The organism is Flavobacterium sp. F52, from assembly GCF_000278705.1.
GTDB lineage: Bacteria > Bacteroidota > Bacteroidia > Flavobacteriales > Flavobacteriaceae > Flavobacterium > Flavobacterium anhuiense.
This window is the reverse complement of the sequence record NZ_AKZQ01000042.1, coordinates 1-115343: the sequence shown is the minus strand read 5'-3', so window position 1 is coordinate 115343 and position 115343 is coordinate 1. Positions and strand designations below refer to the sequence as shown.

General features: G+C 34.5%; 94 protein-coding genes (1 of these 94 running past the window's edge). 36 read left to right on the top strand and 58 right to left on the bottom strand.

Annotated elements, in window-relative coordinates:
- Positions 1 to 696, top strand: the 3' portion of a protein-coding gene (locus FF52_RS22210) for an alpha-galactosidase (protein ID WP_008469134.1). The gene continues 1506 nt to the left of window position 1, outside the view; only the last 696 of its 2202 coding nucleotides appear in the window; the start codon falls outside the window, past its left edge; its stop codon occupies positions 694 to 696.
- 322 nt (positions 697 to 1018) lie between these two features.
- Here FF52_RS22210 and FF52_RS22205 read toward each other — a convergent pair whose 3' ends face one another.
- Entirely contained in the window at positions 1019 to 1864 is an 846-nt protein-coding gene (locus FF52_RS22205) for an AraC family transcriptional regulator (RefSeq protein ID WP_008469133.1), read from the bottom strand.
- Between the two features lie 180 nt (positions 1865 to 2044).
- Between FF52_RS22205 and FF52_RS22200 the strand changes: the two genes are divergently transcribed.
- From FF52_RS22200 to FF52_RS23265, 9 genes are all read left to right on the top strand, one after another.
- A complete protein-coding gene (locus FF52_RS22200) occupies positions 2045 to 2959 on the top strand; it encodes a dihydrodipicolinate synthase family protein (protein ID WP_008469132.1) in 915 nt (304 codons plus the stop codon).
- 160 nt (positions 2960 to 3119) lie between these two features.
- On the top strand, positions 3120 to 4703 hold the full coding sequence (locus FF52_RS22195) for an aldehyde dehydrogenase (NADP(+)) (protein ID WP_008469130.1): 1584 nt from the start codon (positions 3120 to 3122) through the stop codon (positions 4701 to 4703).
- Position 4704: 1 nt separating this feature from the next.
- Positions 4705 to 5715 (top strand): 4-hydroxyproline epimerase, encoded by a 1011-nt coding sequence (locus FF52_RS22190; protein ID WP_008469128.1) that lies wholly within the window; start codon positions 4705 to 4707, stop codon positions 5713 to 5715.
- Positions 5716 to 5959: 244 nt separating this feature from the next.
- Entirely contained in the window at positions 5960 to 7195 is a 1236-nt protein-coding gene (locus FF52_RS22185; RefSeq protein WP_008469127.1) for an NAD(P)/FAD-dependent oxidoreductase, read from the top strand.
- A gap of 3 nt (positions 7196 to 7198) precedes the next feature.
- Positions 7199 to 8497: an aminopeptidase P family protein gene (locus FF52_RS22180; RefSeq protein ID WP_008469126.1), complete on the top strand. Its 1299-nt coding sequence runs from the start codon at positions 7199 to 7201 to the stop codon at positions 8495 to 8497.
- 1 nt (position 8498) lies between these two features.
- Positions 8499 to 10655: a S9 family peptidase gene (locus tag FF52_RS22175; protein WP_008469125.1), complete on the top strand. Its 2157-nt coding sequence runs from the start codon at positions 8499 to 8501 to the stop codon at positions 10653 to 10655.
- Between the two features lie 248 nt (positions 10656 to 10903).
- The gene (locus FF52_RS22170; protein WP_008469124.1) at positions 10904 to 14110 is read left to right on the top strand and encodes a SusC/RagA family TonB-linked outer membrane protein; all 3207 of its coding nucleotides are present in this window, start codon (positions 10904 to 10906) and stop codon (positions 14108 to 14110) included.
- Positions 14111 to 14122: 12 nt separating this feature from the next.
- Positions 14123 to 15580, top strand: a complete 1458-nt coding sequence (locus FF52_RS22165; protein ID WP_008469123.1) for a SusD/RagB family nutrient-binding outer membrane lipoprotein — start codon at positions 14123 to 14125, stop codon at positions 15578 to 15580.
- Positions 15581 to 15850: 270 nt separating this feature from the next.
- Positions 15851 to 19702, top strand: a complete 3852-nt coding sequence (locus FF52_RS23265) for a M43 family zinc metalloprotease (RefSeq protein WP_008469121.1) — start codon at positions 15851 to 15853, stop codon at positions 19700 to 19702.
- A 489-nt stretch (positions 19703 to 20191) separates the two neighbouring features.
- Here the strand turns inward: FF52_RS23265 and FF52_RS22155 are convergent, their stop codons facing one another.
- Entirely contained in the window at positions 20192 to 21409 is a 1218-nt protein-coding gene (locus tag FF52_RS22155; RefSeq protein ID WP_008469120.1) for a M24 family metallopeptidase, read from the bottom strand.
- A 209-nt stretch (positions 21410 to 21618) separates the two neighbouring features.
- Between FF52_RS22155 and FF52_RS22150 the strand changes: the two genes are divergently transcribed.
- From FF52_RS22150 to FF52_RS22130, 5 genes are all read left to right on the top strand, one after another.
- On the top strand, positions 21619 to 22899 hold the full coding sequence (locus FF52_RS22150; protein WP_008469119.1) for a S28 family serine protease: 1281 nt from the start codon (positions 21619 to 21621) through the stop codon (positions 22897 to 22899).
- 315 nt (positions 22900 to 23214) lie between these two features.
- Positions 23215 to 23817: a murein L,D-transpeptidase catalytic domain-containing protein gene (locus FF52_RS22145; RefSeq protein WP_035692211.1), complete on the top strand. Its 603-nt coding sequence runs from the start codon at positions 23215 to 23217 to the stop codon at positions 23815 to 23817.
- A gap of 215 nt (positions 23818 to 24032) precedes the next feature.
- On the top strand, positions 24033 to 25058 hold the full coding sequence (locus FF52_RS22140; RefSeq protein ID WP_008469117.1) for an NAD(P)-dependent alcohol dehydrogenase: 1026 nt from the start codon (positions 24033 to 24035) through the stop codon (positions 25056 to 25058).
- Positions 25059 to 25475: 417 nt separating this feature from the next.
- Positions 25476 to 25976, top strand: a complete 501-nt coding sequence (locus FF52_RS22135) for a hypothetical protein (protein WP_008469116.1) — start codon at positions 25476 to 25478, stop codon at positions 25974 to 25976.
- Positions 25977 to 26090: 114 nt separating this feature from the next.
- Positions 26091 to 27872, top strand: coding sequence for a mechanosensitive ion channel family protein (locus tag FF52_RS22130; RefSeq protein ID WP_035692208.1), 1782 nt, complete (start codon positions 26091 to 26093; stop codon positions 27870 to 27872).
- Positions 27873 to 27925: 53 nt separating this feature from the next.
- Here FF52_RS22130 and FF52_RS22125 read toward each other — a convergent pair whose 3' ends face one another.
- The 10 genes from FF52_RS22125 to FF52_RS22080 form a co-directional block, all read right to left on the bottom strand.
- Positions 27926 to 29281 carry a hypothetical protein gene (locus FF52_RS22125; RefSeq protein WP_008469112.1) on the bottom strand — a complete coding sequence of 452 codons (1356 nt, stop codon included), beginning with the start codon at positions 29279 to 29281 and terminating at the stop codon, positions 27926 to 27928.
- Between the two features lie 80 nt (positions 29282 to 29361).
- Positions 29362 to 30435, bottom strand: a complete 1074-nt coding sequence (locus FF52_RS23995; RefSeq protein WP_008469111.1) for a response regulator transcription factor — start codon at positions 30433 to 30435, stop codon at positions 29362 to 29364.
- A 100-nt stretch (positions 30436 to 30535) separates the two neighbouring features.
- Positions 30536 to 31321, bottom strand: a complete 786-nt coding sequence (locus tag FF52_RS22115; protein ID WP_008469110.1) for a polysaccharide deacetylase family protein — start codon at positions 31319 to 31321, stop codon at positions 30536 to 30538.
- A 99-nt stretch (positions 31322 to 31420) separates the two neighbouring features.
- Entirely contained in the window at positions 31421 to 31918 is a 498-nt protein-coding gene (locus FF52_RS22110) for a 4'-phosphopantetheinyl transferase superfamily protein (protein WP_008469109.1), read from the bottom strand.
- Positions 31915 to 32169 carry an acyl carrier protein gene (locus FF52_RS22105; protein ID WP_008469108.1) on the bottom strand — a complete coding sequence of 85 codons (255 nt, stop codon included), beginning with the start codon at positions 32167 to 32169 and terminating at the stop codon, positions 31915 to 31917. The genes FF52_RS22110 and FF52_RS22105 overlap by 4 nt, the downstream gene beginning before the upstream one ends.
- 1 nt (position 32170) lies before the next feature.
- On the bottom strand, positions 32171 to 33439 hold the full coding sequence (locus FF52_RS22100) for a beta-ketoacyl-[acyl-carrier-protein] synthase family protein (RefSeq protein ID WP_008469107.1): 1269 nt from the start codon (positions 33437 to 33439) through the stop codon (positions 32171 to 32173).
- Positions 33436 to 33873 (bottom strand): 3-hydroxyacyl-ACP dehydratase FabZ family protein, encoded by a 438-nt coding sequence (locus tag FF52_RS22095; protein ID WP_008469106.1) that lies wholly within the window; start codon positions 33871 to 33873, stop codon positions 33436 to 33438. The genes FF52_RS22100 and FF52_RS22095 overlap by 4 nt, the downstream gene beginning before the upstream one ends.
- An 11-nt stretch (positions 33874 to 33884) precedes the next feature.
- On the bottom strand, positions 33885 to 34937 hold the full coding sequence (locus FF52_RS22090; protein WP_008469105.1) for a type III polyketide synthase: 1053 nt from the start codon (positions 34935 to 34937) through the stop codon (positions 33885 to 33887).
- A complete protein-coding gene (locus FF52_RS22085; protein ID WP_008469104.1) occupies positions 34934 to 35647 on the bottom strand; it encodes a methyltransferase domain-containing protein in 714 nt (237 codons plus the stop codon). Before FF52_RS22085 ends, FF52_RS22090 begins: the two co-directional genes overlap by 4 nt.
- Positions 35648 to 36775, bottom strand: a complete 1128-nt coding sequence (locus FF52_RS22080) for an NAD(P)/FAD-dependent oxidoreductase (protein WP_008469103.1) — start codon at positions 36773 to 36775, stop codon at positions 35648 to 35650.
- Between the two features lie 170 nt (positions 36776 to 36945).
- Here FF52_RS22080 and FF52_RS22075 point away from each other — a divergent pair, with 170 nt between their 5' ends.
- Complete coding sequence (locus FF52_RS22075) at positions 36946 to 37302, top strand: hypothetical protein (protein ID WP_008469101.1); 357 nt, start codon at positions 36946 to 36948, stop codon at positions 37300 to 37302.
- Positions 37303 to 37482: 180 nt separating this feature from the next.
- Here the strand turns inward: FF52_RS22075 and FF52_RS22070 are convergent, their stop codons facing one another.
- From FF52_RS22070 to FF52_RS22060, 3 genes are all read right to left on the bottom strand, one after another.
- Positions 37483 to 38994, bottom strand: a complete 1512-nt coding sequence (locus FF52_RS22070; RefSeq protein ID WP_008469099.1) for a glycosyl hydrolase family 32 — start codon at positions 38992 to 38994, stop codon at positions 37483 to 37485.
- A 192-nt stretch (positions 38995 to 39186) separates the two neighbouring features.
- Positions 39187 to 41367 carry an HAD-IIB family hydrolase gene (locus tag FF52_RS22065; RefSeq protein ID WP_008469098.1) on the bottom strand — a complete coding sequence of 727 codons (2181 nt, stop codon included), beginning with the start codon at positions 41365 to 41367 and terminating at the stop codon, positions 39187 to 39189.
- Positions 41368 to 41535: 168 nt separating this feature from the next.
- The gene (locus FF52_RS22060; RefSeq protein ID WP_008469097.1) at positions 41536 to 42435 is read right to left on the bottom strand and encodes a carbohydrate kinase family protein; all 900 of its coding nucleotides are present in this window, start codon (positions 42433 to 42435) and stop codon (positions 41536 to 41538) included.
- A 327-nt stretch (positions 42436 to 42762) separates the two neighbouring features.
- On the opposite strand from FF52_RS22060, the gene FF52_RS22055 reads away from it, so the two are divergent.
- Positions 42763 to 45144 (top strand): TonB-dependent receptor, encoded by a 2382-nt coding sequence (locus FF52_RS22055; RefSeq protein ID WP_008469096.1) that lies wholly within the window; start codon positions 42763 to 42765, stop codon positions 45142 to 45144.
- 55 nt (positions 45145 to 45199) lie between these two features.
- Positions 45200 to 46291: a PepSY-associated TM helix domain-containing protein gene (locus FF52_RS22050; RefSeq protein WP_157498668.1), complete on the top strand. Its 1092-nt coding sequence runs from the start codon at positions 45200 to 45202 to the stop codon at positions 46289 to 46291.
- A gap of 302 nt (positions 46292 to 46593) precedes the next feature.
- Here FF52_RS22050 and FF52_RS22045 read toward each other — a convergent pair whose 3' ends face one another.
- Complete coding sequence (locus FF52_RS22045; protein ID WP_008469094.1) at positions 46594 to 47403, bottom strand: SDR family NAD(P)-dependent oxidoreductase; 810 nt, start codon at positions 47401 to 47403, stop codon at positions 46594 to 46596.
- 69 nt (positions 47404 to 47472) lie between these two features.
- Entirely contained in the window at positions 47473 to 48060 is a 588-nt protein-coding gene (locus tag FF52_RS22040; protein WP_008469093.1) for a TetR/AcrR family transcriptional regulator, read from the bottom strand.
- Positions 48061 to 48230: 170 nt separating this feature from the next.
- On the opposite strand from FF52_RS22040, the gene FF52_RS22035 reads away from it, so the two are divergent.
- Both FF52_RS22035 and aspT read left to right on the top strand, forming a co-directional pair.
- Entirely contained in the window at positions 48231 to 48590 is a 360-nt protein-coding gene (locus tag FF52_RS22035; RefSeq protein ID WP_008469091.1) for a hypothetical protein, read from the top strand.
- 160 nt (positions 48591 to 48750) lie between these two features.
- Entirely contained in the window at positions 48751 to 50433 is a 1683-nt protein-coding gene (aspT, locus tag FF52_RS22030; RefSeq protein ID WP_008469089.1) for an aspartate-alanine antiporter, read from the top strand.
- A 33-nt stretch (positions 50434 to 50466) separates the two neighbouring features.
- Here the strand turns inward: aspT and FF52_RS22025 are convergent, their stop codons facing one another.
- From FF52_RS22025 to FF52_RS21980, 10 genes are all read right to left on the bottom strand, one after another.
- Positions 50467 to 50913, bottom strand: coding sequence for a CopD family protein (locus FF52_RS22025; protein WP_035692251.1), 447 nt, complete (start codon positions 50911 to 50913; stop codon positions 50467 to 50469).
- A gap of 20 nt (positions 50914 to 50933) precedes the next feature.
- A complete protein-coding gene (locus FF52_RS22020) occupies positions 50934 to 51650 on the bottom strand; it encodes an anaerobic ribonucleoside-triphosphate reductase activating protein (protein WP_083847521.1) in 717 nt (238 codons plus the stop codon).
- Complete coding sequence (nrdD, locus tag FF52_RS23990; RefSeq protein WP_008469083.1) at positions 51607 to 51771, bottom strand: anaerobic ribonucleoside-triphosphate reductase; 165 nt, start codon at positions 51769 to 51771, stop codon at positions 51607 to 51609. Before nrdD ends, FF52_RS22020 begins: the two co-directional genes overlap by 44 nt.
- Positions 51752 to 53875: a ribonucleoside triphosphate reductase gene (locus tag FF52_RS22010; protein ID WP_008469082.1), complete on the bottom strand. Its 2124-nt coding sequence runs from the start codon at positions 53873 to 53875 to the stop codon at positions 51752 to 51754. Before FF52_RS22010 ends, nrdD begins: the two co-directional genes overlap by 20 nt.
- Positions 53876 to 53889: 14 nt before the next feature.
- On the bottom strand, positions 53890 to 54621 hold the full coding sequence (gene ric, locus FF52_RS22005) for an iron-sulfur cluster repair di-iron protein (protein WP_008469081.1): 732 nt from the start codon (positions 54619 to 54621) through the stop codon (positions 53890 to 53892).
- Positions 54622 to 54652: 31 nt separating this feature from the next.
- Positions 54653 to 56167, bottom strand: coding sequence for an L-aspartate oxidase (gene nadB / locus FF52_RS22000; protein ID WP_008469080.1), 1515 nt, complete (start codon positions 56165 to 56167; stop codon positions 54653 to 54655).
- A gap of 30 nt (positions 56168 to 56197) precedes the next feature.
- Positions 56198 to 57130, bottom strand: coding sequence for a quinolinate synthase NadA (gene nadA / locus FF52_RS21995; RefSeq protein ID WP_008469079.1), 933 nt, complete (start codon positions 57128 to 57130; stop codon positions 56198 to 56200).
- Between the two features lie 191 nt (positions 57131 to 57321).
- Positions 57322 to 59319, bottom strand: a complete 1998-nt coding sequence (locus FF52_RS21990; protein ID WP_052017613.1) for a TonB-dependent receptor — start codon at positions 59317 to 59319, stop codon at positions 57322 to 57324.
- A 60-nt stretch (positions 59320 to 59379) separates the two neighbouring features.
- Entirely contained in the window at positions 59380 to 60225 is an 846-nt protein-coding gene (locus FF52_RS21985; RefSeq protein WP_008469077.1) for a hypothetical protein, read from the bottom strand.
- 73 nt (positions 60226 to 60298) lie between these two features.
- Positions 60299 to 60667 (bottom strand): hypothetical protein, encoded by a 369-nt coding sequence (locus FF52_RS21980; protein WP_008469076.1) that lies wholly within the window; start codon positions 60665 to 60667, stop codon positions 60299 to 60301.
- 127 nt (positions 60668 to 60794) lie between these two features.
- Between FF52_RS21980 and FF52_RS21975 the strand changes: the two genes are divergently transcribed.
- The 7 genes from FF52_RS21975 to FF52_RS21945 are packed head-to-tail and all read left to right on the top strand — an operon-like array spanning position 60795 to position 67470.
- Entirely contained in the window at positions 60795 to 61271 is a 477-nt protein-coding gene (locus tag FF52_RS21975) for a c-type cytochrome (protein ID WP_008469075.1), read from the top strand.
- Positions 61272 to 61303: 32 nt separating this feature from the next.
- Entirely contained in the window at positions 61304 to 63277 is a 1974-nt protein-coding gene (gene nosZ / locus FF52_RS21970; RefSeq protein WP_008469074.1) for a Sec-dependent nitrous-oxide reductase, read from the top strand.
- 54 nt (positions 63278 to 63331) lie between these two features.
- Positions 63332 to 64333 (top strand): nitrous oxide reductase accessory protein NosL, encoded by a 1002-nt coding sequence (locus FF52_RS23945; RefSeq protein WP_035692202.1) that lies wholly within the window; start codon positions 63332 to 63334, stop codon positions 64331 to 64333.
- A 28-nt stretch (positions 64334 to 64361) separates the two neighbouring features.
- Positions 64362 to 65594, top strand: a complete 1233-nt coding sequence (locus FF52_RS21960; RefSeq protein WP_008469070.1) for a nitrous oxide reductase family maturation protein NosD — start codon at positions 64362 to 64364, stop codon at positions 65592 to 65594.
- Complete coding sequence (locus tag FF52_RS21955) at positions 65591 to 66313, top strand: ABC transporter ATP-binding protein (protein ID WP_008469068.1); 723 nt, start codon at positions 65591 to 65593, stop codon at positions 66311 to 66313. The genes FF52_RS21960 and FF52_RS21955 overlap by 4 nt, the downstream gene beginning before the upstream one ends.
- Positions 66297 to 67064: an ABC transporter permease subunit gene (locus FF52_RS21950; protein WP_008469066.1), complete on the top strand. Its 768-nt coding sequence runs from the start codon at positions 66297 to 66299 to the stop codon at positions 67062 to 67064. The genes FF52_RS21955 and FF52_RS21950 overlap by 17 nt, the downstream gene beginning before the upstream one ends.
- Positions 67065 to 67095: 31 nt before the next feature.
- The gene (locus tag FF52_RS21945) at positions 67096 to 67470 is read left to right on the top strand and encodes a group III truncated hemoglobin (protein ID WP_008469064.1); all 375 of its coding nucleotides are present in this window, start codon (positions 67096 to 67098) and stop codon (positions 67468 to 67470) included.
- A 133-nt stretch (positions 67471 to 67603) separates the two neighbouring features.
- Here the strand turns inward: FF52_RS21945 and FF52_RS21940 are convergent, their stop codons facing one another.
- The 3 genes from FF52_RS21940 to FF52_RS21930 all read right to left on the bottom strand — a co-directional run bounded on the left by FF52_RS21940 (position 67604) and on the right by FF52_RS21930 (position 76113).
- Complete coding sequence (locus tag FF52_RS21940) at positions 67604 to 68200, bottom strand: Crp/Fnr family transcriptional regulator (RefSeq protein WP_008469062.1); 597 nt, start codon at positions 68198 to 68200, stop codon at positions 67604 to 67606.
- A 189-nt stretch (positions 68201 to 68389) separates the two neighbouring features.
- Entirely contained in the window at positions 68390 to 69718 is a 1329-nt protein-coding gene (locus tag FF52_RS21935) for an OmpA family protein (RefSeq protein ID WP_008469061.1), read from the bottom strand.
- A gap of 29 nt (positions 69719 to 69747) precedes the next feature.
- Positions 69748 to 76113, bottom strand: coding sequence for a T9SS type A sorting domain-containing protein (locus FF52_RS21930; RefSeq protein ID WP_008469059.1), 6366 nt, complete (start codon positions 76111 to 76113; stop codon positions 69748 to 69750).
- A gap of 77 nt (positions 76114 to 76190) precedes the next feature.
- On the opposite strand from FF52_RS21930, the gene FF52_RS21925 reads away from it, so the two are divergent.
- Positions 76191 to 77198 (top strand): hypothetical protein, encoded by a 1008-nt coding sequence (locus tag FF52_RS21925; protein ID WP_008469058.1) that lies wholly within the window; start codon positions 76191 to 76193, stop codon positions 77196 to 77198.
- Positions 77199 to 77210: 12 nt separating this feature from the next.
- On the opposite strand, the gene FF52_RS21920 is transcribed toward FF52_RS21925, so the two are convergent.
- From FF52_RS21920 to FF52_RS21910, 3 genes are all read right to left on the bottom strand, one after another.
- A complete protein-coding gene (locus FF52_RS21920) occupies positions 77211 to 77768 on the bottom strand; it encodes a phage tail protein (protein WP_008469057.1) in 558 nt (185 codons plus the stop codon).
- A 231-nt stretch (positions 77769 to 77999) separates the two neighbouring features.
- Entirely contained in the window at positions 78000 to 80354 is a 2355-nt protein-coding gene (locus FF52_RS21915; RefSeq protein ID WP_008469056.1) for a mechanosensitive ion channel family protein, read from the bottom strand.
- A 104-nt stretch (positions 80355 to 80458) separates the two neighbouring features.
- Positions 80459 to 80707 carry a hypothetical protein gene (locus FF52_RS21910; protein WP_008469055.1) on the bottom strand — a complete coding sequence of 83 codons (249 nt, stop codon included), beginning with the start codon at positions 80705 to 80707 and terminating at the stop codon, positions 80459 to 80461.
- Positions 80708 to 80798: 91 nt separating this feature from the next.
- Between FF52_RS21910 and FF52_RS21905 the strand changes: the two genes are divergently transcribed.
- Positions 80799 to 81092, top strand: coding sequence for a winged helix-turn-helix transcriptional regulator (locus tag FF52_RS21905; RefSeq protein WP_008469053.1), 294 nt, complete (start codon positions 80799 to 80801; stop codon positions 81090 to 81092).
- A gap of 2 nt (positions 81093 to 81094) precedes the next feature.
- On the opposite strand, the gene FF52_RS21900 is transcribed toward FF52_RS21905, so the two are convergent.
- The 11 genes from FF52_RS21900 to FF52_RS21850 form a co-directional block, all read right to left on the bottom strand.
- Positions 81095 to 82759, bottom strand: coding sequence for a sensor histidine kinase (locus tag FF52_RS21900; protein ID WP_008469051.1), 1665 nt, complete (start codon positions 82757 to 82759; stop codon positions 81095 to 81097).
- Between the two features lie 4 nt (positions 82760 to 82763).
- Complete coding sequence (locus FF52_RS21895) at positions 82764 to 83777, bottom strand: SpoIIE family protein phosphatase (protein WP_008469050.1); 1014 nt, start codon at positions 83775 to 83777, stop codon at positions 82764 to 82766.
- Positions 83770 to 84186: an anti-sigma regulatory factor gene (locus tag FF52_RS21890; protein WP_008469048.1), complete on the bottom strand. Its 417-nt coding sequence runs from the start codon at positions 84184 to 84186 to the stop codon at positions 83770 to 83772. The genes FF52_RS21895 and FF52_RS21890 overlap by 8 nt, the downstream gene beginning before the upstream one ends.
- Positions 84167 to 84565, bottom strand: coding sequence for an STAS domain-containing protein (locus FF52_RS21885; RefSeq protein ID WP_008469047.1), 399 nt, complete (start codon positions 84563 to 84565; stop codon positions 84167 to 84169). Before FF52_RS21885 ends, FF52_RS21890 begins: the two co-directional genes overlap by 20 nt.
- 18 nt (positions 84566 to 84583) lie before the next feature.
- The gene (locus FF52_RS21880; RefSeq protein WP_008469046.1) at positions 84584 to 85426 is read right to left on the bottom strand and encodes an STAS domain-containing protein; all 843 of its coding nucleotides are present in this window, start codon (positions 85424 to 85426) and stop codon (positions 84584 to 84586) included.
- Positions 85427 to 85915: 489 nt separating this feature from the next.
- Positions 85916 to 86554, bottom strand: a complete 639-nt coding sequence (gene pdeM, locus FF52_RS21875) for a ligase-associated DNA damage response endonuclease PdeM (protein ID WP_008469045.1) — start codon at positions 86552 to 86554, stop codon at positions 85916 to 85918.
- Between the two features lie 6 nt (positions 86555 to 86560).
- A complete protein-coding gene (locus FF52_RS21870; protein ID WP_008469044.1) occupies positions 86561 to 89020 on the bottom strand; it encodes a ligase-associated DNA damage response DEXH box helicase in 2460 nt (819 codons plus the stop codon).
- Positions 89020 to 90621, bottom strand: a complete 1602-nt coding sequence (locus tag FF52_RS21865; RefSeq protein ID WP_008469042.1) for an ATP-dependent DNA ligase — start codon at positions 90619 to 90621, stop codon at positions 89020 to 89022. The genes FF52_RS21870 and FF52_RS21865 overlap by 1 nt, the downstream gene beginning before the upstream one ends.
- A 68-nt stretch (positions 90622 to 90689) precedes the next feature.
- Positions 90690 to 91694 (bottom strand): ligase-associated DNA damage response exonuclease, encoded by a 1005-nt coding sequence (locus tag FF52_RS21860; protein WP_008469040.1) that lies wholly within the window; start codon positions 91692 to 91694, stop codon positions 90690 to 90692.
- A 44-nt stretch (positions 91695 to 91738) separates the two neighbouring features.
- On the bottom strand, positions 91739 to 92125 hold the full coding sequence (locus FF52_RS21855) for a YidH family protein (RefSeq protein ID WP_008469038.1): 387 nt from the start codon (positions 92123 to 92125) through the stop codon (positions 91739 to 91741).
- A gap of 17 nt (positions 92126 to 92142) precedes the next feature.
- Entirely contained in the window at positions 92143 to 92460 is a 318-nt protein-coding gene (locus FF52_RS21850; protein WP_008469035.1) for a hypothetical protein, read from the bottom strand.
- A gap of 226 nt (positions 92461 to 92686) precedes the next feature.
- On the opposite strand from FF52_RS21850, the gene FF52_RS23985 reads away from it, so the two are divergent.
- Positions 92687 to 92815, top strand: coding sequence for a hypothetical protein (locus FF52_RS23985; RefSeq protein WP_257784745.1), 129 nt, complete (start codon positions 92687 to 92689; stop codon positions 92813 to 92815).
- Positions 92816 to 92901: 86 nt separating this feature from the next.
- Here FF52_RS23985 and FF52_RS21845 read toward each other — a convergent pair whose 3' ends face one another.
- The 6 genes from FF52_RS21845 to FF52_RS21820 form a co-directional block, all read right to left on the bottom strand.
- Positions 92902 to 93531, bottom strand: coding sequence for a DsbA family oxidoreductase (locus FF52_RS21845; protein ID WP_035692189.1), 630 nt, complete (start codon positions 93529 to 93531; stop codon positions 92902 to 92904).
- A 496-nt stretch (positions 93532 to 94027) separates the two neighbouring features.
- Positions 94028 to 95146, bottom strand: coding sequence for a DNA polymerase III subunit beta (gene dnaN / locus FF52_RS21840; protein ID WP_008469033.1), 1119 nt, complete (start codon positions 95144 to 95146; stop codon positions 94028 to 94030).
- Between the two features lie 107 nt (positions 95147 to 95253).
- The gene (gldG, locus tag FF52_RS21835) at positions 95254 to 96939 is read right to left on the bottom strand and encodes a gliding motility-associated ABC transporter substrate-binding protein GldG (protein ID WP_008469032.1); all 1686 of its coding nucleotides are present in this window, start codon (positions 96937 to 96939) and stop codon (positions 95254 to 95256) included.
- Positions 96939 to 97664 carry a gliding motility-associated ABC transporter permease subunit GldF gene (gldF, locus tag FF52_RS21830; RefSeq protein WP_008469031.1) on the bottom strand — a complete coding sequence of 242 codons (726 nt, stop codon included), beginning with the start codon at positions 97662 to 97664 and terminating at the stop codon, positions 96939 to 96941. Before gldF ends, gldG begins: the two co-directional genes overlap by 1 nt.
- Positions 97665 to 97906: 242 nt before the next feature.
- Entirely contained in the window at positions 97907 to 98197 is a 291-nt protein-coding gene (locus tag FF52_RS21825) for a putative quinol monooxygenase (protein ID WP_008469030.1), read from the bottom strand.
- 181 nt (positions 98198 to 98378) lie between these two features.
- Positions 98379 to 99206: an SAM hydrolase/SAM-dependent halogenase family protein gene (locus tag FF52_RS21820; protein ID WP_008469029.1), complete on the bottom strand. Its 828-nt coding sequence runs from the start codon at positions 99204 to 99206 to the stop codon at positions 98379 to 98381.
- Positions 99207 to 99474: 268 nt separating this feature from the next.
- Here FF52_RS21820 and FF52_RS21815 point away from each other — a divergent pair, with 268 nt between their 5' ends.
- Positions 99475 to 100425: a PhoH family protein gene (locus FF52_RS21815; RefSeq protein WP_008469028.1), complete on the top strand. Its 951-nt coding sequence runs from the start codon at positions 99475 to 99477 to the stop codon at positions 100423 to 100425.
- Positions 100426 to 100556: 131 nt separating this feature from the next.
- Here the strand turns inward: FF52_RS21815 and FF52_RS21810 are convergent, their stop codons facing one another.
- On the bottom strand, positions 100557 to 101009 hold the full coding sequence (locus FF52_RS21810; protein ID WP_008469027.1) for a heme-binding domain-containing protein: 453 nt from the start codon (positions 101007 to 101009) through the stop codon (positions 100557 to 100559).
- Between the two features lie 367 nt (positions 101010 to 101376).
- Here FF52_RS21810 and FF52_RS21805 point away from each other — a divergent pair, with 367 nt between their 5' ends.
- From FF52_RS21805 to FF52_RS21795, 3 genes are all read left to right on the top strand, one after another.
- Positions 101377 to 102207: a Cof-type HAD-IIB family hydrolase gene (locus tag FF52_RS21805; protein ID WP_008469026.1), complete on the top strand. Its 831-nt coding sequence runs from the start codon at positions 101377 to 101379 to the stop codon at positions 102205 to 102207.
- A gap of 141 nt (positions 102208 to 102348) precedes the next feature.
- A complete protein-coding gene (locus tag FF52_RS21800; protein WP_008469025.1) occupies positions 102349 to 103302 on the top strand; it encodes a phosphoribosylaminoimidazolesuccinocarboxamide synthase in 954 nt (317 codons plus the stop codon).
- Between the two features lie 253 nt (positions 103303 to 103555).
- A complete protein-coding gene (locus tag FF52_RS21795) occupies positions 103556 to 103936 on the top strand; it encodes an ankyrin repeat domain-containing protein (RefSeq protein WP_008469024.1) in 381 nt (126 codons plus the stop codon).
- A 69-nt stretch (positions 103937 to 104005) separates the two neighbouring features.
- Here the strand turns inward: FF52_RS21795 and FF52_RS21790 are convergent, their stop codons facing one another.
- Positions 104006 to 104548: an SRPBCC family protein gene (locus FF52_RS21790; protein WP_008469023.1), complete on the bottom strand. Its 543-nt coding sequence runs from the start codon at positions 104546 to 104548 to the stop codon at positions 104006 to 104008.
- Positions 104549 to 104931: 383 nt separating this feature from the next.
- Here FF52_RS21790 and FF52_RS21785 point away from each other — a divergent pair, with 383 nt between their 5' ends.
- Positions 104932 to 105312, top strand: a complete 381-nt coding sequence (locus tag FF52_RS21785; protein WP_008469022.1) for an ankyrin repeat domain-containing protein — start codon at positions 104932 to 104934, stop codon at positions 105310 to 105312.
- A gap of 163 nt (positions 105313 to 105475) precedes the next feature.
- Here the strand turns inward: FF52_RS21785 and FF52_RS21780 are convergent, their stop codons facing one another.
- The 6 genes from FF52_RS21780 to FF52_RS21755 all read right to left on the bottom strand — a co-directional run bounded on the left by FF52_RS21780 (position 105476) and on the right by FF52_RS21755 (position 114196).
- A complete protein-coding gene (locus tag FF52_RS21780; RefSeq protein ID WP_008469021.1) occupies positions 105476 to 108574 on the bottom strand; it encodes an efflux RND transporter permease subunit in 3099 nt (1032 codons plus the stop codon).
- 3 nt (positions 108575 to 108577) lie between these two features.
- Positions 108578 to 109663 (bottom strand): efflux RND transporter periplasmic adaptor subunit, encoded by a 1086-nt coding sequence (locus FF52_RS21775; RefSeq protein ID WP_008469019.1) that lies wholly within the window; start codon positions 109661 to 109663, stop codon positions 108578 to 108580.
- Between the two features lie 12 nt (positions 109664 to 109675).
- Entirely contained in the window at positions 109676 to 110923 is a 1248-nt protein-coding gene (locus tag FF52_RS21770; RefSeq protein WP_008469018.1) for a TolC family protein, read from the bottom strand.
- A gap of 84 nt (positions 110924 to 111007) precedes the next feature.
- On the bottom strand, positions 111008 to 112369 hold the full coding sequence (locus FF52_RS21765) for a sensor histidine kinase (protein ID WP_008469017.1): 1362 nt from the start codon (positions 112367 to 112369) through the stop codon (positions 111008 to 111010).
- The gene (locus FF52_RS21760) at positions 112366 to 113046 is read right to left on the bottom strand and encodes a response regulator transcription factor (protein WP_008469016.1); all 681 of its coding nucleotides are present in this window, start codon (positions 113044 to 113046) and stop codon (positions 112366 to 112368) included. Before FF52_RS21760 ends, FF52_RS21765 begins: the two co-directional genes overlap by 4 nt.
- A 61-nt stretch (positions 113047 to 113107) precedes the next feature.
- Positions 113108 to 114196, bottom strand: a complete 1089-nt coding sequence (locus FF52_RS21755) for a M42 family metallopeptidase (RefSeq protein WP_008469015.1) — start codon at positions 114194 to 114196, stop codon at positions 113108 to 113110.
- Between the two features lie 81 nt (positions 114197 to 114277).
- Between FF52_RS21755 and FF52_RS21750 the strand changes: the two genes are divergently transcribed.
- Positions 114278 to 114958 carry a DUF4294 domain-containing protein gene (locus FF52_RS21750; protein ID WP_035692186.1) on the top strand — a complete coding sequence of 227 codons (681 nt, stop codon included), beginning with the start codon at positions 114278 to 114280 and terminating at the stop codon, positions 114956 to 114958.
- Positions 114959 to 115343: the final 385 nt, after the last annotated feature.

Sequence of the window (115343 nt, the reverse complement as noted above, 5' to 3'; positions counted from 1 at the left end):
GGCTTGTACAAAGTCTTGGAACGAATAAAAACTAAATATCCGCATTTGCCAATGATGCTTTGCGCGGGAGGTGGAGGAAGAACTGATTATGCTTTCCTAAAATATTTCACAGAGTTTTGGGCAAGTGATAATACAGATCCTTATAATAGAGTATTTATTCAGTGGGGTTATTCGCAGTTCTTTCCGGCTTTTTCGATTTGTAATCACGTAACTTCATGGGGAAATCAGTCTATTAAATTCAAAACAGATGTTGCCATGATGGGAAAATTAGGTTTTGACATTAATGTAAACGAACTGAAAGAAAAAGAATTAAAATATACTCAGGATGCAGTTGCAAATTACAAAAGACTAAGTTCTGTAATATGGCATGGTGATATGTACAGAATAGTTTCTCCTTATGAAGACAGCCGCGCGGTATTAATGTACGTTGACGAATCAAAAGACAAAGCTGTTTTATTTTCGTATACGCTTCATCCGCTTTATGATCCGCAATATAATTTGGTGCGTTTTCAAGGTTTAGATGCCAATAAAACCTATAAAGTTGAAGAAATCAATTTAATGCCAGAAGTAAAGAAAACGCTGCAAGAATCTGGAGAATCTTTTACAGGAAATTACTTAATGAATGTAGGTTTGAGAGTTTCCTCTTCGAAAGTTGAATCAAGTGTTGTGCTTGAAATAACAGCAGTTTCGAAATAAATAGATTTTTATGAAATAAATCAGCTGTATGATCCCGTTTAACAATGAGAGTAAACAGCTGATTTATTTTGGTTTCATTTTATGAAAATCTAATTTAATCTGCTCAATCTGCTAGATCTGCGTGAAATATTTTTGCGTCTAGATTTTTCTTAACAGATTTATAATCCTTTTAATCTTAATAACCTGTGGCTAAAAAAAACTTTGCGGTTTAGCGACTTTGCGAGCATTTTTCTCTCGCAGATTTAGCAGATTTTGAGATTTTTTTGCGTCTGTTTTAATCATTTAAACCCCGATAGCTATCGGGAGCGTTAAAGTGCAAAATCTACAAATTCAGTTTCCTATATTGTAAAGGCGAAAGCTGTTTTAATTCCTTAAATTTTCTATTAAAATTGGAAATATTATTAAAACCGCACAATTCGGCAATTTCCAAAACAGAGAGTTCTTCATTATTAGATAATAATTTTGCAGCTCTCTCAATACGCACTTCAATTAGAAATTGAAAAAAAGACTTGTTGGTCCGGACTTTGAAATACCGGCAGAAAGCATTTTTGGTCATACTGGCGATCGAAGCAATTTCATCAAGCGTGATATTTTTATGAAAATTGGTCATGACATATTCAAACACAATCTGCATTCTTTTGCCCTCATTATCTGTTATTTTCTTTTGATATAAATAATTAGAAAGCGGAGTATATTCAGATGTTGACAGCCATTTCAGAATATCTAGAAATAATATAAACCGAGTATAACTGTCAGCTTTCTTCAGCTTTTTAAAATACTTGACAACTTTCTTCGGTGCGTTATGAATAATGAATCCGTTTTTGCTGCTTTCTAAGATTGGTTGAATATTTCTAAAAGTAGAGAGTTCAAAAAAATCTCTTCCGAACGAATTGAAGGTAAAAAACAAAGTGCGCATTACAGAAATTACATTTTCCTGAACGTCGCTTCTAAAAACATGAGGTAAGTTGCTTCCAATTACTAGAATGTCGCCTTCCCGATATTGCGAAATAGTATCGCCGGCAAAAACGGCACCTTCTCCTTTTTCTATAAAACTAATTTGAATTTCTTCGTGTTGGTGTAGTTTATCATAAAACGATACTTCGATATCTTCTTGATATATAAGGGGATCTTCTCCAGATTTTGGAATTTTAAATGGAAAAACTTTCATATAGTGGTTAGTTAGTTACAATCAAATATATTGCATTTAATCAAAAAAATGATGCTATAATGTTCTGTTTTTTAAGTTTTGTTTCTATATAGGGTAATATAGTATCATTTTGTGGTAATTTTTAAAGGGTGCGCTCTGCGGTTTCTAGATAATTTTGGCTTTAAATAAAAAATTAAAATTATGAGTATTCAATGGAATGGCGTGATGCCGGCGGTAACCACAAAATTTACTGCAGATGATAAATTAGACTTCAACATGTTCGAAGTCAATATGAAAGCACAATTAGATGCTGGAGTATCGGGAATTATTTTGGGAGGAACTTTAGGAGAAGCCAGCACACTTTTAGAAGAAGAGAAAAGAGAATTAGTAAAACATACCGTTTCGCTAACAGAAAATAAAGTGCCTGTAATTATGAACATTGCAGAGCAATCTACAAAAAATGCCATTTTAGCTGCCAATAAAGCTGAACAAGATGGAGCAAAAGGATTAATGATGCTTCCTCCAATGCGCTACAAAGCGTCTGATTTTGAAACGGTTACTTTTTATAGTGAAGTGGCAAAAAATACGTCGCTTCCTATTATGGTTTACAACAATCCAGTTGACTATAAAATTGAAGTTACTTTAGATATGTTTGAGGAATTATTGAAATATGATAACATTCAAGCAGTAAAAGAATCAACTAGAGATATTTCTAACGTTACAAGAATGATCAACCGTTTTGGAGATCGTTTAAAAATATTATCGGGAGTTGACACATTAGCATTAGAAAGTCTATTTATGGGTTCTGATGGTTGGGTTTCTGGATTAGTTTGTGCTTTTCCTGAAGAAACAGTGGCAATTTACAAATTAGCAAAAGCAGGAAGATTTGATGAGGCTTTGAAAATCTACAGATGGTTCTTGCCTCTATTAGAATTGGATATTAATGCATTTCTGGTTCAGAATATTAAATTAGCAGAAGTTGCAACAGGAATTGGTTCAGAACATGTTCGTGCGCCAAGATTGCCATTGCAAGGAGCAGAAAGAGAAAAAGTTCTAGCTATTATCGCTGAAGGATTACGCACTAGACCAACTTTGCCAGACTATAAAAATTTATAACAGCATATTCGCATGATTGGCTGTGGCTTTTAGTTTTCAGTCGCAGTCTCAGTTTCCAGTTTCCATTTACGGTCAGGGTTTTCGGTTACTGTGTTTACTGCGACTGCGACTGAAAACTGCGACTGAAAACTGCACTTCACTCATTCATAAGACAAAAATCATGATTACAGGAAAAAATTATATCGGAAGCCAGCTAAAAGCAGGCGGTACAAAATCACTAAAAACATTTAATCCAATATTGAATACAGAAAATCCATGGGTTTTTACAGAGGCGACTCAAGATGAAATTGAAGAGGCAGTTACTTTGGCCAATCAAGCGTTTGCGAGTTATAAAAACTATTCTGGTATCCAAAAAGCTAAATTTTTAAATGCCATTGCCGATGAAATTTTAGCATTGGGAGATGATCTTTTAGTTCAATACTGCACCGAATCGGGTTACCCGAGAGGAAGAGCAGAAGGAGAACGCGGAAGAACAATCGGCCAGTTGAAAGCTTTTGCCGATATGCTTACAGAAGGAAGCTGGGTACAAGCGACAATAGATACTGCAATAATTGACAGACAGCCTGCCGCAAAAGAAGACTTACGCAAAATGTTAACACCTTTAGGGCCAATTGTGGTTTTTGGATCAAGTAATTTTCCTTTTGCATTCTCTACAAGCGGAGGAGATACAGCTTCAGCTTTGGCTGCGGGTTGTCCAGTTATTGTAAAAAGCCATTCTATGCATATCGGAACAGGCGAAATGGTTGCTTCGGCAATTATAAAAGCGGCTGAGAAAACTAACATGCCAGAAGGTGTTTTTTCTAACCTTATAGGAGACGGAAGAACGCTAGGCACAAGTTTGGTTAAACATCCATTGGTAAAAGGAGTAGGTTTTACAGGAAGTATTAAAGGCGGACGAGCTTTGTGCGATTTAGCGGCACAGCGTCCAGAACCAATTCCGGTATTTGCCGAAATGGGAAGTATTAATCCTGTTGTTCTGCTGCCTAATGCTTTGAAAAAAAACAGCCAAAAATGGGCGTCAGCTTATGCAGGTTCGATCACTTTAGGCGCAGGGCAATTTTGTACGAATCCTGGATTATTATTAGCTATAAAGGGAGAAGAACTGAATGACTTTGCTGAAAATCTTAATGAGGCAATCGAAAAAATTCAGCCAGGCTGTATGCTTCATCCTTCCATTTACGCTGATTTTAATAATGGAATTTCAAAAATAGAAGAGCAGAACGGAGTTTCAAAAATAGCTCAATTTAAGGGAGAAACTACTCCAAATCATGGAGCTTCAACTGTGCTAAAGGTTGATGGGAAAGAGTTTTTAAAAAATAAAGTATTGCACAATGAGGTTTTTGGTTCTTTTTCAATTTTAATTGAATGCGAAAATGAAGCCGAATTAATAGAAGTGATTTCTAAGCTGGAAGGACAGCTTACAGGAACAATTATCAGTGAGGAAAATGAAATTGAAACTCATAAAGGAGTAATTGCTGCTTTACAGAATCGTGTGGGACGCTTGATCTATAACGGCGTGCCAACAGGAGTAGAAGTTTGCGCTTCAATGCTTCATGGCGGACCTTATCCCGCATCGTCAGATTCACGATATACAGCGGTAGGCATACATGCGGTTTACAGATGGGTACGCCCGATTAGTTTTCAGAATTGGCCAGATCATTTACTGCCAGCAGAATTGCAAAATGAAAACCCGCTGCAAATTGTTCGTACCGTAAATAATAAACTAACACTATCTCAAATATAAAATGATAAAGAAAACTTTTTTTTGCGTAGATGCTCATACATGCGGAAATCCAGTTAGGGTTGTTGCAGGTGGAGGACCTAATTTGCAAGGCGATTCGATGAGCGAAAAACGACAGCATTTCTTAAAAGAATATGACTGGATTCGTAAAGGATTAATGTTTGAACCAAGAGGACACGATATGATGAGCGGCAGCATTTTGTATCCGCCAACTAATCCTGATAATGATTTTGGAATTCTTTTTATAGAAACTTCAGGCTGTCTGCCAATGTGTGGACACGGAACAATTGGAACTATTACAATTGCTGTCGAAGAAGGTTTGGTAACTCCAAAAGTTCCTGGAATTATCAAAATGGAAGCGCCTGCAGGTTTAGTGCATATCGAATATCAGCAGACTGGCAAAAAAGTAGATTGGGTACGTCTGACCAACGTTAAATCTTATCTGGCTGCAGAAGGACTTACCATTGATTGTCCTGAGTTGGGTGAAATTGTTTTTGATGTAGCTTACGGAGGAAATTACTACGCCATTGTCGATCCGCAAAAGAATTTTTCTGGTGTTCAAGATTTTACAGCAAGCAAAATTGTTCAGTATAGTCAGGAAGTACGTAAAAAGATTAATGAAAAATATCCAGATTATTTCATCCATCCAGAAAATGATACCATTAGAGATGTATCACATATGTTATGGACGGGATCGCCTATAGATGAGACTTCATCAGGAAGAAATGCTGTTTTTTATGGTGATAAAGCAATTGACCGTTCGCCATGCGGAACTGGAACATCAGCAAGAATGGCACAATTGCACGCTAAAGGAAAATTGAAAAAAGGAGAAGAGTTTATTCACGAAAGTTATATTGGAAGTAAGTTTATTGGAAAAGTGGTAGAAGAAACTGCTATTGGAGATATTCCAGCTATTGTTCCAAGCATTCAAGGCTGGGCAAAAGTGTACGGATATAATACTATTATAATTGATGAAAGTGACGATCCTTATGCATTTGGATTTCAGGTTATTTAAAAAATCAATTTACAATATAATTAAGCTGTTGGTCAAATTAAATTATTGTTTTTTTGAATAACCCCTAGTTTTAACTAGGGGATTTTAGAAATTGTAAATAGGATGGCTTTAGCCAAATTAACGTGGTTGTTGTTGAAGCTAAAACCATCTTTTACAATTTTAATTCTTAATGGAACATATAATTTCATTCCACAGATTTAAAATATAATTAGTAGTTCAAAGAACTCTTAACGAATTAAAATTTATGAAAAAAGTTGCTGTTATTGGCGGTGGAATTATTGGCTTATGTTCAGCTTATTATCTCGCAAAAGAAGGTTACGAAGTAAGCATATATGATGAGTCAGATATGGACAATGGCTGTTCGTACGGAAACGCAGGTATGATTGTGCCTTCACATATTATTCCGTTAGCACAGCCTGGCATGATTGCACAAGGAATAAAATGGATGTTTGATAGCCGTAGTCCGTTTTATGTAAAACCGCGTTTAAGCAAGGATTTATTAAGATGGGGCATGCAGTTTTATAAACATGCCAATTTGCGTCACGTAGAAAAAGCAATGCCTGCTTTACGCGATCTCTCTTTATTGAGCAAAGAATTATATCAGGATTTTGCCAAAGAAAATAATTCTTTCTTTTATGAAGAAAAAGGACTTTTGATGCTTTATAAAAGCGATAAAGTAGAAGAAGAAATGCACCACGAAGGTAAAGAAGCAGAACGTCTTGGTTTAGAAGTAGATTACCTATCCAAATCTCAAGTAGCACTTTTAGAAAAAGGAACGACTACCAATGTAATTGGAGGTGTTCATTATAAAAGCGACGCCCATTTGTATCCTCAAAAATTTATGGCTTTTATCAAAGAAGAATTATCTCGTTTAAAAGTGGAAATTCATTCTAAAACTAGTGTCAAAGATTTTGTTTTAGAAGGAAATAAAATAGAAAAAATTGTAACCGATAAAGGGCTTTTTAGAGCTGATGAAGTGGTTTTGGCGTCAGGATCTTGGAGTCCGTTTTTGGCTAAAAAACTAAATATTTCCATTTCTATTTTACCTGGAAAAGGATATAGTTTTACTTTAAAAGATAAGACTCAAAAGCCTAGTATTCCGTCTATTTTATGTGAAGGAAAAGTAGCGGTGACTCCAATGGCAAATGATATAAGATTTGGTGGAACAATGGAAATTACACACACCAAAGACAATAGAATAAACGCAAACCGACTTCAAGGAATTATAAACAGCATTAATGATTTTTATCCTGATATGAAAGTGGAAATGCCAAAAGCAGAAGACACTTGGTTTGGATTCCGCCCATGTACACCATCTGGAATGCCAATTATTGCTAGAGACAAAAAAGTCGTAAATTTAACCTTAGCAACAGGTCATGCCATGATGGGATTAAGCCTAGCGCCAGCAACAGGAAAAATTATCACAGAAATTATTTCTGGTAAATCGACTTCTGTAGCAATTGACAGATTCCAAATATAAAATATGAGATACAACCAGATTCCGGTTTCTTTGTTTATTGAAAACCGAAAAAGATTTACCGAAAAAATGAAGCCAAACAGTTTGGCTATTTTGACTTCAAATGATGTAATGCCAAATAATGCTGATGATGTTATGGGCTTTTCGCAAAACAATGATTTGTTTTATCTGTCAGGAATAGATCAGGACGAAACCATTTTGGTGCTTTATCCAGATGCATTTAAAGAAGAAAACAAAGCTATACTTTTTGTCAAAGAAGCAAACGAACATACGCTCATTTGGGATGGTAATTTTTTAACCAAAGAACAGGCTACCGCTATTTCTGGAATCCAGAATATCAAATGGCTTCACGAATTTGAAAAGACTTTACAGCTTTTTGCCTTTGAATCTGATATATTTTATTTAGGACACAATGAGCATATCAAAAGGGTAACCGCTGAAATTGAAACCAGACAAGACCGAATGATAAAATGGTGTAAAGAAAAATATCCATTGCATCAATATGAGCGTGTGGCAAAAATAACCCGCGAATTGCGTCCAATTAAATCAGATTTGGAAGTTGATTTAATCAAAAAAGCAACTGCGATTAGCGTTGAAGGTTTTCAAAGAGTTTTAGGCGCAATTCGTCCTAATATTAAAGAATATGAGTTAGAAGCCGAACTTTTATATGCAACCGTAAAAAACGGAGGAACGAGACAAGCATTTAGATCTATTGTAGCGTCTGGGTTAAATGCCTGTTCATTGCATTATAACACTAACGATGATATTTGCCGAGAAAATGAAATGGTGCTGTTGGATTTTGGTAGCTGTTATGCCAACTATAATTCGGATACCACAAGATGTATTCCGGTTAATGGAACTTTCAGTGCTAGACAAAAAGAGGTTTACGAATCGGTTTTACATTGTTTGAAAGAAGGTTCAAAATTATTGAAGCCGGGAGTTTTATCGAAAGATTACGAACTTCAAATGGCTAAATTAATTGAAGCTGAATTGGTGAAGTTAGGGTTAATTACAGAAGAAGAAATTAAATCTCAAGATCCAGAAAAACCTGCTTATAAGAAATATTTCATGCATGGAACTGCGCATCATTTAGGATTGGATGTTCACGATGTTGGCTTGTATTCACGACCTTTTGAAAAGGGAATGGTGCTTACTTGTGAACCTGGAATTTACATTAGAGAAGAAGGAATAGGTTGCCGTTTGGAAAATGATTATTTGATAACAGAAGACGGAAACATCAACTTGAGTGAAGCACTGCCAATAGAAATTGCCGAAATTGAAAATTTAATTAAAAACAAAAAATAAGATGAAAAAGTATTTGTTGTTTCTTTTGTTTATATACACTTCTGTTTTTGCACAGAAGATTGATATCAACAATCTAAATTGGTTGCCAAACTCTCATTCGTTTTGGGTAAGCAAAGATAACAATGTGTCGGTTTACGATGTTGATAAACTTGATAAGCAAAACACGATTTTGTCTAAAGAACAATTAGCAGAAGCTGGATTTAAAGGAGAAATCGAAGATTTAGTATGGAACGACTTAAAAACAAAGGTTTTGGTTTATGCTAATTCTAAAAAAGTATGGAGAGACAATACCAGAGGCGATTATTGGTGTTTTGATTTGGCTTCAGGAAAAGGAAAGCAATTAGGTAAAAACTTGGATGCGTCGTCATTGATGTTTGCTAAATTTTCAAGCGATAATGAAAATGTTGCCTATGTCTCAAAACACAATATTTATGTTGAAAATCTGAATTCTGGAAAAATTACACCAGTAACAACAGACGGAACAGATAAAATTATCAATGGAACTTTTGATTGGGTTTATGAAGAAGAACTGGCTGCAAGAGATGGTTTTAGATGGAGTCCAGATGGAAAAAGCATTGCTTTTTGGAGAGTAGATGCAACGTCTACCAAATTTCATTATATGATTAATAATACCGATTCGTTGTATCCGACAATTATTCCTGTAGAATATCCAAAAGCAGGAGAAAAACCGTCTTCTGTAAAAATCGGAATTGTGAATATTGATTCTTTGCAAACCAATTGGCTAAACATTCCGGGAGAGCCAGATAATAATTATTTGGTTCGGATGAAATGGATTAATAATGAGTCTGTTATGGTGATTCAATTAAACCGAAACCAGAATCAAGTTACGATGTATGATTGCAATGCAAAATCAGGATTGGCTAGAGTTATTTACAAAGAAGAATCAAATTCTTGGATAGATGTTTTTGATATTTCTTCGGGACTATATGATACTTTTCCTTGTCAATTTGTGGATAATGAAAAATCCTTTTTATGGAGTTCTGATGCCGACGGATGGATGCATATTTATAAAATAAGTTTGGATGGAAAATCAAAAGAATTGGTTACCAAAACTAATTTTGATGCTTATTATAAAGCCTATAACGAAAAAACAAAAACAATATATTTTATTGCCAGCCCAGATGATGCCACACAGCGTTATTTGTATGAAACCAATTTGAACTCTAAAAAGACAAAAAGAGTAACACCAGCTATTTTTGAAGGTTCAAACCGATATATCTTTTCTACTGACGCAGCTTACGCTCAGCATACCAATGCAAGCATTTCGAGAGATTATAATCAGAGATTGATCGCTTTGTCTGGACATCAAAAAATTTATCCAAAAGAAGCAGATGTTTTTGCTGCTCCTCATAGAGATTATTCGTTAGAAAAATTTAAAGTGAAAACAGTTGATGGCATTGATATTGACGGAATCATGGCAAAGCCATTAGATTTTGATGCTTCAAAAAAATATCCAGTTTTCTTTTATGTTTATGGAGAACCAATGGCTACGGTTGCCAATGACAGCCCTTATTTTAATGAATTTATCGCTGCGTTAATTCCGAAAGGGTACATCGGAATTGCTATGGATAACAGAGGAACTCCTGCAATGAAAGGAACACAGTGGAGAAAATCAATTTATAAAAATATCGGAATTATCAATACGCACGATCAGGCAATGGCGGCTAAAGAAGTTCTAAAATGGGATTTTATTGATGCCGATCGTGTAGCAATTCACGGTTGGAGTGGCGGTGGAGCTGTAACTTTAAATTTAATGTTTCAATACCCAGATATTTATAAAACGGGAATTGCGATTGCAGCAGTAACAGACCAGCATTTTTATGATAACATTTATACAGAACGTTATATGGGATTGCCTGAGGAAAATGAAGCAACTTATATTCAGACTTCTCCAGTAACTCATGCTAAGAACTTAAAAGGAAATCTGCTTTATATTCATGGTACAGGCGATGATAATGTACATTATAAAAATGCGGAAGTCCTAATAAACGAATTGGTGAAGTACGATAAAATGTTTGATTTAATGATTTATCCAAACCGTTCGCATAGCATTGATGAAGGCGAAGGAACCTCACAACATTTAATGGATACTTTTGTGAGATATACAGAAAAAAATTGCCCGCCAGGAGCAAAATAAAAAAAGTAATGTATTATAAAAAGAGGAGAATTTCAACTTGATGAAATTCTCCTCTTTTTTTTGGGCTTTCTAATTTTGATATGAGTTAATTGTTTGATTTTGAAATCTTTTCTAAAAGGTAATATAGTAATTGTGCGATTGCGAAATTGTTATTTATAGGGTAATATAATCAGGTTTTTCGGTAATATATTATCATAATAATTATCTAAAAAGCAAAATATTTGCCACATTAATTATAAAACCATTTTATGAAATTGAAGATTAATTTTAGAAAAATTGCAGTGCTCTTTTTTGTACTGTTGACTAAACTGACCTTTGCCCAAGATCGGGTTGTGTCAGGAATTGTTTCAGATGAGAATGGAGTGCCTTTGCCAGGCGTAAGCATACTGGTTAAGGGAACTCAGAATGGCTCTCAGACTGATTTTGATGGAAAATATTCAATAAAAGCTGAAGCAAATGCTGTGCTTGTGTTTAGTTTTATTGGAATGCAGACTAAAGAAGTTCAAGCACGCGATAAAAACGTAAACGTAAAAATGTCTGCAGGTTCTACACAATTACAAGAAATTGTAGTTACAGCTTTGGGACTTAAAAGAGAGAAAAAATCTTTGGGTTATGCTACACAAGAAATAAATGGAGATCAGCTAACAAAAATAAATACAGGTAACGTTTCGAATAATATTTCTGGAAAAATTGCCGGTGTTGAAATTAGAAGAAATAATAATATTGGCGGTTCTACCAATGTTGTCATTCGTGGTACAACTTCCTTAACAGGTAACAATCAGGCTTTATGGGTTGTTGACGGAATTGTATTAAATAATGATAATACCAATTCTGCAGATCAAAAATCGGGAGGGAACGTAGGAGGTTACGATTACGGAAATGCCGCTTCAGATATTAACCCTGATGATATAGAAACGATGAATGTTTTAAAAGGGGCCGCAGCAACCGCATTATATGGTTCTCGAGCATCAAACGGTGTTATCATTGTAACCCTTAAAAAAGGAAGCAAAACAAAAGGAGGATTAGAATTTGATTTTAGTTCTGGAGTAAATGTTGGAGTCGTAGACAAGAAAACTTTACCAGAATATCAAAAACAATACGGAGGAGGTTATGGCGATTTTTATGGTACAGTTGATTTAGGCAGCGGAGTTCATCCTTACACAGCTACTGATGACGCGGCTTGGGGACCAAAATTTGATCCGTCATTGTTGGTTTACAACTGGAATTCGTTTTATCCAGAATTGCCAACTTATGGAAAAGCGACGCCTTACACCGCTGTAAAAAACAATCCAAATAGTTTTTATCAAAACAGTTTAACATATATCAATAGTATCGCTTTTTCGGCAGCAAATGATCAGGGAGACTTTAGATTTGGTTATACAAATTACAATCAGCAGCAAGGAATTCTTCCTAATAGTAACAACAGAAAAGACAATTTTAATTTTTCTGGAAGTTATAAAGTTACACCTAAAACCAGAATTTCAACTTCAGCCAATTATTTGACATCTAATGCTATTGGAATGAATGAAACAGGATACGGAGATGGAGGAAATAACTATTTGAGCAGTGTCAGACAATGGTATACGACTAATGCTGATTTTGGAGATCTAAAAGAGGCTTACGAAATAACAGGTAAAAACACAACATGGAACGTTGGTTCGCCAGACAATTTAGCAGTTCAGTTTCACGACAATCCTTATTTTCAACGTTATAATAACTATAATTCATTAAAAAGAGATCGCTTCTTCGGTAATGTTGTGGTAAAAACAGAAGTTACCAATTGGTTTGATATTATGGGACGCGGTGCAGTAGATTTTTACCATCAATTGCAGGAAGAGCGTATTGCTGTAGGTTCTAAAAGAACACCAAATGCTCTTGGCCAATATTCTAGATATGATAAAAATTTCCGCGAAATCAATTTAGATTTAGTATTGAATTTTAAAACAGCCATCACAGACGGAATCAATTTTAATGGTATGATAGGAGGAAACACGAGGCGTTCTGTTAATAATTCTATCTACGCAGTGACAAATGGCGGATTGGTTGTGCCGGGGATTTATGCCTTGACCAACTCAATTGACCCAATTAACAGTCCTGACGAAATGCAGCAGACATTGGGAACCAATAGTGTTTACGGTATGGCAAGTTTTAATTTCTTAGATACGTATTTTCTTGAAGGAACTTATAGAATAGATCAATCGTCTACTTTGCCAAAAGATAATGATACCTATTCTTACCCATCGATTACAGCGACTTATATTTTTAGCAATCATATTAAAGCAGATTGGCTTTCATTTGGTAAACTGCGTTTGAATTATGCTGAAACAGGAAACGATGCTCCGTTTGCGGTAACTTCTACGCTTTATCCTAAAAATACCAATTTTGGGCCAGGGGGAATCCGTTTTTCTACAGATAACAGCAGAAGCAATTCTGACTTAAAAAGTGAGTTGACCAAAGGAGTTGAAGCAGGTCTTGAACTTAAGTTCTTCAAAAACAGGTTAGGCGTTGATTTTTCATATTATAAGACCAACACAACAAACCAGATTCTTTCTATCGAAACTCCAACACAAACAGGATATACAAGAGCTTGGATTAATGGTGGAGATGTTCAAAATAAAGGATTTGAGGTTACAGTAAATGCTACTCCTATAAAAACTAAAGATTTCTCATGGCAAGCTACAGTAAACTGGTCAACCAATAAAAATGAAGTAATCTCTTTAGGTGGAGCAAGTCAGATTTCGTTAGGATCATTCCAAGGAGTAAACTATGTGGCTGAAGTAGGGAAACCAGTAGGGCAGTTAGTTGGTTCTGGATATACTTATTTAAACGGAGAAAAAGTAATTCGTTCTAATGGAAGATATCTACAAAGTGCAGGAGTTGTGATCGGAAATGTAGCTCCAGATTGGATTGGCGGTTTCAATAACGTTTTGACGTACAAAAACATTGCTTTCAACTTTTTAATTGATGTGAAAAAAGGTGGAGATGTGTATTCTCTAGATCAGCAATACGGACATACAACTGGAATTTACGAAAGTACAGTAAGCAATAACCATAATGGAGTTCCTCAGCGTGAACCAGTTGCTCAAGGCGGTGGTATATTGTTGGACGGTGTAAAACAAGACGGAACACCAAATAATGTAACTGCTAGTGTAACTGGAACTGATGGATATTATTTTTATAATTCTATGCCACAGCAGCAATATGTATATGATGCATCTTATGTTAAGCTTCGCGAAATAGGTTTGAGTTATAAATTACCAAAAAGATTTTTAGAAAACACATTCATCAGCAATATGGTTTTTGCTTTAAACGGAAGCAATCTTTGGATCATCCATAAAAACCTGCCACACGCAGATCCTGAGGCAGGAGCATCTTCGGGTAATTTACAAGGTTTCCAGACTGGAGTACTGCCAACTACAAAGGAGTACAGTTTTACCATGAAAGTTCAATTCTAAAAATAATAAAACATGAGAATTATAAAAACAATATTTTTTGCAGGAGCAGTTTTGTGTGCAGCAGCTTCGTGTGATAACTTAGATGACATGAACAAAAATGAAAAGGCTTATGAAACCGCTTTGCCAAGTGCGTTGATGACTAATGCACAGGTTAATTATGCTTACTTTCTAACCAATGCTTCGGTAAATTCAAACAATTTTAGAGCCTATGCACAGCATTGGTCTACATCTACCTATACGGATGAAGCCAATTATAATCAGGCGAAAAGAAATTTAGGAAGTTCGCATGCTGTACTGTTATACCGTGATGTGCTTCAAGATCTAGTAAATGCACAAAAACAAATTCAAAATACAAAAGTATTAGGGCCAATTGAAGAAGGCATAAAGAAAAATCAGCTTGCTATTTTAGAAGTGCAAATTGTAATGGCTTATCAAACTCTAGTAGATTTATTTGGTAATGTCGCATATTCTGAAGCGTTAGATATTAAAAAATTTCCGCTTCCAAAATATGACGATGCAAAAACAATCTATTTTGATTTGGCTTCTCGTTTGGACGCTGCTATTGCGGCTTTGAATGATGAAAATGGAAGTTTTGGAAATGCCGATTTAATTTTTCACGGAAATGTGGCAAAATGGAAAACATTAGCCAATAGCGTAAAACTAAAAATGGGATTGCATCTTGCGGATGTTGATGCTGTAAAGGCAAAAGCAATGGTTGAAAGTGCTTTTAATTCAGGAGTTATGACGACAGAGGCTGATACGGCGTTGTTTCAGTACTTTTCTTCAATAACAGATATGAATCCGTTGTATGACAGTTTGGTAAACGAAAGCCAGATTAATATTGCTGAATTTTTTGTAAATGAATTAAGTGGAAAAGAAGATCCGAGACGCGATTTTTTCTTCAATCCAAATTCGAAAATAAACGGTGAATATAAAGGCGCTCCATATGCAAAACAGGTTAATTATGCAGATTATTCAAATACTGGAGCAAGACTAAGACAGAAAACAAATCCAGGAGTTATATTCGATTATACCGAAACTTGTTTTTTACTGGCAGATGCGGCAAGCCGAGGCTTTAACGTTGGAGCTGATGCTGCAACATATTATACTAAAGGGATAGAAGCAAGCATGAAATTTTGGGGAGTTTCTGATGCTAATGTTCAAATTTATCTTGCACGTCCTGATGTTGCTTTTGCTACTGCTTCAGGAACAGACAAACAAAAAATTGCTTACCAGCTTTGGATCGCTTACTACAATCGCGGTTTTGAAGCATGGACAGAATACAGAAGGTTAGATTATCCAATATTGGTAGCGCCTTCAACAGCTGTGCAAGAAGCTGAAGGAAAAGTTCCTGTTAGAAATATTTATTCAACATCTGACAAAACGCTGAACACGGCAAATTATGAAGCGGCTTCAGCAGCAATAGGAGGAGATTTAATGACAACGAAGATTTTTTGGGACAAATTTTAATTTTGAGTTAGTTTAATTTGTTTTTTTTGAGACCAGCACTTTCTAAGCGCTGGTTTTTTTGTTTTTAACAGTATTTGCAAGGGTAGCCTGATGTTTTTTAATATGTTTTGTAAGGTTTGTTTTTAGTGTTTATTATGAATATTTTTTTATTATGTGTTTTTTTAAGGTTAAAAATATGATAATTATGTATTAATTCTGATTAAAATACTATCAGAAAGATAAAAGCTTGTGCGGTAATTTTGATTATTACTAATTAAAAAACCTAAACAAATGAAATTAAAATTACTAATCTGCTTACTGATTTTCAGCTCATTGAAAGTTAGTGCACAAGGTTTGCCTTGTAGAACAAGCGAAGAAAATGAAAAAGTGTATCGGAATAATCCACATGCACTTCAAGAGAAAAAGAACTTTGATGTTTTCAGTAAAAATTTTGCGGCCCAGCGCAAATCTTCAACAGCAAAAACAGCTGCAACTACTTACACAATTCCAGTAGTATTTCATATTTATGGTGATGTACAAAGCGGAAAAACAGTTACGTACGAAAAAATCGTAAATCACCTAGCTCAGCTTAATGATGATTTTAATGGACGTAATGCCGATTTTCAGACCGTTGAATCGTTTTTTCAGGCACGACGCGGAACATTGAATATCGAATTTAAACTCGCTAAAAAAGATCCGAATGGTGGCTGTACGACAGGAGTAGTTTTTCATCCAACAAAAAATGGTTACGGAAATGGAGGCGGATATGATGACCAAATCGCTGCCGATGCTTGGGATAATACCAAATACATGAATGTCTATATACAAAATGATTTGTACAATGATGGAGCGACAAATAACTCTGGTGTTGCTTGGTATCCAAGTTCAGACATGACAGCAAACAATACAGCTCGTGTTGTTTTTAACGGAGCTTATTTATACGATAACTCATATAGTAAAGAATTCTCTGCAACACTAACTCACGAATTTGGTCATTTCCTTAATCTGATTCATACTTTTGAAGGAGGATGTTCTGGAACAGATGAAGTTGCCGATACTCCAGCAGAAGACGGAAAACATACTTTAGGCTGTACTCCAGGAACAAATTGCAGTGGCGATAAAGTAAATTTCGAAAACTACATGGGGTACAATGGAGCGCAAGGCTGCTACAAAATGTATACTCAAGGTCAGATTGATAGAATGTTGGCTGCTTTAGAACACCCTGCGAGAAAATCACTTTGGCAAGCACAAAACTTAATTGATACTGGCGTAAATTCTACAGGAAGCACGCTCACCGCATCAGCCGTAGCTTTTAAAGAAGCGGTTATAAATGACGGTTCTTTTGACACTTCATCCATAATTAAACTAAACGGAACCAAAACTTTTGCTGTTTCTACGGGAACTTTGACAGCAGGAACTCATTTTACTCATACTTTTCCAGCAGGAATTACACCTGTGCTTACGGTAAACTCCAATAATCAAATTACGGTTACGTTAACAGGAAAAGCAACTAACCATGCTTTGAGCAATAATGCTTCAGGAGGCATTAGTTTTTTACCAGCCGCATTTACAGGAGGAACAGCTGATTTATCTTGTACTTCTTTATTCTTTAATTTTAAATTTTCAGATCCATACGGAATCTTTTTTGTAGACATGCCAGATGTGACGGTTTCGTCGGCATTGACATGGAAATATTTTGAAATTGCAAAAGGAGATGATCGTGCGTTTGGCGGCTGGCGTTATGCTGCGAATGCTTTAAAAATTGAAACTTATGCAAAGAGATTAGTTTGCGAAACAGGCACTAGAAATATTTCTCTATTGAACTCAAACACAGCCGTTGGCCCAACAAGCAATATGACCGCTCCAGGCGCATATCCAAATCAGTTAGATTTAAGAACAGCGAGTTATACCGCTTGGGACGGAAAAACAGGTTACGTAGGATTTGATTACTTAATGGATGGTCTTACTTGTTACGGATGGTTTAAGGTAAAAGTAAATGCGGATGGAGATGGTTATACAATTTTTGAATATGCTTATAATACAAAGCCAAATACTCCAATTTATACGGGAATGACTGATAAAACAGCTACAACTTTATCTCCGGATACATTGTATGAAGCTGAAGTAAATGATGGAAGCATAACATCAACTGCGACAATCGCTTTGAGTACTAATAATGGTACATTTACAAAAAGCAGCGGTACTTTTACAGCAGGAACTGATTATACGATTACAGGTGTGCCAGCGGGTTTAACTGCAATTTTAACTCTTGAAAGCAATAGTAAAACAGTACTTTCTTTTACAGGGAAAGCGACTGCGCACAATACAACAAATGATGCTGTTGTTACTCTTACGTTTAAAGACGCAGCAATTACAGGCGGTATAGCTACTTTGGATACTGCGACTAAAACAATCAATTTGAAATTTGACGCGCCTTATGGAGTGTTTTATGTGAACAATCCAGATTACACGGCCAATGCAGCATCTACTTGGCAATATTTTGATTTGGGTATTGGAGATAATACTGAGTATGGAGCTTGGCAATATGCCGCAGCGGCTTTAAAAATGGAGACCTACGGAAAAAGATTAGTTTCTGAAGCAGGAACAAGAAATATATCATTCTTGTCACAAGGTGCTTCTATTGGAGCTTCGAGTAATTTTGCAGCGCCAGGAGCATATCCAAATCAATTGGATTTGAGAACAGCTACCTATACAACTTGGGATAATAAAACAGGATATGTTGGTTTTGAATACACAAGTAGAGGACGTACTTGCTACGGATGGATGCACGTAAAAGTGGAAGCTGGTGGAGTAGGATATACCGTTTTGGATTTTGCTTATAACACCAAACCAAACGAACCTATTTTAGCAGGAGTACAAACTACCAATACAGTATTGGCGCCAACAAATTTAACGGCAACAGCCAATGCAGCAAATTTAGAAACCATTCTTAATTGGACTAACAATGCTACGAATGCTTCAAATGTAATTATTGAGAGAGCGGGAGCAGATGATGTTTATGCAGAAATTGCTACGTTAGCTAACACTGCATCAACTTATACCAATACAGGTTTAACAGCAGGAAACACTTATAAATATAGAGCGAGAGCAAAATCTGGAACTGATTATTCTGTTTATTCTAATGTGGTTTCTGTAACAATTCCGGTTGCTCCACCGTGCACTGCGCAAGGAACAAACGGTTATGAATACATAAGTTCTGTAGCAGTAGGAAGCTTTGTAAATGCATCTGGAAAAGAAACAAACGGTTATGCCGATTATACTTCGAAAGTGATTACGCTGAATCCGAATGCAAATACAAGCGTTACTTTAACTCCAGGTTTTACAGGTTCTGCTTACACTGAATATTGGGGAGTTTGGATTGATTACAATAAAAACAATCAGTTTGAAGCATCAGAAAAAGTAATTAATAATATTTCGTCAAATGGTGCGGTAACGGCAAGTTTTACGCCTCAATCATTTACAGGAACTACCAGAATGAGGGTGGTGATGAAATATAATGCTAATCCGTCTTCAACATGCGGAAATCTTGGGGATGGTGAAATCGAGGATTATACTGTTCAGGCAGGAACATCTGTTCCACCAAATCCAGCAACTTTGACAATTCCTGCTAATCTTGGAAACGCAGGCGTATATTCGTCAGGATTTTATGCTTCTTGGGCAACATCAACAGATGCTGCGTCTTATGAAGTGCAATTAAATACTTCATCAGGATGGACAGCGGCAGGAACTTCTACAACATATTATTTATGGATTCCAAAACAAGGAACTCAAACTGTATATGAATTTAGAGTAAGAGCAATAAATGGAACGGCTTTTAGCGAATGGAGCGCTTCTCATACAATCGATTTACAATCTGGAAGCACTGGTTTGCCAGGCATAAATACAAATACGGCGAAAGCATTTACAATGTATCCAAATCCAGCGTCAGACGTTGTGAACTTTACTTTTGATAACATTGATGTCAATAAAGTGAAAGTGTCAATTTACAATAGTACAGGTCATTTGGTAGATACAATTCATAATACAACTGTTTATTCTCTTAAATATTTAAATAAAGGAGTTTATATTGTTGTGGCTACTGATGGAAAGTTTGTAGAAAAGAAAAAATTATTGGTTGAGTAATAAGTTAATTTAGTTAAAATGAGAAGGGCTGTTTACGAAAATGGACAGCCCTACTTTTTTTACCCTTTATTAATGATTTAATATTTCGCCCCGCTGGGGCTTTTTTATATTTGGAAATTGTATTTTTTCTATAAATATTCTGCTTCTCCAAAGTATTTAAACTATTAGAAAAAACTTTTGAGGAGTAGATATTTTATAAAAATCAAGTTTAAATTTAAACAAAGTCAATGGGTTTCAGCCATTGGAACGCAAAGAGAATCATCAATCATTTGTTTTCTAAGAACGAAAAATAGAGTTATGTTTAAAAATAATTGCACAAGAAAAGAAAATTCAATTTACCAAAAATTAGAAAGCTTCGGAGAAGCAAAATATTTATAGAAATTGCAATTCTCAGAGATGAAAAAGCTCCGGAGGAGCGACATATAATTTATAAAGAAAAAAAGCTGTCTAAACAAACAGCTCTTTCTAAAATATTAAATCAAAATTATTTTAAACCTCTAATCCAAAAGGATTATCAATGCTCTGCATCGGTTCAGTAAACCATTTTGGACCTTCAGCTGTCATGTAAAAATGATCTTCATGACGAATACCAAATTGACCCGGCATACAGATCATAGGTTCATTACTAACCACCATTCCTTCTTTTAAAATGGTTTGATTGCCTCTTACTAAATAAGGATATTCATGAATATCTAAACCTGTACCATGACCTACACGATGTGGCAAACCTGGAATTTCATAATCACCGCTTAAACCCGCTTCTGCTAGGACTTTACGTGCAGCATCATCTACAGATCCGCATGTTGCTCCAATTTGCGCAGCATCAAAAGCTGCTTTTTGAGTTGCTTTTTCAAGATTCCAGATTTTTCTGTGCTCGTTATTTGGAGTTCCATATACATAAGTTCTGGTGATATCAGACAAATAACCTTCCAAGCGGCATCCAGTATCAATTAAGACGACATCATTATCGACTAGATTTTGGGGAGAAGTAACTCCATGAGGATATTGCGAATCTTCTCCAAAAAGAACAATGCAGAAATATGAACCTGACGGAATACCAGCTTTAATGTGTGCCTTATGTATAAAATCAACAACAGTGCTTACGGCAATTCCGGGATGCAAAATACGAGCCGCTGCTTTTTGCACGGTCATAGTTATATCTTTTGCTCTCTGAATGATAGCAATTTCATTTGCCGATTTATGCATTCTGCAACCCGCAGTTATAGGCTGAGCGTTTACAAAACTGAAATTTGTATTTGCTTTTGAGATGACATCAATTAGAAAAAAAGCAGCCCATTCATCTAAAGCGATATTGCCTTCAGTAATATTTTTGTTTTTTAGGATATTTCCAAACAATTCAGAAGGGCTTTCATGTTCTTCCCAGAAATTTAAATTTCCTTCGATTTTCATGAAAGTTTTAAAAGTTCCTTCTTCAAATTTCGGAACAATATATTCAACTGTTTCATCTTCAAAAATTAGAGCGCCAACCATACGCTCAGACGGATTCCATTTTGTTCCTGTAAAATAATACAGATTGGTTCCAGCATTTACATAAAGCGCTTTACAATTTTGTTCTTTCATTAAAGCAACCGCTTTTTTAATGCGCTGTTTGTACTCGGGAAGTGCGATTGGCACAACACCAAGCGTCATGTTTTGTATTTTTTCTAATTCAATATCTACAGTTGATCCGCCAACTCCAATTGCCATTTTTTATTTTTTTTAAAGTTATTATTTAATGCACCGTAATTCGTTAAACTGATATAAAAATTCAATTTTTCAATAAAAGTAAAGCATTATTTGGATTTTGTTCTATGTTAATGTAAACTAGATAAAATACTACATTTTAAGGGTAATATACTATCAGTTTTTGCTTTGTATTGCACTTACTTTTAAAATTTAAAAATAACAAGATTAAAATGAATCGAAAATCCTTTATTATTACGCTGTTCCTTCTTTGCTTGAACTATTTTGAGGTTTCTGCTCAGGAATCTTCAGTAAATCTACAGCAAAAACTAACCGAATTATTTCCAAAAGCCATTATAACGCGAATCGATAACTTAGAAAATTATACCGAATCGTACCAGCTTATTTTAGACGAACCTCTTGATCATAAACACCCAGAAAAAGGCACTTTCCAGCATTATATTTATCTGTCGCATTTAGGTTACGACAGACCGACTGTAATTGAGACTCATGGTTATAATACAGAAAATATTAAAAGCGAAGTGAGCAGTTTATTGCAGGCCAATCAGGTTGCTGTTGAATATCGTTTTTACGGAAAATCAAGACCAAATCCGATTCAATGGGAATATCTGACGAATGATCAAGCTATTGAAGATTATCATAACATTGTTACGAAACTGAAAAAAATATACACAGGAAAATGGATTTCAACGGGAATTAGCAAAGGAGGAGAAACGGCTTTAATTTATAAATCAATCTATCCAAACGATGTTGATGTGGCAATGCCTTATGTAGCGCCGCTAATTAATACCTGTGAAGATCCGAGGACTATAGAGCATACAAGAACGGTTGGAACGCCAGAGTGCAGAGCAAAAATAACAGCTTTTCAGAGAGCTGTCTTGCAAAATAGAGAAGCTGTCTTAGACGTTTTTAAAGGCTTTTCAGCTGAGAAAAAGATGCAATTTATGGAAGTTCCTTTCGCGGAAGCGTTGGAATATGCTGTTCTAGAATTTCCTTTTTCGTTTTGGCAATGGGGAGGAAAATGCGACGAAATTCCGCCAGTAAATGCCTCTGCAAAAGAGCTTTTTGATTATTTGAATAAAATTGTTGGAGTGGGAACTTATAATGATAAAATGTCATTTGTCTATCTGCCTTCTTATTATCAGCATTTGAGCGAATTAGGCTATTATGGTTTTGATCTTGAACCCGTTGCCGATTTGTTAACTATTGTCAAAAGCAGTTCTAATGCACGATTTGCACCAAAAGACGTTACAATAAAATATAATCCAAAGTATATTAAGAAAGTGCGCAAATATGTTGAAAACAAAGGCGATAAAATACTTTACATTTATGGAGGCTACGATACTTGGTTTTCGTGTTCTCCAACTCCGAAGCCTAATGTTGACGCTTTAAAAATGGTGCTTCCAGAAGGAAGTCATTCAACCAGAGTCAAAAATTTTCCTGAAAATGATCAAAAACTGATTATGGATACATTAAAAAAATGGCTCGATTAGAAGGCTCAAAAAAATTACTAATTGCGTTTTTGTTTCTAATAATTTCTGTCAAGTGGCTTTCCATAACAGATTTTTTTTAAGGCTTATTCGCAATAAATTTGAAGAAAGAAAGTTACATTGAGATAATATTAACACGTTTTAGCATGAAATGTGGTCTGTTAATCGAATTTTAACATATAATATTTTAGTTTTCAGATATTTATAATATCTTTAACTTATGATATGGGAATTGTATAAGATTTGTGTATAATTTTGCAACAGAAAAAATTATCAATGACCCCAAGTCATAACTATTAACTTAACATTTTGCCTGGTATGAGAGTATTTTTATTGGCACTGCTTTTTTCCTTAAGTTCGTTTACCTCATTAAGTATGTGGGACGAAGATGAAATTTTAGATGAAGTTGAATTTGCGAGACTCAATGAGCACGTAAATGAAATAAAGGCTTTTACAGCATCAAATCACAAGTATAACAATAAAATTGCTTTTCTTGTGGACATGAAAATTAAATCTGGGAGAAATCGCTTTTTTGTTTACGATCTTCAAAATAATCAAATTCTCGATCAAGGTTTAGTGGCACACGGAAAAGGTTCTGAAACTGGAATAAAAGGAGACATCTTACAATTTAGTAATGCTCCAGAATCTAACTGCACTTCACTTGGAAGATACTCTGTAGAAAAACCATATAAAGGTGTGTTCGGAAAAGCTTTTAGATTGGCGGGATTAGACGAAACGAATAATAATGCCATGAAACGTGCCATTGTATTGCATTCTTATAAAGAGGTCCCATCTGATGAAAAAGAGTATTATATCATTAACAGTCACGGTTGTCCAATGGTTAATCAAGAATTTTTAAATAGACTTTCAAAATATATAGAAAGTTCAAATTCTAAAATCTTATTGTCTGTTTATTATTAAATAGAATCAGCAAAATATAAATAAAAAGAGAGCCTAGGCTCTCTTTTTTATATCAACACATTAGATTTTACATTTTTTGCTTACCCCAAATTATTACCGCTTTCTATATAAAAGCTTGTTATTGGCTATAAATTAGGATAAACTTAACTTGTCTGATAAAACTTATAAAAGATACAAGTTGTAAATTAGTAGAATAGTAATTAAAAGTTTATTTTATGAAAGCAGTACGTTTTTTTGGACACAAAGATGTCCGCGTTGTTAATGATATTGAAAGACCTGTTCCTAAAGGTGATGAAGTTTTGTTAAAGATCGGCGGAGCTGGAGTCTGCCACTCCGATCTGCATATTATAGATGAAGGAACCGTTGTGGGAACCGTTTTTACGTTGGGACATGAAAATGCTGGATGGATCGAAGAAGTTGGGGAGAATGTTGAAGGTTATAAAAAAGGAGATGCAGTTTTAGTTTACGGTCCGTGGGGATGCGGACATTGCAAACCTTGCCAGCAGTCCAAAGAAAATTATTGTGATCATCAATCTGAACAAGCATATGGTGGCGGACTAGGACTGGACGGCGGTATGGCCGACTATATGCTCGTGCCATCTTCTAGACTTTTGGTGCCCATATTTGACTTAGATCCTGTTATTGCAGCGCCGTTAACAGACGCTGCCCTTACACCTTATTCTGCGATAAAACGTTCTCTTCCTAAATTAATGGCTGACGAATATGTGGTAGTAATTGGTGTTGGGGGATTAGGCCATGTTGCTTTACAGATATTACGAGAAATAAGCGGAGCCGAAATTATTGCTTGCGATGTAACAGAAGATAAATTGGCTTTTGCTAAACAATTGGGCGCAGCTTATGTAATTAATTCTAAAGATGCTGATGCGACAGAACAAATCCAGAAAATCACGGGAATCAAAAAAGCTAAAGTTGTTCTAGACTTCGTAGGAGCAACTTCTACCATAGATTTGGGAACAAAAGTGGTGAGTCTTGACGGAGATCTTACCATTGTTGGTCTTGGCGGAGGACATTATCAATACAGCATGAATGGTTTGCCTTTTGGCGTAAGCATGACTAATCCTTATTGGGGATCAAGGACAGAATTGATGGAAGTGGTGGGTCTGGCAAGACAAAAGAAAATTCATATCGAAATTGAAAAACATAAACTTGATGATGCCAACGAAGTTTACGAACGAATGAGACAAGGTAAAATAAAAGGCAGAGCTGTTTTAATACCTTAAATTTATACAGCAAAAAAATCCGTTCTGAGAAACGGATTTTTGTTTGTTAGAATAATAGTTTGCAGATTAAAAAATATCAATATATTTGCGCATCAGATCAAACAAATGAGAAACATCATTAACATCGCGGTTATTATTATCATTATTATCATTATTATCATTCGATAGTGGTGAAGGGATGTTATATAAATAAGTAAAAATACAATTTAGAAAAACCTCCCCTTAGCGGGAGGTTTTTTTGTTTACAGCAAGCATGAAAAATTCAATTCAGAATAGCATTATTATTTCAATTATCATTATTCGTATCACATGACGAGTCAGGATTCTATTGTCTATCAAAAAAAGCCTTTCTCAGTCAAAATGTGAAAGGCTTTTTTATTTCTCAGCAACTCATTCAAACACAAATAAAAATCAACAATGAAAAACGAATTTACTCTAACCATTTATTCAGAAGATCAAATCAGATTAATAAGCAAATTATCGAGTATGCTTTTAAGAAAACAAATTCAGATTTTGAGCCTTAATATGTCTATTTGCGAAATAGAAAATATGTATAGACATACCATCGTAATAAATGAAACGTTGGATCAAGTCATCAATTTAACTGCGCAAATAGAGAAAGTCATTGAAGTTTATAAATGTTATTATTCGTTGAATGAAGAGATTGTTTTTAAACAAACCGCATTATTTAAAATTCCTACGGCATTAGTTATGCAAGACCCAGAAACGGAAGTATTATTTAAAGAAAATGACCTTAAAATTTCAGAAATTCAAAAAGAGTATACTGTATTGCAAGCCACAGGAACAGATGACGAAATAGTATATTTGACTGAAAAATTAAAGCCGTTAGGATTAATTGAATTTGTGAAAAGCTCAAGAATTGCTCTTTCAAAATCGGATAAAGGTTTTTGCGTATAAATTAAAGAATAATGGAAGACCTATTGTTGTCGGTTTCTGTTTTTTCTAATGCAAAAGCTTTGTTTTTCTTCAATATTTCTTACTTTTAATAGTCATTACTAAAGCAGATAGAGTATGATTTCAAGTACAAAACGGTTATTGTTTTTTTTCTTATTGATTTTGGTTTTGATAAAGCCCTTCACAGCAGAAGCACAGCTTTTAGGAGGCGCAAAGACTACAACAGAAGAACCAGTTAAGATTCCGGATGATTCACTAGGAAGAAGGACACCCCAAGGAACTGTCAACGGATTCATTAAAGCGCTTGGCGATCAGAATTATCTGCGTGCCAGTCAATATCTTGTTCTAAGCAAGCGTTCTTATCGCAAAACAGCCGAAAGAATACAGATTGCAAAAACTTTCCAGCAGCTGCTGGATCAAGGAGGTAATTTCTCGCCGTCATCTATTCTAAGCAATAAAGAGTTAGGACGTTTAGACGATAATCTCACAACGGGTATAGATTTGGTTGGAAATATATCCACAGATAAAATAGACATACAGCTTTATTTAGAAAATCAGACAGATGATAGCGAGCCGGCATTATGGCTTTTTTCTGCAGAAACTGTAGAGGCAATTCGTGGGGCAGATGTGAGCGGTGAAAAAACTTTTTTAGATAGGGTTTTACCCAAATTTCTAAAAGACAGAAAATTAGGAAATGTTCCTATTGGACATTGGGGAGTTGTGGTAGTAATGGCTGTTGTAACATATCTGCTTTCTAGACTGCTCATTTTTGTGCTTATTTTTCTGATTCAAAAAATATGGAAAAAGGCAGATACTGAAAAAGGAATCGCAATTATAGATGCTTTTACATTGCCTGTTCAGATGTATTTGACAGTAATTTTATTCGTTGCATTTACCCAGCGAATGGGAATTTCAATAATTGTCCGCCAGCGATTTAGCATTATAATAATTACGATCGGAATTTTAGCTTTTTTAATCTTGCTTTGGAGAATGACCGATTTTGTAAGCATGTATACACGAAGCAGGATGAGCAATCGAGGGCGTGCTTCTGCAGTATCTGCGGTTTTATTTTTAAGCCGTACTATGAAAGCGGCGATTGTAGTAATCGGAATCATTGCCTTATTAGGAATTATCGGAGTTGATGTTACTGCCGGTCTTGCCGCACTGGGAATTGGGGGGATTGCATTGGCTTTAGGAGCGCAAAAAACAATAGAAAACTTTGTGGGAAGTGTAAGCCTTATTGCAGACCAGCCATTGCGAGTTGGCGATTACTGCCGAATTGATGATATAAAAGGAACCGTAGAAGCTATAGGCATGCGCTCTACAACATTGCGTACTGCAGCCCGTACTATTGTCACAATTCCTAATGGACAATTATCGGCTAGTAAAATAGAGAATTATGCACATCGCGATCGTTTTATTTTCAATCCGATTTTAGGTTTTAGAATGGAAACAAGTCCAGATCAGATGCGTTATCTGCTGGTGGAAATAAAATCTTTGCTTTATGCACATCCCGCTGTTTTAAATTCTCCTCCAATTGTTCGTTTTACTGGTATCACAGCAGATGCCTTAAAAGTAGAGATTACCGCTTATATTGAAGCTGTAAATTTTGAAACATCGCAAGAAGTCCAAGAAGATCTTTTACTGCGAATGATGGATATTATAGAAAAAAGCGGTACAGCTTTGGCTTATCCATCACAGACGCTTTATATGACCAGAGATACTCCTGTTTCTGATGAAAAAAGAAATGAGGTTACAGAAACAGTTAAAAAATGGAAAGAAAGTAATGAGTTACAGCTTCCGAAATTTGACCCAAAACGTGTGGAAGAATTAAAGGGAAGTATAAAATATCCTGACAAGGGCAGTTTTAATCCTGATGATGATAATACCTTATTATAAAAGAAACGAGCTTCAAATTTTTGAAGCTCGTTCTATTTTAAGAAAAATATAAATTAGCTTTTAGATTCTTTTACAATTTCCATATTTCCATCATCTTGTTTTACAATTTTCCAGTCTGGATTTAGTTCTATTTCATAAAATTCGCTTATAACTTTTTTTCCTTCAATTTTAGACGGGAGCGGAAAAACAAAATAAGTTTTTCCATCTTTATCATAACTTAAAATGCCAGCTTTTCCCAATTGATTATTACCGTCAACTGTTGCAAAACTTCCAAAGTTATTTCCTGATTTATCACGGCCTTTAATACTCGAATACACAATTCCTTTATCGTTTAAAGTCATCGTTCCATTCATGTTAAAAGTGCGTCCATAATGGTCAATATCAGCAAGTGCAACTTTAAGAGTCGGTTTGGTAATTAGTAAATCAGTATAATACGAAATTAGCTTTTTTTGTTCTTCTTCTCGGGCAATTTCCTGTTTATTTATTTCCGTAAAATTGTTTCTTAATTTGGCTAATTCTAATTGCTTTTTATTGATAGTTAATTTTGATTTTAAAATCATAACTTCATAAATATCAGTGAAATTATAAATATTATCTAAACCTTTTCTCCAGGATATGTTTAAGCAATCAAAAAGCAATCCATAAGCTAGACCCGTGGCATAAGGAAAAGGTCTCGTGTATGTTTTGGCATCTTCTCGTTGGTTAATTTCTTCAATGGCTTTTTCATATTTATTTTCATAAGAAGACAAAACAAAACCGGTGTAATTTGCTAAACCTTCCAAAGTTTCTATTTCCAATTCATCATTTAAATATTTTGAATATTGCTGTTGTCTTTCTTTTCTAAAAATTACAGCATCCTTCAAATAACTTTTAATCTCATCTGTTTTTCTTTTTTCGATAATTGTTTTTAAAGCATTTTTTAATGCCTGATATTCCAATCGCAATAAAATGCGGGCGTTAGTTTCGTCAAGATACTCAATCGGATTTCCGTTAAACTTTCTGGATTTCATTTGTAGTAAATGAAATAATTCATGGATAATTGTAGCACTTTTATCATCCAAATAATTATTGAGAACAGTTGCATATTCTTTCCCTTCATATTTCTGAGTGGTATTAACAAAAACAAGCGAATTATGTTCCATAGTTTTAGAAAATAAAATACCATTGTCGGTTTTGCTATTAGGTAGCTTTACCAAACTATAAATTGAATTGTCAAAGTCGATTACAATGATGCTGTCGTTCCAGATTCGTTTTCCCCAAAGCTTCCCATTCTCATTTTCTAAAAGTTCTTTTGCTTCCAAAAGGCAGGATTGAATATTTTGCCTGTTTTTAAGAGCTTTTTCTGATTCTTGGGCGGCAGAAAATTGAAAGATTGCAATGAAGATTAGTAATAAAAGATTTTTTTTCATTTCCGATTGATTTAAGATTTCGGAAACAAAATTAGATTGGACAATTTTGAAAATCAGTTATGCAGAGGTTGAATTTGGGACTAATCCCAAGGATGATTTTTCAGTTTAGCAGCCAATTCATGACGGTTTGCAACATCCAATTTAGCATAAAGATTTCGAATATGTGTTTTTACCGTACTCAGCGAAATAAAAAGTTCATCAGCGATTTCTTTGTTTGCTTTATCTTCTAAAATAAGCTTGGCAATTTTCTCTTCTTGATTGGTCAGAGTTAAATTTGAAACCCCAAATTGATTTTGTTTTGGCTTAAGCAATTTTAATCGTTTAAACTGTAAAGCTGAAATAACAGCCAAAACCAATACTAGAAAACCTAAAAAGTAATTCAGCGTTCGTTGAAAGGCATATTTTTGTTGTAAAATGACATTGGAAATTTTTGAAATTTCGTCTTGATATTGAAGATAGTATGATGCCTCACCATAATAGTTTTTCAGTGAGTTTGAAACAGTATCGTAAAACGCTTCATCTTTTTCAAAGTCGTTTTTAATGTTATAATCATTTCGTTTAATGTCCGAAAAAGCCAAAAGTTTGAGCAGAGGATGTTTTATGCTTTTCTCGGTATATGATTTTACTTTTTCTGCAAAATCATTTACGGCCTGTTGTTGCGCTTCCTTGTTTTTGATTTGAGCATTATTTTTCTCTAGCTGTGCTTCAAAAGATTTTAATTTTCCCCATTCTTTATCGGCTAAATTACTGTTTTGGGATCCGCTAAACCAATTGTTGCCAGATTTTGGAAAATGAATCGTATCTCTGTTTGAAAAAATAAAGTTATGATAATTACTTTTCTCATTATCGCTAACCAATTGCAGTCCTTTGATCGTATTGATATTGGAATGAATGCGGTACAATTTGTCTTTTTCGGATAAAAGCTGTCCTTTAAATTCAAAATAACCATCTTCATCTGTTTCTGTTGAAAAAAGAATCTGATTTTCGGTAATCATAGTTTCTTCATCATATTTCAGCAGACTCAAATAAACTGTTTTGTTTTTCTGTTCAGCATCAATATATCCCGAAATCTTATATTGTCCATAACAAGTCGGAACCGCAGAAAGCATAAGGATTATCAAAAATAAAACTCTGAATGTTTTTTCTTTTTGCATTTTAGATCAAGTAATTGAAAAGCTTATGAATGATTAAAAGTACAAAAAAAGATTAAAGGTTAAAGGACTGTTTTTTATTTGATAAGCACAAATATAAGCATTAAAGCTTCGGCGAAACCAAATTGTCTAAGTCTGAAAGTTTATAGAATTTAAGATCATTCAATTTCATGTATTTGCAGATAAATTCTAAAGTCTCGATTTTGACCTGATAATTTTCGGTTACTTCTTTAACGGGTTTATGACCGCATAGAAGAAGAATTTTATTGTTCTTTTTGGCGTAATCCAATAATTCAAGTACGTAAGGAATGCTAAAATGTATATGGCTATTGTCAATATCAAAAGCAAATACAATTTTTGAATTATTGAAGTAACTGTCCTGTTTCTCTGGAATTTCACCGCCAAACGCTCTTCCTCTAATAATTTTGAACAGAGGAGATAAAGCCTGATCTAACGAATCTGACCTTTCTCCGTATGGATAAGCAAAAGAAGTGACATTGAAACCTTTATTTTTCATGGAAATAATCATAGGATCGATTTCTTGTTTCATGTATTCCTTAATGCCAAACTGTTTTGTAAACTTAACAGCATTGTAATGATGATAACCATGACCGGCTATTTCATGGCCATATTTTTGCATTTCTAAAAGCGTTTTAATTTCAGGCGCTCCAATAGAATCTATTCGACAGACGTTAAAAGTAGCCTTCCAGGAATACTTTCGTAAAGCTTGGTCTGCTTCAGACCATTCGTCAACGTAAGCATCATCAAAAGATAAAATTACACCGGCTTTATATGCTGGTTTTGGCGCTAGATTCTGTTTTTTATTTTCACAAGAAAATAAGGATAAGAACAATAAAAATAATACAGTTTTAATAAAAAGTATTCTCATAGATTTTAGATGCTAGCGAATAAGATTTAGAATATAAGTTTACTCAAAATTAAAGTTTTTTCTTATAATTATTGCTTTTGTTCAAAATAAAAAAGGTTTTTATATTCTGATAGTTACCCATTTTTCAAACCTTCCGTGGTGACTTATTGAAATGTCCTGTACCGATTGAACAGTCTTTAAGTATGGAATGCCATTTTCATCTTTTATAATTTCTTTACTATCCACTTCAGCCACATTATTTATATTCTTGAAATTGTTTACAGCAATTGTGTGAATGCTTTCTAAAGAAAATATACTTTTGGTATAATACACATTTTCAAGACAGTAGACTTTTCCTAAAGCTTGACTAGAATTTAAAAAATCTAAAGAACAGCATAGCTTTTTTGGACTGAATTCTCGTATTTTAGTCTGCCGATTATAAATTTTATAGGCAGCCTCTTTCATGCTCCATAAAAGCCAAACCATAGTTTCAGGCTTATCATAATCTTTTATATACTGCTGTTCTTCGGCTATAAAAAGCTTTTCTATAAAACCTTTTCTTTGCCAATTGCTTTCTATACGCGACTGTGCAAGATCTATAACATCATTGCCAATCATTTTTCGGCAAGTTTGGTTTCAATGATCTCAACTGCAGTTTTTACGTCGAGCATGCGTTCCATATCGGCATTATCGATCACGACATCAAAATTTTCTTCAATGTCCAGTACAATATCAACTAGATTGGCCGAATTTATATTCAGATCTTTAATAAAATCCGTTTCTTCAGTCAAATTTTCAAAAGCTTCTTTGTTAGTTGCAAAAGGCTTGATAATTACTTTTAATTCCTTGATAAGTTCTGTTCTGTCCATGTTAGTTTTCAAATTTTTTAAATAATATACATGCATTTACGTCGCCAAAACCAAAACTGGCTTTTGCAATTATTTTTGGGTTGATTTTAATAGTTTCTAAAAGCACTTTTGATGGATCAATCAATGCTGCAATTTCTGGATGAAGGTCGGAACAATTTTTATTTCCAAATAAAAATCCTTCATGAAGTTGTAATACAGTGGCAATGCTTTCAATACTTCCAGAAGCACTTAAGCAATGGCCTGTTAAGCTTTTTAGAGAATTAATGTACGGAAAATCAGCGCCATTTCTCCCTAATGCTTTTGTCCAGTTTTCAATTTCAAGACTGTCTTTTGTTGTGGCTGTCAAATGCCCGTTGATAGCATCAATTTCATTCGGATTTATTCCTGCGTTTTCAATAGCGGTTTTAATGCATCTTTGCACCGCCGTGCTGTTGGGAGCAGTCATGGTTCCGCCGTCTCTTTGTCCACCAGAATTTATATTTCCGCCCAATATCTCGGCAAAAATTGTTGCTCCACGTTCTAAAGCAGTTTCCAAATCTTCAATAACAAAAGCGCCAGCACCGCTTCCAGGAACAAATCCTGTTGCCGTAGCGCTCATTGGTCGTGAGCCTTCCTCGGGTTTGTCATTAAATTTGGATGAGCAAACACGAAGTGCATCAAAACCGCCCCAGATATAAGGACCACTATCAGATGTGCTGCCAGCCAAAATTCGTTTTGCCTGTCCAGATTGTATTCGGTCGTAAGCCATTAAAATTGCCTCAGCTCCAGTTGTGCAAGCCGAAGAATTGGTTGTAACCTGATTTCCTAATCCGATTTTACCGCCAAGATAGGCGCTCACACCGCTGTTCATAGTTTGTGCAACAACAGTGCTTCCTAATCTCCGTACTTGCAGTTCATCAATTTTATAAATGCTTTCGCGGAATTTATCTATTCCTGACGTTCCTGAGCCAAAAATAGCTCCGCTGTCCCAATCAGGATTTTCATTGAAAGGTAATCCTGCGTTGTTCCAAGCTTCTAAACCTGCTATAACACCATACAAAATGCCAGTGCTGTTAAATCCGCGAAGTTCAAGTTCTGTAAAATATTGTGATTTCAACTCTTCAGATATTTGAGGCTGACCTGCAATCTGACAAGAAAATTGCAATTCTTCTAGCTGAGCATCATGCCGAATACCAGAAATGCCGTTTTGTAGTGCATGAGTAAATGTAGGAATTCCAACACCATTTGGCGCAGCAACTCCGAGACCTGTTATTACCACTCTCTTTTTCATAATCTCTTTGTTATCATTCCCGCCAAAACGCCTCGGCAAACTTCTTGTCCAGCTTCATTTTTCATTACGGCATTACATTTTAATTTCCCAAAACGGAAAAATAATTTCTCAGAAGTTACCGTTACTTTTTCATTAGGATAAACGGGTTTTAAAAATTCCATATCGGCAGAAGTAAAAGCGATTACGGTGTTTTCTCCCAAATCATTTCCTAAGAGATATATTCCCAAGCAAACCATTCCGATCTGAGCCATAGTTTCGGTCAGAATAACGCCTGGAGTAACGGGATTACCTTTAAAATGCCCTTTGTAAAAGTCAAGATTCTCTCGAAATGTATAAGTTCCTGTCACACCATTTTCGTCAGCATGAAGCAATTCATCCACAAATAAAAAAGGTTCGCTGTACGGAAGCTGTGCGATAATATCATCTAATTTCATAAGCTTTCAAATTACCATTGCAATAAAACTCTTTGTGCCGAAAATCCTGGGCCAAAACTTAGCATTAAACCTTTTTCTCCTTTTTTTGGATTTCGATTCATAATATTTTCCAGAACGTACAAAACGGTAGCGCTCGACATATTGCCATAATATCTCAGGATTTCTTTTGTATCATCAATATTTTTCTCCAATCCAGCAAAAAGCGATTCAACAGTTGTCACGATTTTTTTTCCGCCGGGATGAAAAATCATGTGATCAATATCTTTAATTTCAAGATTATTCTGCTTTAAAAAAGGATGAATAATATCTCCAAAATGAGAAGCAATTGTGTCTGGAACTTCTATATCCAGAACCATCTGCAATCCGCCATTGGTTAGTTTGAAGCCCATCATATGTTCGGCATCATAAAAATGATACATCTGTTCGTCAAGAATTTCGGGGCCAGAATCTTCTTCTTTTGATGATAATAAACAACAAGCAGCGCCATCTCCAAAAATGGCAGCGCTTACAATATTTGGCATCGAGAAATCATCGAGCTGAAAAGTGGCTGTTGGTGATTCTACAGCAATTACAGCAGCACGTTTGCCCGGATTTGATTTCAGGAAATTCTTCGCATAAATAATTCCCGATATTCCAGCAGCACAGCCCATTTCTGTTACAGGAAGACGAACAATATCTTGTCGTAATTTCATTTTATTAATCAGATAAGCGTCAAGCGAAGGAATCATAATTCCGGTACAGCTTACCGTAATAATGTAATCTAGACTTTGCGGATCCCAGCCTGTTTTTTCTAATGCTTTTTCTAGAACCTGATGTCCTAAAATGATCATTTCACGGCTATAAATATCATTTTTTTCTTCAAATGAAGTGGCAGTAAAAACCTCCGAAGGTTCCATGATAGAATAACGTTTATCTACAGAAGCACCTTCAAATATCTTTTTTACCTTTTTGATAAAACGTTCTTCCTGACCTTCAAGCCACACATCGACAAGCGGAAGGATTTCTTCTGTTGTTCTGGAATATTGCGGAAGCTGTTTAACTGCTGTGATTATTTTGACACTCATATTTTTGTAATTATCCACTGGTAGCGAAAAGCCCATTTCCAGTTTATGGAATAGTTTTTTAAATTTAATTTTTTGGATAAATGCTCTAATTCTTTCTTTTTAAATCCTTTAAGAATAGAAATTAGTCCATCATTGCGAGACATGTCATTGAGATTGAAAACAAAACCAATCAATTCAAATAATCGGTAAGCCAATTTACTTCTGTGCAGATCATTTACTACAATGCCGATTGAAGCATTTTTGTTTAAAACATCCATTACTTCTTCAATCTGATTTGTTGAAAAATGGTGCAGAGTAAGCGTACACAAAACAATGTCATATTTTAAAAGGCCAAATTCTTCGCTAAAAATATCCATACAGATATATTCAATGTTTGGAAAATCTTTAGACAATGTTTCGGCATAACTAATTGTAAATGCATTGGCATCGATACCAATTAACTTAAAGTTGAGATTACGCTTTTTTCCATATTTCGCGAGCATTCTCAACATATCGCCATTTCCGCATCCTATATCTGCGATTACTATCGGTTTTGAAATATCAGTCTTTTTTAAAAGTCTTTTTATGCCGTGAAGCGTTAATTTATTGCCTCCAAGCAATTGATTGATAGAAGCAATCTGATCTAAAGCGCCGATCAATTCTTCGCCTTCAATCGAAAAATCGTCCATGATTTCAATTTCTTCGGTTCTATATTTGGTGTTTACACTCATTTATTCAATTGTTATGGGGCGGCCGTGTGTTTGTTTTATAATGACTGAAAGTAACGACGGAATCGACGCTGCAATGGTTGTCATTACATGCGTGAAATTTTTGTGTGTCAATGCTTTGGCTAATAGCCGTCCAAAAAGTAATCTTTTACTGAAATGCTTTTTCCATTCTTGAATATATTTTTTTTCCAATTCGCTTCTTGATTCTATTTTCCCATAATAAAAATCCAATACCAATTCAGAAGCTATTTTTGCGCTGTGAATCGCCATTGCCATACCGTTGCCGCACATGGGGTGAATTAATCCTGCGGTATCGCCAATCATCAGAATATGATTTTCTACAGGTTCTTTTTTGTCAAATGAAATCTGGCTTATCGTTATGGGTTTTTCAAATAGGGAAGTGCTGTTTTCAAAAACAGCTTTGAGTTTCTTGTTTTTATAAAGTACAGATTTCTGATACTCTTCAATATTTTTATACTTTTTAAAAGTTTCAAAATCGGCTAGATAACAAATGTTTATTATGTCGTTTTCAACTTTTGAAACACCGCAATAACCACCTTGAAAATTGTATAAAGCGACCAGTTTTTCATCAAAATTTCCAGAATAATGCCCTTTTACAGCCAGCCACGGCGATTTCTTAGAAATGAAATCTCTAGATAAAACCTGATCAATATTGGATCTTTTGCCGTAAGCGCCCAAAACTATTTTCGCTAAAAACATTTCTTCAGAAGTGGTTACGGTAAAAATGTCGTTTTCAAAAGAAATATTCGTAACTGTATCTGTTATAACACTACAGCTATTTTCTACAGCTTTTCGAAATAGAAAATGATCCAACTCATAACGGCTGATTCCAAAACCGCCCAACGGAAGTTTTGTTTTTGCAGTTTTACTGTTTTGAGCTGTAAATTCAAAATTTGAAATGCTTGTGGGATGGAGTTTTGAAACATCAACACCAAGCCATAGTAAATAAGGTAGAATTTCATTTGAAATGTATTCTCCGCAGACTTTATGTTTTGGGTATGTATTTTTTTCGATAAGAACAACCTTCAATCCTTTTTTGGACAAGTGTAAAGCGCCTGCAAGACCAGCAAGACCGCCACCAATAATAAGTACATCGGGATTTGTTCTCATACTACCAAGTTAGTCATAAATCTTACACGAACTTTACTTAATTTGATAAGAAGTTAACAAAATTTCAACTTTTATCTTAAAAAGTTAAATTGACTTTTGGTTAGAAAAATAGAATAAAAATTCATTTAAAAGATAATTTTTACTTTTGCAGAAAATAGTAGTATTTATAAATGACAATACAAGATTTAGTAGGAACTTTTTCGGTTTCGGGAAGCAATCAGGATGAGAGCAATGAGATAACATACAAAGGTGTTTTGACTCTAACTTTAGATAAAAATAACCGAGTAAAAGCAGATTGGCTTATCAATTCGCATCAGCAAAAAGGAACAGGCTTTTTTAAAGACAATATTTTAGTGATTAATTTCAATTATAAAGACGACGACAATAAAACGTACAAAGGTGTTGTTGTTTATAAATGTATTACAAAAGATGTTCTAGACGGATTTTGGTCGGAGAAACATGGAAATCCGCTCTATCTTGGGAGTGAACATTGCTTAAGAATGGAAACTACAGAAAGATTAAATTAGGTTAGAGATATTTAATTTTAACACATAGAAACATAGATTTTTAAATTATTAATAAAGAAAGTAAAAGAGAAACTCGTTTCTCCACACATAGTTGCTATGTGAATTGAAATAAGTGAAACGCCTTATATAGCATAAGAAATTCTATATTTCTATGTGTTTAATTTTAATTGAAGTGATTATTTAAATTAAAGAATTAGGCTGTAGTTCATTATCATATTTTTCAGGATCTGAAGCGGCATACTCATTTTCAGGTTCTGGAATAACGTGAATTTTAGAATCACTTATAGAAATTACTGCCGAACAGACGTAGATTCCCACTTTTCCTTCGCTGTATTTAAAATCTAGTAAAGTGAGTTTTACAATGTCATTAATTGAGAGCTCGTAATAGTTTCCATAACGGATAATCTTAAAAGAGATCTGTTTTTCTTCGCTTATCTCAAATTGGTTCGTTTGAATGTTTTCAAAAATAAAATTATTCTTAACATCTTTTTCATTAAATCCCCATGCTCTAAACTGCACAAAACCGTTCATAAAATCAATCGAAATATAATATCCCGTTCCTTCTTTGTCACATTCGATCACAAAGCCTGTTTTTCCCATTCCTTCAACAGACAATGTTCCTTCCCAGACAAAATCGTTTGATGGTTTTTCGAAGCCATATATTTCATAACCGCTTCGGCATCCAAAACGCCATTTGCTTTCATTTTCTAAAACAAAATCGGCTGTTGGATTTCCTAAAATAGGTAAGGGAAGAGGAAGATCTTTTTGAAGTATGGTTTTCTGATAGAGTTTTTGCCAGTAATAATAAGTTTTTAATAGAAGTCGTCCGCTTTTGTCAACATCGAGTTCTTTAGGAGGCGGCATTACACGATGCGTATTGACATTTCCGTCTGCGAAATAGAAATTATAAACCAGAAAGTGCTTGCCTTCTTTAACAACTCTTGCCGCATAATTTCCTTGAGGCATTAAAACGTTGTTATGAAAAGCAGAATATTCGCCTCTAAATTCAGGTGCCGACCAATAACGGACTTTAATATCTTCTCTAATGGATCCTAAAAGATAATGCGTTCCTTTAATTTCAAAAACGCAAGGGCATTCGACATCATCGTATACATATGGAATATGGAGTGGTTTCTGTAGCACAAAACCTTCTTTCTCTCTTTTGGCAACACCAATACAGCCTCTGCGGTATGTTGGTCCAGAGGCGCTTCGGGCGCAGATTAGCAAATAATCGTCACCTTTGTACTGGTATTTAAATGGATCGCGAAAACTAATCCATTGTCGCGGATTGTTGTTTGGACCTTCATAATGTGGAGCTTCACTTTTAAAAGGAAGTCCGTATAGATTCTCTTTTTTCCAAGTAATTAAATCGGTAGAGATAGCTCTTCCTACTTTTTGCTCAATTCCTTTGTCCTGACGTTTTAAACCAGTGTAATACATTTCATAACCCTCGCCATCCGATTTTTTGCTTACATGCATCGTCCATAACATATCATCGTCCCATTCTCCTGGATCGCCAACAAATAAGGCGTTTTTTACTCGTTTCCACGAAAGACCATCTTTTGAAACTGCATGTGCAATATAATCGTGATTGGGAATAATTAAATGAAATAAATGATGAACTCCTTTTTCATCTATAAATACATCAACATCTCCAATTTCCCAATTGCTAAATCCTGAACCTGAATACATTTTATTACTTATTTAATGATTGTATTTTTTTTTTAGCCACTAATTGCACCAATTTTCTCGAATTTTAAATCTCATGAACTTTGTCAAAGTTTTAAACTTTGACAAAGTTGTCGCTGAACTATTTTTAAATTCGCGCTAATTCGTGTAATTGCTTCGCCTGTTCGCTATCGCTCGGGTCGTGGCTTATTCCTTTTATTTAATGATTTTATAATATTTTAAGCCTTCTAAAATCCCTTCTGAAGCTGAAGTTTTGGCTACGTAAATGCTTTTTGTGGTTTCGTAAGCCATGAGTTCTGCGCTTCGGTTTCCAACAATGATTCCTTTTACTGGACCTCTAAACATGTCGACATCGTTTCCAGAATCTCCTGCAGCAATTACATTTCCTAGCGGAATAGACCACTTTCGGCATAAAAACTTTATCGCATTTCCTTTGGAAGCTCTTTTCGGAATAAAATCTAAAAACTGACCGTGACTCGGAATAATATTGACTTTGTACCATCCTGTTCCTAAAACAGTGATTAACTCGTCATGATTGTATTGTTTCTTATCATAATAATATGAGATTTTATACGGATTCTGGGCTTCTTCTTCCTGCAGTTTGATCCATTTAATGGCTTTGAGTTTATTTAAAATTTCTTCTCTTTTCCACCTTCCAGCTAGGAATTTTGCCCAACCTTTATCCAAAATATAATCTTTTCCGTTGGTGTAATAGATTTCGGTTCCGACCGAACAGATTATGAAGTCGGGGAGAGGAAATTCCTCTTCGTCAATTACTTTTTTTACTAAAGCTAAGTTTCGTCCAGAAGCCATTGCAAAAGCCATTTTATCGGTACGATTCATCAAATGTGTTTTGAGTTCTTTCAAACCTGGATTGGCCAATTTCGGTTCAATCAATGTTCCGTCAATGTCAGAAACCAACAAATGATCGATTTTTCTTTTTAATCGGCTAATGTTGATATTAGGATAATGTTGCTTTTTGATTCCAGCTCCCGATGAAAGAGAAAGGTTTTCTTTAACCAATTCGACATAATGATTAACATGGCTAATCCAACTGTAATATTTCTGAATATTGATGGCTCCATTATTCGAATAATATTTCCACTGATTTTCATCGGTTAAAATATTTAAAAGGGCTTTTTTAATCTGGCTTTCTTCCTGAGGATTGACTAATTCTCCATTTTGGCAAACTGGAATAATTTCTGAAGGTCCGCCGTTTTTGGTCACCACAACAGGAAGTCCAGAACTAGCGGATTCTATAACGGTCAAGCCAAAATTTTCATGCAAAGCTAAATTGACAAAAACACCTCTTTTTTCGGCAGCATAGCGATAGATAATCGAAACTTCATTTTCAACGTCATGTTTTTTCGGAATAGCCATTTTTCCGTACAAATCGTATTTATCCATTAAAAGAAGCAAATCGGTTAGAACATTTTTTTCAGATTCAGGCATTTTGGCTATATCTTTTCGTATACCAGCAAAAATGACAAGATTGGCAATGCTTTGTAGCTCTTTATCTTTTCCGTAAACTTCAATTAAAGTGTTCAAGTTTTTATGGCGGTCAGGCCTAGAAAGTGCCAGAATAATAGGCTTGTGCGGATTGGTAAGAAATTTAGAAATGGATTCGGCAACCCAGTATTTTCGCTGTGCTTCTTCCATATGTTTATCAGAATCGTTTTCTTGATAATAATAAGGAACAAATTTTCGGGTATCGATTCCTGGAGAAATAGCATGGTATTTTCCTAGTTCAAAATTTTTGTAGGCTTTGTAGGTTTCAATTTCCTGTTCGGTAGAAGTAACGATGAATTCTGCAAGTTCTAAGGTTCTCTCTTCAGCCGCAATTCGGGCTTTAAACTTAAATTTTTTCTCTAGCTCTTCTTCTGTTTCACCACTTTCAACTAGTTTTTTCTTTTTGTAGAATCCTAAAGAATGTCCCGTATGGGCAAAAGGAATATTTAAAACGGCTGATAATTCGGCTGCCGCATAACCGGCATCTGCATAATGCGAGTGAATCCAATCTGGGAAAATATTGTGCTGTTTGATATGCTGCATCGCGCCATTTACAAAAAAATCAAGACCCTCCCAAAGCTGTTCTTTGGGTTTGTACTTTTTTCCCAGAAACGGAATTCTTCTAATGTCTAATTTATCATTGATAATTTCGACAGGCACTGCGTATTCAGGCGATAGGGCAGGATCATCTATTAATCTGGTAAAAAGATGAACGTATTCTACATCTTCATGCTGCGATAAAAATTCGGCTAATTCGTATATGTATTTGGTCTGGCCTCCGTTGTCTGCATCTCGTCCAATCTCTAGACCAGAACCTTTCAAGAGTCCGTGAATATTGATAAGTGAAATTCGTAATTTTTTCATCATTCTTCCTTAAATTATTTGAAAACACAATTTACTGCTCCCATATTGATTAGGAAGAAATAATTCCATTTTAAATTTACATAGTTCCCATGTTTGAAGAATGAAGGTAATGTTTTAACTATAAAAAAAGCCTGATGCTTATATGAACATACCAGGCTTTGCAATTTTCTTTTAATTTTTATTAATTAAATCTTCAATATCAAATATTGAAATTTTAGGATTTCCGCCAGCCGATCCAGCGACTAAGGCACCAGTTGCACAAGCAAAATTTAGAGCGGCTTGCGGTTCTTTTCCGTTTAAAAGTGAAGTAACTAAAGCGCCTAAGAAAGAATCTCCTGCACCAACAGTATCTTCAACTTTTACGGTATAACCCTCATTTTCGTAAAGATGTTTATCCCACAATAATAAAGCGCCATCTTTTCCTCTTGTCACGCAAATCGCAGTAGCATTGCTCAAAGAACAAATGAAGTTCATGTTCTCTTCTAAAGTTTTATAAGGAGAATTAAAAGCGGCACTAATTTCCATAATTTCTTCATCATTAAATTTGATGAAATTGGCAGACTGCATTAAATGTTGCAAAGTTTCGTAATCATAATGTGGTTTTCGAAGATTAACATCAAAAACTTTGTAAGTGTGGGTGTGAAGCAACTCGTCTAAAGCTTCTCGAGAAACTTGATCTCTGCAGACCAAACTTCCGTAAATTAAAACATCTGAGTTTACTACTAATTCTCTCGCTTCTTCATTTAGAACAATTTTGTCCCAAGCAGAAGGATAAATAATTTCATAAGTAGCCGATTTACTTTCGTCTAATGTTACGTTCACCAATCCTGTTGGGAAATCGTCAGATTTGAGAATAGTGCTGGTATCCAAGCCTAGTTTGTTGACTTCGTTTATAATTGCTTCTCCATCTACATCATTTCCTACACAGCTAATCATATTTGATTCAACGCCAAGAGCTTTCATGCGAAGCGCCACATTTAAAGGTGCCCCTCCAATTTTTTTTTCATTGCCAAAAATATCCCAAAGTACTTCTCCGAAAGCGACAGCTTTTAGTTTTTTGTCGTTGCTCATTTTAATTTTTTCTTGTTTTTAAAAACTTTACATCAAATGATTAGGGTTTCATCAGATTTCATAAAAATAAAAAAGAATAACGGCTTATGCAACCTCTTTTTTGTATGAAACGTATTGATTAACTTTTAAATAACTGAAAATTAAAGCATAAAATAAGTAACAAAGTTCATTTTGAAATATATCGCATTAATAGAAATCAGAGTCTGTTCAGCCTTTATTTGGGTGTTTTTAATTTTTTTTTAAGAAAGTTTTAATCTTTAGCCAAGAAGTCAGTTCTCGTTTATATATTTGTAACCAGTCTAAATAAGAATAAATTACGGATTTTATATGAAAACATTTTTCAAAACACTAAAAGACAATCTTTTATGTCAAGTGTTTGTGGCTTTTTTGATCATTTTTATAGGATCAGAAAAGGCTTTTTCTCAATCAACTGTTGGTACAATTTCGGGTAAGGCTGTCGTTAAAGACGGAAATTATTTACAAGGTGCAACTGTTAAAATTTCAGAATTAAATAAAACTACTACAACTGATTCTGATGGGATCTATCAATTTAAAAATATTCCTTTCGGAACATATTTGGTTGAAATAAAATTAAATGGTTATGAATCTTCTCCAGCTTCGGTTATTGTTGATCAAAACAATACAGAAGTTACGCTAGATTTTGAACTGACTTATACTTCTCAAAAATTAGAAGAAGTAATTGTAAGTTCTGGAGGAAACCGATTTGCGAGAAAAGAAAGTGAAGAGGTTTCTAAAATGAAACTGAAGAACATGGAAAACCCGCAGGTTTATACTATTGTGAGCAAAGAATTGATGAAAGAGCAGGTTATAACGGATTATAACAGCGCTTTTAAAAACGTTCCGGGTGCAGGTATTGCCGAAGTGAGAAATCAGGGAAGAACGACTAATATTTCTAGAGGTTTTGCGACACCGCAATTGGTAAGAAACGGTGTTGGAAGTTTTACTTTTAACTCGATTGATCCGTCAAATTTAGAGCGTATAGAAGTAATAAAAGGCCCATCGGCTACTTTATTTGGAAGTACTATTTCTTCTTTTGGGGGATTGTTTAACAGAGTAACCAAAAAGCCTTTTAATTTTTTTAAAGGGGAAGTTTCTTTTTCGGCAGGTGATTGGGATTTGAATCGTCTAACAGCGGATATCAACACACCTTTAAATGAAGAGAAAACGGCTCTTTTCAGAATCAATACAGCTTTACATAGTGAAAGAAGTTTTCAGGATGCAGGTTTTAATAAAAGCTTTTTTATTGCGCCAAGTTTTTCTTATGAGGTAAACGATAGATTGACTTTATTAATTGATGCCGAATTTAGTGCTTCAAAAGCAACATCGCCAACTCGATTGACGCCTTATACAAAAGCAGATGCCACGGCTCATAGTGTAGAAGAATTGGGAATTCCGTACAAACTTTCATTTGCTAATAATACGGTAAATTATATGGGGCAGCAATACAATATTTTTGCGCAGTTGAAATATAAAATTTCAGACGAATGGACTTCACAAACTATTGTTTCGCGTACAAGGTCTTCATCTGAAGGTTATGTTGTAGCACTAACTATGTTGAGCAATGAAACTTTGAGACAGCAAGTTACCAATCAGGACTATCCTTATTACGGAACTGATATTCAGCAGAATTTTAACGGAGATTTTAAAATTGGAAAACTGCGTAATAGAGTAGTGGCTGGATTAGATTTTTACAGTCTTCGCGCCACACGTAATGATGCAACAGTAAATATGCCAGCGCTTAATTTTAGAAAACCTGGCGATGCGTACAACAATTTTACTATAAATAAAATTGAGCCTTTATTTGCAAATGCAACCTATACTAATATGGTATCGAATAACGAAAGAACATATAGCGCTTATGTTTCTGATGTATTGAATGTTACCGATAGATTATTGGTTATGGGTGGTGTTAGAGCTGATCGTTATATCAATAAAGGTGTGTATTATCCAAGTCGCGATTCTATTGCTGGAAATTACAATCAGACAGCATTTTCTCCTAGATTTGGAGCAGTTTATCAAGTGATAAAAGAGAAGGTTTCTGTTTTTGGAAATTACATGAACGGTTTCAACAATGTTGGCGGATCTGATTTTTATGGAAATACTTTCAAGCCAAATCAGGCCAATCAGTTGGAAGGTGGAATTAAACTTGACTTTAATAAAATCAGTGCGACGTTTAGTTATTATGACATAAAAGTGACGAATATTACTCGCGATGATCCAGACCATGTAAACTTTCAGATTCAGGACGGAACTCAATTGAGTAAAGGTTTTGAAGCTGAGTTGATTGCCAATCCGATTAAAGGTTTAAACATCGTGGCAGGTTATACGTATAATGACAGTAAATACACAAAAGCCAATCCAAGTATAAATGGTTTACGACCAACAACAGCTGGTTCTCCAACAACTGCCAATCTTTGGGCAAGTTATAGATTGACAGAAGGAGCAGCTTCTGGACTTGGATTTGGTGTTGGAGGAATTTACGGAAGTGAGTATTATCAAACCAACACTTCAACATTTAAATTTACGATCCCTTCTTACACCGTTTTAGATGCTTCTATATTTTATGACAGACCAAAATTTAGATTAGGTTTAAAAGTAGACAATCTTACCAACGAAAAATATTGGTCATATCGTTTAGCGGCTCAAAACCCAACGAGAATTACGGGAAATATTACATTTAAATTCTAAGAATACAATTCGTCATTTAAAATGATATTTCTACATTTGGATTTTATTGCACAGTATGACCAAAGGTTTTAAAAAGACTATCAGACAAATACATTTGTGGCTCGGTTTAGCATCGGGCCTCATTGTTTTTATAGTGAGCATTACGGGTTTTCTTTATGTTTTTGAAGAAGAAATTCGTGATTTTACAAACAAGGAATATCTGCATGTTCCTGCTCAAAATAAGCCTTTTATAGGTTTAAAAACTATAATAGAAAACTATGAATATCTAGAACCTAAACAGAAAATAACGGCTTTAAAAATAAATAAAGCAGAACCTAATGCGGCAGTTCAAATTTCTACCAAAAAGAAAAAGACCTATTATTTCAACCCGTACAATGGAACTTTAATCAATCAGCAGGGAGCAGATTGGCTGAATATGGTACTAGAAATACATCGTACTTTATTATTGGGAGAAGTTGGCGAGTTTATTCAAGGCTGGTCGGTTGTGATTTTTATCATTATGCTCATAACGGGATTAATTTTATGGTTTCCAAAAAAGAGACGTCAGCTTAAACAATCTTTAAAAATAAAATGGAGCGGTTCGTTTAAAAGAATCAATTTTGATTTGCATCAGGTTTTAGGATTTTATGCTTCTATTTTTTTGCTTTTAATTGCGTTTTCTGGAACATATTTTAAGTACGATGCTGTCAAAAAAGGAGTTAGTTTGGTAACGGGAAGCAAACTTAGAAAAGGAGATAAAGTGGTTTCCAACGCCAAAATTGATTCGACTACAATTCCTGTTCGTTATAACAATATCTACGAAAATGCAAATGCGAAATATCCAGGCGCAACTTCAGTTTCATTTTCAATCAGAAAAACGGGAGAACTTCGTTTAAGAATGACGTATCCGAATGATTGGGCAAGAAAACAGAACACGATTTTCTTTGATGGAAAAACAGGGAAGATGCTCAGAACCAAATTATACAAAGACAATAATGCTGCTGATGTTTATGAAGCAAGTAATTACGATCTTCATACAGGAATTTTCTTTGGACTTGCAGGAAAAATAATCTGGAGTTTGGTAAGTTTGATTGGCGCTTCTTTGCCTATAACTGGATTTATTATTTGGTGGAAGAAAGGGAGGAAGAGTAAGAAAATTAAAAATTAAAAATTAAAGATTAAAGATTAAAGATTAAAGATTAAAGATTTCTATTAAAGAAAAAAACGGGATTGTTTGAGTAAACAATCCCGTTTTTTTGTAAATAGTATGTTCCGTAGGAACATTTCATTGGTAGAAATTATGTTGTCGTCATTATTTTACGTTCCGTAGGAACGTTTGGTTTTTGGATATAATTCTCAATGATAATGGACATCAAACGTTCCTACGGAATGTAAATTTGGCCGACCAAACATCCCTACGGAATGATAACTTTGTTTTGAAGGAATCTTTTTAGTTAGAGCACCGATTAATTAACCGTGAGCTTCAACTGAAACATCATTCCATTTTTCCCAGCTTTCCAATCTTTGTTCGTAGCTTTGTTTTACAAATGGGAACGCCACTTTTCCAAGCAATAATCTTAAAGGAGGATTTTCGTTTTCTACCAAGTTCACCACTGCTGGTGCTGTTGCTTGTACTTTTCCAAATATGTTTTCTCTTTCAGCTAAAGCTTTTTTGATTTCGTCATAATATGGTAAACTTTTGCTGGTAATTCCAGTATGCCAGATGTTAGACTCATATCCGTTTGGTTCCAATAAAGTCACATTGATTCCAAATTGTTTTACTTCTGATGCTAATGTTTCGCTTAAACCTTCTATAGCAAATTTAGAAGCGCTGTAAAGTCCCATTCCTGTTGGCAAAGTTGCTAATCCTAAAATTGATGAAACTTGAATAATATGACCGCTTTTTTGTTCTCTCATAATTGGAATAACGGCTTGTGTTAACCACAAAGTCCCAAAGAAATTGGTTTCAAACTGCTCTCTCGCTTCTTGTTCGCTTGCCTCTTCAACAGCTCCTGTAAGCGCATAACCAGCATTGTTGATTAAAACGTCAATTCTTCCAAAATGCTGTTTTACTTTCTGAATCACTTCTAGAGATTCTTGACGATTGTTGACATCTAATTTTAAAGGTAAAATAGTGCTTCCGTATTTTTCTTTTAGATCGTTTAACGTTTCTAGATTTCTTGCTGTTGCCGCTACGTTGTATCCTTTAGCTAAAAAAGCTTCTGTCCAAGCTCTTCCAAATCCTTTTGAAGCTCCTGTAATTAAAATTGTTTTTGACATGGTATTTGTTTTTATAATTAATATTTGATTCAAAATATGACCAATCGGTCATTTTTATGGTAAAAAAAATTATATCAATTTTTCAGATATAATTTTTTTAAGCGTTTTTTCTATCGCATTCATATTGTTATTGTTGCCAGACATTCTTGACATCAAATGCCCTCCTTCAAGCATAGCAAAAAGGGCAGTGGCAAATTCTGAAGCATTCCAGTCAGGAATAAATTCTTTGTCTGCTATTCCTTTTTCTACAATCGCAGTTAGAAGCTGCTGGCCACGTTTAATGGCATTATTTACTTTTTCTTTTACAATCGGATTCGTATCATCGGCTTCTGTTCCAAAGTTTAGTAAAGGACATCCGCCAATTACCGGTGGATTTATCGGATTACTAAAAAAATCAATGTAAGCAAAAAGTTGCTCTTTAGCACTTTTTCCGTCCCTAAGTGCTGCTTCTAGTTTAGAGCTTAATATTTTCATGTTATGATCTACAGCAGCGCAAGCCAAAACATCTTTGTTTTCAAAATGAACATACATGCTCCCTTTAGACAATTTAGTCGCTTCCATAATATCGCTCATAGAAGTAGCCGCAATTCCTTTTGTATTGAAAATAGGAGCGGCTTTTTCTATAATAAATTGTCTGGTTTCTTCACCTTTTGTCATGATAGATTGTATTTAACGATGCAAATATATGACCGATTGGTCATATATGCAAATTTTAGTTGATTTTTTTTTTAGTTTTAAATACAGAAATGTTTCGAAACGTATCATAAATAAGAAATTCATATGTCTATATTTGTTTGAAGTAAAGACTCATAATTTAAAGATAAATAATGAAGAAATTCGAATTGTATTGGAGAGAGCTTAATATCGGATCGATTGTTAAAACGTATTTTGATATGAGAGATTTTGGAGTAATCACCTATAAGTTCAATTATTTAGCTGAGCTTCCTGAAAATAAACATCTTGCAGATTTTATTAAACATTCTATATTGGAAAGTATTCTTATAGAAGAAGGAGATGAGGAAGCTAATGATAAGATGGCTGAAATAGCAGAAAGAGAATTTCTGGATTTAATTAATACTACAGATTGGTACCTTATCAATGAGAAAGGAGAGAAAAAAATAATTCTTTGTCCGATGTTTCATGAAGATGATGGCATAACTTGGATGCTGGATTCGGATTATTTTTAATTTTGTTTTAGTAGCTTGTTGTAGAAAGTGTCTAGTTATTTACATTTATCAACGTTATTTTCTGTTTATATAATGTGATTTAAAATAATTGTTTTTAAATAATTGAAATGTAGTTAGTTACTTGTGTTTTTTGATTAAATTTATCTAAAAAAAATGCAATATGGTAACAGCTATACTTAGAGAACATCCTGAACTGGCACTTTTTTTATGCTTGGCTCTTGGATTCTTAATCGGGCGCATTAAAATTGGGACATTTAAAATAGGTGTAGTATTAGGAATCTTATTCGCTGGTGTTCTAATTGGTCAGCTGGATATTGAAATTCCCGGTATTGTAAAAACCATTTTCTTTGATTTTTTCCTATTTTCAACGGGATACAAAGTTGGGCCTCAATTTTTTCAAGGTTTTAAAAAGAATGCATTTCCGCAATTGTTGCTCACTTTGGTAATATGTTTGGCTTGCTTGTTAGTGGCATATTCTGTTTCTGTTTTTTTAGGTTATGATGTAGGAACAGCAGCAGGATTATTAGCAGGAGCGTTTTCTGAATCAACTGTAATTGGTACTGCTTCAGATGCTATAAGCCATTTAAATCTTGATGATGCAGAAAAAACTAGATTAATTAACAATATTCCGGTAGCCTATTCTGTAACTTATTTGGTGGGAGCAACATCTTTTGTCTTTTTTCTGACCGCAATTGCTCCAAAATTACTTGGTATTGATTTAGTTAAAGAAAGCGAACAACTGGCTGAAATCATCTCAGGAGAAACTGGACAGGAATACGGTCCAGGAATGAAAAGCGCCTATCAGAGATGGATTATCCGTGCCTATAGAATAACCAATGAGAAATGGATTGGAATCAGTATAAGCGAGTTTGAAAGATTAATATCCAACAAGAATATTGTTATTCAGAGGGTACGTCATAGAAATCAATTGCTAGATCCCAAACCCGATACCATAATTCATAAAGATGATGTGATGGTTATAATGGCACAACACGGAATCATTTTAGACAGTCTCTTTTCTATTGGGCCAGAAGTCTTGGATGAAGAATTGTTGAATTTCCCGCTTGCACATTTAGATGTCACCATCACCAATAAAGCAATTGAAGGAATGACAGTAAAGTCTCTTCGAAAAAGCAGTTTTTTTCATGGGCTAATGCTAAACAAAATAACGAGAGAAAATCATGAAATACCACTTGAATCAAAGACGGTTTTAAATAGAGGCGATATTTTGAATCTTTCTGGCAGACCTGCAAAACTGGAAGAAGCAGCGAAAGAAATAGGCTATCTGGATCGTTTAAGTCCAGAGACAGATATCATTTTTGTTGGTATAGGTATTGTCCTTGGTGGACTTTTGGGCTTGCTTTCGGTAACATTATTTGGAGTTTCAGTAACTTTAACGACAAGCGGTGGTGCATTGGTAATGGGACTTATTTTTGGCTGGCTGCATTCAAGAACGCCAGTTTTTGGTAGAATTCCAGAGCCCGCCTTGTGGATTTTTGACAACGTTGGTCTCGCAACGTTTATCGGACTTGTTGGTCTCGTAGCAGGTCCAAGTTTTATTTCAGGTCTTAAAGAAACTGGTTTTGGTATTTTGTTTGCCGGTGTGGCTGTTGCTTTAATTCCTCATATCATCGGACTGTATTTTGGAAGGTATATATTAAAAATAAATCCAATAATTTTACTTGGCGCCCAAACAGGCGCAGGCACCTCAACAATTGGATTAAAAGCAGTTCAAGATGCTTCAGGAAGCAAATTTCCAGTTTTAGGCTACACTATTCCGTACGCATTAGCCAATATATTATTGACTGCTTTTGGGCCAATACTTGTCGGTATGATGTCTTAATAAACGAACCAGATAAAGGTGCTGGAAGGAATTTTAAATTCCACCATAACGCAACGTTGATCCTAAAATCAGCATCGCAACACCAATTGAAGTAACCGTTAATATAATAGTAGACAATTTGTTGATATTATGCGGTCTAAGTTTTGGGATAATGAAAAATTGTGCACACACTGCACAAAAGAAAGTGCAGAAAAGTAAAATCAATTTTATTGAAACTACTTTTTCAAATCCGCTTGAAAAATGAAACCAGGTTTCTGCTGTTACGCCAAAATCATACGCCATCCAGATTCCAGTTATGATAAGTAAAGCGAGAGAAGACATTCCGAGTTTTTCATACTTTTTTTCAAAATTTAAAATAATCTCAGGATCTTTTTTCTTCAACGCTGTAGGAAGATAACAAATAGCCAAAAGCAAATGACCGCCAACCCAGACTGTAGCAGCCAAAAGATGAAGTATTAATAAAAAATGATGTGAAGTCATAACAAGTTCATTTTGAGTTGTCAATCTCTAAAAATAACTTTTATTTTTGGAGTGGAGAAGTCTTTAAGCTGTATCTCTTTAGTCGAATTATCTAGATTTGAAAGTGTTGGCACATTATTCATAAAGTGTTGCACATAATAATTGCCTTCGAAATTTTGACTTTCAAGATATTTGATCATTTGAATAAAATCGCTTTCTGTAATTAAAGAAGAATGAAATGTAGTTCGAACTTCAAACGAAATATTCGACTGAATTAAAAGTTTCAGACTTTCTTCAAATTCATAAAATAAGCCTGATTGCGTTAGTTTTTTAAAGGTATGAGGAAGACTTTTATGATCTAACGCGACATAATCAATTAATTGGTCATGAATCAGGCTATTCAATATTTTTGGGTTGGAACCGTTGGTATCAATTTTAACCGCAAATCCCATTGCTTTGATTTCTTTTATAAAATCAATTATTTTTTTGTGTAAAGTACATTCGCCACCGCTTAAAACCACTCCATCTAGCAATCCTTTTCGCGTTTTGAGGAAAGTTAGAACTTCATTAAAATTTATTTTTCCTTTTCCCAGAACAATATCAGGATTGTAGCAGTATAAACATCGCATGTTACAGCCCGCAAACCACACAATGCAGGCTGTTCTATGCGGATAGTCTAATAAAGTAAAAGGTGTGAGGCTAAATATTCCTTTATTAGATAATGGTTTCTTCGAAATGTGTACGCTGTTGGTGTTCACCTTTTTTTCCAATATTAAAACTTTCTACAGGTCTGTGATACCCCATTACACGGGTGTAAACCAAACATTTGCTTCTTTGCGATTTGTTTTCTTCTAGAATTTTATGCGTTTTCGTTTTCATAAGCCAAGTGTTTTTGATTGTTTTTATTGAGTAAAATTTCGTCGCATTTTGGACAATATTCATGTTCACCGTCTAAGTAGCCATGAATAGGGCAGATGCTGAAAATTGGTGTTACGGTTATATAGGGCAATTTAAAGCAGGTTAGAACTTTTTTTACGAAGTTTTTACAGGCTTCTGGACTGCTTATTTTTTCTCTCATATAAAGATGCAAAACTGTACCGCCAGTATATTTGCATTGTAATTCATCTTGAAGCAATAAGGCTTCAAAAGGATCGTCTGTATGATCAACAGGTATTTGTGAACTATTCGTATAGTATATGTTTTCATTTTGTCCTGCTTGCAAAATCTCTGGAAAACGCTTTTTGTCTTCTTTTGCAAAACGATACGTTGTTCCTTCTGCCGGAGTCGCTTCTAGATTGTAAAGATTTCCTGTTTCTTCCTGAAATTCTTTCATTCGCAGTCGAATGTGATCGAGAATTTCGGTTGCAAAATGTATTCCCGAAGTGGCGGTTATATTTTGTTTTCCTTCAGAAAAATTTAGTACCATTTCATTCATTCCGTTTACGCCAATTGTAGAAAAGTGATTTCTAAAATGTTTCAAATAGCGCTGTGTGTACGGATAAAGTCCGCGGTCGTACATCTGCTGAATAAACATTCTTTTTTTCTCTAAAGTCGATTTTGCTATTTGGAGTAATTCATCTAAATGCTCAAATAAAGTAATGATGTTTCCTTTATGAAGATATCCAAGGCGCGCCATATTGATGGTTACTACGCCAATGCTTCCCGTCATTTCGGCACTTCCAAAAAGACCGTTTCCTCGTTTTAATAATTCTCTTAAATCGAGCTGTAATCGGCAGCACATACTGCGAACAGCATTGGGTTTATAAGCGTCTGGATTTTCTATGCGCTTACCATTTTCATCCAAAAGATATTGGCTTCCAATAAAATTCTGGAAATAAGATGAACCAATTTTAGCTGTGTTTTCAAAAAGCAAGTCAACATTTTCCCCGTTCCAATCAAAATCTTCAGTAATATTTACTGTCGGAATAGGGAATGTAAACGGCTGACCATTTGCATCGCCTTCAGTCATAATGGTATAATATGCTTTATTAATGAGATTCATTTCATTTTGAAAATTAGCATATTTTAAATCTATCAATTTTGAAACGCCTCTTTTTTTAGCTTCTTTAATTAGCTTTTCATTAGTAACATTCAAAAATAAATGTTCGTCATTTATTGTCGGAATCTGTTCTTTTAAATCTTCAGGAACATTCCAATCTAAAGTGATGTTTGTAAAAGGCGACTGTCCCCAACGTGCTGGCACATTTAGATTGTAAACAAAACTTCTAATTCCTTTTAGCACTTCTTCATAAGAAAGCTGATCTTTAAAAACATAAGGGGCTAGATAGGTGTCAAAAGAGCTGAATGCTTGAGCGCCTGCCCATTCGCTTTGCAGAATTCCCAAGAAATTAGCCATTTGCCCTAATGCTTCTCTAAAATGAGAAGGAGGTCTGCTCTCGACACGGCCACGAACGCCATTAAAACCTTCATTTAACAGCACACGTAAGCTCCAACCAGCGCAGTATCCGGTAAGACAATCCAAATCATGGATGTGTATGTCGCCATTCCTATGAGCAGAACCTTCTTCTTTATTATATATTTTATCCAGCCAATAATTGGCAATTACTTTTCCTGCGGTATTACTGACTAGTCCCGCGTTTGAATACGAAATATTCGCATTCGCATTAATTCGCCAATCTGACTGGTTGATGTATTCTTCAACAGTTTGCGTACTGTCTATGTAAGTAGTGTCATCGTTTAAACCATTAATATGTTCTCGTTGTAATTTTCTCGTATGGCGATAAATTATAAACGAACGCATGGTTTGGAAATAGCCGTTTTCAAAAAGCACTCTTTCAATAATGTCCTGAATTTCTTCAACAGGCCATGAATACTTTGCTTCTAGACCAGAAAGAACCGTTTTGAAAATTCTTTTGTCTACAGGCTGATTCACGCTCTTAAAGGCTTTTTGAATGGCATCCTCAATTTTATAAGCTTCAAATAGCTTATAATCTCCGTTGCGTTTGATTACATATTTTTCCATGGTTCTGATTTTATTTAAGACACTTTTTCTAATGTTTTTTCAAGTTCAATTGCTTTTGGAAACAGAATATTGTTTTCCAAATGCATATGTTTTTTCAAATCCTTGTCAAATTCTTCTAGCATGAGAAAAGCCACTTTATAGGTGCTGCATGAATCCACGGGTGGTGTATAATTATTAGTTAAGGCCGCAATTCTTCTAAAGCGTTGCCCTTCTGTAATATGATCGTCTTTTAAGGTTACAATTGGAGTTTCAATAGATAAAAAAGGCGGTGTTTCCAGTTCTGTACCTTTACTGTGTGCGGCTTTCATTTTTTTAATAAAAGGAAAAACAACCAACTCTTCTCTTTTCATATGAGCCGTCAAGTCCAAAAACGATTTTGAAAAAATAGTATGGATTTCATGAAGCTCAGGATGAATCGCACCGTGAACACCGCATAATTTATCTAAATATTCTAGAATAACAGGAGCTTTTTCTGCAACATATCTATGGTGAGTTTTGGTAATATAATCTGCAATCATGTCTGCAGGCCAATTTTTATAATCAAAAGACTGATTGGCAGAACTGTTTCTTGCTTTTTCAATATGGTCAATAAGAACACTTTCTTCAATATCTCTTTTTCTGCAGACTTCTTCGATAGTTCGATGCCCTTTGCAGCAAAAATCAATATGGAATTTTGTAAAAATGGCTGCTGTTTTGAAATCATCTGCTACGATTTCGCCAACTGTGGTTTTACTGGTCAGTTTCATAATGGTTGGGGTATATAGATTTATTTTGGTTTCAGCACATTTGTTTGTCTGTAGTGGCTTTGCATTGTTTAATAATCAATAATGAAGCAGCTATCATATTTGAAAATTCGATAAACGGAATCGTGATTTCGTGTGATTTTGTAAGCGAAAAAGCATAATTATGAAGCTCTTTTATTTTTGCAAAAGCAAAATCGGCATCGTGTTCTTCACTCGTATAAAACGAAGTGACCCATTTTTGCAATTCTTTTTTAAGTATTTCAAAAGCAAGATAATCATCTACATTATGTGCTTTTGGAAACTTCGGAATCAATATTTTGGATGAATAAATAAACTCAGCTATAGTTTTATCAACATTTTCCGAAGCTTGGTGTGCATATACTACAGCTTCAAGAAGTGAGTTGGATGCAAGACGATTTTTACCATGAAGTCCTGTTCTCGCACATTCCCCAATTGCGTAAAGATTTTTAATTGATGTAACTCCGTTTTGATCGACTTTAATGCCGCCACATTGATAATGTGCAGCAGGAACAACTGGGATTAAATCTTTTTCAGGATAGATTCCTAGTTCATTGCAATGTGCTGTGATGACAGGAAATTGATTTGCAAAAGCTTTCGGATCTAAATGCCTGCAGTCTAAATAAACATGATTTTTGCCACTCAATTGAAGTTCTTTGCTTATGGCATTTGAGACCATATCGCGTGTAGACAATTCGCCTTTAATATCATATTTAAACAAGAATCTTTTTCCTTCGTCGTTTACTATATGAGCACCAAAACCTCTAACGGCCTCAGAAATTAAGAATAACGGATTCTCTTTTCCTGTAAACAAAGCTGTTGGATGAAACTGAATATATTGCATGTCGACAATTTCTGCTCCTGCACGTGCTGCGATTGCCAATCCGTCTCCTGTTGCTATTTTCGGATTTGTTGTATTTTCAAAAAGCTGTCCGCATCCGCCAGTACTTAAAACGATTGTTCTGGCTCTAATATATTTAATTCGGTTGTGTTTTTTTTCAAAGAAAAAGGCTCCGGTACAAGTAGTTTTAGCTTTTTTTGTTTCGGTATTTAAGTCAATGACCATATGATTTTCTAAGAGTTCAATATTGGGCATTTTCTTGATCATTTTGAGCAGTTTCTGCTCGATTTCTTGTCCGGAGCTATCTTTATGGTGTAATATTCTATGTTGTGAATGCCCACCTTCTAAACCTAAATCCCATTGGCCTTTTTCATTTTTATCAAAACATGCCCCAATTTCAATTAGTTCCTGAAGTCTTTCTGGAGCTTGTTTAATAACCATATTAACCACTTCTTTATCGCACAGCCCTCCACCTGACCGAAGCGTATCATGTATATGTTTGTTAAAACTATCTTTTATGAGATCAGTCACCACTGCAATACCGCCTTGTGCCAGTCTTGTATTGGTGTTTTTAGCTGTTTCTTTCGTCATTATAACAATTGATAAATCTGGCCGTTTTTTTGCGATTTTCGTTGCAAAAAATAATCCCGAAATACCAGAACCTACGATAAGTATATCTGTTTTAAGCATGTTATTTTGATTTAGAGTTGTTGCATTTTTTTATGATAGTTCAAGCATCCTTTCAATAGGCTTTAGCGCTTGTATTCTCAGTTCATCTTTAATTAGCATTTCTGGCCTTTCATTTTTAAGGCACAAATACAATTTTTCGAGTGTATTCATTTTCATGAAAGCACATTCACTGCAGGCACAGCTATTGTCATCTGTGGTAGGAGCCGGAATCAGCGTTTTATCAGGTACAGCTTTCGTAAGCTCATGCAGGATACCGGCTTCTGTGGCCACAATGAAAACGGTAGTAGGATCCGTTTTAATGAAATTAATAATTCCCGAAGTTGAGCCGATGTAATGTGCTGCTTTTAAAATATGCTCTTCAGATTCAGGGTGTGCTGCAATTTTTGCAGTTGGATTTCTGTTATATATTTCAATTAGTTTGTCTAATGAAAAGGCTTCATGCACAACACAAGAGCCTTTCCATAAGACCAGTTCGCGTTTGGTTTCTTTCTGTAGGTATTTGCCCAAATTTTCATCTGGAGCAAATATGATTTTTTGTTCTACCGGTATCGACTCAATTATTTTTTTTGCATTTGCCGACGTACAGACCAAATCGCTCATAGCTTTTATTTGGGCAGAGCAATTAATGTAAGTGACTACAATATGATCTGGATGCTGTTCTTTGAATAATTTGAAATCCTCAGGCGGACAGCCATCGGCCAAGGAACAACCCGCATTCCAATCAGGCAATACTACTTTTTTATTTGGGTTTAAAATTTTTGCGGTTTGTGCCATAAAATGAACTCCAGCAAAAACTATAATATCAGCATTTGTATTTTGAGCTTTTTTTGCCAGTTCCAGACTGTCTCCAATAAAATCTGCTATATTCTGAATATCCTCATCTTGATAATAATGAGCCAGAATAATAGCATTTTTTTCTTTTTTCAATCGGATTATTTCCTGTACTAAAAAGTTCTTGTTCATGTTAATTTTTGAATTTTCTGCTATGTAGCTATATGAAAGCTGATGCTATTTATCTTTTAAACCTGTTTTTTAAATATATTTAAACACATAATTTTAATAGGGTAAATATATTATCATCATTTTTTTCAAAACATGATTCTAATCATACTGTTTTATATTTGTTTGTATATGTTAACCTTGATAATCGAATCTTAATTTAAATTGAGAGTGAGATTAACAAATATATTTCGGCCCATTCTTGGAATCTTGTTCCAATCGGCATAAGTCGTGTAATACTTATCAAAAATATTCTCAATTCCTGTTTGCAGTTTTAAGATGTTTTGATTCCAATGAAAAGCATATCCTGCATTAATTCCAAAAATCAGATAATCTGAAGTTTTGGTTTGCCCATAAGTTTTTGCAAATTCATTTTGTGCCAGATTTCCTAAAGCGTTAATTCCTGCATTAATTTTTTCTTTTTTAAAATCGATTCCTGCGCTGTATTTAATCGGACTTATAAATGGGAGATTATTTCCTTCATTATCTTTTCCCGAACTATAAGTAAGCTGAGATTTGAATTGCCAATTTTCCAGAAAATCATAAGTCAGATTAAAATCGGTATTGAAAATTTTGGCATTGTCTATAGCCTCATATCTTTTTACTCCAGAAGCGCCAATAGTCATAGGGAGCGTATTAGGATCAATTTTACCTATTATATAATTTGAGAAGCAGAAATAAGAACCTGTAATTTTTGCTGTGATTTGAGATGTTTTATATCCAACCGAAAAGTTTCCTTCGAGGGCATTTTCATTTTTTAGATTTGGATTTCCTATATAATCATAAAAGTCACTGCTGTTATACAAGTAGAATCCGTAGCCTTCAGATACAGATGGCGCTCTTTCGGCGTAAGCCAAACCAAATCCAAATTCAAATTGATCGATATTTTTGGTATAATTTGCAGCAAAGCTTTTTAGAAAACGGTTTTTTGAAGCATCCATATCAGGATAAAAAATGCGAAGACTTGCTAATCCGAAATCATTTGCTACAGTATTATTCTGGAATCCGAGATTAGTACTAATTCTCAAATGATTTTTTTCAGAAATTTGTATGTTATCTTCTAAGGACAATCCGTTGTACAAAGTTCTGACATCTGACCATGTGTACATAAACATCAGATTTTCGTTAGGATCTGATGGATACATCGTCATTTCAGCAATTGACTTATTGTAAAAACCATTCAAGTCAGCTAGAAAATTATGATTTTTAATTTTTCCTTTTATTCTCGAATAATAACCATAAGTATCAGACCATCCTGGCATATCCATATGTATCGGTACGCTTGGTCTTTTGGTATCGTCCATTTTGTGGGTTATAGAATTGAAATATCCTTTTGTTTCCCAGTTTGTTATAAGGTTAGATTTTGGCATATATTTATAACATAGAGATACAATTTTAGCTTCGGCTAAAGAAACATCCATAGGAAGAGCAGAGTAGCCCACATTTGATGCTTTGTCATAAATTACAGAAGTTTCCAAAAGGTTTTGTTTGTTTATAAAATAACCTGCAGTAGCAGAAATATTGTATTTGTTAAATTGAGAAAAACTTACTTCTTTGTTTCCACCTGCTTTATAATTATCAGCATCACGATGCATAAAATCGATATGGGTATAAAAATGAGAATTATTATAGCCTAAAGATGCACCAATAATTTTTTGAAGATTATTACTTTCAAAACCTGAATTTAAACTGCCGTTCCATCCAGTTTTTTTATCACTAAACTGATTCCGTTTTAAATCGACAGATCCTCCAATTCCTGCTCCGTGACAACTTGATTGTTGTCCTGACGCAATGGTGGCTTCGGCTAAATTTGAAACCTCAACATAAGAAGTTATCGGATCCATTTTATCGGTACACGCACCAAATATGCGCATTCCGTCAATAGTAATCACGGTGCGCTCTGTAGCCATGTTGTTTATAATGGGTTCCCAAGCATACGCTCCTCTTTTGATCATATTTACTTTTGATGATTTTGAGAGATATTCTTCTATAGATGTCAGCGATTTTGATTGTTTTAAGTGTAAAGAAGGTTTACTTCCAATGACAATTATTTCATTAAGTTTTACGGTTTCAAGACTATCATTTGGTTTTTCCTGTGCCCAGCATATTGTTGAAAATACAGCCAAGAAGGTCGCTGCTAGATTTTTCATCATTTTATACTTTAATAGAAAGATACAAATTGTGTTATGCCTCTTTCTTGTTGTTTTTTAGATTTAAAATTCAATCTCAAAATAAAGACTGCTTGATGGATTGTCTGCTGTAACAGGTTCTCCTTTCAAAACTTCGTTATCAGCATTTAAAACTTGAAGGTTTATTTTCCAATATCCTGTCATGGTAAGAGAAAGTTTTCCTTTATAAAAACCATTAGTTTCAGATTGAAGCAAATCTGTATTGTTTGGTGAACCATGATTACCCATGCTCGGCATTCTTGGATCGATTTTGATTTTGAAATTATTTACAGCTTCAAAAGTCATCATATCTTTCATTTTGTAAATTCCTACTGCCATGTCGTTTAGCGCCACTTTTGTAGAAAATAGTGCGATATAGGCAATTACATAATTGTTTCCATCACTTCCCATAAATGAGCTAACCGTGCGTTTTGTCGATGCTGGTACGCTTATTTTATCGGTTGCGGTATAACTTACATTATTGATTTCGTAAGCTATTGTTAATTCCCAGTATTCTGTTTCGTTTTGTGCCATCTGAAAGATGATATCTCCTTCGTATACTGTTTTTTTATCTTTTTTTTCTACTTGAGATCTTGGACAAGAATGCTGCATCATGGCCATGTGCATTAACGGTATCCATTCTATTTTGGCATCTGTAATATAATTGTTGGTTTTCTTGTCTTTTATTCGAAGTGAAATATGATTGTAACCCTGCACCAAAGAACCTGTTGATGAGAATAATTCGATTACATGAGTATCATTGGTCATTTCCTGTATTTTATGAAGTCCGCTTGTTTCATCAATTGGAATTGAAGAAGAATCGTCATCAGAAGAGCAAGAGAATGAGATAATTGCTAGAAGTAAGAGCACTGTATATTTTAAAATTTTCATGAGATTTTAATTTAAATAATGATAATAAAAGGTCTGTCGAATGAATTCGAAAGAAGGAAGAATGAAATAAAAATCAAATGAAAATTGGAGGACGGAAGATATTGACGGCCTCTAAATGAGAATATAAGTTGTTGTAAAATGCATTTACTATAAAAGTAGAAGCTCTATTTTTTTCAAAAGAGAATATTGGGATTTTGACAATAAATAAAACCACGGTTTCTGCCGTTTCACTTTTCTTTTCGTTAGAAGCTGGCGTATCATTTTTATAGCTTTTTGCCAATTCTTTTTTCAGATGACATTTTCCATTACAATGCAATTCTGGAGCATTTTTGTTTTCGCATAATTCAGTTGCAATGTAATGGTAGTTGACCACATAATCCAAAAATGGAAATGCAGGTCTGAATATTACCGCAAATAAAAATATGTAAATACAAAGCTTCATTGCTTGTTGATTTTTGAGAATACGAAGGTATTATGAACTTTTTTTTAACGATATGATTGTAATCATACTTTTTGAAAAACAAGTTTTAGAATTTTGATCAAAAGTTTAACAAGTAAAAAACAAAGTAATGAACAAACTATTCTTATTAACCATGTTTGGTTTTTTTCTATTGGCATCTTGCGGAAAAGAAAAGTCAAAAAGCGACCAAGATTTTTCAACTCCTGCGCCTGCTGAAAAAACAGCAGATGCAGAATCATACGACCCAAAGAGAGGTATCGGTAAGTATGAAACCGTTGAATTAGGAGCTTCTCTGGATAAAGCATTGGCAGAAAAAGGACTTAAGACTGCCGAAGTTAAATGTACCTCTTGTCATAAACCTACAGATGAAAAATTAGTAGGTCCAGGATGGAAAGGGGTAACAGGAAGAAGAACACCTCAATGGATTATGAATTTTATTACCAATCCAGACCCAATGATCGACAAAGACCCAGAATTGCAGGCGCAATTGGAGCTTTGCATGATTCGTATGCCTAATCAAGGATTAACAGAAGATGAAGCAAGATCTATTTTGGAATATATGCGCCAGAATGATGGGGTTAAATAATTGAAAGGAATCAAAATCTAAATAATAGCCTTATGAAAAATAAATTTTTAAAATCGATTTTCGTTGTTACGTTAGGATGTGCTTTTTTTGTTTCATGCAAACCAAAAGACTCTACAGATGCTGTTGAAGGCGATGCAGCCCAAAAAGTGTATGTGGCACCTGGAAAGTATGATGAATTCTACAACTTCGTATCGGGCGGTTTTAGCGGTCAGGTCAGTGTTTATGGACTTCCTAGCGGAAGATTATTAAAGGTAATGCCCGTGTTTTCCGAAGATCCACAAAGCGGTTACGGTTACAGCGAAGAAACAAAACCAATGCTGAATACTTCGCACGGTTATGTGCCTTGGGACGATCAGCATCACTTGGATTTGTCACAAACAAATGGAGAAGTTGACGGCAGATGGATTTTTGCTAATGCGAATAATACGCCACGTATTGCCCGTATTGACTTAAAAACATTTAGAACCGCTGAAATTATTGAGCTTCCAAATTGCGCAGGTAATCACTCCTCACCATTTATTACTGAAAATACAGAATATGTAGTAGGAGCAAGCCGTTTCAGTGTTCCATCAGATAATGATAATGGTGATGTGCCGATTAATACGTACAAGAAAAACTTTAAAGGATATTTGAGTTTCGTGAAAATTGGAAAAGAAGGTCAATTGGATCTATCTTTTCAAATTGTAGCCCCTGGTGTAAATTTTGACCTTAGCCACCCAGGTAAAAAAGAATCTCACGGATGGTTTTTCTTCTCATGTTATAACACAGAGCAAGCGAATACTCTGTTGGAAGTTAATGCTTCTAAAAATGATAAAGATTTTATCATGGCTGTAAACTGGAAAAAAGCAGAGGAATATATTAAAGCTGGAAAAGGAAAACGAGTTCCTGCAAAATATGCCCACAATACTTGGGATGAAAAAACTCAAAGCGCAAAATCTGTAATCATGAATGAGGTTTTAACTCTAGATGCTGCAGAGCTTAAAGATATCTGTTATATGATTCCTTGTCCGAAATCGCCTCATGGCTGTGATATTGATCCAACGGGAGAATATATTATTGGAAGTGGAAAATTGGCGGCTTTGATCCCAGTGTTTAGTTTCACAAAATTAAAAGATGCGATTGCCAAAAAACAATTTGATGGTGCTTACGCAGGAATTCCAGTTGTAAAATATGAAGCCGCACTTTATGGTGAAGTTCAAAAACCTGGTTTAGGACCTCTTCATACAGAATTTGATGGAAAAGGAAATGCTTATACTACAATGTTCGTTTCATCTGAAGTGGTAAAATGGAATATCAAAGACTTAAAAGTTTTAGACAGAAAAGCAACTTATTATTCTCCTGGACACTTAATGGTTCCTGGTGGAAACACAGAAAAACCATTTGGGAAATACATGGTGGTTTACAACAAAATTACCAAAGATCGTTACCTGCCAACTGGTCCAGAATTAGCACAAAGTGCTCAATTATTTGATATTAGCGGCGATAAAATGAAATTACTTTTGGATTTCCCAACTATTGGAGAACCTCACTATGCGCAAGGTATTCCAGCAGATAAAGTTAGAAATAACGGACAATTGAAGTATTATGATATTGCGGCCAACAAACATCCTTTTGCTACTAAAGGTGAAAAGGAATCTAAAGTGATTAGAGAAGGCAACAAAGTTCACATTTATATGACTTCTATACGTTCTCACTTTTCACCAGATAATATTGAAGGAATTCGTGTGGGAGATGAAGTTTACTTCCATGTTACCAACCTTGAGCAGGATTGGGATGTTCCTCACGGATTTGCTATTAAAGGAGCAAATAATGCAGAATTGCTAATTATGCCAGGAGAAACATTAACATTAAAATGGGTGCCTGAGAAAAAAGGAATCTTCCCATTCTATTGTACAGATTTTTGTAGTGCATTGCATCAGGAAATGCAAGGATATGTGCGTGTTTCGCCTGCAGGAAGCAATGTTCCGATTACTTACAGTGTAGGTACCAATTTACCAAAAGAATAGTCAGTAACCATAAGGGAACAAAGTATTCTTTGTTCCCTTTTATTTTGAATTATTATGAGAAATAAAAAACTATCCTCTTTTTCTAAAGTCATGCTGTTTTTATCAGGGCTTTTATTAATCGGAGCTGTATTTTTTCCTATTTGGAAAATTGAACTTAAGGCACCACAATATCCTGAAGGTTTGGTGTTAAAACTTCATGCTTCTAAAATTGCAGGCGATGTTGATATTATAAATGGATTGAATCATTACATTGGAATGAAAACATTGCATACAGAAGATTTTATTGAATTTAAAGTTTTGCCTTTTATCCTAGCAGTTTTAGGTATTGTTTCGATTGTTTGTACATGGAAATCAAATAGAAAAGGGCTCTTTATTTTCTTCTTTTCTTTTGTGATTTTTGGAATATTATCTGCTTGCGATTTCTACAGATGGAATTATGAATATGGACATAATTTAGATCCGAATGCTGCTATTAGAGTTCCTGGAATGGCTTATCAGCCACCAATGCTTGGATACAAACAATTATTAAATTTTGGTGCCTATTCAATTCCTGATATTGGTGGATGGATGCTGATTGCAGTTGGAGTTTTGCTTTTTGCTGCTATCGCAAAAGAAAAATTTGCCAAACCATCTGGTCGGCTCTTGGGCATATTGTTGGTTCCTGTTTTTCTTTATTCATGTTCCAATGATAAACCTGTTCTGATAAAACTAAATGCAGACAATTGTGATTTCTGTATGATGGGAATTAGCGATGGCAGACATGGAGCTGAAATTATTACGGAGAAAGGAAGGATATACAAGTTTGATGATATTGCTTGCATGGCACATTATTGTAAAGATCATAGTGATACTAAAATCAAGAAATATTATGTACACGACTACACTAAAAATAATGAACTGATTCCTGCTGAAAGTGCCTTTTTTGTTTCAGGAGGAACGATTAAAAGTCCGATGAACGGAAATATTGCTGCCTTTACCAATAAAAGCGAAGCAAAAGCATTTGAAGCGCAAACAAAAGGAGAAGAAAAAGAATGGACAGCAATTTTGAACAAATAAAATGCTGTCTTAATTAAAATCTTAAATCATGAAACTGCATTTTTGCCTTTCAATGTTATTATTGTTTAATTGTCTTTGGTCACAGAAAATTGAAGTTGGCCAAGACAAAGCCGTAAAAACAATCAAAAAGGCAATAGAACTTGCCAAGTCTGGAGACACCATTATCGTTAATAATGGCATTTATCGAGAAGGCAATATTATTATAGATAAAAAAGTAATTCTACAGGGTAAAGATTTGCCAATTCTGGATGGACAGCTAAAATATGAAGTAGTTTCCATAAAAGCAGATAGCGTAATTTTTTCTGGATTTAAAGTGATAAATTCTGGTTATGCTTCCTTGAATGATCCTTGTGGAATTAAAATATATAACAAAACAGGAGTTGTTGTAAAAGATAATTTCTTAGAAAATAATTTTTTCGGAATCTATGCCCAAAAAGGAATAAACTGCATTATAAAAAATAATACCATAAAAGCCTATCAAAAAGAAGAACAACGCATTGGAAATGGAATTCATTGCTGGAAAAGTGAGAACATGCAGATCATAGGAAATAGGATTTCTGGCCATCGCGATGGAATCTATTTTGAGTTTGTTTCTAATTCTGTAATCTGGCGAAATGTTTCTAAAGCCAACATCCGTTATGGGTTACACTTTATGTTTTCTAATGATGATGCTTATATCGGCAATGTTTTTAAAAACAATGGGGCAGGAGTGGCAGTAATGTTTACTAAAAATGTAAAAATGTTCAACAATTATTTTGAAGAGAATTGGGGCGATGCGTCTTATGGTTTACTGCTCAAAGAAATTTCAGACAGTCACATTATTGGTAATAAGTTTATCCGAAATACTTCAGGAATTTATATGGAAGGAACGAGTCGTGTAAAATTGGAGAAGAATATTTTTAAAGATAATGGTTGGGGAATGAAAGTGCAGGCAAGCTGTATGGATAATGTGATTTCGTTTAATAATTTTCTTTCTAATACTTTCGACATCAGTACTAACGGAAGTTTGGTTTTGAATCATTTCAATAATAATTATTGGGATAAATATGAAGGTTATGATTTGAATCGGGACGGAATTGGCGATGTGCCGTTTCATCCACTTAGTCTTTTTGCTGTTATTACTGAGAATAACCCGTCGGCGATGCTTTTGTTCCGAAGTTTTATGATTACGCTTTTGGATAAATCAGAGAAAATCCTTCCGAGCATAACGCCTGATAATTTTGTTGATGAATCTCCCGAAATGAAATCTCTTGTATTATGATTACTTTAAAAAATATAAATAAAAAATTTGGCAGACTTCAGGTTTTGCAAGATGTAAACCTAGAGTTTAAAGCAGGAGAATGCATTGCGCTTATAGGCCCAAATGGTTGCGGAAAAACTACTTTGATAAAATCGGTTTTAGGAATGGTTTTGCCCGATAGCGGAGATATTTTGCTGCATGATGAATCTATTTTAAAGCAGTTTGAATATCGAAACAGAATAGGGTATATGCCGCAAATTGGGCGTTATCCCGATAATATGACTATCGCTCAGATTATAGCCATGATTAAACAAATTAGAAACTCGAAAAATGAGTTGGATGAAGATTTAATCAAAGCTTTTAAACTGGATAAAATGAGTGAAAAACAAATGCGAACTCTCTCTGGCGGAACAACACAGAAGGTAAGTGCAACATTGGCTTTTCTTTTTAATCCCGACGTTTTAATTCTGGATGAACCTACAGCAGGACTAGATCCGCTGGCTACAGAAATTTTGAAGGAGAAAATCATTAAAGAGAGGAACAAAGGAAAATTAATATTGATTACCTCACATTTGTTAAGTGAACTAGACGATATGATTACTCAGATTATTTTTATGCAGGACGGAAAAGTTCATTTCCATAAAACCATTAAAGATCTTTTGGAATCAACAGGAGAAAACAAAATTTCAAAATCTATCGCTACGATATTAAAAGAAAAACAGCATGAACAGAATAATTAAAATTGTCTTGTTAGATATTCTTAAAAATAAGATTATTGTGAGTTATGCTTTAATTCTGGCATTGCTTTCTTGGGGATCTTTTATGCTTGAAAACAATACGGCAAAAGGTTTACTGACGATTTTGAATGTCATTTTATTTACAGTTCCGTTGGTATCTATTCTTTTTTCGACTATTTATATTTACAATAGTTCAGAATTTATAGAACTTTTGCTAAGCCAGCCCATTAAAAGAAAAAAAATCTGGATTAGTTTGTTTGCTGGTCTTTCCATAGCAATGTTTTTAGCTTTTTTTCTTGGTGCAGGAATTCCGCTTTTGCTAAATGCTCCAGGCATGGCGGGAGTGATGATGCTTTTTGCGGGAAGCTTAATTTCTATAGTTTTTGTATCACTGGCTTTTTTGAGCTGTATTTTAACTCGTGATAAAGCAAAAGGAATAGGTTTGGCCATTTTATTCTGGATGTATTTTGCCATTTTGTTTGATGCATTGGTGTTGTTTCTTTTGTTTCAATTTGCAGAATATCCGATTGAAGAAATGATGGTAACCTTGACCGCTTCGAGCCCGATTGATTTAGCTAGAATTCAAATATTGCTGCATTTAGATCAATCTGCCATGATGGGATATACAGGAGCTATTTTCAAGGACTTTTTCGGAACAGTAATTGGCCTGTTAGTTTCTTTCTTGTTACTCGTTTTATGGATTGCTGTTCCGTTTCTGATTTCAATCAGAAAATTTGACCGCAAAGATCTTTAATGTTTTATTATTCATTCAGAATCAAAAAAATATGAAAACAGATATTAGAAATAAAGATGATATAACCGTGTTGGTAGATGCTTTTTATTTAAAAGTAAAAAAAGACTTGATCATAGGATATTTGTTTACAGAAATTGCTATGACAAACTGGGAGAAGCATCTTCCGATTATGTATGATTTTTGGGATAACATTATTTTTCATAGCGGAAATTTTGACGGAAATCCGATGCTGAAACATCGCATGCTAGATCAGAAAAGTACTCTTACACAGGCTCATTTTGAGCATTGGACTAAACTTTGGAAAAAAACGGTAGATGATTTGTTTGAAGGAGAAAAAGCTGATGAAATAAAAATAAGAGCAGAAAATATTTCAAAATGGATGATGAATAAAGTCATTTCAATATAAAAATGGGAACTAAAACAGCTCCCATTTTTAGTTTTTAAAGATATTAGAACTGAATTAATAATTTCTTGTAACCTTAAACAAAAAAAGAAAAAATCTTCCTGTTTTGGTATGATTCAAATCATAAGGCATGAAATTAATAGAACAATTTATGATCGATAATTTCGATTTTTTTGTTCTTGCTCATAAGCGATAATGTACGTATTACGGTTTCTACACGAAGTCCTGTAAAATCTGCAATTTCTTGTCTTGTATATGGAATTTTCATTTTTATTGAAGCGCCTATGTTACTTTGCTTTTTTAAATTATCTAAAAAATACTGAATGCGGTATTCAGGTTTATTATTAACTATGTTTTTAGAAAAGACAATCTTGTTATATATTTTCCACGCAAATAATTTGAGTATTTTAAATTGCATTTCTGGATTTTCTTCAAGAAAAGAAAAAAAGTTGTTTTTGGACAATTTTAGAATAACACAATCCGTTTGAGCAATAGCAGTAGCAGGGTAAGGCTGTCCGATAAAAAGCGGCGGTTCGCCAAAACTGTTTCCTTCATTAAAAATGCCAACCGTCAAATCTTTGCCATCTTCGTTGGTATAACTCATTTTTACAGTTCCTTCTAAAATTTGATAATAAGAAATAGCGGCGTCATTTTCGAAGAAAATAATGGAGTTTTTGGTAACCTTTTTTGCTACGGCTCCCCAAGTGTAAAGTAAGTCAGTATCAATATGCATGGCAAAACAATTAATACGTTGCGAAGAATTGGTAAAGTGTCTGGATTAGTTTTAATTAAAACAAAGAAAGACATTAAGCAAAAAAGAAAACATGATATTTGTTAGCTTTTGAAATGTTTTTAAATCAAAAAAGAAAAAAGCATGAAAAAGAGAACTAAGCTCTTTATCATGCTTTATAGAATTGTAGAATTAAAAAAAATATTTTGCGTCTATCAGAGTAAGTGAAACTCTTCTGTTTTGCGGTTTATTTTCTGCTGGAGTATTTGGAACTAAAGGTTCGCTTTCTCCTTTTGAGAATAAATGCATACGGTTAGACTCTATTCCTTTGTTCTGTAAATAATCTGCAACTGCCTGAGCTCTTTTCATTCCAATTTCAAGATTGCGTTTTTCAGTTCCTATATCACAAGTATATCCAGTAATATTTAGATCTGTGTCTTTGTTCGATCTTAGAATTTTTGCAATTTCATCTAATCTTGAAGCAAGTTCTGGCGTTACGCTAGTATTTCCAATTTCTTGGAAAGCGAGAGGCTCTTTTTCAATATAGTTTCTTTCCTCTGTAGTCAGTTCTTTTTTAGCAGGAACTGCTTCTGCAACTTTTTGCTGTACAGGAACCTCTTTCTGAACTGGAGCTGTTTCTGTCTGAGTAACTGGTTCTGCTTTTGTCTGTACAGGTTCTGGTTTGTCTTTAGCTAATGAAAAACCTAGTTTCAGTTGGATTCCAGCAGATAGATAACGGCTTTCTTGAACGATACTGCTATTTCCGATTGTACCATTTGCCTGAATATTGTCAAGTCCGTTTGGATTGTAAGCCACAATATTGGTATTTGGAGTTTCTTTTGCCAAATCAGTTAAACCGTAATCAAGGTATAAACCTGTATAAAGCTTTGTTTTTTCTGCTAGTTTAAATGTTAGACCAGTTTCAAAACTTAACATAAAAGCGGGATCTAAGCTTACTGTTGTTTTATCTTGCCAATTGGTTACTTTTCCAAATCCGTGAGAAGGCAGATCATCAACTAAAAGATTTACATCAGGATAATAACCGCTCAGCTGTAACTCAGAAGCCGAAGCTTTTACAGTTTGTTTTCCTGGGAACATAATTTTTCCTCCGAATCCAAAGTACAATTGTGTCTGAGAAGCAATTGATGTTCTGTATTGAAGAAGAAGCGGAATCGCGAAACCAATAAAATGTTGATCTTCTTTATAGTTGGTAGGAGTGACCCGATACTCAAATGCAGAAGTTTGGTCATCGACTTCATAAGTTGAGATGGTAGTTCCGTTATTTAATTCAAAACTATTTTGATTGTATGTAACATCAACGCCTGTCGAAATTCCCCAGTGATTGCTGAAGAAATAGGTATATCCAACACCTATTCCTCCACCAAATTTTAGTTTACCTTCTCCGATATTGCTATCGTATAGAATTCCAGACGGACCGCCGTTAATTTTAAAATTAATTTCCTGTGCTTTTATCGTGACGCTAAACAGTACTAGTATAGCTATGGTGGCTTTAATTTTCATTGTTTGTAATTTTAAATTAAATCTCATTTTTATTTAACCAATAAGTTGATTGTTTTTAACTGACCGTCAGCCAGTTTAAGAACAACAATATATAAGGCTGTCTGCGAAGGAGCGATAATTTGATTTTTGGCTTTTACATTTGAAATAGTCTGAACTAATTTCCCTGCAATGTCATAAATAACCACCTCAGATCCATTTAATTGAGATTCGCTAAAATCACATTCTAAAGTAAACTCGGCATTAGGTTTAACTGGGTTTGGATAAATTTTGATTTTCTTGGTGAAAATTGTTCCAGTTGTTTCAATTGGACAAGATTTAATGGAGTTTCCGTTTTTGTCTTTTGCAATTACGTAATAAGTGCCATTTAAAGGCTGTATTTCACTATAATATTGCTTAGTTGCTCCAGAAATAGCTGCTCCGTTTTTATACCATTGCCAAGCCACAAAATTATTTGATCTATTATCAAAGAATAGAACATTTGCCCATTGCTGTATAACAAGACCAGATTGGCTTATTTCTATTTGTTTTACCACGGCAGTGGCAGGATTATGATTTTGATCTCCATTTTGTGTTGCAGTAATGGTTGAACTTCCTGAACCTGTAATGTTTAAAGTAGATCCTGAAATTGTTCCCAATGCTGCATTTGCAATACTGTAAGAAACTGGTAAGCCACTATCAGTTGTTGCTGTTAAGGTAACATTTTTAGAATCTGAACAGCCAAATTCTAAAGTCTGATTCCAAGTAATTGTTTGATTTGCTTTAGTAATTTCAAATTCTGCACCAGTAAAGGCAATTACGTAATCTGCCCCAGCATTGATTGTTCCCAGCTTAATGTTGTATTTTCCAACATTTTCTCCAGCATCTCTTGTAAGCAGACCGCTAAGTATTGAGTTTGTATCTCCGTTAGCAAAACCTAAAGCAGTGTAATTGAATACTGGATCTGTTGTGCCATATACTTTGGTATGTCCTGTTGCTGCGGTTATAGTAAGAGTATATTTTTGTGTTGTAAAACTTACTTCATTTCCATAATTAATAAAACCGTTACTGTTTATAGCATAAGTTCTAACATAATACGTTCTATTTCCTCTAAGTCCAGATAAAGAGTTTGTAAATGTTCCTAATGCAGCAGTGACATTAATTTTAGTATCAGCTGTAGTAGGGTTAGCATGCTGAGCATATACAAAACCAACTTCCGTTAAACAAGAACCACTGTCAGTATTGATTCCGTCAGAAGATGCTGTACCAGATAATGAAGCGCCAGTTGTAGTTATTCCAGAAACCACTGCAGTATTTAAATTGACTGGATTAGCAGGTTGAATTACTTCAACAGTTGCAGTAGCCGTACAAGAATTATCATCTGTAATAGTTACAGTGTAAGTTCCGGCAGCAAGACCAGTTGCAGTTGCGGCATTTCCGCCAGATGGAGCCCAAGAGTAAGAATAGGCACCTGTACCGCCTGTTACGCTTACTGTAGCCGACCCGTTATTTCCGTTATGGCAAGATACTGCTAAAGGAGTTGCAGTTAAGGTTAAGGCATATGGTTCTGTAATGGTAATCGCTTTTGTTGCAGAACATGAATTTTCATCTGTAACGGTTACAGTATAAACTCCTGCGGTAAGACCAGTTGCTGTTGCTGCACTTCCGCCAGACGGAGACCAAGAGTAAGTATAAGCTCCAGTTCCTCCAGTTGCCACTACAGATGCAGTACCGTTATTGCCTCCATTACAAGAAACATTGGTATGAGAATCTGTTAGCCAAAGGGCAGAAGGCTCTGTAATTTGAACGGTTTCTGTCACAGAACATCCGTTTGCATCGGTCACAGTAACACTATAAGTATTTGGACTTAATCCTGTAGCTGTTGCAGCAGTTCCCCCAGATGGCGACCAAGAATAGGTATAAGTTCCAGTTCCTCCAGAAGGAGTTACAGTAGCTGTTCCGTTATTTGCCTGATTGCATAAAACGTCTGTTTTAGCTACCGTTGCTGTAAGAACAGGAGGTTCAGTAATAGTTACGCTTGCCGTAGTTTGACATAGGTTGGCATCTTTGACAGTAACTGTATATGTTCCTGCTGGTAAACCAGAAGCAGTTGCAGCAGTTCCGCCAGAAGGAGACCAAGAGTATGTATAAGTTCCAGTTCCTCCAGTAACGTTTACGGTTGCAGTTCCGTTAGAACTTCCATTGCAAGTAACATCGGTTTGAGATGTTGTTGCACTAAGAGCATTAGGTTCTGTTATAGTAAAACTTTGTGTTTTGGTGCATGAGTTAGCGTCTTTTACTGTGACAGTATAAGTTCCAGCAGAAAGTCCAGTTGCTGTTGCTGCATTTCCGCCAGAAGGAGACCAAGTGTAGGAATATGCACCTGTGCCACCTGTTACTGAAACACTTGCAGAACCATTGTTTCCTCCATTGCAAGTCACATTTGTTTGAGGATTTGGTGTTATTACAATGGCCGATGGCTCAGTGATTGTAAAGTTTTTGACAATTGAACATCCATTGCTGGCAGTGATTGTTACAGAATAGTTTCCTGCACTAAGGTTATTTGCAGTGTCAGAAGATCCTCCAGAAGGAGACCAACTATAAGTAAACGGTCCAGCGGCTCCTGAAGGAATAACTGAAGCAGAACCAGTGTTGGATCCATTGCATAGCACATTAACTTGACCAGTGGCAGCTACTAGCGTATTAGTTGTATTGATGATAAAGTTTTTAGTGACCGTACATCCATTTCCATCTGTAATGAGACAGCTGTAATTGCCTGCTGCCAAGTTGGTAATATTTTGCGTGGTAGCACCTCCTGGTGTCCATAAATAGCTATAATTACCAACACCGCCGAATGGTGTTACAGAAGCATCTCCACCCACAGAACAAGTTGCATTTGTCTGCGAAGTAGTAGCGCCTAAAACTGAAGGCTGATTGATCGTAAAATTTTTAGTAATAGAACATCCATTAGCATCTGTAATTAGACAGCTATAATTTCCTACGGTTAAGCCAGTAGCAGTAGCAGCTGTACCCCCGGATGGAGACCATAAGTAGGTATAAGTTCCAGCCCCACCTGATGCTGTAACTGTAGCAGTTCCTGTTGCTCCGCCATTACATAAAACATCGGTATGTATTTTTGTGGCGTCTAAGATTGGCGGTTCAGTAATAGTAACTGGTACATATTTGACACAATAGTTAGCATCTGTTATGGTTACCGTATAAGTTCCAGCCGATAGTCCGGTAGCAGTTGCAGCGGTTCCTCCGCTAGGAGCCCATTGGTAAGTATAAGTGCCTGTTCCTCCAGTAACAGTTACAGTAGCTGAACCATTTGATTCTCCATTGCATAAAACGTTGGTTTTGTCAACGCTTGTGGTAAGGGCGGGTGGTTCTGATATAGTGAAATCTAATGTTTTTACACATTGTTTTGCATCCTTTACGGTTACAGTATATGTCCCTGCAGAAAGACCTGTTGCAGTGGGAGTTGTTTGGATAGGATTAGTATTCCAAGAGTAAGTATAATTTGGTGTGCCACCAGAAGCAACTACCTGAGCTGTTCCATTTCCACCTCCATAACAAGAAGTATTTGATACAGTGCCTTTCGTAAGCGTAAGAGGAACTAAAGGTTGTCCTATTGTTACATTTGCAGTATTAGAACATAAATTTTCATCCGTTACAGTTACTGTATAAGCTCCTGCCGCCAATCCTGTTATTGTGGCTGTACTTTCTCCAGTAGACCATAAATATGTATAATTGCCAGTTCCTCCACTTGGAGTTGCAGTGGCTTGACCTGTTGAATCACCAAAACAGGCTACATCAACTTTAGAAGTGAGTATGTTAATATGATTAACGGTTAGTGTTGCACTGCTTGAAGTAGCAGACGGAGTACATGTTCCGCTTGCGACAGCTCTATATTTGTATCCGTTAAATGCAGCAGGAGCACCAGTTATAGTCAAGGTAGAAGTGGTAATGCTAGAATAGGGTGCACCATTTGGTACATCAACAAATCCTCCCCCTTGGCCATCATCTACTTGCCACTTGTATGCTGTTGCATTTGATGCAGTTACTGAAAAAGAAGTAATGCCGCCAGAGCAGATCGATACTGATGAAGGGTTTGATGTAATAGCAGGAGCTGAATTTACAGTAAGACTAGCACTATTTGAAGTAGCTGGTGGAGTACAGGTTCCAGATGCAACAACTCTATATGAATACCCATTCATTGCCACTGTTGCTCCAGTTATTGTAAGAGTTGCGTTAGTTACTCCAGAATAAGGAGCACCATTTAATATATTGACAAATCCTGTACCTTGACCTTCATCTACCTGCCATTGATATCCTGTAGCATTAGAAGCAGTTGCAGTAAAAGTAGTATTAGCTCCCTGACAGACAGAGCTTGCAGAAGGCTGTCCTGTTATAGAAGGTACAGAATCTATTGTTAATGTTACACTATTTGAAGTTGCGAAAGGAGTACATCCTCCGGTCGCCACTACTCTGTATGCATAGCCACCTAGTTCAGCAGTTGCTCCAGTTATTGTAAGAGTAGAGGTAGTTGCACCAGAAAATTGAGCATCGTTTGAGATAGCTCCGAATCCTAACCCTCTGTCTACATACCATTGGTACCCTGTTGCATTAGATGCTGCAACAGAAAAAGCAGCATTACCTCCCAAACAAACAGATGTTGATGTAGGTTGCGCTGTTATAGCAGGAGGAGAATTTACAGTTAATGCAGCACTGTTTGAAATTGCGTTAGAGGTGCAAGAATTAGTTGCTACAGCTCTGTACAAATATCCGTTCATTGCAGCTGTTGCTCCAGTTATCGTAAGAGTAGAACTAGTGATGCCAGAATATGGAGCGCCAATTGAAATGTCTATAAATCCAGCACCTTGCCCTTGATCTACTTGCCATTTGTATCCAGTGGCAGTAGATGCTGTTACACTAAAAGTAGTAGTATCTCCTACACAAATTGTACGTGAAGAAGGCTCTGATGTTATTGCAGGAAGTAGATTTACTGTTCCTGATAACGCTACATTTTTTGTTGGTATTCCTGTAGAAGATACAGTTAAATTCCCAGTTGGTGTTCCAGTAGCTGTTGCAGCTATACGAACATATATGTTCATATTTATATTACCTGAAGAAGGTGTTAATGATAAATTAGAAGCATAAGTGCCACCAGCCGTTGTCGCTACCTCATATCCTGTCGGAGCTGATAAATCTAAATTTGCAGTTAATTGACCAGCTTTTAGTAAAAAACTTTGTGGTGTAGATGTTGAACCAGCACAAGTTGTAAATCCGCTTAGTGAACTTTCACTAGTTGAAGATCCTGCTGATTCTGCTATTGTGACTGCTTGTGTTACAGAGCATCCTCCAGATCCATTTGGAGAGTTATCTCTAATAGTTACATTGTAATTTCCTGGAGCAAGTCCAGATGCTGTTGCTGTCGTAATACCAGAAGGTGTCCATTCATAAGTATATGGTGCATTACCTCCCGATGCAGTAACTGTTGCAGTACCATTGTTTGCTCCATATGCACTAGGAGTATTAGCTGAAACCAGCGACGAAAGTGCTGTTGGAACCGTTAATGTTGCAGTATTAGAATTTACAGATCCCGATCCTGTAGCCACACAACGATACTGATAACCATTCATAGCTGATGTTGCTCCTGTAATGGATAGCATTGAAGTAGTTGCGCCAGAATAAGGTGCTGTATTTGAGATATTTGTAAACCCGCTTCCTGTATTAACTTGCCATTGGTAACTTGTAGCATTAAGGGCTGTAACAGAAAAAGTAGTATTAGCTCCAGGACATATTGTTTTATTAGCTGGATGAGCAGTAATTGTTGGAGCTACGATATTGGTAAACGTAAATTCATCAATTGCAAAGTAATCGTAATTACTGCTCAGGTGAATTTCTAATTGATCTATAACTTGATTTGTATTATCAGAGCCTCCCTCGTTAGCAAAATTCACCAATGTAAAACCGTTTCCTGGCAAGGTTTTTCCTGTATCGCCACCTGTTGTGTTTCTAACTACAGTAAAAACAGTATTTCCTGAAAGTTTTCCTATAAAAGTTATAGATCCAGGACCATTTCCAAGTGTAACTGAAGGTAAATATGAAGAGTGTCCAGATACAAAAAACCAAAAGCTATTAATTTTAAATGTACCGCTAGCGGCAGTAATAGCCCCTGACTGTCCATATGCACCAGAAGGGTCATTTACATGTATGAATTTTGGTGTTTGATCATAGCCTGTGTTAGCAATATTTGCAACAACAAACCCATATACGGAAGACAAATTAAAGGTTTTTCCACCAGACGTAAAGCTTGCCGAATTCGCAGTCATTGTTTCAAAATTTTCAGTTGACTGCGAATTTACCTTTGGTATTGCAAAAATTAGAAATAGTAATAATAAGTAGAGTTTTTTCATAATTTTCCTATATTAAGTATACTTTTAGTATTGTTGTATTCAATTTTAACTTATATTTCACTCATTAATTATAGTATATGTATAAGCAAGAACTTACACTCATTGTTAAATCTATCATTGCATCAAGCACTAATGAAGAGCATATACATTGGGCTAAAAAACTTTCTGCTTTTTATCAGAATGTTCTAACAGATAAACAATCAGATGATAATGAAATAGTTGTACAAGGCGGTGTCGCTTTATCAAGCTCGGGTGCGGCAGATTGCGTTGATGATTATCTGCGTACTGTCAATTTTATTAAAGGCATTTATAAAGCTTTAAATAATTTAATTGTTCTATTCCCAGATCGACACATTAATATACTTTATGCTGGCTGTGGACCTTATGCAACATTAATTCTGCCTTTACTTCCATTATTTAAGAAAGAGAGAATTAGTGCTGTTTTGATTGATATTAATGGGTCCTCTATAGAATCAGTAAAAAAAATCATTTCCATAATCGGTTTTGAGGATTATAATCTTAATTTAATAGAAGCTGATGCAACTACTTATATAATTCCGAAAAACTTTGAGGTCGATCTTGCTGTATCTGAAACTATGCATTATGCCCTAACTAGAGAACCTCAAGTTGCCATTAGTAAGAATATAATTAGACAATTACCTCAGCATGCGATATTTATTCCACAAGAAATAAAAATTGATCTTATTTATACTTTTTTCGATTATGAACCATCTCTTAGAATGGACATAAACGGAATAAAGGGCTACAAAAATATGCAGCCCTATATTTACAATGTATTTGTTGATAGAGTATTAACAATAAACAAAGAACATTTTGTTGGAGCTAATCATGTCTCAAAAATTGAAACTGATTATTATACGCTCCCTATTAATTTTAGTAACCATCCGGATATATGTCTTTTTACTGAAATAAAAATATTTGAAGACATAGAATTAAAAACTGCGGAATCATACATTACAAATCCTTATTGTTTGGTGTCTATATATGGTATTTCGAATTATAATGAAATTCAGTTTGTATATGATTATAGTGAAATACCAAAATGGGTATATAAACTAAAATAAAATAATAAACTACTAATTTCGAGAAGGATACTCTCCTGATATACAAATAATATAGTTTATTGCCAAATAAGGTTGCATATTGTTTACAGGTATATTACTTCCTGTAGCCCCTGTTGTAATTTCGCTGGCAAGTTTAACGCTAGGAGTTGATTTAGCAAAGCCAAGCGTTGGAGAGAAAACTCTCGAAATAAGTTCCCCAGGTGTAGCAATTGAAGCGCCATCTACTGGAGTAGAATCAGTTGCTTCTGCACTAGTTACTCCAATTGTACCAGGACCTGTATGTATGTGAGCAGGTAAATTACTTGTTATTAATGTATTAGTTGGAGTACCTGCTGTTTCACCAAGAGTGTAAAAATTTCCAAATCTACTCTGACCTTGTCCAATTGGAACAACACCTTGTAAATTTGGTAAGGCAAAATTAGTGGTTCCATTTCCTCCATAAGTAGTGCCTAAAAGTGAAAATAAAGCATTGTATTGAGAAATTGGCAATATTTGTCCTGCACAAAACATATAGTTTCTTGGCGCAAAATTTCCTGCAAAGATTTTAATTACTCCCAATAGTTCGTCCATAATTTTTTAAGATTTAATAGTTAATGTTAGTTTTATATAGTGTTTTACTACAATGCTAAATTACTTTATAACAAAATTATGGGTACACGGGTTTATACGTGTTTTTGCTAATGTGCTATTATTTAACACAATACCTTAAAAGTAAGAAAATAATCTCAATATTTTAACTCCAAGAGATATGTTTTGGGCAATAAAAAAGGCAGTAACTCGTTTACTGCCTTTTTTCCTGTTTTAACTTGAGAATGTCAATCCTCTGTTTTTGAAGCTTACATAAAGTTCTTGCCTTGCGGAACTTATCGTTTCTTCGGTTCTGTAAATACTGCACCAGAACTTGATTAGAAGTTTATATTTTCCATCAGAAATTGAGCTGTAATATATTTGTGATGGTTTTGAATTGTTTACCAACGGAAGGTTAGAAAGTGTGTCAGTTACTATCGTATTAATTTCCTCTGGAATGGTTTCTCCGGTAATTTCAAATGTAATTTCTACTAATTTAAAATTATCGGTATACGTCCAGTTCGTGATATTTTGAGACAATAAGTTACCATTCGGAATAATGATTTCGGCACCGTTTGGAGCATTGATTTTAGTTGTTCGCAATCCCATCGATTTGATGCGGCCAGATTCTGAACTAATTTCAACCACATCGCCAACTTGAATAGGTTTGTCAAAAATCAAGATAATTCCCGATACAAAATTGTTGACAATGTTTTGAAGTCCAAGTCCAACACCGACACCTAAAGCTCCTAAAAGAATACTCAACTTGTCTAGAGGCATTCCAGAAGCAGCAACAGCAAGCAAATAACCGCTTATAAGAACCACCAATCGAGTAATAAGCAATTTTGAATGTTGTCTTTTATTGATGTTTTCTTCGTTTTCATCATCAATTTCGCCAAAGAAATAAGCCACATATTTTTGCAGTAAATGCGCTGCCCAGATAATAATGAAAAATAAAACGATATTGCCAAGCGTAAATGTGATGCTTCCGATTGTATTCGGATGACTTAATAGTTTTGTCAAAGAAGCACGAAGCGATTCCCATATATTCAAATTCGAAGCAATTACAATCAGCCACATATAACTGATGGCAATGATAAAAGGTCTTTTCAAGGTGTCTGACAAGCTTTCGTAATCAAACATTTTTTCAATTCCTCTTTTTACCCTAGTTGTATAAATTTGAAGTAGAATAATTTCCAAAATAATCTTTAGAAGTACACTTAAAGCAACAATTTGAGTAAGCGATATAAAAGCGGTTAAGCTTAACATATTAGAAAGCGAAACTCTTCCAAAAACATTATAAAGAATAGACAAAATATTTAGTCCAATAAAAATGATACTTGCCCATTTAAAAAAGCCTTTTATGTAAAGTTCTTCTTTAAGTGTTTTAATCTGAACCAAACCGTAGCGGATTCCTAAAATATTGATCGCAACAAAAGCAAAACGCTGCAATAATCCGATTGTGATAAATAAGTCCAAAAAGCAAAGCGCAAAGAATAATCCTAATAAGAAAAGCCAGTTTCTCATAGCAACGCCAGACCACTGATTTTTGAAAAGAAAGATTAAAACGCCAAGTAAGGAAAGCTGAATTAATTCTAAAAACAGGGCAGGAGCATATAAATTGGTAACTACAGCAATATTTAGTGCGATAACCAAAACAGGAAGCAGGACACCGCGGTTTAGGTATTTGAAATTTAAGAGCAAAAGATTTTCTGCGTAGCCATTTGTTTTAAGGTATTTGATGTTTCTGGAAATGTACCAAAACAAAAGTCCCATAAAAAAGCATAAAGTGATAAGTCCGCCAGCTTTATAACTTAGATAGTAAGCGGCAACATTTTCTTCAATTATAATTTTGGCTTTAATGTTGTGGGTTACTCTTTTCTTTACAGCAGAATCACTGATTTGCCATAAAGAAGGATATTCTTTCTTGAAAATGCTGATTCCAGATTTCTCCAATTTGCTTTCAACGGTTGCCAAGGCATTAGAAACTGCAATTTTCCGTTGTACGGTTAGTCTTTTTTTGTTGTTTAGCGTCGTTTGGTTTTTAGTCATTAGACTATCCGTGGCAACATATCTTTTTCTAAGGTTCCCGAATTCTTTTTTAAATTGCTTACGGCGTATCGTATCTTTTAATAGAGTAATTAAAGTTTTGTCTTTTCGAAGATCAATTACACGTTTCTTGATGTTTTCAAGATTTTGATTTCGATCATTGATGGCTTTGTTCTGTTCTTCCAATTCTTGTTGAATTTCCTGAAGCACAACTCGGTACATTTGTTGGTTTCTCACATTCGGATTGGCTCCTTTTAAACTGGCTAAGATTAAATCCAGTTTGCTTTCGGTACGTTTCATATCGCCAAAAAGGTGACGCGTATCTCCTGCGAAATCAATGTCGTTGTACGCAGATTCTAAAACTTCTCCAGCTTTCTCGATTGCCATTAAGTAATCGCTATCTGTTGCTGTAGTATCGTTAAATAATCTTCCGCGATTTTCTTTTTTTGCAGTTTTTTGTTCTTGACCGTAATTGAGCTGTGAGAAGAAAAGGAATAAAAATAAAGAGAAAAAATAAAATGTTCTTTTTTGAATAGTCATAGTATTAAGGGCTTATTTGGGAGCTCAAATTTAATTTTTTTGAAAGACTTTCAGTTAAGAAAAATTAAATTTAAAACTATAACTTAATATTTAGTGGGATAACTTTATTCTAGTTCTCTTGAAGTAATTTCTTGTTCAATTTCTTTAAGAGAATTCGAATGGTTAATCATAATGAATGCCAAAACAAAAGGAAATAGTATTAAAATTAGAAATCCCTTTTTTAGAAGTAGCAAAACAATAAGAATGAATAATATGATGGCAGCTAGAATCAAAATTGTAATTGTGGTCTGAATCGTTTTTTGCACTTTTAACAGCTCTTCAATGCTCATGTCGCTTGGTTTCTTTCCTTTCATTTTATATTTTTACTTTAGAATTACAACAAATTTTATTTAAAAAACTTTCCAAAACAAGAAGTCAGATTTTTTTGACTACCCAGCAATTATTATGGAAGAAACAGAAACTTGTCCAGCACAAAGACTTTTGAAAATGTTATCTGGAAAATGGAAGGCAGAAATTTTTCGTTTGGCTGTAGAATCGCCTTTACGTTTTAATACTTTACTGCGTCAGATTCAAGGTTCTAACAAACAGTCATTATCTACAGCCTTAAAAGAGCTGGAGGAAGAAGGGCTTTTGGAAAAGACTACAATTAAGCTAAAACCTCTCCATATTGAATACAATTTGACAGAGAAGGGAAAAGCTTTAATTCCCGTTTTCCAGCATTTGGAAGGATTATCCTGATTTTAATTCGAGGACTGGTTTTTTAGAGATAATTTAGCGGAATAGAGTTTGTTTTTTGGAAAATATATCCAAAAAGTGGTTCCTTCATCAGGTTTGCTGGTAAAGTTAATTATACCATTATGGTTTTCAATAATTCTTCGGCATAAAGCAAGTCCTATACCATTTCCTCCATATTGATCGCGTTCGTGAAGACGCTGAAACATGTCGAAAATTCGATTAGAATATTTGCTATCCATTCCAATTCCATTATCAGAAATTGCTATTACTTCATAGTTTTCTGCTCCTATAGGCAGGTGTTCATCTTTAGGAACATTTTCATGCAAAACTTTTACAGAAGGCTGTTTGGCATTAAATTTAAGAGCATTATTGATAAGATTATATAATAGCTGACGAAGCTGAGTGTCGAGCCCAAAAACTGTTGGTAGAGGATTTACATTTATAACTGCATGTTTTTCTTCAATAACCAAACTTAAATCTCCTAAAACGTCAATAATAATTTTGTTTAGATCGACTTTTTCAAAATATTGTTCTTTATTTTCAATTCTTGAATAATTAAGGACATCTGTAATTAAATTTGATAATCTTCCCGCAGCAGATGTTATTCGGTCAAAGTAATATTTTTTCTTTTGATCTTCGCTCAAATGTTCGCCAGCGCGAGAAAGCATTATCATAATTTTTCTCAGCGGCTCTTGAAGATCGTGGCTGGCAATATAAGCAAACTGTTCTAGTTCTTTATTTTTAAAACGAAGCTTTGAGTTGGCGCTTTCCAGTTCATGCTGAATTAATTTTAACTGAGTGTTATCTTTCAGTGTTTCAACCATCATTTTCTGTGCATTAATATCTACAAAATAGACCAGCCAGCTGTTAAAACTTCCATCTTCAGTTTTGTTCGGAACTATAGAAATTAAATGCCAGATATAATTAGAATCTTTTTTAATTCTAGTTTCACCTAAGAAATTTGATCGATTTTGTTTGGCTTTATTCCAACCTTCCAAAATTCCATCGATATCTTCAGTATGAATGAAATTCATCAAAGTTTTACGATCAAAAGAAAGTAAGGGTTTGTCTAAATAATTTTCTAGGGATTCATTTACCAGCAAGACATTATTTCGTTCATTAATTACGCAAATTAAAATCGGAATCGTGTTTGCCAACTGTTTGTATTTATTTTCACTTTCTGCCAGTTTTTCTGAAAGTGCTATAAGTTCAATATTCTTCTTTCGAATTTCGTCGTAAGGAGAAAGGGGAGTTTCAAACTTAAAATAATCAATTAACGTTTTAATCTTAGTTTCAGAAAGAAGCCCAGGAGATGGAATAGGCAGACTTATTTTAGTTACAGATTGATTATTCGAATACTGATATTCTATATGATGCGAAATTTTTGATGCATAAATAAAAGCATCTGGACTGCAACTTTTTAAATCAACATTATCGGTGATGATAGCTGTAATTTCTTTTTGTGTTGCCTTTATGATATTTATATTAAGCACCAGCAAAGAATCTTTTCCTTTTGCAATGGCACATCGGGCGACTTCAGAGACGGCAGTTGCAAATCTTGTCTGAAGGGACGATGCCATACCGCACATTTCAGCAATTTTCATGCAGCGCTTATGGGCTAGTATCAAGTCCATTTCGTTGTCAAGATTTATTTGTACAATCTCTTTCATAGTCTTAATTTATTTTTCCTACTAGAATAGTTGCATCATCATTGCCTCTGATGTTTTCTTTATAAAGAGCAGATGCAATTATGTTTGGACTTTGTTTAAAGATAGAAGTTAAATCATTTAAACTCCATCTTGTACGCAATCCGTCACTATGCATAATTATGATCTGATGTCTTCTGTAGGGCACGATCGTATTGTTTAATGTACGCGGTACGTTGTGCCCTATGATTCCGTTATAAGGTGTATACGTCTTATTATCTAATCCGTTGTAAATACGGGTGTTAATATTTCCGATACCACAAATGTTCCAAACTTCAGATTTATAATCAACAGATGCTATGGTTGCAACCAATCCTCTGGTTTTTTTTACTTTTATATGAATATCTCTCAGGATAGCGGAAGGTTCTGTTTCTATGGTTTGCCTAAACGCTTTTATCGCTGCTTCGACTGCTTCATTGGCACTTTCTCCATGTCCTAATCCATCGCCTACAAATATCTGAAAACCTTTGCTGGTTTGTTTTATATAATACCCATCTCCGCAAAGTTTTTCACCTGGATAATTTACAGCAATTGTAGCATGATTTAGTCCGCTTTTGGCAGAAGGTATTTCTAGATCGGGTTTCTCGCAGATTTTGACATATTGCACACATCCCCAATTTTTCATAGAATAAATCTGAAAATCGTTGCTTAGCCTTTTAATAGAACCTAAGCCATGCCCAAGAGTATTAGAAGACGAATAGCCGTCGTTCATTATTTTGACCACATTATCAAATCCAACTCCTTTATCGAGGCAGTAAATTTCAATTTCTTTGTATTCTCCGTCTATATTCGCGCGATAGAGCAATTCGCCACCGTTGGCAAATTTCATTAAGTTTGAAGTTAATTCTGCAACAATAATGTCTGTTTCAGCGGCTCTGTGAGGTGTAAAACCCAATTGAAGGGCAAGATTGTGTATTTCTCTTTTTATAAAAGCAATGAGACTTCTGTCATCTATTTTATAAGTGGAAAACGTATTATCCATTTTTCCATTTTGTTATAGTAACGGTGGTACCGTTTCCTAGTTCTGATTTAATGTCAAATTCATTGACAAGTCTTTTTGTTCCGGGCAATCCTAATCCGAGGCTTTTTCCTGTGCTGTATCCATCTTTCATTGCCAGTTCGATATCGGCTATTCCAGGGCCATTATCAATAAAAGTAACCCGTACGCCATTTTCGCGTCCGTTGCTGACAGATTCAATAATGACTTTACCGCCACCGCCATATTTGAGAAGGTTACGCACAAGTTCGCTTGTGGCCGTAATAAGTTTGGTCTGATTCAAAATACTCATGCCAATTTTTACGCCATACTCTTTAACACGATTGCGGAGCGGTACAACATCCTGTTCTTTTACGATCAGTGCTTCTTCTTTGTTATTCGTTATCGTCGTCATACTCCGGCTCTTCGTTATCGCTAGTTCGCATTTTTGAGCGAAGTAAATCCATGCCTTTTTCTACATTTAAGGCACTTATAACTCCATTTAAAGATAATCCAAGTTCTACCAGTGTAATGGCAACAGCAGGCTGCATTCCCACTACAACAGTTTGTGCGTCTAATATTCTTGACATTACTGCAATGTTTCCGAGAATTCGTCCCATAAACGAATCTATAATCGAAACAGCAGAGATGTCTATTAAAACACCTTTAGAACTATGTTTACTTATAGTATTAATTAAGTCTGATTCAAGATTTTCTGCCAGCTGATCATATAAATCTACCTGTATGGTAACAAGCAGAAAATCTCCCATTTTTAGGATAGGAATTCTTTCCATAAAAAAGCTTAAATCTTTTTATTCTACAATTTTCTTTCTTTTTACAACAGCTAACTGAAGCATTTCGAAAGCTGTTTGTAAGGCGCTTGCAAGTGAAGCTTTGGTGGTTATACCGCTTAAATCGATTCCTAAATGCACCACAGTTTGCGCAATTTCAGGACGAATTCCGCTGATAATACATTCTGCTCCCATTAAACGGGTTGCACTTACCGTTTTAATAAGGTGCTGTGCTACTAGAGAATCTACTGCTGGAACACCAGAAATATCCAAAATAGCGATAGAACTTCCTGTGTCAACAATCTGTTGCAAAAGGCTTTCCATCACTGTCTGAGTTCTTGAACTGTCTAGCGTTCCAATAATTGGCAAGGCAACAATTCCGTCCCATACTGTAATTACTGGAGTTGAAATTTCGCTGATTTCATCAATTTGTCTTGAGATTACGTCTTCTCTTCCTTTCATGAAAGCTTCAAAAGTCATAATCATCATGTTGTCTAAAATAGCATTCAGCTTTAGATTTGCATCATAAAGCTTCTCAGGTTCTTGAATCAATTCAGACAAAACTTGTGAGCACGCTTCTTTAAATGAAATTAAATATTGAGCATTTTCTCTAGGTGAAAAACCGCGTTTTCCTCTTGAAGATGAAATCCCGACAATTAAATCCTGAACTTTTTCAAACTCTTGTGAGTTTTCGTATTTTTCATCAGACTTAGCCAATACACTTAAAAAGAGAGAAGCAAATTCTTTTGACTCTTCTTCTTCCATCGCTCCATCTTCAGATCCTCCATCTAAAAGAATTTGAGACCAGATAGTTAATAATTTGTTTTCGTGCTCTTTTAAGACACCTAGTAAGTTGTTTTGCATTTGCTATAAATTTGGAATTTTCTCTTTCAAATATATAAATTTAAATTGGATGTTGAGAAAAGAAATACTAAAATGAAAACAAACATAAAATTTAACCTTTTTGATTGAAAAATGTATAATTACATGTTTTTGAGGAGATTTATGTTAAAAAAAAATGAATAATGCTTATTTTGTGATGTTTAGAGAAAAACTGAAAAGTAAGATTGTTCGCGCTTCTAGAAGGAGAGGTTTTATTAAAAATTGTTTCCTAATTTTAGCTGGGGAATTTTAAATTAAATTCTTAAAAAGGCTTTAGCAAAAATTGCGATTTGGCTAAAGTCTTCTGTATTGCAAATCATTTAACTCCAGCTAAAGCTGGAGGCAATTCAAATTTAATTGTGTTGCTAATCCGACGGGTTTTTTAAACCTGTTGGGTTTTTTGATTATACTTTAAATACAACTTTAAACAGATTGTTTTAAATGTTTGTAAATAAAAGCATCGGATGGTTTTCAATTGTTTTTATTTATTAAAATAACTTCATTGCCAGCTATAGCATAAACATTATGATCTTCCTCAGGTTTCATAATAAATTTTCCCGTAAATTCTCCAAAAGCAGGCAATATCATTTGATTGCTTTTTTGAAAAAAACATCTCAGTTTTAAACTTTGAAGCCCTAATCCGCGTAAAATTATTCCTGGATGAATATGCCCCGAAAAGTTAAAGAAATCTTCTTTTTCTGTCGGATGATGGGTTAAAAGAAAATGATCCATTTCTAAAGAATCAACAACAAGAATTCCAATTTCATAATAATGCTTCTGGTCAATTATATCGTGATTTCCTGCTATTAAATATGCCTCTTGATTATGTTTGGAAATCCATTCTTCAAATAAATCCCATTCTGCATTTTTTGCGCTATGGAATAAGTCTCCTAAGAAAATGATTTTTTCGGGAAGAAAATAATCTAGAACTTCTGTGATTTTTTTGAAATTTTCTGACACCGCACTTTGTGGAATAGCGATTCCGTGTTTTCTAAAATGCGTTACTTTTCCTAAATGCACATCAGAAATGATAATTATTTTTTTTGATTCCCAATAAACAGCTCCGCTTGGATGAAGTATAAAATTTTCGTTTTTTATCTGAATTTTCATAAGCTGTTATTTCATATAGGAAGCGGTCATTTTTTGAATTCTTTCTGCAAGAGTTTCACTCGAAAGCTTTTCTCTTAATCGATCGGTAATGATAGGAAAACTAAAAGGAGTTGGCTTTAAGCATTGTTTCCAGATGATTTTCTGATCGGCAATTCTTTCTAATGCTAAAGTCAAACGTCCTTCTTCTAATTGATGTTCAAAGGTTTCGCGATAAGCTTGATGCAATAATAAATTATCGGGTTCAAAATCTCTGAAGACTTCGAAAAGCAATTGCGACCCGCTTTGCAAATGTTTGGTCTTAACCATTTTTCCTGGAAAACCCGTAAAAACTAATCCTGAAATTACTGCGATATCTCTAAATTTTCTTCTCGCCATTTCGGTTGAATTCAAGCTTTTCTGCAAATCATGATGAACATATTCGGTTGAAAATAGATTATTGTCTAAAACTGCTTCGATATCAATTTCCTGATCGGAAAGCAATTCAAATCCGTAGTCATTATACGCCAAAGAAAAAGTGATTGATTGCAATAAACTAATTCTAAATGCCAATAAACTAGCTAAAGCCTCGTGCACAAAACGTCCTTCAAACGGATAAAAAATAGCATGAAATCCTTCGCGGGTTCTAAACGTTTCGATTAAAAATTCATCTGAACTTGGCACAATAGACTCTTTTCGCTGTCTTTTGAATAAAGGCTGTAAAGCCTTTAATTCTGGCGAAAGATTGTCTGTATTAGCTCGGTATAATTCTTTTCGAAGCAATTCGCTCATCTGCGAAGACAACGCCAATCGGCCGCCCATCCAGCTCGCAATTTTAGATTCTTTTTTCGGACTCGCTTTTTTTACCAAAACCTGCATATTTCTGATTTTGAACAATTCCAGTTTTTTTCCAGCAAAAATAAAAGTATCTCCAGGTTTTAGTTTCGATATAAACCATTCTTCAATTGTACCAATATAACCACCACTGACATATTTGACATTCATCACAGCATCGCCAACAATAGTTCCAATTTGCATTCTGTGATGCATGGCAATCATTCTGCTACTTATTTTATAACAGCCATTTTCATCAATTTCAACTTTTTTAAATTCGTCATAGGCGTGAAGGCTTTGGCTTCCTTGGGTAATAAAATTTAAAATCCAGTTCCAATTTTCGTTGCTTATAGTTTGATAGCTGAAAGTTCCTTGAATTTCTTTTAAAATTTGATTGGGATAAAATCCTTCAGAAACTGCGAGCGTGTTTAAATATTGCACCAAAACATCCCAACTATTCAAATAGGGAACGCGATCTTCTATGACGCTGTTTTCAACCGCTTTTTTCAAAGCAGAAGCTTCTATTAATTCAATAGCATGAGTAGCAAGGAAATAAATAACGCTTTCTTTTCCGGGTTGATGCCCGCTTCGTCCGGCACGCTGCATAAAACGGGCAACACCTTTTGGACCGCCGACCTGAATAATTGATTCGACAGGCGCAAAGTCAACTCCCAAATCTAAACTCGAAGTGCAGACCACCACTTTTAATTCTTCATTTCGAATGGCGTTTTCTACCCAAAGTCTGGTTTCTCGGTCAATGCTTCCGTGATGCATGGCCATTTCACCAGCAAATTCGGGATATTTTTCTAATAATCTTTGATACCAAATTTCGCAAGCTGAACGAACATTGGTAAAAATAAGTGTCGTTTTGCTGGCTTTTATAATTTTTGCCGCTTCATCAATCAGATGTAATCCCATGTGTCCGCGCCACGGATAAGTATCCATTTTTTCAGGAATAATGGAAACAACTTTTATTTTTTTATTAATGACGGCTTTGATTAAGACAGAATTATGGTAGGCCTCAGAATCAACCCCAAGTAAAACCTCTTGGGCTTGCTGTAAATTTCCAATTGTGGCTGAGATTCCCCAAATGCGAATGTTTTTAGAAATTGCTTTTAGCCGCGATAATGCCAATTCCACTTGGACGCCCCTTTTTGTTCCTAATAATTCGTGCCATTCGTCAATTACAATTGAACTGCAGTTTTTAAAAATATTAGCATAACCTTTCGTTGCTAAAAGTAATTGTAGACTTTCGGGAGTTGTAATCAGCAAATCAGGCATTTTGTTTTTTTGTTTGGCACGTTCGGCAGAAGAAGTATCTCCTGAACGAATTCCGACAGTCATTGGAATATCTAAATCTGTAAGTACTCTTTCTGCTGCTTGTTTTATTTCGACAGATAAAGAGCGTAAAGGTGTGATCCAAATCGCTTTTAATCCTGAGTTATGTTTGGTTTTATAATTCGGATTTTCTTTGATGTAATTTAAAATGATAGGAAGCCAGAGCGCATAGGTTTTTCCACTTCCGGTTGGAGCATTTAACAAACCATTTTTTCCCTGCAAAAAAGCAGTCCAAGTCTGTGTCTGAAACGGAAAAGGTTTCCATCCCTGACTTTCAAACCAATTGTTGGCTATGGTAAATAACTGCTCTCTGTTCATTATGAAATCATGTTTTTTAAATCTTCTATCGAATTGGCATCTTCAATTTTTTTATCATGTCTCCATCTTAAAATTCGCGGAAAACGGGTTGCAACTCCGCTTTTATGTCTTTTGGAAAGCGCAATTCCTTCGAAACCAATTTCAAAAACCAATTGTGGCGTAACGCTTCTTACTGGACCAAATCGTTCTAAAGTATTCTTTTTTATGAAATCGTCTACCATTCTAAATTCGGCATCGGTTAAACCGGAATACGCTTTTGCGAAAGTGACGAGTTCACGTTCTTTATTTTCATTTTCCTGCCAAAGGGCAAAAGTATAATCGGTAAATAAATTAGATCGTCTTCCGTGTCCGCGCATGGCGTAGGTGAGGACGGCGTCTATAGTTAAAGGTTCAATTTTCCATTTCCACCAATCGCCTTTTTTTCTTCCGACTAAATATGGAGAATCTTTTCGTTTCAGCATCAAACCTTCGCTTCTCATTTCGCGTGACTTTAATCTTTCTTCTGTGACGTCTTCCCAAATAGAAAAATTAAATCTTTCAGATAGTTGTAGCGGAATTTCTTTTCCAATTAAAGTCGTAAATAGTCCTTCTAACAATGTACGACGTTCTTCGTAAGGCAGATTCCGAATATCATTTCCCTGCCATTCCAATAAATCATAAGCTTTAATAATAACAGGCGTATTTTTTAAAACCGAAGCTGATACATTTTTACGGCCAATTCGGGTTTGCAAATCATTAAATGTCCCAATTTGATTGTTTATAAATGGAAGAATCTCGCCATCAATAACGGTTCCGTCTGGAATATTTCCGACGAAAGATTGAAATTCTGGATATTTATCGGTTACTAATTCTTCTCCACGGCTCCAAACGTAAATCTCGTTGTCGCGGATAATAGTCTGTGATCGTATCCCGTCCCATTTATGTTCGGCGCTCCAATCTTCGGGATTTCCTAAACTTTCCAGTTCGCCTTCAATTGGATAAGCCAAATAAAACGGATAAGGTTTGGATAAATAATCACTGTTTCTTTCATCCAAAATCAATTCCTGAAACGTAATCGTATTCGGATTCCAATCGCCCATTAATTTGTAAGCTAGTGTATCTTCATCAATATTTTCAGCTTTAGAAAGTGCTCGCGTCATCAGTTTCTGACTTAAGCCAATTCTGAAACTTCCCGTTATTAACTTCGTGAAAACGAATCTTTCGTAATAATTTAAATTAAGCCAATTGGTTTGCAGATATTCTTTTTTCTCGAAATCGGTTTTCTTTTTTAAAGCGATTATTTCCTGTAGAAATTCGGTCAGACTTTTATCGGAATGCTCTTTTGTAGTCGGAATAACCAACGCAATAGTTTCAGCCAAATCGCCCACAATATGATAACTTTCTTCAAATAGCCAAAGCGGAATATTTGCCAATTCATTTGCCCATAAACGCAATAAGGTAGTATTGACAGGCCGTGGCGGACGACGATGCGAAAGAATAGCAATTGTCCAGACTTTGTCTTCGTCACTTGCCTTTAGAAAATAATTAGTCAACGCATCAACTTTTACCGATGTTTTATTAGAAGTATCTAAGGTTTTTATAAGCTCGGCAAAGTTTTTCATTTTAAATTCAGTTGAGGGTTGAAAGCTGTTTGTTGGTTTAGGAATTTGGAATTTGCTTATTTTGGAATTTAACTTTCATCAGTATCATTGATTTCCCCTTCGTATTGTGTATGTGCTGTTCTGGCATCATAACCTAATTCTCTTAAGTATCTCGAAAATATATCTGAATATCCATGAGTGCAGATTACTTTTTCAGCTCCTGTTGCTTTTATACTTTCCAATAAACCTGTCCAATCGCAATGGTCGCTTAGGACAAAACCACGATCCACGGCACGTCTGCGTCTGGCTCCGCGAAAAGCCATCCAGCCACTTGCTGTTCCAGTTACAAAAGGAGTCATTTTTCTAATCCAAGTGCTTCCATGTGCGCTTGGCGGAGCAATTACAATGCTGCCGAGTAAATCTTCTTTCTTGGTTTCAGTAGTGACTCTAATTGTAGGTGGCAAATCGATTTGCGGACGCACAATATTGGTCATATTTTCGATAGCGCCATGTGTGTATATTGGTCCAATGCTTGTGTCTAGATTTTTTAGTAATCGCTGCGCCTTTCCTAAAGAATATCCAAATAGTACAGAAGTTTTTCCTTCTGCGCGATTCTCAGCCCACCAATTATTTATTTCTGTCATGACATCAGCTTGCGGTTCCCATTTAAAAGCGGGAAGGCCAAAGGTGCATTCAGTTATAAAAGAATGGCATCTTACCACTTCGTACGGGACAGAAATTCCGTCATCTTCTGTTTTGTAATCTCCAGTAAAAACCCAAATTTCACCTTTGTATTCAACCCTTATTTGGGCAGAACCAATAATATGGCCTGCAGGATGAAAAGAAAATGTCACTCCATTTATCGTAAAAGTTTCATTCCAATTTTTTCCTGAAACATTAATTTCCCCCAGTCGATGTTTCATAATTGGAATATTTGAGTAATGGGTAATATAGTTTTGATGTCCCCATCTGGCATGATCAGAATGTCCATGGGTAATGATAGCATTTTTTACTGGTCGCCACGGATCAAGATATACGTCGGCCTGCTGGCAGTAGATTCCTTTGTCATTAAATTGCAATAGTGGCGGATTCATTTTTTAATTAGATAATTAGAAAATTTAGCAATTAGATAATTTTTTTATGTGCTTGCTGCTATAATTAGATAAGCTATAAGTGATATGCTCAGTACAAAAAGCATCATTGTTATAAAGGTAAGCATTGCGGTTGAATATTGATACTTTCCTTTTTTTAATAATTTGATGGTGCGAACATAACGCAAATAGGAGAGCAGAATAGTCATTGCGCCGGCAATCAACAAACCGATGCCTAAATAAATAGTGAAATTACTATTTGGCGGAACCGTCTCGGCTATATATTTTGCTGGAAGCTGTTTTAAAAATAATGAAAATTTTACTGCAACAAACCCGAAAACCATTATCCCAATTCCTGTACGAATCCATGCTAATAAGGTTCTCTCATTAGACAAGTATTCATTCATAACTTCTTGATCATTTTTTGGCGACATAGTTTCTTGGAGAATTTTTAATATTCAAAATTTCTGTAAGGAGGACAGTTATATTTATCATCTTCGTTATCTAAATTATAACTGTTATAAGGATTAGCATCATCATAAGTAGGATAAGGAGTATTGTCTTCAGCTAGATTAAGTCCGCTTTCTATGATTTCATAGGAGTCTTCAAAATGACTGCAATATTTTCTGTAATTCGTATCAGGATTTTCTCCCGAAGTAAATTCATCATCCATTGCTTCATTTTCATGCGCTGTATCAACATGATCTGGTTTACTGCATTTATAATCATTTAATTTTGCAGTTTTTCTGTTGTCTTTATCTGTTCTCATGTCTGCTATTTTAAATTAGTAAATGGTTATCATAAAATGATATATACAAATTTGAAAATTAGAAACTTGAAAAATTTATAAGATTCGATTTAATTTTTATATGATTTATTTTAAAAAGGATTTTTCTGTGCTTCTCATTTTGTAAAAATCAAATATAATTATGTAAAATAAGGACTTACACATTTTGCAAATTTGTGTATATTAATTATTTAAAAAATTATTTATCATGGAAACTTCAAGAAAAGATTCGAAATCTGGAATGAAAGATTCTGGAAAAGCTCAAAAATCAACTTCTGGTTCTAGAGGAAAAAGCACCACAAAATCTAACGATTCTAAAGGTAGAGGTGGACATTAATTTTTAGTTTTATTGAAAGACTAAATAATAAAAGCGTGCTGTTTAAATATAAACAGCACGCTTTTAGGTTAGATAAGATTTATAATTTATTTCAGAACTTCCTGAATCGTTTTTACAAATGTTTCTACAGGTTGTGCACCCGAAACAGCATATTTTCTATCGAATACAAAAAATGGAACTCCTTGCACGCCAATTTCACCTGCTTCTTTAATATCCGACTCAACTTGTTTTAGAAATAAAGAATCGCTTTCAAGGACTTCTCTAATTTCTTCTTCTTTCAAACCAGCTTGAATTCCCAATTCTATTAAAGTTGGACCATCGTTTAAATCTCGTCCATCAGTAAAGTAGGCTTTAAAGAAAATCTCTTCCATTCTGTCGCCTATATTTTTCGTTTTAGCCAATTGAATAATTCTGTGGGCGTTTAAAGAATTAGAGATAACAGCTTTATCAAAATTATAATCTAAACCAACACTTTTAGCGCGTTCTGCAACTCCTTTGTGCATTTCTTTAGATTGTTCAATCGACATGCCTTTTCTTTCTGCTAAGAACGTATAAACATCCATATCAGGCTGAGATGTGATTGTTGGATCTAGCTGAAAGCTTTTCCATTCAATTTCAAATTCGTCATTAGGAAATACTGCAAGTGCAGTTTCCAATTGTCTTTTTCCGATATAACAAAACGGACACATGATGTCCGACCAAATTTCTATTTTCATTTTACAAAATTACGGAAAAAAAATTGTTTCAGGTTTAAAGTTTCAGGTTTCAAGTTGATATGCTTTGTGTTTTTCTAACCGCAAAGTGCGCTAAGATTTTACGCAAAGTTTTTTTTAGAATTGTTTTGGAACGCAAAGTGCACAAAGGTTCACGCAAAGTTCGCTAAGTTTTATATTTAAGATTTTTTTAGAATGCTAAGCACACAAAGCTTTGCGAACTTTTATACTTTATAAAGACTTACAGGAAAGAAAGCTTAGCGCACTTTGCGTGAATCTTAGAGTTCTTTGCGGTAAAAATTATACTCATAGTATATCAACTTGAAACCTGAAACTTGAAACTCAAAATAATCCTAAATAAAAAACCGCAACTCTTTATAGGAATTGCGGTTTCTAGGTATAAAAAATGGTTGGTTAATAGCGATATCTTTTTTTTTACAATGATATATCTTTTATTTAAAACTAAAAAATATCCCTGTAACAGAAAGAAACTTTAATGTTAACTATTTAACATTACAGGCATTACAAGCATAGTAACTGTTTCTCCTTCTTCTAAACCATCAACTGGAGTTAAAATACCAGCTCTGTTTGGTAATGACATTTCAAGCATAATCATGTCAGATTGAAGGTTAGTCAGCATCTCTGTTAAGAAACGAGAGTTGAAGCCAATTTGTAAATCATCTCCTTGATAATCACAAGTCAATCTTTCTTCTGCTTTGTTTGAGTAATCGATGTCTTCTGCAGATACGTTTAATTCTGCTCCTGCAATTTTTAAACGAATTTGGTGTGTAGTTTTGTTAGAGAAAATCGCAACACGTTTAACTGAACTTAAGAATAAAGAACGGTCAATCATTAATTTGTTTGGGTTTTCCTTTGGAATTACCGCTTCGTAGTTCGGGTATTTTCCATCAATTAAACGACACATTAAGATATAGTTGTCAAATGAGAAAGTCGCATTTGAATCGTTGTATTCGATTTTCACTTCAGCATCAGAAGTTCCTAAAATACTTTTCAAAATATTTAAAGGTTTTTTAGGCATAATAAAATCTGCAACTTGAGATGCTTTTACATCTGTACGTGCATATTTTACCAATTTATGAGCATCTGTAGCTACGAAAATTAATCCCTCTGGCGAGAACTGGAAGAAAACTCCAGACATTACCGGACGTAAATCATCGTTTCCAGCAGCAAAAATGGTTTTGCTTACCGCAGTTGCCAAAACTTCTGCAGGAACAAGCGTTACAGATGGATCTTCAAGACTTACTGCTTTAGGAAATTCTTCTCCAGCTGCGTAAGCCAGTGCATATTTACCTGAATTTGAGCTAATTTCTACTGTATTGTTGTCTTCAACAGTAAAAGTTAACGGCTGCTCTGGGAAAGTTTTTAAAATTTCAAGTAAAAGCTTAGCTGGAACTGCTACACTTCCTTTACTTGTAGAATCGATCGATAATGTAGCCGACATTGTCGTTTCAAGATCTGAAGCCGAAACGGTCAACTCATTATTGTTTAGTTCAAATAAGAAGTTGTCTAAAATAGGCAACGTATTATTACTATTGATTACACTACCTAAAACTTGTAATTGTTTTAATAAGTACGAACTCGATACTATAAATTTCATCTGTTTTATTTTATTTTTTGATGGATGCTTTAGCAAATAAAGGGCTAAATATACGGATTACAAATATATCTTAAACTATCCAAAGTATTACATTTTTTTATTAACATCTATTTACTGTATTTTCTTTTTCTTACAAAAGTAAATACAAGTCCAAAAACGGTTAAAATTAGAATTGGTACTCCGATAGTTATGAATTGAGTCTGAGTATAGCTCTCGTAAACTTTTTCTTTGTCTAATAATGGTAGTTCTACATCTTTGCTTCTAATGTTAATAAGTCCTGTATCATCAAGAAGATAATTGATGCAATTCATGATAAAGTCTTTATTGTCGTATAAATTTCCAGTTCTTTGGTCGTAACCTAGTTCGACTGGCATCATGTTTTTGTCCAATTGGTTTTTTGCAATGTCTCCGTCAGCAATAACAATCATTTTGTTCGGTTTTCCTTTTGCTGTAAACGAATTGTCTTTGAAAGGCAAAACTCGGTTTTCAAAAGCAGAATGGAAAGAGCCTTCTAACAAAACGGCAAGGTTCTGATTCCCTTTATTCAAATAATCTTGCGGAGTTGATTTTTCAGTAACCATATTCAGATTGATTTCTGCTGGTGTTCCGATAGTTTTAGAATATTGAGAAGACTGCAATAAAACTGTTTTTTTGATTCCGTTTTTCAACGTATCAATTGGGTTGGCAAAATCAAACTTAATTCCGCCAAGATTTTTAACAATAGGATGCTGGCTCTTTGGATAAACCTGTGGAGCAAATTTCCAGATAAAATCCTGATATTGCGTTGCGCTTCCTTGCTCGCCAGTTGCCAGTTTTATAGGACTTCCGTATTCGTCTTTTATCAAATCAGGATTAATTCTGAATCCGTATTTAAAGAACATGTCGTTTAGATTTAAATCTCTCGGATAAGCTAAAGTCGCACCCGCATCGTTGTATAAACTGTCCATATCAGCCGCAACTTGATCAATCAGCCAAATGGTTTTTCCGCCATTCATAATAAACTGATCCAGAACTTCTTTTTCTTCATCGGAGAATTTTTCTGTTGGTTTAGAAATAATAGCTAAATCATATTTTTTCAACGCATTTAAAGTTCCGTTTGGATCTTTTGCAACAGAATCTAAAGTAAAAGGTCCAATAAAATAACTCTCACGAATCTGCATCAGCATTTTGGCGATATGAATTTCGTTTAATTCGCCATTTCCTTTTATGATGGCAACTTTTTTCTGTTTATTTTTAGTCACTTTATTTACGGCATCAGCAATTGAATATTCTAAATGCTGAATAGATCCAATTACTTTTTGCGTAGTAGAAGCTCCCATTATGTTTTTTAATAATGGAATATTAACTTCTTTGTTATTGTAAACTGCAACAGCCCATGGGAAAACCATAGCTTGAGATTGTTTTCCTTTATCATCAACTGTAATGTTTACAGGAGTTAATCCTTTTTGGAAAAGTGATTTTGTCAGTTCTTCGCTTTCATCTTCATTTTCTAGCGGATCAACAAATTCGAAAACAATATTGCTATTATAGGCTTGAAATTCTTCTAGTAATTGTTTGGTTTCCTGCTGTAAACGTCTGAAATCGGCTGGAAGATCTCCGGCCATATAAATCTTAATAGAAAGCGGATTTTGAACTTGTTTTATAATGCCTAACGAAGTTGGAGATAACGTATAACGTTTATCTTTCGTTAAATCAAAACGATGGAAAAATAGAGTTCCAAGTACATTTAAAACTACTAAAATGAAAATAGTAATACCTAATGTTTTTAAATTTTGCTTTATAGATGGTTTCATTAGGCTTTATAAGATTTTAATTGGTAAACAGTAAAAGACAAAAAAGCAATGGCAATGCTTAAAAAGTAAATAATGTCGCGAGTATCAATTACACCACGACTCATACTTTTAAAGTGATTCTGCATTCCTAAAACCGAAATGAAATTGTTTGAACCTGGAATTAGTGAACTCAGACCTTCAAAGCCAAAATAAAAGAAAAAGCAAAGAAAAACGGCCACAATAAAAGCCACAATCTGATTTTCTGAAAGGGTAGAAGTAAAGATTCCGATTGCTGAATAAGAAGCAATTAAAAACAACAATCCGAAATAAGAGCCAATTGTGCTTCCCATGTCAATGTTACCTTCAGGTGAACCTAAATCTGAGATTACTTTTACATAAATCAAAGTTGGAATAATCGCTAAAATAATCAGTAAAAATGAACCGAAGAATTTACCGTTTACGATTTCCCAGATGGACAAAGGTTTTGTCAATAACAATTCTAAAGTTCCTTGTTTTTTTTCGTCAGAGAAACTTCTCATGGTTACGGCTGGAATTAAGAAAATCAGAATCCATGGCGCCAATGTGAAAAACGGAGTTAAATCGGCGTAACCTGTATTTAGGATATTATAATCTCCTTCAAAGACCCATAAAAAAAGTCCATTGCTAATTAAGAATATTGCAATGACCAAGTAGCCAATAGGAGAACCAAAAAAGGATTTTATTTCTCGTAAAATGATTGATTTCATGTATAAGTTTAATTATTTTTTGTTTCATGTTTCACGTTTCAAGTTCCTTTACTTTGTGTTTGTTTTTTAACCGCAAAGGACGCAAGGTTTTACGCTAAGTTCGCAAAGTTTTTTCGCAACGCCTTGCGAACTTAGCGTTTTAAAAAGCATCTTAAAAATAATAGCTTTGCGTGCTTTGCGGTTAAATCGTTCCAATTTTTAGATTCAGTTAAATAACTTGAAACCTTAAACTTGAAACTAATTTAGCTAACCAATTTATCAACACTCCACGCTTCAGGTTTTGCATTGAATAGTTTTTTTGTAAAATCCCAAACGGTATTAAACAGTTCAGATTTTCTATAGTTTTCCAAATCGGCTTCGGTTTCCCAATAGCTGTAAGTGAAAAAGATGCATTTATCATTTTTGTCCTGATACAATTCTAAAAAACGGTTTCCTTCTGCATTACGTATTTTTTCTTTCACCGATTCAAAATTCTCCAGAAAATCAGGAATTTTTTCTTCGTGAAAACTCATTTTTACTATTCGAACAAACATCTTATTATTTTAGATTTTAGATTGTTGATTTTAGATTTTTTTGAATTAACTAAAGTCTTACAGGTGCGCAAAAATACCAAATTTGATTGTTGTTTTTATAAAAAAGTAAAATTCCAATAAAGAAATTCCAAATTCTAAATTTTAAAGTTTTCAAATCTAAAATCTGACATCTAAAATTTTTCTAAGAAAACTTAATCGTAATCACATCACGATAATTCAATCCAAGGAGGCTATTTGCAGAACCCACTTTAGAAGGATTGCTTCTGAAAATGGCAATTTCAAGAAACCCTGCTTCATTAAAAATGGCTAGTTTTTCTCCTTCATAGGTTTTAATCGGATATTTGTCAGAAGTGGCAATAGCCGAATAATTTGGCAGAATTGTTTTGATGCTTTTTGGTTTCATCACAATTTCGTACGGACGTCCGCGCGAAACTTCTAAGAATTGTTTTTTAGAAATATTGGTTACAACATTTCCAAAATGATCAATATATATGATGTTTCCTTTTATAGAATTTCCGTCATCTGCAACAAGAGCCTGCAATTCGGTAGCTTCTTTTATAGACGAAATTTCTTTCCCAATTACATTCAACAAACCGCCTCTAGATAAGTGGGAAGCCACTTGAATAAAGATATCTAGATCTGTCGCTTCAATGGGGAAACGATCGTGAATATTAATCGCCACAATCTTTTGCGGCACAATTTTCTGCGTAAGCATGCTCAAGATTCCATTATCGGCACAAATAAAGTAGTGATCATTCCACTGCATGGCAATGTGCTGGTTTTCCTTATTGCGCTCAATATCGACACCTATTAAATGAACAGTACCTTTTGGAAAACTCAAATAAGATGCTCCAATGATATAACTTGCTTCGGCCGTATTAAAGGGATCAATGTCATGAGAAATGTCAATAATTTGAACGTCTGGGTTTTCAGAAAGTATTTTACCCTTCAGCGACCCCACAAAGTGATCTTTCAAGCCGTAGTCTGTAGTAAGGGTAATTATTGACATATTTTTGTTTATAACTATTGATAGTATTTAAATCTAATTTTCATTAAATTTGAGAAATGCAAAGCTAATAATAGTAAACACAAATTGAAAGAAAGTAAAGACAATTTGTGTTTTAAAAAATTAACTTGCTGTTACAGAAGTCTCAGTTCTTAGTTTCATTTTCAGTTTTCTTAAAAACTGAAAACTGCCACCGAAAACTGTGACCAAGAAAAAGACCCGACAACCACTAAATATTAAAAGAAATTATTTTAATTTAAAACAACTTCATTTGAACGAAAGAATAATCGAGCTAGTAGATATTGCACCAAAAGAATTTTGGGGCGCGCAGGACAGCCATTTAGAAATTATTAAAAAGTATTACCCAAAGCTTAAAATCGTAGCGCGAGGGACAACTTTAAAAGCATTTGGCGAAAAAGAAGTTTTAGACGAATTCGAAAAAAGATTTCAAAGATTAATGCTTCACTTTACACGTTACAACAATATTGACGATAACGTAATTGAGCGTGTGATAATGAGTGATGGTCAGGATGAAAAGAGAGCTTACGATCATGATAAAATCTTAGTTCATGGTGTTGGCGGTAAAATTGTAAAAGCAATGACACCAAATCAGCAATTGCTGGTTGATACCGTTAAAAAGAACGATATGGTTTTTGCAGTAGGTCCCGCTGGAACTGGTAAAACATACACAGGAGTCGCTATGGCGGTAAAAATGCTGAAGGACAAAGAAGTAAAAAGAATTATTTTGACGCGTCCAGCAGTAGAAGCGGGTGAAAATCTAGGTTTCTTGCCTGGAGATATGAAGGAAAAACTTGATCCTTACATGCAACCGCTTTATGATGCATTGCGAGATATGATTCCAAACGAAAAATTGGAAGATTATATTCTGAAAGGAATTATCCAGATTGCACCTCTAGCTTTCATGCGCGGACGAACTCTTGACAATGCTTTTGTAATTCTTGACGAGGCTCAGAATACCACACACTCGCAAATGAAAATGTTTTTGACCCGTATGGGGAAAAATGCAAAATTCATGATTACTGGTGATCCAGGTCAAGTCGATTTGCCAAGAAGAACAATTTCTGGTCTTAAAGAAGCGCTTTTGGTTCTAAAAGACATTGAAGGTATCGGAATTATTTATCTAGATGATAAAGATATCGTTCGCCACAGATTGGTTAAAAAGGTAATTGATGCTTACAAGCAAATAGAAAACCACGATTAAGTTTAATTTTAGTCAAATGTTAAATGTAAATCTTGAATTGTGTTCTAACATTTAAAAATATTCGTTTTGTATCTTTTTCTTTTTAAAAAATGCAAAACGAATATTTTTTTAGAGAAAAGTCTATCTGATATTTACTTTAAATCCAAACTGTCTTTTAGTTTTTTTGCCCAATCATTTACTTCTTTTTGTTGGGTTAGTGAAAGTTTAGTGTTTGAGTGAACTATTGTATAGGAATAAAGAGGCATGTCTTTTTTTTCAATTTCATCTATTATTTCACTAAGTTTTTTCTTTTTCTTTTCTAAAGAATATCTATTAAACTCATCAAAATTCAACTCTCTTTTTCCCTCAACAACATGGTCGTTTAGCCACCAGGCTATAGGTTGAATATTGTTATACCAAGGATACTTAGTATTGTTGGAATGACAATCGTAACAACTCGTTTTTAAGATCAAGCCAACACTTTTTGGAACTGCGTGTTGTTTTTCGATAGAATTAAAATTTGACTTTTCAGAAATGTTTTTTTCTGGTCGAAAAAACTGAATAGCGACAAAAATTACAGCGATTAAAATGATTACTTTTTTCATGTTTTCTTTTTTAAATTGTTAGTTCAAATTGCACAAATATTTGGTAAAAGCGTTGGAGGAAGTAAGCTTTAGAGATATTTGGCGGTGCTTAAACAGCAGAAAAGAGGATGAAAAATATTTTGGAAAGTATGTATTGGAAAAGAAATAGCATTTAAGTTCTTTTCTTTTATAAAATTACGCTTTTCAAAATATAAAAAGATATTTATTTATTAAAAACTGGTAATTTTTATTTAATGTCTTTTAAAATAATATCTAAAGTTGAGCAACAATTAAAATATATTTTTAAAATAACTTGATAGGCAAGTCAAACTTTGGTCTTCCAAATTCAAAACCGTAAATTTGCAATTATACCTAATTTGATAATAAGATGACAAAACTTAAAAATATAAAAGTTGTAGTAAGCGACCTTGACGGAACTCTACTTAACCCACAACACACTATTTCAGATTATACTAAATCAATTTTTCAAGAACTTCACAATCAAGGATATCTAATTGTGGTAGCTACAGGTCGCCATCATCTAGATGCAATGGCAATTATTGATAAATTGGAAGTTCCAGTTTATTTGGTAAGTTCTAATGGAGCCCGAATTCATTCGCCAAACAAAGAACAGCTTTTTGCTTTCAACTTAGACAGTGATGTGGTTAAGGCCGCATTAAATGTTGAAATTGATCCAGAAATAACTGTTGTTTTATTCAAAGAAAATGTTTGGCAGACCAATAAATGGAATGAAAAATTGAATTCTTTTCAAACAGAATTAAAATATCGTCCAGAACTGGTAGATTATAAGGATTTAGAGGATTTTGGAGCTATTAAAATTTTCTTCTCTTGTAGCGATCACGAAAAATTAGTCAAATTGAAAGATGCCATTTTAGCCAATTCTTCAGAACATTTGCATCATGCTTTTAGTTTGCCGACTTGTTTAGAATTTATGGACAAATCTATAGATAAAGCAGTTGCAATTGAGCAGGTATTGGAAAGAGAAGGATTTACATTGTCTGAAGCGGTTTCTTTTGGAGACGGATTTAATGATGTGCAAATGCTGTCTTCATCTGGAAAAGGATTGATTATGGGAAATGCTCCATCAATTTTGAAAGAAACTCTGCCAGATTTAGAAGTAATTAAAACAAATGCCGAGGATGGCGTTGCTAGATATATTGCATCTAAAATTTTATATAAAGAGTTTGCAACAAGTTAATTTTAGAAGATATTAGAAAGGAAAATCCCTAAATGAACTACTTATTTAGGGATTTTTTATTTTCTTATCTGAAATTTCATTGTGTAACTATGTGAAATAGTTTTAAATTTGCATTCATAAAAAACAACACAACTAAAGATAATGAGTAATACAATTACAACTACAAATTTTAATTTCCCGAACCAGAAATCAGTTTACCGCGGAAAAGTTAGAGAAGTTTATAATATTAACGACGAACTTTTAGTAATGGTAGCTACCGATAGACTTTCGGCTTTTGATGTAGTTTTGCCAAAAGGAATTCCTTACAAAGGACAAATCTTGAATCAGATTGCAACAAAGTTTATGGAATTGACAGAAGATATTGTTCCAAACTGGCTGATTGCTACTCCAGATCCAAATGTTGCTGTTGGACATTTATGCGAACCTTTTAAAGTAGAAATGGTTATCCGTGGTTATTTGTCAGGACATGCGGCTCGTGAATATGCGGCTGGAAGAAAACAAATCTGTGGTGTTACTATGGCTGAAGGTTTAAAAGAAAACGATAAATTTCCAGAGCCAATTATTACACCAACTACAAAGGCAGATAACGGTTCTCATGATGAAGATATTTCTCGCGAAGATATTTTAGCAAAAGGAATTGTTTCGGAAGAAGATTATTTAGTTTTAGAAAAATATACGAGAGCTTTATTTCAAAGGGGAACTGAAATCGCTGCCAAACGTGGATTGATTTTAGTAGACACCAAATATGAGTTCGGAAAAACAAAAGATGGTGTTATTGTTTTAATTGACGAAATTCACACACCAGATTCTTCTCGTTATTTCTACGCTGATGGATATGCTAAAAGACAAGAAAAAGGTGAGGAGCAAAAACAATTATCCAAAGAATTTGTTCGCCGCTGGTTAATTGAAAATGGTTTTCAAGGTAAAGAAGGGCAACAGATTCCAAATATGACAGATGAATATATCGAGTCAGTTTCTGAAAGATATATCGAATTATACGAGAATATTTTAGGAGAAAAATTTGTAAAAGCGGATATTGATAATATTGACCAGCGTATTGAAAAAAACGTATTAGATTACCTTTCTTCAAAATAATAATTTCTTGCTTAAATGAACATTTAAGCTTTAACGTATATAAAATGCCTTACTGTACAAGTGAGGCATTTTTTTTTATAGAAATTCAAAAATTGAAATTTATGAAAAGGCGCGATTCAATTATTTTGACCTCACTTTTTTTATTGTTAAAATAAAATTTGCATTTTTTTCATTCTCGATGCAACGTTTTATACCTAATGTGCGTCTAATAAGTAATCATCACAATCATTAATCATTAAACAAACAATCAATCATGAAAAAAACAGTAATCGTTTTAGGAACGGCTTTGGCCTTATTTGCAAATTTTGCAACAGCTTCTAACTTGAAGTTGGAAAATGAAAATCAAATTGAAATTCCTTTTGATTTATCATCGCCTTTACATTTGGCAGTATGCAACGGAGATGTTGAAACCGTAAAGAAAAGCATTGAATACGGCGCAGATGTAAATAAAATTGTGCGCAATATGACGCCTTTGATGCTCGCTGCTCGTTATAACCATGTTGAAATTGTAAAAATTTTGTTGGCAAGTGGAGCTAAACCTTCAATAGAAAACGCTCACGGACTAAGAGCATTGGATTATGCTAGATACGCAAAATCAACTGAGTCTGCAGAGATTTTAAAAGGATTGAGGTAAATTTTTTAAGAACAAAAGAAAGGAAAACATCATCTTTTTATAAAGATGATGTTTTTTTTAAGAGAAGATTTATTTTTTTTCCATTTTATCTTTTAAATTTTCAAGACCTTTTTGCAAATCATTTCCAATCATTTGATCCATTCTTAGCAATGGAAGCATGATATTTGTTGGATATGGAATTGCACCACTGATTCCCCATTTCACTTTTGTCTGGTTTTCAGAAATTGGTTCTGTAGACATAAATCCGACAGCAGTGTCATCCATTGGCTTTTTAAAACGGAGCGCAAAATCTAAACGTCTGTTTTCTGTTATTTTTGTAATTTCTTGTTCGCCAACGCCAACTTCTTTCACATCGCTTTCCCAAGAAGAAACTGAACCAATCATGCCGTCAATTCCTCTATAATGAACTTTCATTTTCGGATCCATATTTGCCCATACGCTAAACTCATTTTGATTCTTTAGAGAGCGAACATATTTAAAAATGCTATCAGCGGGTTTATTGATTGTCATTTCTCTTTCTACCGAATATTCTTTCGGCATAAAATAAGCGGTAATTAAAACAATTGAAATAAATAAAATTAAAATGACGAGAATTCTTTTAATAAAAATCATGACGCTCTGCTTTAAGGTTATTACATTATTGTTTGTTTTTATTTTTAAAGCTAAGAATTAGAAGGCTTGGGCATTGATATGTTAGCCTTTGATTTCTAATGCTATAGTAAATTTAAAAAAATAATTTATGCGTTGGAAGCAGATTGATTTAAAAAGAATTAAAAAAAAATAAGATTTGTTGTAACATTTTTCCTTTTTAGTAGTCTATTATAGTAAAATCAATAATTTGATAACGTTAAAGTTCTTTGAGAATCGTTTTATTAAGTAGGTGTTAAGAATTGGTTAAAACATAGTACTTTGTAATACATAATACGATAAAATAATTTACTTTTACATCATCAAATTAAAAATCATCATCAATCATTTAATAAACATCAATCATTATGAAAAAATCAGTTATTTATTTAGGATTAGCCTTAGTAACATTTGGAAATGTAGCAATGGCTTCAAATGAAATCTCAACTGTTAAAAATCAAGTTGAATTTGAAAATTACGTAGGAACTCCTTTAAATGTTGCTATTAGTAAAGGAGATTTAGAAACCGTTAAAAAATTTATTGAATATGGTGCAGATGTGAACCAAATATCAGACGATCTTACTCCTTTAATGATAGCTGCACTTTACAATAAACATGAAATCATTAAAATTTTATTAGCGAATGGGGCAAATCCTAAAGCTAAAAACGAAAAAGGTTATACTGCATTAAAATATGCACAAGCATCAAATGCTTCAGAAGCAATTGCGCTTTTGAAAGATTTGAAATAAGATTTTAAAAGTTTTGAGTTAGTAAAAAGATCTTTCTGAGCAAAAGGTCTTTTTTTTTGCTTTGTGCAGACTTGATTATAAACAAAAAAGCATCATTACGAGAATGATGCTTCTTCTTTTTTAAATCCCAACAAATTGATTTAAAACTAAATATTTTAATTATTTATTCTATCGGTACATGTTTTTTTCTGTTGAATATCCAGAATAAAATTGGAAATACTAATAGTGTTAAAACAGTAGCTGTCATCAGTCCACCGATAATTACAATGGCAAGCGGTTTCTGCGATTCAGATCCAATTCCTGTAGAAATTGCTGCAGGCATTAATCCTATAGATGCCATTAATGCTGTCATAACTACCGCTCTGGTTCTGGCTTTTACTCCCATAAAAATAGATTCTTCGAGAGAGAATTTGGCTTTCAAGTTATGATGAAATTCAGAAATTAAAATAACTCCGTTTTGAATACAGATTCCGAGAAGCGCTATAAATCCAACTCCTGCCGAAATTCCAAAATTCATTCCTGTAATATGAAGCGCAATAATTCCGCCGATAATAGCAAATGGGACGTTAGCCAAAACAAGAAGAGAATCTTTAAAGTTCCCAAACAAAATAAACAATAGTACAAAAATTCCAATTAAACTAATGGGCACTACTTGCGCTAAACGGGCACTCGCACGAACTTGATTTTCAAATTCTCCTGTCCATCCTGTCGTGTAACCAGCTGGTAATTTAAGTTTGTTTACTTTTTGTTGGGCTTCTGCAATTGTACTTCCTAAATCACGATCACGAACAGAAAATTTTACACCAATAAAACGTTTCGTGTTATCTCGATAAATAAATGCGGGACCTGTAATAGTTTTAATATCACAAATTTCTTTTAAAGGGATTTTTATTCCGCTGATGGTCGGAACTTTAATTTCTTCCAAATCTTTTTCATCTTTTCGGTATTCTTTAGAAAAACGAACGCGAACATCAAACTTCTTTTCATCTTCATATTTTTCTGTTGCAGTTTTTCCTCCGAAAGCTAATTCTAAAACTGCTTGTGCATCACTTAGAGTTACTCCATAGGCCGCCATTTTTTCGCGATCCAAGATTACGCTAATTTCAGGTTGTCCAACATTTCGCAAAATTCCAACATCTTTTATACCTGGAATATTTTTAATTTGAGCCAAAACTTCATTCGCAAGCTCATCTAATTTATTCAAATCGTCCCCATAAATTTTAACGGCATTCGAAGCTTTAAAACCAGCTACCGATTCTGCAACGTTATCAATTACGGGTTGAGAATAATTATATGTGATTCCCTGATGCACTTTTAGTTTATTATCCATTTCATTAATCAGATCGTCCATAGAAATTTTACGTTTCCATTCTGCTTTTGGAAGTAAATCAACTTGAAGTTGGATAAATCCAAAACCATTCGGGTCAGTTCCATCGTTGCTTCGTCCAGTTTGAGATAAAACTTGTTTAACCTCAGGAAAACTTTCCAGATCTTTTCTAATCATTGCTGCTGTTTTCACACTTTCAGGGAGAGAGGTACTCATTGGCAATTCTGCCGTAACCCATAATGCTCCTTCGTTTAATTGTGGTAAAAACTCGGTTCCTAAGAAACCTGCTGAGAAGAAAACAGCTGCTAACAATCCTAATGATGTAATTAAGGTCTGCACCTTATGTTTGAATGTCCATTGAAAACCTTTGCTGACAATTCTATCCCAAAAATTCACAAACGGATTATGTTTTTCTTTTACATTTTTATTTAATAAAATATGGGAAAGAACGGGAACCAAAGTCAAGGTAAAAATAAGCGCTCCTAATAAGGCAAAACCTAATGTAAAGGCTAGGGGAGAGAACATTTTTCCTTCTACTTTCTGGAAAGAGAAAATAGGAAGCAAAGCTGTAATAATAATCAGTTTTGAAAAGAAAATGGCTTTACCCATTTCAGTCCCTGTTTTTTTGATTAAGCTTCCTTTGGCAATTTTATTAAATTTCTCCATTCCCAATTGATGCGCTCGATGATCTAAAACCACAAACAAACCTTCAACCATTACGACGGCTCCATCGATAATAATTCCGAAGTCGACTGCTCCTAAACTTAATAAGTTGGCACTCATTCCCATCATTTTAAGGCATAAAAAGGCAAATAATAAGGAAAGTGGAATGACAATAGAAACGGTGAAAGTTGTTCTCCAGTCGGCCATGAAAAGGAATACGACAACGGTAACTAGAATAATACCTTCAAATAAATTGTGCATTACAGTTTCTGTCGTGAAATTCATTAAATTATCACGATCATAGAAGGTTTCAATTTTAATGTCTTTTGGTAACACATTGTCATTTAGGTCTTTAATCTTAGCTTTGATTAAGGCAAGAGTTTCTTGCGGATTTTCGCCTTTTCGCATCACCACAATCCCTTCAACGGCATCGTTATTATTTCCAATACCCGTTTGACCTACTCTTGGCATTGAGCTTTCGTAAACATCAGCTAAATTTTTGACTAAAATTGGATTTCCTCCAGCGTCATCAACAATAATATTACCAATATCTTCCCTAGACTTTAATAAACCAACTCCACGGACAACAAATGCTTGTCCGTTTTTCTCAATGACGTCACCGCCAACATTTAAGTTACCAGCATTTACTGCGTTATAAACTTGTAAAGGCGTGATGTTGTATTTTGCTAATTTGATTGGATCAACCCCAACTTCATAGGTTTTAGTCTGACCTCCAAAAACATTTAAATCGGCAACGCCAGGAAGAGAGCGTAATTGTTTATCGATAACCCAGTTTTGGTAGGTCAATAATTCTCTGCTGTCTCTGCTGTCGCTTTTTACAATATATCTGAAAATCTCGCCTGTAGGTCCGTAAGGTGGCTGTACATCTGGTTCAACTTCATCAGGAAGAGAAACATTTTTTAATAGATTATTTACCTGAAAACGTGCAAAAGTATCATCTACACCATCATCAAAAATGATTTTAATTACAGATAAACCAAACATAGTTATACTTCGAACGCTTGTTTTTTTCTGGACCGAGTTCATGGCAATCTCAATTGGAGAAGTAACAAAACGCTCTACTTCTTCGGCGCTTTTCCCATTCCACTGTGTAATAATAATAATTTGCGTATTGGTAACGTCAGGAAAAGCATCGATTGGCATATTTTTGAATGAAATAAATCCAGCAACAGCTAACAATCCCACCCAAAAGAAGGTAAATGCTTTATTCTTTAGCGAAAAAGCAATAATATTTTTTATGAATTTGTTCATGTCTTAATTATTTAAAGCACCATAAATAAATAGCTGATTGTTTGTGATTACTTTTTCATTTTCCTTTAAACCACTTGAAAGATAGGTGGTATCTCCAACCACTCTATAAACTTCTACTTGTCTGGTTTCAATATTATTTCGGTCTTTAAATACCACAACGAAGTTTTTACTTTTATCAAAAACAATCGCCTTACTAGGCACGGCTATCATAGACTGATTTTCATTAAAAGATAGTTTGATATTAGCATTCATATCGGGTTTAAGCATGTAATCTGGATTATTAAGCTTAATTCTAGCCTGCATAGCTTTTGTTTCTGGATCAATAACATTATAAATTTTATCTACTTTTCCATAAAACGTTTTATCTGGATAACTCAAAGTGGTCACTGCAGCACTGGTTCCTAATTTTACTTTATTAATATCAATTTCATTAATATTGGCCATTGCCCAAACTTCACTGATTTCTGCAATGTCAAATATATTTTCAGAACGGTCATTTCTCAAAAGCATATCCTGATTGATGCTTTTCTGAATAATAAAACCGCTTATTGGAGCTGTTACTTCATAAATGGAACCTGCTTTGATGTTATAAATTTTATATGTTTCCTGAATTTTACTTAATTGTGACTGCGCTTTATTTACTTCCGATTTTGCCTGAAGAACATCGCTTTCAGAATTCAATTTTCCATCAAATAATTCTTGTGCTACTTTCAAGTTATTTTTAGCGACAAGCAAATCGCTTTTAGCATCAATGGATTGTTTTTCAAAATCGGCTACATCGGTACTTTTTATAGTTGCCAATACTTGTCCTTTTTTTACATAATCACCAAGTTCAACATTTACTTTCATTACGTTTCCACCAACTAATGGATAAACATCAATCATTTTATTGTTGTCAGCAGTAATTTTACCGTAAAAACTAAGTTCGTTTTTTAATGGCTGAGTTTTAGCTTCAGCAGTTGTAGTACTTTTAAGCATAGCATCACTCAAAACAAAAGAGCTATTTGTCTCAGGATTTTCAACTTCTTTTTTGCAGCTCGTAAGAGATAAACCTGCTAGTGCGATTCCGATGAATAATATATGTTTCATTTCTGTAGTTTTTTAAAATAAATCTTTGTTGATGGTACTATTTAATTCTTCGCCTGCAATCACTACTTTTTTCTTTAATTCATTTAATTGGATTATCGCCTGATTGTAGCTTTCCATAAAATCGGTAAATTCTAAAAGACTTACGTTTCGTTTTTGAAAATTGGTTAGCATTCCGTTGTAAACCGCTTCAAAATCTGAATTTACGGTTGGTTTGATCACGCTGTAGTTTTGTCTAGACTCGTCCCATTTGGTCCATGCTGACGTGATTTCTGTTTTGAGCTGTAACTCGAAGTTTTGTTTTTCAATTTTAGATTGTTCCAAAATTGTTTTTGCATACTTAATATTTCCTTTGTTTTGATTCCAAAGTGGTAAAGGAATTCCAACAGTTAAATTGGCTTCATTATTAAAAGCACCGCTTCGCTGATCATAATTTGCTCCAAGCGTAATATCTGGAACTGAAAGTGATTTTTGTAATTTCACATTCAGCTCATTAGCATCGATTTCTTTTTGTTTTGCTAAATAATCAGGTCTATTTGCTATGGCTTGTTCCTCAAAATTTTTAAGATCAAAAGCTATAACTTTTAGATATTTATCAGAATCATCTTTGCTAACAACCGGAACTACATTTTCAGTTTCATTCAAAAGCAATTTTAAATTAGCCTGTTCTTCGATGTTGTTATTTATAACCTCTAATCTTTCGTTTTTGAAATTAAGATAGAGTGATTGTAGACGAACAACGTCTTTTAAAGGAATATTTCCTTTTTGAGCTTGAACGGAATAAGAATTAATCAAATTTTCGATATGAGCTAGTTGCTTATCGGTATTGTCAAGATTTTTAGTGTTGTAATATACAGTGAAAAAACTTTTACGCAATTGCAGTTTTAAAGTCCTAAGCAAATCGTTAAACTGAAGCTCTGCCAGTTTTTCATTAGTTTGCGCTAATTTAACCTCATTGCGTTTTTTACCGCCAAGATATATTAGTTGTTCTATTGCAAAAACTTTCTGACCATCTTTGCCAATATCAAAAAATTTGTCTCGTTCAGGATTGTAGGCATTCAACTCTGCTGAGATCGTGGGATTGTCCCAAATGCGAGCCTGAATGGTGAGTGCTTTTGAGGCATCAAGATTATATTGAGATGCCAGTAAAAATAGATTCTTTTTTAAAAATTGGCTTTCACAGTCTTGGAGAGTAAGTGATTTTTGTGCTATTGCAGCTTGATTTAAAAGTGCAAATAACAGCAATGCGAATAACTTTTTCATTGTATCATCTTTAAGTTGTACAAATATGCTATCAACAGGCTTTAAGAGAGCTTAAAATCTACCTTAAAAATAGCTTAAAATTGTTTACAAATTAAAAAATAACTGAAATAAATTCGTGTTAATATTTGATGCAGAGTAAGTTATGTTTGCTTTGTGCAAAATTAGGATGCGTTGCACAATTCTTAAGCCAAGTCCAAAACCAGAAGTTGCTTTTGAATTTCGGCCACGCATAAAAGGCTGAAAAAGATTTTTTTGTTCTTCTTCATTTAAGGTTTCTCCTGTATTGGATACAGAAATGATAAGATGATGGTGATCAGTGCTTATTTTTACTTTTGCCTGCTTATTGTCTGAATAAACGCAGGCATTTTTTAAAATATTGGTTAAGGCTATCTCTAAAAGATTTCTATTTCCTTTTACCTCTAAAGCAGTATCAAGATCGTCACTTTCTTCCATTTCGAAAAGAATAACGAAATCAGGGAAAGCTTTGTTTATTTTTTCGATAGAAGAAAACAAAATTTCATCTATTCTTTGTACTTCATGATGATTAGTATTTCGGCTGTCAATTTTTGAAAGTATTAATAGAGAGTTTATCAGTTCGCTTAAATGATTGACATCGGCTAATATGGAATTTAAAAACGATTTATTTTTAGATTGCATCTCGGGATTGACAATAGCATTTTCAATCTGAGACGTTATTCTAGAAAGCGGTGTTCTTAATTCGTGAGATGCATGAGCGGTAAATTCCTTTTGCTTTTGATACGAAAGTTCAATGCGATCCATCATGAAATTAAATTCATCAGCAATTAAATCAATTTCATTTTTAGTGCTTTTAGACTCAATTCTGGCATCGAGATTATTTTCGTTTATGTTTTTTATTTTCTGATGAAAAGCATGAAGAGGATTCATTGCTTTTTTGACCATAAAAGAAGTCAAAATCCAACAAACGCAAGTAAAAAAGATGTATGAAATAATTAAAGTGTACCTCAAGAAAAGTAGTTTCTTCTTGCCGTAATCGTCAGTAGCAGAAATTAAAGCATAAAAATCTTTATCGTTGGTGTCATAGAAAACACCGTAAACTTCATAATCTCCTTGCTGTTTAAAAAAGGTCTTATTTTTTTTAAGATATTTTAAATCATCAACAGACCAATTGATTTTGGCATCATCGATACTGCTATAAATCAGTTTGTAATTTGAATCAAAAACCAAAGTCTTTTCATCATATAATTTATTGATTGAATTCTGGTCTATTATTTTTAAAAGCTGATTATCAACTTGTTTTACATTTACTAATAGCTTAATATTAGATAAAGCTTTGATTTCTAATCGATCTCGAAATTCTTCTTTTCGATAATTGGAATACAAAATGAATATCACTGTAGATGCCAATCCAAAAAGAATGGTAAACAGCAAGCTTACTAAAAGTGATATTCGATTTTTTAATGTCATTCTTGGTCGCTTAGATAATACCCGTAACCGACTTTGGTTCTAAGAAGTTTTATTTCGTGGTCTTTATCGATTTTTTTCCTTAAAAAGTTAACATAAACCTCGATAGTATTCTGATTGGTTTCAATATGATAATCCCAAAGTTTCTCGGCTATAAATTGTTTTGAAAGCACTTTTCCTTTGGCATGCGCCAAAATTAGAATTAATTTGAATTCTTTCGGAGTAAGTTTAATTTCTTCACCCGCCCTAAAAACTTTCATATCTTCTTCAAAGATTTCTAAATCTTTAATGACGATTTTATTTTCTATTTGCTGAGGAACTTCTTTCCTTCTTAAAAGTGATTGTACGCGCGCATATAATTCTTCAAAATGAAAAGGTTTTACAAGATAATCATCGGCACCATTATCAAAAGAAGATAATTTATCTTCAATTTCGCTAAAGGCAGTAAGCATTATAATAGGTGTTTTTTTATCAGTTTCCCGAATGCCTTTGCAAACATCAATTCCATTTATTCCCGGAACGTTTATGTCTAGAACAATTAAATCATATTCGTACGGGAAGTATTTTTTCAAAAGCAACGAGCCATCATAATAAGGAACACACTCGAATTCCTTTGAAGTAAAGAATGCGGAGATTTCTTTTGATAAAGTAAAATCGTCTTCGAGCAGTAATATTTTCATGCTTGGTTTATAATTTGTAAATCCGATTTAATAACTCAAATCGGATTTACATTAAAGTATATTATTTAAAATAAGAAAAAGTCTCGTTGTTCTCAATTTTCAATAAAGCTTCATAAATAAGTTGAATTACATTTTCAACATCGTCTTTATGAACCATTTCTACAGTCGTGTGCATGTATCGTAATGGAAGAGAAATCAAAGCAGATGGCACACCGCCATTGCTATATGCAAAAGCATCGGTATCTGTACCCGTTGCGCGAGAAGTAGCATGTCTTTGAAATGGGATTTTATTTTCTTCAGCAGTTGCTACAATCAAATCACGTAATTTATTTTGAATAGCAGGAGAGTAGCCAATAACAGGGCCTTTTCCCATTTTTAGATCACCTTCTACCTTTTTATCAATCATTGGAGTAGTGGTGTCGTGACAAACATCAGTTACAATAGCAACATTTGGTTTTATACGGTGTGCAATCATTTCAGCTCCGCGAAGACCAATTTCTTCCTGAACAGAATTTACTATATATAAACCAAAAGGAAGTTTCTTTTTATTTTCATGTAATAAACGGGCAACTTCTGCAATCATAAAACCGCCCATTCTATTATCGATAGCACGACAAACAAACTTATTTTCGTTCAAAACCATAAATTCGTCAGGATATGTAATCACACATCCCACGTGAACACCTAGCGCTTCGACTTGTTCTTTGTTTTCACAGCCTAAATCAATAAATATGTTACTCAGTTTCGGAATCTCTTCTTTGTCACGCAAACGAGTATGAATAGCAGGCCATCCAAAAACACCTTTTACAATTCCGTTTTTGGTATGAATATTAACTCTTTTTGAAGGGGCAATCTGATGGTCTGAACCGCCATTTCGTATTACATATATTAAGCCGTCCTCTGTAATATAGTTAACATACCATGAAATTTCATCTGCATGCCCTTCAATTACCACCTTATAAGGAGCATCGGGATTAATTACACCAACAGCCGTTCCATAAGTATCTGTAATAAAAGAATCTACATAAGGTTTTAGATAATTCATCCAAAGTTTTTGCCCTTCACTTTCGTAACCTGTTGGAGAAGCGTTATTTAAGTAGCTTTCAAGAAAAGCTATTGAAGTATCATTTAAGATAGATTTCGTACTCATAAAAATATTTTTTCGCTAAAATATAAATTTGGTATCAGAGTTGTGTATAAATATATAATTTTACATTTAAATTATGATTCAATGAGACTAACCACCTTTTTATTTTTATTGTTCATTTGTTTTTCTTCTAAGGCACAAGTTACTCCAAAAGAGAACGAACAAATGGGGTATATATTAACCGAGAAAGATTCCGTTTTAGGGGATACCATTCAGCTTCCCGAAATAATTATTACAAAAGGACAAAAGATGAGTGCTGAAGAAATGAAACAATTTCAAATTCTTCAAAACAGAGTGTATAAGGTTTATCCTTATGCAAAGTTAGCTTCAGAAAGATTAACCGCTTTAAATAATGGAATGGCTCGTTTAAAAACTAGCCGTGAAAAAAAGAAGTATTTCAAAATTGTAGAAGACTACCTAAATAATGAATTTGAAGAAAGGCTAAAAAAGCTATCCAGAAAACAAGGACAGATTTTAGTGAAATTGATTCATCGTCAAACTGGAATTACAACTTATGAATTGATTAAAACCCTAAAAAGCGGATTTAAGGCGTTTGTTTCAAATACAACCGCGAATTTATTTGATATAAGTTTAAAAGAAGAATACAAACCTTACGACGTAAACGAAGATTATTTAATAGAAACAATTTTAGTGAGAGCTTTTGAATCTGGCCGATTGGTAAATCAAAGACCAGCTAATCCTGTAAATTATGATGATTTATCAGAGAAGTGGCAGCAAAGAGCGAAAGAACTAAACAAGAAATAATTTTATACATTATATAGTATAGTAACCCGACAGGTTTTAAAACCCGTCGGGTTTGTTTTTTGTATGCATATATGTAGAAAGCCATGCGATATATTTACGACTAAGATTTTGTCATGCTTAGCGGAGTGAAGCGTATCCAGTTTTGCAATTTGGAATTTCACCATTGCAGTTTTGCTGTTGATAAGTAGCTGTTTCCCGCTATCCGCTGCAATCTTCTGCTTTTTAAAGAAAAAAGCAGAAGGATTTCCGCTCCTATCGGGGCTATGGATACGGTTTCAGGAGCGGCATTTCGGGAAATGGAAGATTTTGGAAAGATGAAAAAACGCCTGAAAAAGGCGCCAAAGGCTGAAGATCCACTAAAAGCGGATATCGGAAAACCCGATAA

Coding starts and splice junctions, on each gene's coding strand:
- FF52_RS22205 (WP_008469133.1), bottom strand. CDS start 1,864: ATGAAAGTTTTTCCATTTAAAATTCCAAAATCTGGAGAAGATCCCCTT.
- FF52_RS22200 (WP_008469132.1), top strand. CDS start 2,045: ATGAGTATTCAATGGAATGGCGTGATGCCGGCGGTAACCACAAAATTT.
- FF52_RS22195 (WP_008469130.1), top strand. CDS start 3,120: ATGATTACAGGAAAAAATTATATCGGAAGCCAGCTAAAAGCAGGCGGT.
- FF52_RS22190 (WP_008469128.1), top strand. CDS start 4,705: ATGATAAAGAAAACTTTTTTTTGCGTAGATGCTCATACATGCGGAAAT.
- FF52_RS22185 (WP_008469127.1), top strand. CDS start 5,960: ATGAAAAAAGTTGCTGTTATTGGCGGTGGAATTATTGGCTTATGTTCA.
- FF52_RS22180 (WP_008469126.1), top strand. CDS start 7,199: ATGAGATACAACCAGATTCCGGTTTCTTTGTTTATTGAAAACCGAAAA.
- FF52_RS22175 (WP_008469125.1), top strand. CDS start 8,499: ATGAAAAAGTATTTGTTGTTTCTTTTGTTTATATACACTTCTGTTTTT.
- FF52_RS22170 (WP_008469124.1), top strand. CDS start 10,904: ATGAAATTGAAGATTAATTTTAGAAAAATTGCAGTGCTCTTTTTTGTA.
- FF52_RS22165 (WP_008469123.1), top strand. CDS start 14,123: ATGAGAATTATAAAAACAATATTTTTTGCAGGAGCAGTTTTGTGTGCA.
- FF52_RS23265 (WP_008469121.1), top strand. CDS start 15,851: ATGAAATTAAAATTACTAATCTGCTTACTGATTTTCAGCTCATTGAAA.
- FF52_RS22155 (WP_008469120.1), bottom strand. CDS start 21,409: ATGGCAATTGGAGTTGGCGGATCAACTGTAGATATTGAATTAGAAAAA.
- FF52_RS22150 (WP_008469119.1), top strand. CDS start 21,619: ATGAATCGAAAATCCTTTATTATTACGCTGTTCCTTCTTTGCTTGAAC.
- FF52_RS22145 (WP_035692211.1), top strand. CDS start 23,215: ATGAGAGTATTTTTATTGGCACTGCTTTTTTCCTTAAGTTCGTTTACC.
- FF52_RS22140 (WP_008469117.1), top strand. CDS start 24,033: ATGAAAGCAGTACGTTTTTTTGGACACAAAGATGTCCGCGTTGTTAAT.
- FF52_RS22135 (WP_008469116.1), top strand. CDS start 25,476: ATGAAAAACGAATTTACTCTAACCATTTATTCAGAAGATCAAATCAGA.
- FF52_RS22130 (WP_035692208.1), top strand. CDS start 26,091: ATGATTTCAAGTACAAAACGGTTATTGTTTTTTTTCTTATTGATTTTG.
- FF52_RS22125 (WP_008469112.1), bottom strand. CDS start 29,281: ATGAAAAAAAATCTTTTATTACTAATCTTCATTGCAATCTTTCAATTT.
- FF52_RS23995 (WP_008469111.1), bottom strand. CDS start 30,435: ATGCAAAAAGAAAAAACATTCAGAGTTTTATTTTTGATAATCCTTATG.
- FF52_RS22115 (WP_008469110.1), bottom strand. CDS start 31,321: ATGAGAATACTTTTTATTAAAACTGTATTATTTTTATTGTTCTTATCC.
- FF52_RS22110 (WP_008469109.1), bottom strand. CDS start 31,918: ATGATTGGCAATGATGTTATAGATCTTGCACAGTCGCGTATAGAAAGC.
- FF52_RS22105 (WP_008469108.1), bottom strand. CDS start 32,169: ATGGACAGAACAGAACTTATCAAGGAATTAAAAGTAATTATCAAGCCT.
- FF52_RS22100 (WP_008469107.1), bottom strand. CDS start 33,439: ATGAAAAAGAGAGTGGTAATAACAGGTCTCGGAGTTGCTGCGCCAAAT.
- FF52_RS22095 (WP_008469106.1), bottom strand. CDS start 33,873: ATGAAATTAGATGATATTATCGCACAGCTTCCGTACAGCGAACCTTTT.
- FF52_RS22090 (WP_008469105.1), bottom strand. CDS start 34,937: ATGAGTGTCAAAATAATCACAGCAGTTAAACAGCTTCCGCAATATTCC.
- FF52_RS22085 (WP_008469104.1), bottom strand. CDS start 35,647: ATGAGTGTAAACACCAAATATAGAACCGAAGAAATTGAAATCATGGAC.
- FF52_RS22080 (WP_008469103.1), bottom strand. CDS start 36,775: ATGAGAACAAATCCCGATGTACTTATTATTGGTGGCGGTCTTGCTGGT.
- FF52_RS22075 (WP_008469101.1), top strand. CDS start 36,946: ATGACAATACAAGATTTAGTAGGAACTTTTTCGGTTTCGGGAAGCAAT.
- FF52_RS22070 (WP_008469099.1), bottom strand. CDS start 38,994: ATGTATTCAGGTTCAGGATTTAGCAATTGGGAAATTGGAGATGTTGAT.
- FF52_RS22065 (WP_008469098.1), bottom strand. CDS start 41,367: ATGATGAAAAAATTACGAATTTCACTTATCAATATTCACGGACTCTTG.
- FF52_RS22060 (WP_008469097.1), bottom strand. CDS start 42,435: ATGAGCAACGACAAAAAACTAAAAGCTGTCGCTTTCGGAGAAGTACTT.
- FF52_RS22055 (WP_008469096.1), top strand. CDS start 42,763: ATGAAAACATTTTTCAAAACACTAAAAGACAATCTTTTATGTCAAGTG.
- FF52_RS22050 (WP_157498668.1), top strand. CDS start 45,200: ATGACCAAAGGTTTTAAAAAGACTATCAGACAAATACATTTGTGGCTC.
- FF52_RS22045 (WP_008469094.1), bottom strand. CDS start 47,403: ATGTCAAAAACAATTTTAATTACAGGAGCTTCAAAAGGATTTGGAAGA.
- FF52_RS22040 (WP_008469093.1), bottom strand. CDS start 48,060: ATGACAAAAGGTGAAGAAACCAGACAATTTATTATAGAAAAAGCCGCT.
- FF52_RS22035 (WP_008469091.1), top strand. CDS start 48,231: ATGAAGAAATTCGAATTGTATTGGAGAGAGCTTAATATCGGATCGATT.
- aspT (WP_008469089.1), top strand. CDS start 48,751: ATGGTAACAGCTATACTTAGAGAACATCCTGAACTGGCACTTTTTTTA.
- FF52_RS22025 (WP_035692251.1), bottom strand. CDS start 50,913: ATGACTTCACATCATTTTTTATTAATACTTCATCTTTTGGCTGCTACA.
- nrdD (WP_008469083.1), bottom strand. CDS start 51,771: ATGAAAACGAAAACGCATAAAATTCTAGAAGAAAACAAATCGCAAAGA.
- FF52_RS22010 (WP_008469082.1), bottom strand. CDS start 53,875: ATGGAAAAATATGTAATCAAACGCAACGGAGATTATAAGCTATTTGAA.
- ric (WP_008469081.1), bottom strand. CDS start 54,621: ATGAAACTGACCAGTAAAACCACAGTTGGCGAAATCGTAGCAGATGAT.
- nadB (WP_008469080.1), bottom strand. CDS start 56,167: ATGCTTAAAACAGATATACTTATCGTAGGTTCTGGTATTTCGGGATTA.
- nadA (WP_008469079.1), bottom strand. CDS start 57,130: ATGAACAAGAACTTTTTAGTACAGGAAATAATCCGATTGAAAAAAGAA.
- FF52_RS21990 (WP_052017613.1), bottom strand. CDS start 59,319: ATGATGAAAAATCTAGCAGCGACCTTCTTGGCTGTATTTTCAACAATA.
- FF52_RS21985 (WP_008469077.1), bottom strand. CDS start 60,225: ATGAAAATTTTAAAATATACAGTGCTCTTACTTCTAGCAATTATCTCA.
- FF52_RS21980 (WP_008469076.1), bottom strand. CDS start 60,667: ATGAAGCTTTGTATTTACATATTTTTATTTGCGGTAATATTCAGACCT.
- FF52_RS21975 (WP_008469075.1), top strand. CDS start 60,795: ATGAACAAACTATTCTTATTAACCATGTTTGGTTTTTTTCTATTGGCA.
- nosZ (WP_008469074.1), top strand. CDS start 61,304: ATGAAAAATAAATTTTTAAAATCGATTTTCGTTGTTACGTTAGGATGT.
- FF52_RS23945 (WP_035692202.1), top strand. CDS start 63,332: ATGAGAAATAAAAAACTATCCTCTTTTTCTAAAGTCATGCTGTTTTTA.
- FF52_RS21960 (WP_008469070.1), top strand. CDS start 64,362: ATGAAACTGCATTTTTGCCTTTCAATGTTATTATTGTTTAATTGTCTT.
- FF52_RS21955 (WP_008469068.1), top strand. CDS start 65,591: ATGATTACTTTAAAAAATATAAATAAAAAATTTGGCAGACTTCAGGTT.
- FF52_RS21950 (WP_008469066.1), top strand. CDS start 66,297: ATGAACAGAATAATTAAAATTGTCTTGTTAGATATTCTTAAAAATAAG.
- FF52_RS21945 (WP_008469064.1), top strand. CDS start 67,096: ATGAAAACAGATATTAGAAATAAAGATGATATAACCGTGTTGGTAGAT.
- FF52_RS21940 (WP_008469062.1), bottom strand. CDS start 68,200: ATGCATATTGATACTGACTTACTTTACACTTGGGGAGCCGTAGCAAAA.
- FF52_RS21935 (WP_008469061.1), bottom strand. CDS start 69,718: ATGAAAATTAAAGCCACCATAGCTATACTAGTACTGTTTAGCGTCACG.
- FF52_RS21930 (WP_008469059.1), bottom strand. CDS start 76,113: ATGAAAAAACTCTACTTATTATTACTATTTCTAATTTTTGCAATACCA.
- FF52_RS21925 (WP_008469058.1), top strand. CDS start 76,191: ATGTATAAGCAAGAACTTACACTCATTGTTAAATCTATCATTGCATCA.
- FF52_RS21920 (WP_008469057.1), bottom strand. CDS start 77,768: ATGGACGAACTATTGGGAGTAATTAAAATCTTTGCAGGAAATTTTGCG.
- FF52_RS21915 (WP_008469056.1), bottom strand. CDS start 80,354: ATGACTATTCAAAAAAGAACATTTTATTTTTTCTCTTTATTTTTATTC.
- FF52_RS21910 (WP_008469055.1), bottom strand. CDS start 80,707: ATGAAAGGAAAGAAACCAAGCGACATGAGCATTGAAGAGCTGTTAAAA.
- FF52_RS21905 (WP_008469053.1), top strand. CDS start 80,799: ATGGAAGAAACAGAAACTTGTCCAGCACAAAGACTTTTGAAAATGTTA.
- FF52_RS21900 (WP_008469051.1), bottom strand. CDS start 82,759: ATGAAAGAGATTGTACAAATAAATCTTGACAACGAAATGGACTTGATA.
- FF52_RS21895 (WP_008469050.1), bottom strand. CDS start 83,777: ATGGATAATACGTTTTCCACTTATAAAATAGATGACAGAAGTCTCATT.
- FF52_RS21890 (WP_008469048.1), bottom strand. CDS start 84,186: ATGACGACGATAACGAATAACAAAGAAGAAGCACTGATCGTAAAAGAA.
- FF52_RS21885 (WP_008469047.1), bottom strand. CDS start 84,565: ATGGAAAGAATTCCTATCCTAAAAATGGGAGATTTTCTGCTTGTTACC.
- FF52_RS21880 (WP_008469046.1), bottom strand. CDS start 85,426: ATGCAAAACAACTTACTAGGTGTCTTAAAAGAGCACGAAAACAAATTA.
- pdeM (WP_008469045.1), bottom strand. CDS start 86,554: ATGAAAATTCAGATAAAAAACGAAAATTTTATACTTCATCCAAGCGGA.
- FF52_RS21870 (WP_008469044.1), bottom strand. CDS start 89,020: ATGAACAGAGAGCAGTTATTTACCATAGCCAACAATTGGTTTGAAAGT.
- FF52_RS21865 (WP_008469042.1), bottom strand. CDS start 90,621: ATGAAAAACTTTGCCGAGCTTATAAAAACCTTAGATACTTCTAATAAA.
- FF52_RS21860 (WP_008469040.1), bottom strand. CDS start 91,694: ATGAATCCGCCACTATTGCAATTTAATGACAAAGGAATCTACTGCCAG.
- FF52_RS21855 (WP_008469038.1), bottom strand. CDS start 92,125: ATGTCGCCAAAAAATGATCAAGAAGTTATGAATGAATACTTGTCTAAT.
- FF52_RS21850 (WP_008469035.1), bottom strand. CDS start 92,460: ATGAGAACAGATAAAGACAACAGAAAAACTGCAAAATTAAATGATTAT.
- FF52_RS23985 (WP_257784745.1), top strand. CDS start 92,687: ATGGAAACTTCAAGAAAAGATTCGAAATCTGGAATGAAAGATTCTGGA.
- FF52_RS21845 (WP_035692189.1), bottom strand. CDS start 93,531: ATGAAAATAGAAATTTGGTCGGACATCATGTGTCCGTTTTGTTATATC.
- dnaN (WP_008469033.1), bottom strand. CDS start 95,146: ATGAAATTTATAGTATCGAGTTCGTACTTATTAAAACAATTACAAGTT.
- gldG (WP_008469032.1), bottom strand. CDS start 96,939: ATGAAACCATCTATAAAGCAAAATTTAAAAACATTAGGTATTACTATT.
- gldF (WP_008469031.1), bottom strand. CDS start 97,664: ATGAAATCAATCATTTTACGAGAAATAAAATCCTTTTTTGGTTCTCCT.
- FF52_RS21825 (WP_008469030.1), bottom strand. CDS start 98,197: ATGTTTGTTCGAATAGTAAAAATGAGTTTTCACGAAGAAAAAATTCCT.
- FF52_RS21820 (WP_008469029.1), bottom strand. CDS start 99,206: ATGTCAATAATTACCCTTACTACAGACTACGGCTTGAAAGATCACTTT.
- FF52_RS21810 (WP_008469027.1), bottom strand. CDS start 101,009: ATGAAAAAAGTAATCATTTTAATCGCTGTAATTTTTGTCGCTATTCAG.
- FF52_RS21805 (WP_008469026.1), top strand. CDS start 101,377: ATGACAAAACTTAAAAATATAAAAGTTGTAGTAAGCGACCTTGACGGA.
- FF52_RS21800 (WP_008469025.1), top strand. CDS start 102,349: ATGAGTAATACAATTACAACTACAAATTTTAATTTCCCGAACCAGAAA.
- FF52_RS21795 (WP_008469024.1), top strand. CDS start 103,556: ATGAAAAAAACAGTAATCGTTTTAGGAACGGCTTTGGCCTTATTTGCA.
- FF52_RS21790 (WP_008469023.1), bottom strand. CDS start 104,548: ATGATTTTTATTAAAAGAATTCTCGTCATTTTAATTTTATTTATTTCA.
- FF52_RS21785 (WP_008469022.1), top strand. CDS start 104,932: ATGAAAAAATCAGTTATTTATTTAGGATTAGCCTTAGTAACATTTGGA.
- FF52_RS21780 (WP_008469021.1), bottom strand. CDS start 108,574: ATGAACAAATTCATAAAAAATATTATTGCTTTTTCGCTAAAGAATAAA.
- FF52_RS21775 (WP_008469019.1), bottom strand. CDS start 109,663: ATGAAACATATATTATTCATCGGAATCGCACTAGCAGGTTTATCTCTT.
- FF52_RS21770 (WP_008469018.1), bottom strand. CDS start 110,923: ATGAAAAAGTTATTCGCATTGCTGTTATTTGCACTTTTAAATCAAGCT.
- FF52_RS21765 (WP_008469017.1), bottom strand. CDS start 112,369: ATGACATTAAAAAATCGAATATCACTTTTAGTAAGCTTGCTGTTTACC.
- FF52_RS21760 (WP_008469016.1), bottom strand. CDS start 113,046: ATGAAAATATTACTGCTCGAAGACGATTTTACTTTATCAAAAGAAATC.
- FF52_RS21755 (WP_008469015.1), bottom strand. CDS start 114,196: ATGAGTACGAAATCTATCTTAAATGATACTTCAATAGCTTTTCTTGAA.
- FF52_RS21750 (WP_035692186.1), top strand. CDS start 114,278: ATGAGACTAACCACCTTTTTATTTTTATTGTTCATTTGTTTTTCTTCT.